The organism is Prevotella marseillensis, from assembly GCF_900625065.1.
GTDB lineage: Bacteria > Bacteroidota > Bacteroidia > Bacteroidales > Bacteroidaceae > Prevotella > Prevotella rara.
This window is the reverse complement of record NZ_UYXY01000002.1, coordinates 57,672-173,014: the sequence shown is the minus strand read 5'-3', so window position 1 is coordinate 173,014 and position 115,343 is coordinate 57,672. Positions and strand designations below refer to the sequence as shown.

Genomic DNA, 115,343 nt, shown 5'->3' with positions numbered 1-115,343 from the left:
GCAAAAATAAGAAAAATAGCCTTAACGGCAAAGGATTATCCCAAATGTTTCAGTATTTTCAGCCCTTGTCATGGGTAAGTGTTTCCCTCAGGTTTTCCAATATGTGCCCTTTCGCATTGCAAAAGGCCACATATTGCACGCTAAAAGGCCACCTTTCAGAAGCTGAAAGATGGCCTTTTGCAACACATTGAGCGTCAATGGGTTATGCAATGGTCGGGCTGTATGCCGCCGGACCTTGTGCGATTGCTGCCAGTATGGCGTTATGTGTTATTGCGCCGTGCCGGCTTCAGACTTGCCGTCGCCTTCGGTCTGCGTGTGCTGCGGCACGCCTATCTCCTTCACCTTCTTCTCAAACTCGTCTCTGCCGCATATCGCCCCGTTCTTTATTCGTGCGCGGTAGTTGTAGATTGTGTTCACCGAATAGTGAAGAAACTCGGCAATCTTTGAGCTGTCGTCGATGCCGAGACGTATCAGCGCGAATATCCTTATGTCGGTGTTCAGCCGCGACCTGTCGTCGAGATGTATGCGCTCCTCGGGACGCAGCAGCTTGTTGAAGTCGTCGACGAAGGTGGGGAAGAGGTGTATGAACGTGGTGTCGAATATGTTGAAGAGCTCCTGCTGCTGGCGGTCTCTGAAGTCGTGCGACTTCATCTTGCTCATCAGTTCCGTGTGCTGCTTGTTCTTCAGCATCGTCAGCACCTCCTTTCTCATCCTCTCCATGTTGTCTATGTATATAGAGCACTGCCTGAGGAACAGGCCGATGTATTTCTCCTTCACCCTGTTCGACTCGTTCAGGCTGCCTATGGCCTTGTGCAGCTGGCGGTCGGTCTCGGTCAGCTGGCGGTTGCTCTCGTCCAGGTTCTCGTTCACCTGCTGCATCTCCTTGTTGAGCTTCATCAGCTGCCTGTTCTTGCGGCTGAGCTCGTCGCGCGTCAGCTTCAGCTTGCCGCGCTGCTTGTTGACATAGATGAGCAGCACAAGCACCGAGACGGCAAAGAGGCTTATCACGAGCACCATGATTACGAGGCGCTCCTTCTGCTTCTGCATTATGGTCTGATAGCTGTTGTCTATGGATGTGAGCACGGGCGAAATCTGGTTGTTTCTCACCCTCGTGCCGAACTTCTCGGCGCAGTTCCAGGCAAAGTTTATGTATTTATACGACCGTGCCATGTCGCCCGTCGTGTTCAGATAGTTGGCCAGTTCCCACAGCGCGCCCTGGTCCATCACGGCGTTGCGTATGTCGCCCAGCGCCGACATAGCTAGCCAGTAGGTCCAGTTGTCTGTGTCGTTCATCTTCTTATAGTCGAGAAAACGGTAGAAGGCAACTATCGAGAACTCGTGCGACTGTCGGTCTACGCCCTTCATCCTCATGTCGTTGTAGCGCAGCGCGCCGGCCGGGTCGTTGCTGTTGTACCGCTCAATCTCCATCAGCTGCAGATACATGTCGCTGTTCTTGTCGGCCAGTGCCGCCAGCGAGTCGGCATACATTCTTTCCAGCCGGCCATAGTTTTCCTTCAGTCTGCCTATCTTTGTGTAGAATCCCAGCTCCTTGTAGAGATGGTTGCGCGCGGCGTAATATGCCAGCCTGCCTTCGCGGTTTAGCTCACCGGTGTTGATAGAGGCCAGCAGCTCGTCCGACTCCATATACATTCCGGCCGTTGAACACTGAAAGGCCCTCAGCGCAGTGCAGTGGTTGGCGCTCATCATGTCGCCCTGGCAGCGCGCCATCCGTTCTGCCCTGCCGAGCCATGCTATTGCCGAGTCGTTGACAAAAGCCTTGTATTCCTCATACACCTTCAGCGCGGCGGCATATCTCGCGGCATATCCGCGGCTCGTCTCAAACCTGCGCTTCAGCGTGTTTATGCGTCCTTCGCGCTTAGATAAATAAACAGATGCATTGGCGATGGCGTCGTCAATGCATCTGTAAACCGAGTCCGTGCGTGCGGCATCGGCTGATGCCACGGCAGGGATAAGCGATATAATCAGTAAAAGTATGTTTCTCATGATTGCCTTATTCTTAGCAGAAATGTTCCTCAGCTGCCGCTATTGGGGGATACGGAGCTAAGGCTTGACTGTTCTTGCAAAGATAAGATAATATTGCGAACACACAAAATTTACGGCCCGTGTTTTTTTATTTTGCAGTTATTGTTACACTTTGCAGCGAGCGGCTGTCGTGGCCTGCCATGATGTAAAACTCGCCCGGCTCGAACACCTTGCGGCCTTCGGCGTCGTAGAACGACAGGTCGTCTTCGGTGATGTCGAACTCAACGGTGCGGCTCTCGCCCTTCTTCAGGTGTATGCGGCTGAAGCCTTTCAGTTCCTTTACGGGGCGGCTGATAGATGCCACGGGGTCGCGCACATAGAGCTGCACCACCTCGTCGGCGTCATAGTTGCCCGTGTTGCTCACCGTCACCGCTGCCTTAAAGTTGCGTCCGCTGCCCGTAACGCTCAGTTTGCCGTAGCTGAAGCTCGTGTAGCTCAGGCCGTAGCCGAAGGGGTAGAGCGGGTCGTTCACCTCGTCGAGATAGTTGCTGGCATACTTGCGGAACTCTTTTGTGCCTTCGGGCACGGGGCGTCCCGTGTTGAGATGGTTGTAATAGATTGGTATCTGGCCCTCGTTGCGCGGGAATGTCATGGTCAGACGGCCGCTCGGAGCCACGTCACCGAACACCACGTCGCATATAGCGTCGGCTGCCTCGCTGCCTCCGAACCATACGTTCAGTATCGCGTCCACATTATTTTGCTCCCAAGTAAGCACCGTCGGACGGCCCGAGAAGTTGAGCATCACCACCGGCTTGCCCATCTTCACAAGCTCGGCGAGCAGCTCGCGCTGAACGTCGGGCAGCACAAGACTCGTGCGGCTCGAGCATTCGCCCGACATGTCGGCACTCTCGCCCATGGCACACACTATCACATCGGCCTTGCGTGCCGCCTCGAGAGCCTCTGCCTTGAGCTGTGCGTCGTCGCCTCTCGTTATGTTCTTGCCGAACTCTGCCGCGCGCTGACGTGCCGAGTCGGCCATCAGGTTGCATCCCTGCGCATACAGAAGTTCTGCTTTTCCGGCCAGCGCGCGCTCCATTCCTTCCTTCAGCGTCGGGTATTTGTCGGGAGTGTAGGCCACGCACCATGTGCCCGCCATGTTGGCGCGGGTGTCTGCCAGCGGACCTATCAGCGCTATCTTGCCCTGCTTCTTCAGCGGCAGCAACGACTTGTCGTTCTTCAGCAGCACAAATGTCTCGGTGGCAATGCGCCTTGCCTCGGCGCGGTTTTCGTCTGTGAAGATGTCGCGCTTGCGCCTTTTCGTGTCGCAGTATTTGTACGGATCGGCAAAAAGTCCCAGCTTATATTTAGCCTCGAGCACCCTGCGGCATGCCTTGTTGATGGCCTCCTCGCTCACCGTTCCGTCCTTTACCGACTGCTCCAGCGTGCCGATGAATCCCATGGAGCACATGTCCATGTCGGTGCCGGCATTGAGGGCAGCTGCCGAACAGTCTTTCAGCGAACCGCCAACGCCGTGGCTCAGCATCTCGCCTATAGAGCCGTAGTCGGTCACAACGAAGCCGTCGAACTTCCACTGGTTGCGCAGCACATCCTCAAGAAGCCACTTGTTGGCCGTTGCCGGCACATAGTCAACCAGGTTGAACGATGTCATCACGCTGCCCGTTCCTGCCTTTACGGCGGCGCGGTAAGGCTCGAGATATTGGTTATACATGCGCAGACGGCTCATGTCAACGGTGTTATAGTCGCGTCCCGCCTCAACGGCGCCATACAGGGCGAAGTGCTTCAGGCATGCCATAACGTTGGCGTTGCTGCTGTAGTCGCCCTGATATCCGCGAATCATGGCCTCGGCTATGCGTGAGCCGAGATAGGGGTCTTCGCCGTTTCCCTCAGATATGCGGCCCCAGCGGGCATCTATGCAGATGTCTACCATAGGGCTGAACACCCAGTTGATGCCGTCGGCCGTGGCCTCCTTTGCGGCTATTTGGGCAGCACGCTCTATGGCGTTGAGGTCCCAGCTGCATGAAAGCGCGAACGGAATGGGGAATATCGTCTCGTATCCGTGTATCACATCCATGCCCACAAGCAGCGGAATGCCCAGCCGGCTCTTCTCAACGGCCAGCTTCTGCAGTGCCTTTATCTTGTCGACGCCCTTCAGGTTGAACACGCCTCCAATCTCTCCGGCCTTTATCTTGCCGCTTACTTCAGAGTCCTGGGCCTGTCCCGTGGTTATGTCGCCTGCCACCTGAAGGTTAAGCTGACCAATCTTCTCGTGCAGAGTCATGCGCGACATGAGGCCGTCAACAAACTTATCCATCTCCTGGTTCTGCGCGCTCACCGCCCCGGTCAGCAGCAGTGCAGCCGCAGTTGTCAGTATTTTGCTTATTTTCATCATATGATTTATGTCTTTAGATGTCAATGACTATTTCAGAGTAAACGCCACTTTGCTCACAATATTGTCTGAAGCATTGCCCACGAGAGCCTCAAACTGTCCCGGCTCCGCGGTCCAGCTGGCAGCCTTGTCGTCGTAGAAGCTGAGGGCGTCTTTGCCTATTGTTATGGTTACTTCCTTGGTTTCGCCCGGCTGGAGATAAACTTTCTTGAATCCTTTAAGCTCTTTGTAGGGGCGCGGAAGCGACGACTCGCAGTCGTGAATGTAGAGCTGCACCGTCTCAGAGCCTGCCACCTTGCCCGTGTTGGTGACGCTGACGGTGAACGAAAGGCTGTCGGCTGTGGTGATGCTTGCGGCACTTGCCTTTGCCTTGCCTATCTTGAAGCTCGTGTAGCTCTCGCCGTGTCCGAAGGCAAAGAGCGGCTTTGTCTTCTCCTTGTCAGCCCAGCGGTAGCCCACAAAGATGCCTTCCTTATACTCTTCGTCAATGATTTTCTTGTCGGCGCGCCATGTTCCGGGATATGTGTTGAGCTTGTGCGCACCCACATCGTTGAGCGATGCCGGCCATGTGAAGGGCAGTTTGCCCGACGGGTTGGTGCGTCCTGTCAGCACGTCGGCAAGAGCATGGCCTGCCATTGAGCCGAGGAACCAGCCCTGAACTATTGCGGGCACCGAACTCTTCCACGGCATTGCCACGGCGTTGCCCGATATGTTGACGAATATCAGACGCTTGTTGGCCTTGGCAAGAGCCTCCACCACCTTGTCCTGATCATAGGGCAGGGAGTAAGACTTGCGGTCGTGACCCTCGGCATCCTGGTAGTCGCTCTTGTTGAGTCCGCCGAAGAACACCACGTAGTCGGCCTTGCGTGCCTTGTCTACGGCCTCGGCTATAAGCTCTTCGGGCGAGCGGCTGTCAGCAAGTTGCTGTCCTGTGGTCACGCCGTTGTACTCGCCAGTGATGTCGCCTACATATCCGCGGGCATAGTCAACCTCGATGTTCATGCCTTCGAGACAAGCCTTCAGACCGTCGAGAGGCAGTTCCTCATGCTGCGCCTTGAGCGAAGAGCTGCCGCCGCCTACGGTCATCATCTTGATGGCATTCTCGCCGACGACGAGCACGCGGCGTGCCTTCAGAGTGTCTATGGGCAGCACGCGGCCCTTGTTTTGCAGCAGCACGATGCCTTCGGTGGCTATTTTGCGTGCGGCGTCGTAGTGAGCTTCAGAGCAGAGCGAGCCAAACTGGCGGTTGCGGTTCATGTTGGTGCGGAAGAAAAGGCGCAGCACACGTCTGACCTTGTCGTTGAGTTCCTTCTCCGTGTAGGTGCCGTCCTGTATCAGTTTGCGGTAAGGCGAAGCCAGATAATAGTTGTCGTAGGCGTCTGAAGTGCCGAAGGAAAGGCCGTCGGTCCATGTGCCGAACTCCATGTCGAGTCCGTTCTCAACGGCCTGACGTGTGTCGTGCGTGCCGCCCCAGTCGGATACCACCACGCCGTCGTAGCGCCACTGGCCCTTCAGTATGTCGTTGATCAGCCACTGGTTGTGGCAGTTGTGCTGATCCTTATACAAGTTGTAGGCACCCATTATGCCCCATACTCCGGCCTCGGTTACGGCAGCCTTGAAGGCAGGAAGATAAATTTCGTGGAGCGCACGGTTGTCAACTATGACGTTTACCTGATGCCGGTATTCCTCGTCGTTGTTGAGAGCGAAGTGCTTTACGCAGGCTGCCACGCCCTTTGACTGCATGCCCTGGATGTAGGGCACCACCATGCGTGAGGCAAGGTAGGGGTCTTCGCCCATGTATTCAAAGTTGCGTCCGCCCAGCGGAGTGCGGTAGATGTTGACGCCGGGGCCTAGAATCATGTCCTTGCGGCGATAGAGAGCCTCCTCGCCGAGGCTTTCGCCGTAGATGCGGCTTATGGCCGGATTCCATGTGGCGGCAAGGCACGTTAGCGCCGGAAAGGCCACGCACGAGTCGTTGGTCTGGCCTGCCTGCTCCCATTTGTCCCACAGCACGTCGGGGCGCACGCCGTGAGGACCGTCGTCGGTCCAGAAATCAGGTATGCCCAGACGCTTCACTCCGGGTGAGCTGAACTTGCTTTGAGCGTGGATTACGGCAATCTTCTCGTCGAGCGTCATGCGCTTCAGGGCGTCTTCCACTCTCTCTTCAATGGGTTTTGTGTCGTCGAGATACACCGGCGTGCCCTGTGCGTATGCACTCATTGAGCATACGCCTAGGAGCAGGGCCGGTATAGATTTAATAAAGATTTTCATGTTATGTAAGTATTTTTAGTTTCATGATGTAAGGTGTCCGAGGGCTATTTCTGGAACACGCGCACATAGTCTATCTTCATAGTCGTTGGCAGTGCGCTGTCGTCGGTGCCCTTGTATCCGCCCCAGTCGCCTCCCCACGCAAGGTTGAGGATGACGTAGAAAGGCTTGTCGAAGGGCCATGCCTCAACGCCTGAGCCGTCGTTGGCATAGTCGAGAATCATCTTGCCGTCGACATAAAACTTCAGATGGTCGGGTGTCCACTCGCAGGCATACACGTGGAACTCGTCTTCGGCGTCGGCAACGTGCAGCGTCGCATGCTCTATGGCAGTGCCCGTGTTGTTGTATTTCTGGCAGTGTATGGTCGACGACACGTCGCCCGGGTCGGCTCCCACTTCCTCCATGATGTCTATCTCGCCGCAGCGCGGCCACGGGTTTGTGGTGAAGTCGTTGCCCGCCGGCATCATCCAGAAGGCCGGCCACGTGCCCTTGCCCTTGGGAAGTTTTATGCGTGCCTCAAACCATCCGTACTTCCAGCCTGTCGACACGTTGGCATATACTCGTCCAGAGTATATCGTAGAGCCTGCCTTGAAGCAGTTGATGCTGAGCTTTCCGTCGGCAATCTCGGTTACGCGGCGGCCTGCAGCCTGTCCGTCCACATAGGTCTGCAGCTCGTTGTTTACCCATCCCGGGCCCTGCTCCTCGTGAGTCCACCATGCGGTGTTGAGCGTTGTGCCTTGGTCAAACTCGTCGTTCCACACCAGACGGTAGCCTTCGGGCACGCTGATATTGTTGTCGGGCGCCGACTCCTGCACTACGCTTATCTGCTGAGAACCTTCGGATGAGGCTACGGTAACGATGCCCGAGCGCGACTTCAGTTCATTGCTCGGCTCCACTTCTATGCTCACTGCTCCTGCCGCGGCTGTGGCCTTTATCCATGCCACGTCGGCAGATGCCGTGAAGTTGTCCTGCGAACTCACCCCGACGCTGAACGTTCCGCCGGCAGAAGGGGCATAGACCGAAGTTTCGGCCACGCCTATCGTGGCGGTCTGACTTACCTTCACCGTGTCGCGCACAGTGCCAGAGCGCACCACCACCATGCCCGAGCGTGCCTCCGTGCCCTTGTTGGCACTGACGCTGAGCGTTATGGTTCCCTTGTCAGCCGTGGTGCCGTTGAGGCTGATGCCCATCCATGTGTCGGGCGTGTAGGCTGTCCATCCCTTGCCGGTAGACGTTACGTCTATGGTGAATGTTCCTCCGGCTGCGCCTGCCGTTATCTCGTCGGGCGAGCATTTTACCGATATGTCTGTCCCTGTCTTATCGTCGTCATCGCTGTTGCTGCAGCTCGATGACGTGAGGGCAAACACGGAGAATATTGTAACAAAAATATATTTTTTCATATCCATTATGATGTTTTTCTTTCGCATTTACAGTCCTGTGCCGCATTGATTTTGCACGACTGCATAACGCCTTGATTCTCAATGTGTTGCAAAAGGTATCCTTTTGGCTTCCAAAAGACGGCCTTTCAGCCTGTAAAAGGTGGTCTTTTGGAACCTCATTTGCGGCCTTTTGCAAATAAAGCTGCCGCAGACGCTCCCCAAGCTCCCCGCAGGCGTGCCTTGCGTGGGTGCTGTGCGGCCTTTACGGCGGTGTGGGATATGTCTGCGACAAGCATCGAAAGGTAAAAAAATTAATTTAGAAATTAGTAAAAGAAAAGGTCCGGCGGGCAAGAGCCATAGGCCCTTTCCGCCGGAGTATGAAAAGGATTATTCTATTGTTTTCTGCAGAACTATCTTGCTTATCGATGCCGTCAGACCGGCCGGATTACCTCCGAAGTCGACAACGAGAGTCAGTTTGTCGGCAGCACCTGCAGCCATCACGCTTGCCGGAACCTTCAGCGTGTAGTCGGCATCAGCGTCGAGGTCAACCTTCTTCATGAACAGGAAGTTGTCGTCTGATGCGCTGTCTGTCAGCTTCACCGTAACGCCCTTTGTAGCGGCAGATGCGTGCAGCGTGCAGCAGAAGTCGTATTTTACGCCTGCCTCGGCCGGAATGTCAGTGTGAAGTTTTACCTGTGCCTGCCACTGTTCAAATGTAGCTTCGGGCAGAACCACCGTGTATGTGCCGTTGCTGGCGGTGAATGCCGGGTCGGCTATCTGGCTCCATCCCGGTGCATAGTAGAATTCTGTGGTGAATGCGCCGTTGTCGTCAACCGGTTTCCACAGGTTCGTCTCAGCGTCATAGTCATATACGGTGTCGTCGGTGTCAACCTCCGGCAGCACTGTTCCGTCGTCGTTGGCATGGTCTTTCAGCACGAGGCTCTCAATGTTGATGCTCGTGTTGGCAGCATTTCCGCCGAAGTCGAACACAAGTTTCAGCTTGCTGATGTCGAGTCCCGCCATGTCGCTCTTCCAGAAACATTTAGGTTCGCCGGCCTTCAGTTCAACCTCCTCGGCAAAGTAGAACACGTTGTCGTCGCTTGCATCAACAAGTTTCACCATGACAGCAGGATGATCGGTGCTTGAAGTCAGTATTACAGAGAAGTCGTATGTCTTGTCTGCCGATGTGGCCATGTCGGTTTCGAGGAACATCTGAGCCTGCCATCTCTCTGAAGTGGCCGAAGGCAGAGTTATGCTATAGTCATAACCGTTCTTGACATAGATAGGATCGTTTGTCTGAGCCCATCCCGGAGCATAATAGAACGACGGATCGCCGATGTTGGCCTTGCGCCACATGTTGAACTCGCTGTCCTCCTTGAATCCGCCGAAGCCGCTTATTCTTGTCTTGTCAATGTGGAATGTGCGTGTTATCTGGCCGTCGCTCATGCCGTTGCGGTTTCTTATCTGCAGCGCAACCGTGTAGTCGCCTGCCTTGCGGTAGAACTGAGAGTCAACCGTTGCGGTAGAGTATTTGGTTCCGTCTATAATCCATACAGGTGTCACGCCGGGCTGCTCGTCGAATGAGAACACGGCATAGTTGGTCTCCTGATTAACCGTTACGTGTACAAACTCCTCATACGCTGCAGCGTCGGGCAGTCCGTTGGGGTCGGCACCCTCAAAGCTTTCGGGTGAGCATGAGCCGAGAGTGAGGCCCAGCATCATCAGCGCGCTCCCAAATATTTTATATGTCTTGTTCATAGCTTTCATCTTTTTTTAATAATCGTTTTGTTTAAGGTTCGGGTCTGACGACATCTCAGTGTCAGGTATCGGCAGATATTTCTTGCTCTCAGACCATGTGTTTGTGCGGTAGCCATACTCGTCGGGAACGAGCACCTGAGGTGCCTTGCCTGTACGGACGAGGTCCCAGTAGCGTTTGCCTTCGCCCACGAACTCGAGCTGGCGCTCTCTTATTATTATGTCTTCGCTCACGCTTTCAAGTGTGGCTATGTGCGCTCTCTGTCTTACCAGGTTGACATATCTCAGCGCCTCAGCCTGGTCGCCGCCCGTCTTCAGTATCAGTTCGGCAGCGTTGAGCAGACATTCAGCATAGCGGTAAACTCTCAGGTTGTTGTTAAAGTTGAGGTCGGCGTCGGCCTTCTGTCCAGCATTGCCGTCGGGTGTGGCAATATATTTAGCCAGGAAGAGGCCCGTGTCCTGATAGCGTTTGTTATATTCGCCGTTGGCAGCGGCGTTGAAGCATGTTGCGTCGCGGCGTGTGTCGTTGCCTGCATAGCGTTCGTAGGTCTCTGTGCGCACCGGACAGAATCCCCATCCGCCTGCCACTCCGGCTGTGCCGTCAACCCATTGGTTGGGGCTTATCAGTCTTGGCAGCACCGTACCGCCCGAAGCCAGCGGGTTGCTGTATGAGCGAATGGCATTCTCCGACTTATAGTTGATTTCCCATATCGACTCCTGGCACCATTCGCCCGACTCCTTCCAAAGGGCTGCATAGTCAGGATTCAGGTCGTATAGTCCGCTGCTTATTATGTCTCTCATATATTGCAGGGCCTGTCCGTATCTGCTCTCGTCGTTCTGATACATCACCATCTCGGTGTAGAGCATGTATCCCATGGCCTGTGTCACGCGGCCAAGCTCGCTCTCGTCTGCCTTCATCGGCAGCAGGTTTTTGTCGAGTACATCCTTCAGGTCGGTTATCACGTTTTCGTAAACCTCGTCTGCCTTCAGCTGCGGAGCCGTGTATGGCATTGCCTCAAGATTGTCCGTGAAGAAAGGAATGTTGCCCCAGAACTTCCAAAGGTTATTATAATAGTAGGCTCTCAGCACGCGTGCCTCTGCCGAAGCCTTGTCGATGAAGTCCTGGCTCAGCTCGTCGCGCGAGTCGTTGATATAGCTCAGCACGTCGTTGGCGCGCTTGACGCCTGAATATTCGTCGGTCCACAAGCCTGCGGGAGTCTGGTTTGGCAGCGCCTCAAAGTTCATCATGAGGTGCCAGAACTGGTTGTCGGTCTTGCTCGAGCCGCCCACCCAGATGTCGTCGGCCATGATGTCGCTCATCAGGTTGATTGGGCAATAGTAGCCGTTGCCCCAGTCGGGCCACTGCAGAGGATTGTATGCAGCCACCAGAGCCTCCTCAACGTGCTCCTGTGTGTTGAAGTATTCACCCACTGTGTCGGTAGGAGGTGTCAGGTCAAGAAAGTCGTCGCTACATCCTGACAGGGTGAACACTGAAAGCATTCCGAATGCAAACAATATTTTAGATTTCATGATATGTCGTTTTTTCGTTTATTTAAAGATTTATTAGTCAGTATCTTTATCAGAAGCTCAGGTTAAGACCTACGGTGAATACGCGTGCCTGCGGATATACGCCATAGTCAACTCCGAGAGATGTTCCGCTTGATGCAACCTCAGGGTCGAAGCCCCAGTATTTTGTAAACGTTATCAGGTTCTCGGCTGCAACATACACGCGCAGCTTCTCGATGAATGCCTTTCGTGTGAGGCTTTGCGGCAGAGTGTAGCCCAGCTGTATGTTCTTCAGGCGGAAGTAAGAGGCGTCATGAACATAAAGGTCTGATGAAACCCAGTTTACGTTGTCGCCGAGTATGAACATAGGATACTTGTTTGATGTGCCCGGACCTGTCCAGCGGCTCAGCATCCATGAAGGAAGGTTAGATGCGGCGATGTCCACACGTCGTGTAGCGTCGAACACGTCGGCACCTGCAACGCCCTGCCACATCATGCTGAAGTCGAATCCGCGCCACTCAGCGTTGAGGCTTATACCGAATGTCCAGTCGGGCATTCCCTTTCCGATCTTGGTCTGGTCGTTGGCAGTGATGGCTCCGTCGCCGTCAATGTCGACAAATCTTACGTATCCGGGTTTGGCATCCGGCTGTATGAGTTCGCCTTTGTCGTTGACATAAGAGTTGACTTCCTCCTGTGTCTGGAATATTCCTGCGGTCTTGTAGCCGTAGAAGAACGGGAACGGCTGTCCGTTCTCACCGCGTGTTATCGTGCCTGCTGTCTGGAAACTGTCGTAGTTGGCAAAGCCGGTGTCGTTGCCGAGCTTTATCAGTTTGTTCTTAAGATAAGAGGCGTTGCCCTTCAGGCTGAAGTGAGCGTCGGCAACATTGAATTTGTATCCTGCCTCAAACTCAACTCCGCTGTTCTCCATGTCGCCCACGTTTCCGTAAGGTTTGTTCTCGCCTACGTATGAAGGTATAGAGAGAGTCATGAGCATGCCGTTGGTCTTTTTCTTGTAATAGTCTACCGTGAAGGTAAGGGCGTTGTTGAAGAAGCCGAAGTCGAGACCGATGTCTGTCTGCTCTGATTCCTCCCATTTAAGGTCAGGGTTAGGAATGATGCTTGCCTTTATACCGTTGGTTACGGCCTCGTCGCGTCCGAAGATATAGTTGTTGTTGACAGATGTGAGTGATAGATACTGGAAGTTACCGATGTTGTCGTTACCGTTCTTACCCCAGCTTACGCGCACCTTGAGGTTAGACAGCCAGTCGGGACGGTTCTGCATGAAAGGTTCGTTGGTTACGTTCCATCCGAGAGAGAACGACGGGAATGTGGCGTATCTGTTGTTGGCGCCGAAGCGTGAGCTGCCGTCGCGGCGTACAGTGGCCTGCACCATGTAGCGCTCAGCGTAGTTGTAGCTCAGTCGGGCGAACATAGATGCCATTGTGTAAGGCTCTGCATATCCGCCGTAGACGGTCTGGTCGCCGTTTTCGGCAAGTCCGTTGGCATAGTCGATGTAAGGCTTGTTGATGTCAATGAGGTAGTTGCGGCTTCCTCCGAGAGTCCAGCCTGTGTTCTTCAGCGCGCTCTGTCCGAGCACGACGTTGAATGTGTGGTCGCCTATTGTCTTGTCGTATGTCAGCACGTTTTCAATCTGCCATACCGTGCCGCGGTCGCTTTCAGACGATGCTTTAGAGAATTCGCTGAACTGGTTGGCGCGGAGATAGTAGACCGGAGTATATGACTCGTTGCCCCAGAACGACATGTCGGCGCTGTAAGAGGTGCGGAACTTCAGTCCGTCCCATATCTGCAGCTCGCCTATGAAGTTGGCAACAAACTTATGAGACCAGTTGGCAGCGCCCGGCAGAGAGAGGTTCTGCAGCGGGTTAGTCATCTCGTTGTAGTCAGGACCGGCAAGAGTATAGAGGTTGCCGTTCTTGTCGTACATGGGCACGTAGCCTGCCGTTCCGGCATATTTGTCGTTCTGTGCGTCGGCAGCCTCGCCTGTAAGGGTAGGCGTGAGGATAGGCGACATGGCCAGGGCGCTGCCCAGCGGTGAGCCCCACTGAGAGTTGGCGTCGATGCTCTTGCTCTTAACGCGGGCATAAGAGAGGTTGACCGTGATGTCGAGCTTGTTGAGCCAGTTGCGTGTCTTGCTCTCGTCGAAGAGAGTATATTTGGTGTTGCTGCGCAGGGTCAGACGGTTATAGTTAGAGCGGTCGTAGTCGCCGCCGATGATACCTTCCTGTGTGTAGTATCCGAGAGAGAGGTAGTAGTTGAGCTTTTCAGATGCACCGCTCACCGTAAGTTCGTGGTTTGACACGGGCGCATTGTCGTTGAAGAGCTCTTCCTGCCAGTCTGTTCCTTCGCCGTAAGAGTAAGGATCGCTGTAGAGAGGAGCCTGTCCTGAGTTGATGCGTCCTTCGTTCATCATTATGGCATAGTCGGTTGCGTTGAGCACGTCGCGCTTTCTCCACGGGTTCTGCCATCCGTAAGAGAAGTTGTAGTTTACGCGTGTCTTGCCTATCTTGCCGCTCTTGGTTGTAACGAGGATGACACCATTGGCAGCACGCGCACCATATATTGCGCCCGAAGCTGCGTCCTTGAGCACCTCGATGCTCTCGATGTCGCTCGGGTTGAGGTAGTCGAGTCCGCCGGTGATAGGCATTCCGTCTACTATGTAGAGCGGGTCAGAGTTGTTGATGGTGCCGATACCGCGCACACGTATCTGCGCTGCGGCTCCCGGCTGACCTGAAGACGACGTTACGGTAACGCCGGCAGCGAGTCCCTTCAGGGCGTTGTCCATGCGCACGGGTGCCGTGGCAGCCAGGTCGTCGGCCGAAACCTTGGCTATTGATGCTGTCACGACGCTCTTCTTCTGTACGCCGTAACCCACTACGACAACCTCGCTGAGCAGCTCGTTGTCCTCGTGCATCACGATTCGCATGTCGGCTTCGGCCTTTGTCTCTACAGTCTTGTAGCCGATGTACGACACGGTTATCATGCTGCCTTCAGGCACCTGCTGCAGCTTAAACACTCCGTTTAGGTCGGACACTGCATCCTTTGTTTCGCCTTTGAGGAATACAGATGCTCCGATAATCGGCTCACCGTTTGTGTCAACGATGGTTCCCGAGCAGTCTATCTTCTGCGCGGCAGCCGTCATTGAGAACAATGTGGCCAATAAGATTAGCATTAGAAATCTACACGTTTTCATAAAATTATTAGTTTTATAAAGATTATGTTTATTCACGGTTTTTTGCGGTTTGCAATAGTTTCGGCGCAAAAGTATTAAAAAAAGTTTCGCATGTAAAGCCTGCAAATACAAGAAGTGGACGAATGTGGACGCCGGATTTCGCTATAATGCATTATATCAGACGGTTACGTCTGCAACCGTTTGCAGAAAAAGTGGATTGATAATAATTGTAAAAATCACATTAATATCATAAAAATGACCTGTTTTCGGGCTTAAAAGTGTCTAAATGTAACGTCAGTGGCATTAAATTTCCGTGTTTCGGGGCATATTTTTACAAAGTGTAACCAATATTTGTTAAAACCATTTTATGCCTTCTGCGGCATATTTTTATCATAAAAAATACACCTCGTGATCATTCTCCCTGCCTGTTGACGGCATGTTTTCCGGCAGCCAGTGTTCAGTCTCCGGCAGCCGCTTCCGGGCATCGTTGTTCATAGCCGTGTATGCTGTTGCGCGGAGCCCCGTATCAGTCGGTTTTCCAATATGTGCCCTTTCGCATTGCAAAAGACCACATATTGCACGCTAAAAGGCCACCTTTCAGGAGCTAAAAGATGGCCTTTTGCAACGCACTGAATATCAGTATGTTATGCGTGCGGTTATATCTTACCTTATTAAGTATGTCCTGAGGCGCTGCAAAGTTTGTCCCGATGTGCTGTCGGCAACCGTTTTTTGATATGTTTCTGACTATTTCATGCAGAAACGGAAAATATGAACATACGGCACGAAAATGTCGTAATGACGGCACGGAGCATACTGCCTATCTTTGCAGCGGATAAATGAAACAAAAGATATGAAGAGACTATTATTCACATTTGCCATTGCCTGCGCGCTTATTCCTCTTAATGCGCAGGAGACGCTCACGCTCAGTCAGTGTCTGCGCATGGGCATAGAGAACAACCTTCAGTTGCAGACCAGGCGCAACGACATAGCCAAGGGCGGGCACGCCATAACCGAAAACCGTGCCAAACTGCTGCCGCAGATCAACGCCGTGGTGTCGATGAACGACAATTTCAATCCGCCCGTGTCGGTAACCGACGGCTCTGCATACGGCAATCCGTACAACGTGACGAAGACACTGCAGTATAACGCCTCGGCAGGACTGCAGCTCCAGATGCCGCTCTACAACCAGACGCTGCTCACGGCGCTCGACATCACGAAGATGATGGACCGCATCAACCGCCTCGGCTACGACAAGGCGCGCAACGATCTCATGGAGCAGATAGCCAAGATGTACTATCTCGCGCAGAGCACAGCCGAGCAGATAGCCATCGTCAGGGCCAACATCACGCGGCTGGAGGAGCTGAAGAACATCACCGTGGCATTCTTCGACAACGGCATGGCCATGGAGGTTGACGTCAAGAGAGTGAACATCAATCTGGAAAACCTTCAGGTGCAGCGCGACAACGCCGAGGCAATGCTCGTGCAGCAGATCAACATGCTGAAGTACGTAATCGACTATCCTGCCGACAAGGATATCGCGCTGACGCCCGTGGATGCCTCGAGTGTTGAGGCTGTCGAGCTGTCGGGACTTTGCGAGTCGCTGCCCGAACTGCAGCTGTTGCAGAAGCAGGGCGAGCTGTCGGAGAAGCAGCAGAAGATGATTCAGCAGGGATATCTGCCCTCGCTCATGCTCACGGGTAACTTCACTTACTCTGCCTTCACCGACAAGTTCAGCAACTGGTTCCACTCAGGACCGTCTAACCACTGGTACAACTCATCGGGCCTGGGCATCACGCTGCGCGTCCCGGTGTTCGACGGACTGGAGAAACGCTCCAAAATACGCAAGGCAAAGCTCGACGCCGAGAACGCACGCCTGGCATACGACGACGCCCTTAAAGGTCTGCGCACGCAATACATGAATGCCACCAACGACCTGATGAACAGTCGCCGTAACTTCACCAAGCAGCTCGACAACTACCGCCTGGCCGAAGATGTCTACGCCGTAACCACCGACCGCTACCGCGAAGGCATCGCCTCTATGACTGAGGTGCTGCAGGACGAGATGCAGATGAGCGAGGCACAGAACAACTATGTAACGGCTCACTACAGCTACCGCCTGACCGCTCTGTCGCTGCTAAGGCTTACGGGACAGCTCGACTCGCTGCTGAAATAAGCCTGATGTCAGGTCAACATCATACATAACATAAAATCAACATACATCAACAACTTTAAAATATACCACAATGGAAACCCAGAACAACAACATACAGCAGACCAGCACACACGCACAGCAGGCAAAGAAACTTAGAAGACAGCGCACAAGACAAATCGTGGCAAGCATCTTCGGCATTGCAATTCTGGTGTGCGGAATAGTGAAAACGTCAATGATTTTTCTCGACTACAATAACACCGAGACAAGCAACGACGCTCAGATAGAGCAGTATATCTCGCCCGTAAACCTCCGCGCATCGGGCTATATCAAGCAGGTCTGCTTCACGGAGCATCAGAACGTGAAGAAAGGCGACACCCTCCTGATACTCGACGACCGCGAATACCGCATACGTGTGATGGAGGCCGAGGCTGCGCTTAAGGACGCCATAGCCGGCGCTTCGGTAGTAGGGCAGTCGCTGCAGACGTCAGAGGCTTCGGCATCTGTCTACGAGTCGTCTATCGCCGAGGTGAAAATCCGCCTGGCAAAGCTCGAGAAAGACCGCGCACGCTACAAGAACCTGCTGGAGCGCAACGCCGCAACGCCGATACAGCTGGAGCAGATTGAGACCGAATATGAAGCCACGAAGAAGAAGCTCGACGGCCTTATCAGTCAGCAGAAGGCTGCCAAGTCGGGCGTAAGTGAGGTGTCTACGCGCCGCCAAAGCTCTGAAGCTGCCATCGAAAGGGCACGCGCCGCACTCGAGATGGCACGCCTTAACCTCTCTTACACGGTTGTAGTTGCTCCCTGCGACGGCAAGTTGGGACGCCGCACCGTTGAGGACGGACAGTATGTTTCGGCAGGACAGACGCTGACATACATCATGCCCGACACGCAGAAATGGGTGATAGCAAACTATAAGGAGACGCAGATTGAGAATCTGCACGTAGGTCAGGAGGTTGTGCTTACAGTGGACGCAATGGACGGACGCGAGTTTAAGGGACGCATAACGGCCATCTCAGGCGCCACAGGATCAAAGTATTCGCTCGTCCCGACGGACAATTCTGCCGGCAACTTCGTGAAGATTCGCCAGCGCGTTCCTGTCAGAATCGACTTCACTGGACTGTCGAAGGCCGACAACGAACGCCTTGCTGCCGGAATGATGGTGGTCGTAAAGGCCAAAAAGCAATGATAAAGCAGGAGATTGTTAATTAAGAATTGAGGATTAAGAATTAAGAAAACATGCTCTTTTTAATTAAGAATTGAGAATTAAGAGTTAAGAAGACATGCTCCCGGAGCATTCAACATAAAAAGTATTGAGCCATGGAACAAAATGTGATTAGCGTAAGTTATGGGGCAAAATACAAGAATTATCCGTTCTACAACTGGGTGCCCAAGCCGCTCGGAATTATCCTGCTGATACTTCTGTTCATACCTATCCTTACGGTGGGCGGCGTATATACCGCCAACAGCGGCGAGATGACGAGCGGACTGGGCATACAGTCGGAACACATACAGTTTGTCGGTTTCGTCACGTCTATAGGCATGGCGGCCTTCTCTCCCTTCTTTTATCAGCTGGTGTGCATACGCCGCGAGAAGATGATGTGCGTAGTGGGGTTCTCCCTTCTGTATCTTCTCAGCTATGTGTGTGCCGTCACCGACAGCATATTCGTGCTGGCTCTGTGCAGCCTTATCATGGGTTTTCTGCGCATGGTGCTCATGATGGTCAATCTGTTTACGCTCATACGCTACGCCTTCGGCATGGAGGCCACGCGTAACATAACGCCGGGCAACGAGCCGGACGACGAGCAGGGATGGGACCGCCTGGACTCGGAGAAGAGCAAGAGTATGCCCATTATATACCTGTTCTTCATGATCCTGGGACAGCTCGGCACGTCGCTCACGGCATGGCTGGCATACGAATATCAGTGGCAGGACGTCTACTACTACATGATGGGCATGACGCTCGTGGCAATACTTGTGGTGCTTGTAACGATGCCTTACCACGCATACAACGGCCGCCGCTTTCCGATAACGTTCCGTAAGTTTGGCAACGTGGCCGTGTTCAGCTCGATGATGACCTGCGGAATATATGTGCTGGTCTACGGCAAGACGCTCGACTGGTTTGCCGACCCTACCATCGTGCGCTCCACGATACTCACCGTTGTGTTTGCAGCAGTATTCTTCTACATGGAGTGGTCGCACCGCTCGCCCTATTTCCTTATGGAAGTGTTCCGCCTGCGGACGATAAACATGGGCATAGTGCTGTTCCTTCTGCTCATGGTATTCAACACAAGTTCGATGTTTGTCAACGTGTTTACCGGCATAGGCATGGAGATAGACAACTGGCAGAACGCTGCGCTGGGCAACTGGAGCATGCTTGGCTACTTCATAGGAGCCGTGATAGCTATAATCCTCGGCTCGCGCAACGTCAAGCTGAAATATCTCTTCGGCCTCGGATTTCTGCTCATCGGAGTGTCTGCCCTGTTCATGTATTTCGAGGTGCAGACGGCCGGACTTTATGAAAGGATGAAGTATCCTGTGATTATACGCTCAACAGGCATGATGCTTATATACTCTCTCACGGCCGTATACGCCAACCAGCGCATGCCCTACAAGTATCTTTCCACATGGATATGCATCATGCTCAGCGTGCGCATGGTTATCGGTCCGGGCATCGGTTCGGCACTATATTCGAACGTGCTTCAGCACCGTCAGCAGCATTATGTTACGATGTTTGCGCAGGATGTCGACCGCACCGACACGCAGACGGCTTCATCCTACGACCAGACCCTGCAGGGAATGCGCTGGCAGGGGCGCAGCGAGACCGAGGCAGAGAACATGGCTGCCATGTCGGCTAAGGGCAAAGTGCAGGTGCAGGCCACGCTGTCGGCTGTCAAGGAGATGTCGGGATGGACCTTCTACGGCTGTATTATCTCAATGCTCTTCGTACTCATTTATCCATATAAGAAGAGGAAATTATCTGCTTGGCGCGACTGACGGTCGGCCAAGTCAGATAATTTTATTAACTTAGCGGCCGTAAAACATCTGCCGCTATGGAAAAGACTACAGACGAAAAGGCTTCGGAACGGCTTGCCGCATTGCAGCATGACATAGCCTGCATGGCCGACGTGTGCTCGTCGGGGGGCGTGGTCAACGACCTGCCCGGGCGCATGACGGAGGGCTTCAGCAACTTCGGCATAGGCCTGATAGTATGCCACGAAGGCGAGTTTGAGTTCACCCTGTCAGGCCGCACCCATAAGGCCTGCCGTGGCGAAACCGTGTTTATACCCGAGGGGGCGTTCTTCAGCGTGGAGAGAAAGTCGGAGACGCTGCGCCTTAGCGTCATTGTCTATAAGACGGCTCCTATACGCTATCTGGTCGGTACGATGGTGCAGTCGGTGCAGCTCTACGCCCGTCTGTCGCCCGACCTGCCCTGCGTGTGGAGCACCGGATGCGAAGACGACATAGCGGGATATATCTCGCTGATAGGCAGCGGCGAGCCGCAGGCCGACGACCTCTTTGCCGTGAGCGAGCGCAAGATGCTCCTTCTGTCGCTCACTTACCGTCTGTGCATGGTGTTCAGCCGCAAGTATTTTGCCGACGGCTCTCACAACGCGCGGCGCACGGAGGTGTTCTTGAAGCTAATCCAGCTCATCGGCCGCCACTATATGGCAGAGCGCGGAGTGGCGTTCTATGCCGACAAGCTGTGCCTCTCGCCCAAATATCTGTCGGAGCTGTCTAAGGCGGTGTGCGGATACACCGTCCAGGAACTTGTCTTCAAGGCGATAACGCGCAAGGCTATGTCGCTGCTCGACAGCACGGGAAAGACCGTTGCCGAGATTGCCGACGACTTCCATTTCCCCAATCCGTCAAGCTTCGGCACGTTTTTCCGCAAGCAGACGGGCATGTCGCCGCAGAAATACCGCGAGCGGATATAACCTCTTGAATATCAATATGTTATAAATGGCGTTGTAAAAGGTCGTCTTTTGGCCTCTAAAAGACCACATATTGCACGCTAAAAGGCCACCTTTTGCAATGCGAAAGGTGGCCTTTTAGAAAACATACCCTGTGGGGGGTGTGTCTGATGTCATGTTTTTTGATTTGCGCCTGTGGTCGGGCGGCATTTTTGCCGCTGACTGTCTGGCGTCCGACAGCTATTTTATTATCTTCAGATTCTTGCCCGGTCTGTTGTAGCCGAAGCTCTCCTGCGGCATCTTGTTGTCGCTTACGGTGTAGCCGTCGGTGGCTTCGTCGAAGTAGATGCAGAAGGCTCTGCTGTTGGTTGCATACGGGGCAGGGTGGGGCATGCTTATCGTGTTGCCGCTGATAACTGAGCCTGGCTGGTTAGACAGCGTGTAGATGCCGCCTGCGTCGTACAGCTGTCGGGCGTAGTCGGTAACGGTGTTGCCGGTTATGCGGTTGTTGCGCATGCCGCTTTCGAGCGGCGTCCAGCCCCAGCCCACGCAGATGCCCGAGTAGTTTACGTGCGAAACCTCGTTGCCGCTTATCTCCGTGTCTCTCACATATCCTGCGCTCACGGCGCCGCATCCCCAGTCTTCGTTGGCGGCGTCGGTTATCTTGTTGCGCTCAATGGTCAGTCTGTTGCACATGTCGCTGCCTATTGACGGCGTGTAGGGTATGTGCGTCTCGAAGCCCTGCTCGCCAAACCAGCCCGCCATTATTGCCGTTCCGCCTATGTCGGTGAAGGTGCATCCGGTGATGTCCGACGAGCTTACGGCGTATGCCAGGTCTACGGCCGTGGCGCCGGTGTGGCTGAACGTGCATGAACTGAAGCCTATGCTGTCGGCAAACTGCGCCGTCACGGCTGCCTCGGGGCGCGCTATCCATGCCTGGTTTTCAAGCTCCGCCTTGTGGAACAGGCCCGGTTCGGCCAGCTTGTAGCCGTCTATGAAGCGGAAGCCTCCTTGCAGGGTGACGTGCCCTTCATACAGCGGTCGGCGCCATGCGGAGTGCTCGAAGGCTATGTTCTCAAACCTTATGTTGCTCACGTGGCGTTCGCGCGTGCCGCCGATGGTCAGCAGCGTCTCGAGCACGGGCACCGTGATGTCCATCGTGTTAGGGTCCTTGCCGTCCTCGGGATAATAGTATATGCGGCCCGAAGGATAGTCCTGATACCACTCGCCCGGCTCGTCGAGCAGTTCGGCGGCGTTGCAAAGGAAGAACGAAGAGCTGCCGCGCTCGCCGTCTATCACGGGTTGAGGCCACGGATGGGCAAACTCTATCTGGCTTTCGGGCTGATGAAACCACACCTTTGTCAGTCCGTTGCCCATGTCTTTCATCTCTCTTACACGCAATATGGCTATCGCCCAGCGCTGGTGCACGGTCATTTCGAGCTGCCGCGCGCGGCTCAGGTCGGTCTTGGGCGTGGGTATCGTTATGCTTTCGTCGGTGGTGTCAAAGGCCTTCATGCGCTCCATAACGCCATAGGCAAACTGCGACGCGCGCACGGCCTTGCGTCCGTCGGCCCACAACTGGCGCGTCTCCACAATGCGGTTGCCAGCCATCGGAGCATCGGCCACCCACACCTTGTCCCTTACTTGGGCAGGAAGGCGCTCGTCGTCGCAGCCCTTGCGCCAGCCTTTCACCTCAGTTCCGCCGCTGATTACGGCCCTCTCGCCGTCGGCAGAGCGTATTATCGTGGGACTATCGGCCGTTCCGCTGTCCTCCGGGCGTATGAACAGGGGCTTGTACAGGCGGTAAACGCCGCCGCTCATGATGATGTTTATGCCCCCCTCGGCGTTCCTTGAGCCGAGTCGGCGCCACTCTCTTGCCTGCTTAAGTGCCTGCTCGAGCGTCTTCAGCGGCGCCTCGCGTGTGCCTGCTGCCTTGTCGTTGCCGGCGGTTGATGACACGAATATGTCGCCTGCCGGTGCCGTGAGGTGGCAGCAGAGGGCGGCTATTACGGTAAAAAACAATTTCTTCATGATTTGATTTATTAGATAAAGGTAATTTAAGATATGTTTGTCCGTCCTGCCCGTGATGTCTGTCGGGCTGCAGGCCGGTTATCTCTGCAAATGTAAGAAAAATCGCCTTAACGGCAAAAACTTTGCTCCCTAATTGCGCATATTGGCCCTTCCGTATGTCGTGATACACGGTTATAAAAGAATGCGGCGAGGGTTTTGTGCCCCCGCCGCCTCTTAGGTAAATGATAAAGTTTAAGGTATTGTTGTTATTTCTTTTTCTTTCTTACGGCCCATCCTTCCTCGCTGAAGTCGGGTTCGTCGCCCACCAGCTTGGCGTTGTCGCGCTTGAAGAACTGCCGCCAGTCGTCGTTTATGCTGCTGTCGGCCTTCGGTGCCTTGGCCTTTTTCTTCTTCTTGGGGCTTTCTTCAGCCTCTCTTGCACGGCGCTTCGACTTCTTCTCAAATCTCTCGAAGCCTCCGTCCTTGGGTTCTCTGCGCTTTCTGCTGCGGCCTTTGCCGCCCTCGTCGGCGTCGTTGCAGCGCACGTCGCGTCCCTTGTATGTAGTTCCGTCGAGTGCGTCCATCACCTTTTCTGCGTCCTCCTCAGGCACTTCGATGTACGACATCTTGCTCAGCAGGTCGATGTTGCCCACCTCCTGGCGTCCCTTCATGTGCTTGTTGATAAACTGCATGATCTCTCCGGGATAGAATCCGTCGGCCTTTCCCAGGTTGATAAACAGGCGGCGGTAGCCCTCCTCGGCCTTGCGGGTGCGCTTGCGGGCGTCGTCCTTGCGGTCTTTCTTGCGGCTTTCGCCCTGCACCTGCACCTTTCCGATTTCGGGAGCGTCGGCATAATAGGCAAGGAACTTGCCGAACTCAACGCTCACAATCTTCTTTATGAGGTCTTCTTTGTCGATGTATTCAAAGTAGCGGTTGATGTCTTCCATGAACGGAGCTATCTCTTCCTCGTTCACGTCGGTCTTGACTATCTGGTCCATCACCTTGTAGAGCTGCTTCTTGCATATCTCCTGAGCCGACGGCATGACGCCTTCTACAAACTTCTTGCCGATGGTTTTCTCTATGGCGCGCATCTTTGAGCGCTCGCGAGAGTGGATTATTGATATCGAAGTGCCCTTCTTTCCGGCGCGTCCTGTTCGTCCGCTGCGGTGAGTGTAGCTCTCAATATCGTCGGGCAGACCGAAGTTGATGACGTGCGTAAGGTCGTCTACGTCGAGTCCGCGGGCAGCCACGTCGGTGGCCACGAGCAGCTGAGTCATGTGCTGGCGGAACTTCTGCATGGTGAGGTCGCGCTGCTGCTGCGACAGGTCTCCGTGCAGAGATTCGGCGTTGTAGCCGTCGTGTATCAGCTTGTCGGCTATCTCCTGCGTCTCGCGTTTTGTGCGGCAGAAGATTATGGCGAATATTTTCGGGAAGTAGTCTACCACGCGTTTCAGTGCCAGATACTTGTCCTTGGCGTTCACCATGTAGTATATGTGGTTTACGTGCTCGGCTCCTTCGTTGCGGCTTCCCACCACAATCTCCTTCGGGTCGTGCAGGTAGTTGCGTGCAATCTTCTCTATTTCCTTGCTCATCGTGGCCGAGAAGAGCAGCGTGTTGCGGTCTTCGGGCACGCCTTCGAGTATCTCGTCGATGCTTTCAGAGAAGCCCATGTTGAGCATTTCGTCGGCTTCGTCGAGCACAACGTTCCTCACGGCGTCGAGCTTTGCCACTCCGCGGTTCATCAGGTCGATAAGTCGGCCGGGCGTGGCCACTATTATCTGTGCCCCGTGGCGCAGCGACTTTATCTGGTTTTCGATAGAAGTGCCGCCGTATACGGGTACGATGTTGATGCCGTCGATGTATTTGGCAAAGTCCTTCAGGTCGTCGGCTATCTGCAGGCACAGCTCCCTGGTGGGACTGAGGATGAGCGCCTGTGTCTGACGCACACGCGAGTCGGTGCGCTGCAGCACCGGAATGCCGAACGCAGCCGTCTTGCCCGTGCCCGTCTGGGCCAGCGCAATTACGTCGTTTCTGTTACCAAGTAAATAGGGGATTACTTCTTCCTGTACGGGCATGGGATGTTCAAAGCCCAGCTCCTCAATAGCGCGGCGAATCTCTTCGCTTACGCCTAATTCTTCAAATGTCTTCAAATTAATTATAATTAATGCGGTGCAAAGATAGTGCAAAATAGTATGTTTTGCAAAATAAAAAGAATAAAAAGCGTATTTTTATGGTTGACTTTTTGGCTGTTCGTGGTGTTTATGTGCTTTTCTGTCGCATGTCTTGCGTCGGATGTTGTGGTGTGCTATTATGTTATAATAATTTGATTGTTGTCGTGATTTGTGTGTGTTAGAATAATTTTTTTGTAATTTTGCACATTATGAAGATAGCAGTTTTTTGTTCGGCAAATTCAAATCTCGACCCCGACTTCTTCAAAATGACCGAAGAACTGGGGCGATGGATGGCCGAAAACGGGCATACGCTGGTGTTCGGCGGATGCAACCTGGGACTTATGGAGTGTGTGGCGAAGGCCGTGCATGATGCAGGCGGCACTACGATAGGCGTGGTGCCGATGATTATAGAGAAGGGCGGAAAGGTGTCCGACCATGTTGACGTGAAGATGATGTGCGACAATCTGAGCGACCGCAAGGACCTTATGCTGGCTCAGTGTGACGTAGCCGTGGCGCTGCCGGGCGGCGTGGGCACGCTCGACGAGATATTCACCATCGCTGCGTCGGCGTCTATCGGATATCACAGCAAGCCCGTGATACTCTACAACATGAAGGGCTTCTGGAACTCTCTTCTTGCCATGCTCGACGACCTTAAGGCCAAGGGCGTGATACGCAGCGGCTTTGACAAGACGCTCATGACGGCCGATAGCATGGACGAACTGAAGGCATTGCTAACACGCTGACAGTCAGACGCTTTCCGAAAGGCCATGTTTTAGCTCCTAAAAGGTGCCCTTTTAGCGTGCAATATGTGCCCTTTTGGAGGCTAAAACGTGGTCTTTTGCAAATCGGTATGTATCGTACCGATTTCAGACGGGTATCGTCAGGCGTTCTGATATCGGTTAAGGCATAAATAAAAAGGCATTTTTCCGTAAGCGGAAAGATGCCTTTTGTTTTTCTTTCAGATATATTCCGTTATTCCGCCGGTGCGTTGTCCGCAGCCGTTGCGGCTACCTTTCTGTTCGGCTTGAACATCTTGTCGATAACCAGCGCTATGGCTCCGTCGCCCGTAACGTTGCATGCCGTGCCGAAGCTGTCCATGGCAATGTAGAGCGCAATCATCAGAGCCTGCTGCTCGGTGTTGAACCCCAGTATAGAGGCGAGCGGTCCGAGCGCCGCCATGATGCTTCCTCCCGGCACTCCCGGAGCTGCCACCATCACTATGCCCAGCATCATTATGAAGTGGATGAACACGGGCAGCGAGTGGGGTATGCCCTCAAGCATGCACAGCGTAAGCGCGCAGGCCGTAATCTTCAGCGTAGAGCCCGACATGTGGATTGTGGCGCACAGGGGCACCACGAACGATGCAATGTCGTTTCTCACGCCGTTCTTCAGCGTCTGGCGCAGCGACACCGGTATTGTTGCGGCCGACGACGACGTGCCGAGAGCGGTGAAGTAGGCAGGCAGCATGTTGATGAGCAGCCTCAGAGGGTTGCGCCTTACGATGGCTCCCGCTATGACATACTGGTAAAGAAGGACGAAGATGTGGAGCGCGAAGATTACAACTATAATCTTGGCAAACACCGTCATGATGCGCATGGCGTCGCCCTTCATCGTCATATCAAGGAATATGCCGAAGATAAAGAGCGGCAACAGCGGAACCACCGCCACGGCTATGGTCTTGGTGATTACCTCCTTCAGCTCCATGAAGGCATTTTTCAGAGTGGGCGTGTTGCTGTAGGCTATACACAGGCCCATGAGAAACGAGAACACCAGTGCGCTCATGACGTCGGCCATTGGCGGTATGGTTATCTCGAAGTAAGGAGCAGTTCCCTCCGGCTTCACAACGGAACTGAAGTCGGAAACCGACGAAATCATCGACGGGAACAGGCTTGTTCCCACGCCATACGACAGCACTCCCGTGAGCACCGTGTCGGCGTATGCTATGGCTACCGTGGCCAGCAGCAGCTTGCCCGCGCCCTTGCCGATGTCGGCAATGGCAGGAGTAACCAGGCCGATGATTATCAGCGGAATGACAAAGTTGAGAAACTGGCTGAACACAGCGTTGAAGGTGACGAACACCCTTACTACCGGCAGGCTGAGCACATTGCCCAGCGCTATGCCAAGAGCTATCGCTATGATAACTCTTGGCAGCAGGCCCAGCTTTATCTTTTTCATTATCGGTCTTGTTTAAGCCTTTCAGCCATGGCGCGGCCCAGGGCCTCACACTGTGCGTAAGAGTCTTCTTTCAGACTCTGCTTCATCTCAACCGGAGTGCCCACAGCCTCAAACTTCAGCTTGGTTTCGTTCCAGTGGTGTATGCGCTCAACGGCCTTGCCGGCCCATGCGTAGCTTCCGAACCATCCGATATAGTGGCGGTTCTTGATGTCCTTGCCTGCTATCTCGCTCAGCAGAACCTCCATTTCGTGGTAAAGACCTGCGTTGTAGGTCGGTGCGCCCACGATGAGTGCGCGGTAGCGGAATATGTCGCGCAGTATGTAAGAGTGGTGAGTCTTCGACACGTTGTACATAACGATGTTCTTGATGCCAGCCTGGCTTGCCGCGCGTGCTATCACCTCGGCCATGCGTTCAGTGTTGCCGTACATCGTTCCGTAGCATATCACGATGCCTTCCTCGGTCTCATAGCGGCTCAGACGGTCGTATATGTCTATCACTTTGCTGATATGCTCGTGCCATACGGGGCCGTGCGTAGAGCAGATATAGTCGAGCTGCACTCCCTCAAGCTTCTTCAGGGCGTTCTGTACGGGCACTCCGTACTTGCCGACGATGTTCGAATAGTAGCGAACCATCTCGAGCCAGAACGTGTCGCAGTTGATGTCAGAGTCTATTATGCCGCCGTTCAGCGCGCCGAAGCAGCCGAACGCGTCGCCCGAGAAGAGCACGTTGCTCGTCGTGTCGAGCGTAACCATCGTCTCGGGCCAGTGAACCATAGGCGTCAGGACGAAGTTGAGCTCATGCCTTCCGAGGCTCAGCTTGCTGCCGTTCTTCACCTCCACCTCGTTGGTTGTTATGCCGTAGAAGCCTTCGATCATGCCGAACGTCTTCTTGTTGGCCACGATCTTTATCTCGGGATAATATTTTCTGATAAGCTCTATGGCGCCGCTGTGGTCGGGTTCCATGTGGTTTATCACCAGATAGTCTATCTTGCGGTTGCCTATCACCTCCTTGATGTTCTTGATATATGGCATGAAGAAGTCTACCTCGACTGTGTCGACGAGGCACACTTTCTCATCGACAATGAGGTAAGAGTTGTACGAAACTCCGTTAGGCAGCGGCCACAGGCCCTCGAAGAGCTCCTTGTTGCGGTCGTTGACGCCTACATAATAGATGTTGTCTTTAATCTCAATCATGGTTCAAATAAATTTATTTGGTTTATTGTTATTCTTTTTTCATGGTATGGGCTGCCGCCTCCGGCTGTCGTGGCGGCATGTCTATCCGGCCTGTAGGGCTTCCTTGCGCATGGCCTCGCCAAACTCCTTGTCGATAGAGTTGTCTATGCTCTTGCAGCAGTTGGCCGAGAACTTCTGCGCACATTCAATCACCTTGTCCCACAGTTCCTCACTGAGTCCGCGGTCGATGACGTCACGCGTCACTCCGTATCGCATCATTCCGTACACCAGTCCGGCGTTGAAGTTGTCGCCGGCGCCTATCGTGCTCACCGTGCTGGTGGCCGTAACGGGGTAGCTCTTCCTGAATCCGCCCTCGGCATGAAGCTCTACCGGCTGCGCGCCGTTGGTGTAGATGAACTTCTTGCAGTAGAAAGAAATCTCCGAGTTGTACACTTTGTCGGATGTCTCCATCTTGTACATCACCTTGAAGTCGTCGTGGCTGCCGCGCACGATGTCGGCATATTCAAAGTTCTCGAGTATGTTCGGCGTGAGCTTCATCACCTCGTTGGCGTGCGACGACCTGAAGTTTACGTCGTAATATATTATCGCCCCGTTGCTGCGCGCATGGTTCATGAGCGCTGCCACCTGCGGCCTTATCACGGGATTGACTGCATAGTAGGAGCCGAGCATGACGATGTCGTCGCGGTTGATCTCAGGACATATATAGTCGAGACGGTCGTGCGGGTGGTCTTTATAGAAGATATATTCTGCGTCGTTGTTGTCGTTGAGAAACGCGAGCGACACGGGCGACTTGCTGCCCTTGAACATGTTGACGTTAGAGGCGTCAACTCCGTTTTCCTTAAGGAAGTCGACCGTGCGCCGTCCTATGCGGTCGTCGCCCACCTCGCTGATAAAGGCTGCGGGCACGCCGGCACGTCCGAGCGATATTATGCCGTTGTAGACTGAGCCTCCCGGCACGGCGCTCACCGGACGTTCGTTCTTGAAAATGATGTCAAGCACGGTTTCACCTATTCCTATAACTTTCCTCATCTGTTTTAGTTTTGACATTTTCGGGCTGCTGCCTGTGCGCATCCTGCCGTCCGCCTTGCCGCAGGCTGATGTGCTGCCGGCGGCTGATGCTCCTGCGGGCTTAGGCCTCCGGCTGTTGCGGTGCGGGCATGCGGCGCTGTGCGCGGCGTGCGCCCTGTTGATATAATTAGCTGCAAATATCCGAATTTTTTATTAAATAACAAACTAAAAAGTTGTATTTTTGCACAATGGATTTTGAGCTTTAATAAAAGATACAAATGCAATATAATACATCTACTTTGGCCAACGGCCTCAGGATTATCCACCTGCCGTCGGCCTCGCCCGTGGTTTATTGCGGCTACGGCATATGTGCCGGCACGCGCGACGAGCAGCCCGGAGAGGAAGGCATCGCCCACTTCTGCGAGCACACCACGTTCAAGGGCACCGCAAGGCGCACCTCAATACAGATACTGAACCGGCTGGAGAAGGTGGGAGGCGACCTCAACGCCTTCACCAACAAGGAGGACACGGTGTTCTATGCAGCACTGCTGAAGGAGCACATCGCAAGGGCTGTCGACCTGCTTACCGACATGGTGTTCCACAGCACATATCCGCAGGCAGAGATTGACAAGGAGATTGAGGTGATATGCGACGAGATTGAATGTTACAACGACTCGCCTGCCGAACTGATTTATGACGAGTTTGAGAACGCCATATTCAGCGGACATCCGCTCGGACACAACATCCTGGGCAGGGCGGAGCGCCTGCGCGAATATACAACGGACAACGCTCTGAGCTTCACGCGCCGCTTCTACCGTCCCGAAAATGCCGTGTTCTTTGCCTACGGCGACATCAGTTTCAGCCGTCTTGTCAGACTGCTCGAGAAGGCCACGGCCGACTTTCCACCGTGCAGTCCGCTCGTCGACAGCGTGCCAAAGGGCGTCCTGCCCGAATATAACCCGCAGGAGCTGCTCCGCCATAAGAACACCCATCAGGCTCACGTGATGATAGGCAACCGTGCCTACAGCGTGCACGACAACAGGCGCATGGCCCTGTATCTGCTCAACAACATACTCGGCGGACCTGGCATGAACGCCCGTCTGAACATAGCCTTGCGCGAGAAGCACGGACTGGTGTACACCGTAGACAGCTCGATGGTGAGCTATTCAGACACCGGAATGTGGTGTGCCTACTTCGGCTGCGACCCTAAGGACGTGAAGAAATGCCGTCGCCTCGTGATGCGCGAGCTCGACCGCATGGCGCAGAAACCCATGTCGGCAGCGCAGCTTGCAGCCGCCAAGAGGCAGATAAAGGGACAGATAGGCGTGGCGTGCGACAACCGCGAGAGCTTCGCCCTCGACTTCGCAAAGAGCTTCCTGCACTATGGATGGGAGAAAGACGTAACGGCGCTGATGAGCCAGATAGACCGTCTGACCGCCGAAGAGCTGCAGGCCGTGGCAGCCGAGGTGTTCTGCAAGGACAAGCTCACGGCGCTTACATTCGTCTGATCCGCACCAGTATCATCGCAGTTTGTCGTGTTTGCGTAATGCCTTGATATACAATAGTTTACAGGGAGCATTGACTCCGCTTTCCAAAAGGTCACCTTTTAGCTTGCAAAAGGTGGCCTTTTGTCGTCTGAAAGACGGCCTTTTACAATGCAAAAGCATACCTTTCAGAAATCGCCCCGCATACAGCCGTCTGCCGGTTGAGCGCAGGCGGCATAAAATCAGACGTGCAGCCCTTATGTATAGACAAATGTCCTATTTGTCGCAAAAGATGGAATAAAACTTTATTTAATCAAAAAGTTTAGTATAAAAGGTGTAATTTTTGTTAAAATAATTTGGCGTACATTGATTTTTGGAATATCTTTGCAAGATATTAAATCATACCCGTATCATAAATGAAGTTCACCAATATACTTCTGACAATCGCCGTATGCAGCTCGTTGACATCCTGCTTTAAGGACGAGCCGCTCAACGCTGAATGCGACATCGAGCAGGCATACGTACACACAGACAATCCTTCAGACATATTCTTCGCGCCCAGCGACACGCTGGTAAACGTGCTTTCAGATGCTAATAACATCGTTTTTGAAATTAAAGAGGGCGCAGATGTATCTGCAATGGCGCCGATATTTCATATAACCGAGGGCGCAAAGATTGAGCCGGCAAGCGGTTCGGTGCACGATTTCAGCGACGAAAAGGAAGTAACTTATAAGGTTACGTCTGAAGACGGTAATTGGAGCCGTGTTTACAACGTGTCATTTAGGCTTACGGAATCGCCAAACAAGTTTGATTTTGAGAACATAAGGCTTGTAGACGGCAGTGCCGGCGGTCAGTTCTATGAATGGAGCGACCTTTCAAAGTCTGGCGGCTGGATGGGCAATTGGGCAACAGGAAACCCCGGATTTAATTTAAGTGCACAGTTTATTGGCGGCTCAATACCGCCGGAAAACTATCCCTCCTCACCAATAACAGATGGATATAAGGGAAAGGGCGTTAAACTTGAGACGATGAGCACCGGCAGTTTCGGCTCAATGGTCAATATGGGTATAGCTGCAGGAAATCTCTATATAGGAGAATTTGATGCGAGTAAGGCACTCAGTGGAACTGACGGTGCATTGCAGGCAACAAGTTTCGGGCGCACATTTGATAAAGTTCCGTTAAAGCTGACAGGATGGTATAAATATAAATCAGGCGGCGAATGCGTTGACGGAAAAAGGAAACCGATACCGGGAACCTATGACAAAGGCGATATATATGCTGTAATATACAGAAATCATGACAACAATAATAAGGCCATAACGCTCCATGGCGACGATGTGTTGACAAGTCCTTATATTGTAGCAATTGCCCGCGTGCCGGAAGTTAAAGATACACAAGAGTGGACATCGTTTGATGTTGACTTTGAATATCGTTCGGAGATAGACAAGCAACTACTTGCTGACCATGGATATAACCTAAGTGTGGTATTCACATCAAGTATCGAGGGAGCGTCATTTAAGGGTGCATTAGGCAGCACGCTTATAGTTGACGAAGTTGAAGTGGTCTGCGAAGAAACAACCGAATAGTCATGAAGAAAACGTTTATCACATTAGTCCTGACCGCACTTACGGCCTCTGCGGCCTTCGGAGCAGGCATATTCGACAATCTTGTTTACAACCTGCGCTTCGGCTACAGCGTGGGAGGCACAGCCCCCATAGGCATGCCGGCGACGATAAGAAGCCTCGACAGCTACAAGCTCGAGCCCAACTTCTCGCTCGGACTGGGCATATACAAGCCCCTGTCAGACAAGTGGGGACTCACCACCGGACTGCATCTTGAGAACAAGGGAATGAACATCGACGCCACCGTCAAGAACTATCACATGGCCATCGTGAGGGGAGGACAGAGGCTCGAGGGCCAGTTTACCGGCCACAACGCTTCCGAGGTGGAGATGTGGATGCTCACACTTCCGCTGCAGGCAACCTACGCCCTTAACAGCAACCTGCACCTGAAGCTCGGTCCCTATCTGTCTTACGTCAGGTCGCACTCCTTCCGCGGATATGCCTACGACGGCTACCTGCGTGTCGGCGACCCCACCGGAGCAAAGGTGGAGCTTGGCTCTGACGAGGGCAGCCGCGGCACTTACGACTTCAGCGACGACATGCGCTCATGGCAGCTTGGCATGATGCTCGGCGCCGAATGGTACTTCCACAAGCAGTGGGGAGCCTTTGCCGACGTCTCATGGGGATTCACCGGAATATTCAGAAAGCACTTTGATACTATCGAACAGACGCTTTACCCGATTTACGGAACAATAGGTGTTTCATATAAAATAAAGTAACATAATAACAAAACAAGGAAAAAGATGAAGAAAATTTTTACTATTATTGCGCTCCTCGCACTCACTCTTACAGCAGGAGCTAAGGATTTTACCGACCAGCTTTCAATCTCTCTGGGCAGCGGCGAACCTACAATATCTGAATCAACAATATCTGTTGAGGAAGTAGAAGGCTCTGACGGACTCTACAACATCACCCTGAAGAACTTCTCTTTCGGCCCGTTGAACCTCGGCGACATCAAGGTTGAGAACGTAAAGGGCAACGATGAGGAGCCAAGCGGATATACATGGTTTGAAGAGACAAAGGCTTCTGTAAAAGTAAACATAGGAGTCCCTGTTACAGCTGAGGTTACTGTCAACGAAGGCAGCTACATGCATGGCGACAAACTCTACATGACAATGACAATATCTGCTGTCGGAATGAATATCTCTGCTGTGTTCGGAACACCCGAAAGCCAGGCTAAGAGCTATACAGACAACCTCGTTGTTACAGTTATGGGCAGCACAATGCCGGCTCAGCAGGCTACAATCGAAGTTACAAAGCAGTCAAACGGCAAATACACTCTTGCCCTGAAGAACTTCGAGCTTACAGGAGTTATGGCTGTAGGTACTGTTGAAATGACAGACGTTGACGCCGTTGAGGAAGACGGAGTTGTTAAACTCAGCACCAAGCAGACCGTAACTATCAAGGACGGTGACGATCCTGAGGTTAACTGGGCACTTGAAGGCGTACCCGTAGACGTTGACATGACAGCTGATATGACTGACGACAAGCTGAAAGCCGACATCAATATTCTGTATTCAATTCCAGGTGTTATGGACATGGATATCAATGTTAAGTTCGGTTATGAGTCAGCAGGCATCAGCGCTCCTGTAACCAACAGCGGCGTTGAAGCTGTATATGACATCAACGGAAACAAGCTGAACGGCATGAAGAAGGGTCTCAACATCCTGAAGAAGGCCGACGGAACAACCGTTAAGGTTATCAAGAAATAAGGACGCGCGACAATGATTTGCGCCGCTGAAGGCGCAGACTTACGGCGCTTAAAGATAAAAATCCCGTACAGGAAACATCTTGTACGGGATTTTTTCGTATCTTTGTATTGCGCTGAAATGGGCGCAAAGGCCGCACAAAGGCCTGCAACCGACTAAGAACTGCATAAAAAACACGCTTATGGAAAAGCTTCTTCATTATGTATGGAAGCACAAGATGTTTCCCGTAAGGCCGCTCCTGACCACCACGGGCGAGAGCGTTGAGGTGATAGACGCAGGTCTGCCAAACACCAACGCGGGGCCCGACTTCTTCAACGCGAAGGTCAGAATAGGCGGCACTATGTGGGTAGGAAACATCGAGATACACGACAAGGCATCCGACTGGTATGCGCACGGACACGACAAAGACAAGGCCTACGACAACGTTGTGCTGCATGTAGCTGCCGAAACGGGGCAGGACATCATAACGTCCGACGGCCGCAAGGTGGCGCAGATAAGGCTCGATGTGCCGCAGGAGGTTAGCCGCAACTATGACGAACTTATCACCACAGACCATTATCCGCCCTGCTACGCCATCATACCGCAGCTAAGCCGGCTCACGGTTCACAGCTGGATGAGCCGCCTGCAGGCTGAACGGCTGGAGCAGAAGACCGACGCCATAAGGCAGAGGGCCGACAGATGCGGCGGCTCATGGGAGTCGGCGCTCTTCGTAACGATGGCGCGCAACTACGGATTCGGCGTCAACGGCGACGCATTTGAGGCTTGGGCAATGAGCGTTCCGCTGCAGAGCGTGGCTCATCACCGCGACGACCTGTTCCAGATTGAGGCCATATTCATGGGACAGGCAGGTCTGCTTGAGTATGACACCATACCCGAACCTTACCGCGACGACGCAATCAAGGAGGGCTATTTCGACAGTCTGCGCAAGGAATATCAGTATATGGCGCATAAGTTTGGCCTTACTCCCATCGACGCCGGCATGTGGAAGTTTCTCAGGATGAGGCCTCAGAACTTTCCTCACATACGCATATCGCAGCTGGCACAGCTCTATCATTCGCGCCAAAGCGACCTTAGCCGCCTTGCCGAGTGTACATCCGTCGAGCAGCTTAAAGACCTGCTGCGCACCAGGGTTACGCCTTACTGGGAGACTCACTACACCTTCGGCAGCACGAGCGTTAAGAACCGCAAGAGCATTTCCGACCCGTCGCTCAATCTGCTCATCATCAACACCGCCGTGCCCATGCTCTTTGCCTACGGCCGCCACCGCCACGACGACACGCTGTGCAGTCGCGCGTTCAGTCTGCTCAGTGAGCTGCGGGCAGAAAACAACCATATAGTAAGACTGTGGGAGCAGTGCGGACTGAAGACCGAAAACGCCGGAGACAGTCAGGCGCTGATACAACTGAAGAAGGAATACTGCGACAAGAAGGACTGCCTTAGGTGCCGCATAGGATACGAATATCTGAAGACAAAGCGCTGACAGGACAACAGAAATGTGCCTTTTTATCGCAATCCGTGCCATATAAAGCGGCATATCAGAAGCCGGATTGAGGCAGATTTCACGGACATTTGTAACCTGTTGATTATCAATATGATACAAACGGCTTTCTAAAAGGCCATGTTTTAGGCTCCAAAAGGTGCCATTTCATCGTGTAAAAGGTGCCCTTTCGCAAGCCAAAAGGCCACCTTTCAGAAAACGCTCCGTCATGCCCCATATCACAAGGGCATAAACATGACTAAGAAACTGCCGTGAAGACAAAACAAATCTTTTAGCACAAAAAAACAGAAAATAATACGGAAAAAGCCTTATCTTTGCATCCATTATGGAATATATATTCACCACACGAATGATGGTTCGCGACTATGAGTGCGACATCGAAGGCATTGTGAACAACGCAAACTATCTGCACTACACCGAGCACACGCGCCACCTCTTTCTGAAAGAGTGCGGACTCAGCTTCGCCGAGATGCACCGCAAGGGCGTCGACGCCGTCGTGGCCCGCATGAACCTGCAGTATAAGACGCCGCTGAGATGCGACGACGAGTTTATATCATGCCTCAACCTCAAGAAGGAAGGCTTGCGATATGTGTTCTATCAGGACATCTACCGCGCCTCTGACAACAAGATATGCTTCAAGGGCGTGATAGACCTTGTATGCCTGGTGAACGGCAAGCTGGCCAACAGCAAGGAGTATGACGAGGCTTTCAGCCGCTGGCTTTAGGCAGCAGCGGCCACAGGCGCACGCGCCTTCAGCCCCCACATCCCTCCCATAAGCCCCATAAATCCCGTCCCTCCCATCCTCAAAAACCATCCCCGCCATGCACGAACAAGAGATATTAAACATGCTTACGCTCAGCAGAATCAGCTATTTTAATTCTGCCGAGATAACCGCATTGTGGCGCAAGGCGGGCAGCGCTACGGCAATAATGGACAACCGCCGCAACATATGCGACCTGATGCCCGACTGCAACAAGCGCACTGCCGAGGCGCTGGCCGACACGGCTGAGGCAGAGGCGAGGGCAGAGAGCGAGATTGAGTTTGCGGCGCGCAACGGCATAAGCATATTGTGCATGGGCAGCGAAGACTATCCGCAGCGGCTGAAGGAGTGCATTGACGCCCCGCTCGTGCTGTTCTATAAAGGCACGGCAAGGCTCAACCGCATGCGCGTAATCAACATCGTCGGCACACGCCACTGCACCGCCTACGGTCAGGACTGCATACACAGCTTCGTTAAAGACCTGTCTGCAATGTGCCCCGACGTGCTCATTGTAAGCGGACTGGCATACGGAGTGGACATATGCGCGCACCGAGAGGCTCTGGCAAACGGACTCGACACGGTGGCCGTGTTGGCTCACGGATTAGACTATCTCTATCCGCCACGCCACCGCGACACGGCCGACAAGATGCTCACTCAGGGCGGACTGCTCACCGAGTTCTTCTCAAACACCAATGCCGACAAGCTCAATTTCCTGCGACGCAACCGCATTGTGGCAGGCATATCCGACGCCACGGTGCTGATAGAGAGTGCCGCCCATGGCGGCGGACTTGTAACGGCGCGCATTGCCAACGGCTACAGCCGCGACGTGTTTGCCTTTCCCGGCCGCACGGGCGACATGTATTCAGAAGGCTGCAACAACCTTATACGCGACAACAAGGCGGGCCTTATATGCGGTGCCGCCGACTTTATAAACGCCATGGGATGGCAGACCGACGCCCGTCTGGAGCAGGCTCGCCGCAACGGCATAGAGCGCACGCTCTTTCCCGAGCTTACAGCCGACGAGCAGGCCGTGGCCGATGCCCTGCAGAAGGAGAACGACCAGCAGGTAAACAGTCTGACCCTGACCTCCGGCATCCCCGTCAGCCGCCTCGCCGCCACCCTGTTCACGCTCGAGATGAAAGGCATGGTGAGGTGCATGGCAGGAGGAGTTTATCATTTAATTAATAACTGAAAATAGAAAAAACGTCAGGTAGTTAAAGGAGTTAAAGTAGTTATCGCTCACGCGGTGAGCTAGTAGTTAAAGTCAAATGCCTTGTGGCTTATCCCGGCATAAGTCCCATTATGTCCCATAAGTCCCACAAACACCAGCAGGACATTCGGCTTTAACTCCTAGCCGGCACAGCCGGCGATAACTCCTTTAACTACTAGCTCACCGCGTGAGCGATAACTACTTAAGACCAAACCATCAACCCTACACGCAATGAAAATAGGAAACATACAGTTTGGCGACCGGCCTTTGCTGCTGGCGCCGATGGAAGATGTAACCGACATAGGATTCCGCCGGCTGTGCAAACGCTACGGAGCGGCCATGGTATACACCGAGTTTGTCAGCGCCGAAGCACTGGTGCGTTCGGTAAAGAGCACCATGAACAAGCTCACCATAAGCGACGACGAGAGGCCCGTGGGCATCCAGATCTATGGCCGCGACGTGCCGCAGATGGTGGAGGCGGCAAAGATTGTAGAGGAGGCCGGCCCCGACCTGATAGACATCAACTTCGGTTGTCCTGTCAAGAAGGTGGCAGGCAAGGGCGCCGGAGCAGGCATGCTGCAGAACATTCCGCTGCTGCTCGACATAACACGCGAGGTGGTCAAGGCGGTGAAAGTGCCCGTAACGGTGAAGACAAGGCTCGGATGGAACAGCGACAACCTCATAATAACCGAGCTTGCCGAGCAGCTTCAGGACTGCGGAATACAGGCTCTGACGATACACGGACGCACAAGGGCGCAGATGTATACAGGTCAGGCAGACTGGACTCTGATAGGCGAGGTGAAGCGTAATCCGCGCATACACATCCCCATAATAGGCAACGGCGACATCACTACGCCCGAAGAAGCCAGGCAGGCGTTTGAGCGTTATGGCGTAGACGCGGTGATGATAGGCCGCGCAACGTTCGGTCATCCGTGGATTTTCAAGGAGATTCGCGACTATCTTAACGGCAAGGAGCCAGACCCAGAACTCGACTTCAACCGCAAGCTGGACATCCTCGAGGAGCAGTTGCGCATCAACGTGGAGCGCATAGACGAGTATCGCGGCATACTGCACACGCGCCGTCATCTCGCCGCCACGCCAATATTCAAGGGCATTCCCGACTTCCGTCAGACGCGTATAGCCATGCTCCGCGCCTCGACCGTGGACGAACTGATGGCCATTCTCGAAGATTGCAGGAAAAGACTGGGTAATTAATAAGTAAGAATTAAGGATTAAGAAAGCATGACTTGGCAGCTGAAAACACAGCTGAAGATGGCCCTTTTAATTGAGACTTAAAGTCTAATGCATAATAATAAGAGGGCATAGAACCTGCCAGATTATGAATTATTAATTGTGAAACGAAGTTCGGCATTAGCCAATTATGAATTAATCGTGTGATAGAATTTTATGAACAGCGATTTATCAAGAACCCGACTGCTGCTCGGCGACGATGCAACTGAAAGGCTGTGCGCAACGCGTGTCATTGTGTTTGGCGTGGGCGGCGTAGGCAGCTGGTGCGTTGAGGCACTGGTGCGTTCGGGCGTAAGACATATAACCATTGTAGACCCCGACCGCGTGTGCCCGTCGAACATCAACCGGCAGCTCATGGCCACCACGTCGACCGTGGGCAAGCCGAAGGTGGAAGTGCTGCGCGACAGACTGCTCGACATCAGTCCCGAGGCTGAGGTTGACGCGCGTTTTATGGCGTTCAGTGCCGATACGGCGGCAGAATTTAATCTAAACGACTACGACTATGTTGTCGATGCGATAGACAGCATAGCCGACAAAATGCTGCTGATACGCACGGCATGCCGCTCAAAGGCCACTCTGCTGTCGTCTATGGGGGCAGCGCGCAAGCTCGACCCGTCGCGCATCAAGGTTACAGAGTTCTGGAAGGTGGAGGGCTGTCCGCTTGCCCGCAAGCTGCGTCAGGAGTTCAAGCGTCAGGGCGACAAGCCTGCACGCAAGTTCAGATGCGTCTATAGCGACGAGATTCTGCCCAACCAGGGCACGTCAGACGAGGCGCGCGCCAACGGCTCAATGCTCCACATAACCGGCATCTTCGGCTTCACCCTGGCAAGCCAAATCATCAATGACGTATTCAAAGAGAGCTGAAGGGGAAGACAGGGAGTAATAATTAAAAATTAAAAAGTAAAAATTAAGAATTAAGAAAATTAGCCCAATTATTAATTAATACATAATTTTTGGGGACAATTAACCAACCCAATTATGAATTGTGAATTATTAATTATGAATTAAAAATATAACTATGAAAGGCTATAAGACAAAAGAATTCGGCGTGCCCGTAAAGCGTTACTGTCAGACAATGGAGCTGAAGGACGACGCAGAGCTTATCCGCCGCTATCGCGAGGCCCACGACAAAGAGCACTTCTGGGACGAGATTAAGGAAGGAATAAAGGCAGTAGGCATATTGGAAATGGAGATTTACATACTCGGCAACCGCCTGTTTATGATTGTCGACGCACCGTTAGACTTCGACTGGGACAGTGCGATGGCGCGCCTTGCCACGCTGCCGCGACAGCAGGAATGGGAAGAGCATGTGGCAATGTTTCAGGACTGCGCCGCCGACGCCACGTCAGACCAGAAGTGGCAGATGATGGAGCGCATGTTCTATCTTTACGAATAACGCATCATATTGATGCCTGATGAAACAAGCCCTGACGCCATTTCAGAAGCGTCAGGGCTTGTTCTTTTATCACAAAGCCTTGCGGCCGCTCCTTGCCCTTAGCCCTGCCGCAGCCCCTTATCATGCCATAAGCGGTAAGCCTTGTTACCTTCTGTTTTCCAAAAGACGGCATATCGCATTGCAAAAGGTGCCCTTTTACACGCTGAAAGGCCACCTTTTAGAAGCTAAAAGACGGCCTTTTGCAAGTGTACTGATAGTCAGTCTGTTATTAACAAATATTCATTTCTGTCAGACAAGACGGCAGATATGCAGAATTTATGATTATATACATACATCTGCCAGACCAGGGCCTGCATGCTGCAATGTAGAATATTGCGGCTATTTGACCATGACTTTCTGTGTAGATGTGCTTCCGTCTGTATATGTCACCACGCGTATGTTAATACCTTTGACCATACCGTTGGTTTCACGTCCTGACACATCATAGTATTTAATGTCCTTGACGGCTTTTCCGTCAGCACCGATATCGCTGATGCCAGAGGCTGTGCCCCTTTCCATCTCGATGTTGTCGAGATAGATGACATCCTGATAACCTCCGGTAAATCCGTAGAATACAAAACTTATGTGAGATGCTCCGGCAAACTTGTCGAGCTTGACTTCATACTGTTTCCAGCCCTCTTCTGTGTCAGAGCCTACTACGTATTCGCCTGCAAACTCAATATCGCCGTCGTCGGCACGTACATAAACCATCACGATAGGTTTGTTGTTTGGATATGCCGTGGCGATGTTGTAAACCCAGAACTTCAGTGTAGAGTTCCAGTCGCCAAGGGCTATCTTCGGCGAAACGAAGCCTGCTCCGGTAAATGTTTCATACTGGTTGCCGTTGTACATATAGGCCACTCCGCCGTCGTTGTCCTGTGGCGTTGCTCCGTTGTAGCTCTCGCCGTCCGGATTAGTTACGCCCCATGTGATGTATGTATCCAGGCCGTTAACCACCATCCACGGCTCGGTTGACAGCTCCTTGTTGGCAAACGACTCCTTGAACGGCATCTCATAGAGCTTGCCGAGCACCACTTCTCCTACAAGAGCCTGGCCTTCGCCCTCTGTGTTTACTGCCGACACGGCGTAATAAGCCGTTTTCTGCTTGTCTGAAGGTTCGTTTTCTACCACGTATGAGTTATCTTTGACACCTTTCTCGATAAGTGTAAGAACCTTGTCTGTAGGATCATATTTGTAGACATTGAATGAAATCTCATCGGCAACAATCACTCCTCCGTTTGCACCGGTTTCAGGAATGTTCCATGAAATTATGGCATCCATGTTGTCGGCAGAGCCTTTCACCCTATAGTCTGACACCACCATCGGCACATCGCGTCCTACGAACAGCGTGTCATAGAGCACCTCGCTGCGTCCGTAAGAGTTAGAAGCCACAAGCATATATGTGTTCTGTCCGTGCAGAGCCTGAGTGTCTGTCCACTTAATCTCTGCTCCAGGCACTACGTCTTCTTTACTGAAAACAGGCGTGGGGCTCTGGCCTCGGTAAATCTCAACCTTAAGATTCTCTGTAAGTTTGTTGCCGTGATAGTCAACGGCGGGAGCCTTAAACGAGATGTCGGCCATCAGATCGCCATTGGCATAAGCCTCAGACTTGAAGTCGGTGAACTCGAACGGAGATGAAGCCGACTTGAGATAAGTGAGCGAAACATCGTCTATCTCGGCATTAGGATAGGCATACATGCCCGAAGCCTGAATGTTGAAGCCGAAGCAGAACTTGCCGCCTTCGGTCGTAATAATATTATGACTCTCCTTTATCGGCATATATCCTTCGTTTAAAGTCATGTCACCAATATATTCGCTTTGTGCTTCTTTCTCTTGCTCTGTGCCCATAAACACCTTATAGGTGATGTCGCTTCCTTGCATAGACATGATATTCGAATTATAGCCAAGCTCATACACAGAATTGGCATCAAGCTTGAACATCGGTGTATAGAGCCATGCATCAAGCTTTGTCTCGTCGTCCATGAGGTAGGCATAAAACGTCATTTTCTTATTGTTTTCGTCATATGTCCATCCGTAATAAGGATTAGCCTCAAGGTCGATTCCATCGAGAGTAGATTTATATAGCTCAGAAGCAGCGCGTGTGTCGAAGCTTTCAAGATATGGTGCTGTGTATATTCCTACAAAAGCAGAGTCGGAAACCACGCCGCCTTCGCCATATTCATTCTCTGCAACTACAGAATAGGTGTTGACGCCAACCTTACTGACAGTGGCGTCTGTCCAGCTGAGCGCAGTATTGACAGCCGGAGAGTCGAATACATGTACCGGACTTGTACTTCCGTTTCTGTAAACATTCACCTTGCTGATAGCTGAAAGCGGCTCATCATTAAGGTTCTTGTCAGGTGTTACAAAGCTTATTGTCGCAGCCATGGCATCGTCAGCATCAGGAGTAATCTTAAGTCCGCTGACAGGAGCCGGAGCCTTTGTCGCACCAATTTTTGTGACCGACACAGACTTGATCAGCATTAGCGAACCATTATTTTGTTTGTCGCTGAGATAGCGTATGCCTACATAATAGTCACCGTCTGCATCAATGTTAAATTCAGCTTTATAGTCGGAATAAGTTTCATAAAGTTCCAGTCCCTCTTCCTTTTTAAACAGCTTAAATGTGGAAATATCCTCAGGATCAGTGCCGATATACAATTCGAAGTCTTCAGGGTAGCCATTCATAAAAGTCTTCATGTTCATAGTAAAGCTATATCTTGTGCCTCCGTCCAGCTTTATGGCAGGCGTGATAAGCCAGTCGTCACCTTTAGATGTTTCAGATATTAAGTCTATACGCACGTCGCCGCTGTATCCGCTACGCCATGTGTTGCCGTCTTCGTTGGCGTCAATGACAGTGAAAAACTCTGTAAATACTGACGCATCGGCAAACGACTGCGAATAAGGTGTAGTGAAAGCATTGCCGCATATAATCTTGTTAGATTCAGAGTAGTTGCCTGATTTCCCGTTGTTAACGGCATAAACTCTGTAAGAATAGTTGCGCAAGTCCTGCGGTTCGTCTTCTGTAAAGGATGTTTCTTTGTAATTGTCGGCCACAGTTACACTGTCCGGCATACGCACGATGGTGTAAGTAAGATTGTCATAATCGACATAACCGCCATTCAAGCCACCTTCGGGGGCAGTCCAGCTTATGGTGTTCTTACCTTCGGCTTTGTCGTATGTAAACGTTAAGTTGCCTACTGTCTTAGGTATGTCATAACCGGCGTATTGGTCGACATATGCCAGTGGAGAGAAGCCCTCGTCATTGCTTAGGTTAACGGCAACGTAATGGTTGCCCTCTGTCAGCGACACCGGTATCGACACTCTGCTGCCTGCTTGTGCCTCTTCAGTCTTGATAATCTCACCGTCGAGCCACACATAAAGTACTGACTTTCCGAGCTGATTGCCGTCAAACGTAGTCGTAGGTACCTCGAACGATATAGTTCCTTCAAGTCCTCCGTCCTTATCGTAAGTCATCTTCAAGTCGTTTGCCTGTGCCGGAGCACCGTCCGGGGCCTCGTTGTCGAGAGACCATAGGGCCACAAACTGCTCGTTATTCTTGAAGTCGAGAATCTTCTTCGTCTCTGCCGTTGCCGGGTCAACAGAATATAGTGAGCTGCCGTCAGATGTCTGTGCTGCCCACAAGAACATGCCAGTGCGGCCGTCGTACATCATGTTCTGTACATATAGAATAGGCGTAATGCCGGTATATCCCACCAATGACGGCCGGGCAGTCTTGCGGTCTATCTTGTAAAGATCACCGTAGCCGTTGATGAAATACATCTCTCCATTGGGCACGGCAGCAAGCGTTACAACGTTATATCGGCCTCGGAAAGAGGCTATCTTGTCCATTTCGTCATAGTCAGGATTATATACGCACCAGTCAAGTCCGCTCAAGTCATCTTTATACTGAAATGAGTATATCCTGTTGTCCATAGGATTATATGCCATCGCAGACGACAGCAAGCCATAGCTCTTCTTGTCTGTGCCATAGGCGATGTTCTTCATCTCTGTCCAATTCTCGGTGTCAATGGTGATATATCTTGCACCATTCAGCATGCCCATTATAGACATTGCCGTGATGCCCACAAATCTATTGTGAGAATAAGCGCCTGTAAGGAAGTTATAGCCGAAGTTGGTTATATATCCCGTTGTCTGAGGCGACTCATTCATTTCAAACGAATACAATCCATACGGAACATCTGTAATTGAAGTGTTGGCCCACTCCGTGCTGTTTACTAAGGCTCCGTAGATTGTCCGCCCGTAAAAAGCATCAGTATCTGCAGCCGCATTCTTTCGGTCTGTCTTAAGTATCTTGGACATCTTTCCGGCTATTTTGGGCTCTGTCGGAACAAGCTTGAGCTCTATAGGTCCGGGCTTTCTGTTGTCGTTGACTGCTCTTTCAGAAATCTGTGCCTCCGCAAATGCTGTATGTGAAAGCATCGCGGCAATGGCTAAAAACTTAAATAATATGTTTTTATTCATATCTGATATATTGTTAAATCCTTATTTATTTTACAATCTTTACAGTTCGGCTACCCTGTCGGAGAATATAAATGCCTTCGGGAAGAGAGTTGACATCTGTGTTTGGAAGTCTTACACCGTTGATGTCATATATTGTAACAGGTTCGTTGCTGCCAGCCTCAATGCCGTTGACAGATGTAGTGGCATCAAGCTTAAACTGACAAACAGACATCTCGATAGGGCTCATGAAAGAGTATGTATTACCGTCGTAAAGCATCAGGCAGGCTGTGTATGTCTTGCCGGGAACGCCATTTTCAAATTGACCTCCGAACGAAACGCTCTTTGTTTCGCCTTCTGTCAGGAACAGATACTGTGGCTCAAGGCTGCCCATCTGCAGCGCTCCGCTCTCGTTGAAAAGGAAAAGACATAGCCATCCGCCAAATACGCCATCGCTGCACTTTACCTCTGTCGTGATGTCCATCGACATACGGTCTACACAAGTGTTGTCGGCGAATGACAGCTGTGATGCCGGTTCAACCACGGCAGCTTCTGCCGGAGCGGGCTTTACGGTGATGTCGCTGAACGAAGCTATGCGTCTGTTGTCGTCATCTACAATAGTCAGGCTGTAGACTCCTTCACTGAGATTGTATGCAGATACAAGTGAAAGGTCGATGCTTGCGCCCGGCTTGAGGTCGATTTTATACGGATTGCCGTCTGTTACACTGCGTTTGGTGTCTTTATCGACAATAGAAACCATTACTTCTCCAAGATAGTCAACGTCTCCGTTGTTTGTTATTGTGGCCTTAACTTCAGCGGGTATGCCCGAATAAACTTCAGAAGGAACAGTCATGTCGGTTGCATCCAGGTTAAAATAGTTTGGATATGAGAAGTGCTGCTTGCCGTTCTCAACGTTTACATAGATATAATTTGCATAGCCTACGTATTCGCTTCTGATGCGGTCCCAGTTGCCCTTGCCGCCCTGTACACGGCATACGGGGTATAAAGTGTATGTGCCGTCATTGAGAGTTCCGAGCGAGATGTTGTCAAACTGCGGGCCTACTATCTGATAGCCTACGGGCAAACGGACGTTCATACCTGTGTCGATAACCTTCAGAGTGTTTCCTGTTGCATCTGTCAGCATAAGTCCGTAGGTGTAGTTTGCGTCTTGCCAGCCTGCGTTGGCAATCATTCCGCATAGCCTGAAATTGAGAGTTGCGCCGTTGTCTACGGTTTCTTCAGAGGCTACAAGGCCTTCGGTAGATATCAGCTCGATGTCTGTCTCGCTGTCGGCCTGAGGACGCTGTATACCTGTAATTATATATTGATCGTAGTTGAATCCTCCTGTTGAACCGCCAATGCCCTGTGATGACGGCTCAAGGGCTGACGTGCGGAAGTAGCCGTTGCTCATGCCTCCCCATCCCCAGTTGACGTGAATCAGGCCGTTGCGGTCGTATCCGTCGAACACGAAGGCATGTCCTCCGGCAGAAGAACGGCCGAGGGCAACTATCGGGCGGCCGTTGTCTATCTCATTGATTATGATGTCGTCCCATTCGGCACAGCCGTAGTTGGTGCGTGTACGATAGGCAATGCCTTTGTCATAATTGAAGTATGTGTAGAGTGCAAACGGCACCGATTCGCTGGTTGCGCCGCTTGATATAGAGTATTCCATGTCTACTGCGATACCGCAATGCAGCATAAGCTGTGCAACAGCCTCGCGGCTTGCATCGCTGCTGCTGTCGTCGTATTTGGGAAGCATGTCGTTCCAGGCATACGAAGTGCTGCCAAAATCGGCTGTAAGTGAGCCGCCGTTGAGTATAGAAGGCATATATGTATGAGAGCCTTTGCCTTGTTCAGGCCACTTATGATAGTACATCACCTGAGCCATGGCTGTGGCCACGCATCCTGTTGCGCATCTCGAATTGAGGTCGTATACGGGACACATGTCGTTGTATGGAGAGTCCTGATTCCACTGTATGTCGCCGAGCAGGGGCTTGACTTCCTTGTCCAGGATGTTATTTTCTTCGGCTGTGGCTGTCGTCTTGCTGTTTCTTATATATGTAATTTGGTCAATGTATCCGGTAAACCAGTTTTTAATATGTGCCGGAAGCTTGTCATAGTCGAATGTTCCGGTGTCGCTGTATCCCAGAATCGCGCTGGCTCTGTCGTCGGCCGACACGATAACGAAGCCGTTTGCTGCGTCATTGTTAAACACATAAAAGCATTTTTTGCCATCTGTGTTTGCTGCTGTGTAAGCCAACTTCAATGGTTTCAGCACTGACGGGGCGATTCTGTTGGGTCCTGCCGGACTCTTTAAGAAATTCTCCGCGATTTTCTGTGCCTGAGCTTGCGTTACATCCTTGGCCGCGGATGTCAGCGCAAACAATGCACTTAAAAGAAGAAGAGTAATTGTTTTCATAATGTTACTGTTAATTGGTTTCACGCTCACAAATATAGATAAAATGAAATAAAAGTGGGTTAAAAAGTAACAGTCAAGTATTTCTAATTCTTAAATTAGAAAGTAAAAGTCCATGAAATGGGCGTTTTCTTACGCTAAATCAAATTTCTTTTATTGGAAAGTTGATTCAACGGATATGTGTATCAGGCATGTTGCCTGAATGTGAAGAATGCCATGAAAATGTATTTCCGGAATGTTCAGATGCTGCTTTTTGAAATCTTCTGGTAAAGTGAAGGAGTCATTCCTGTCATTTTTTTGAAAGCTGCGATAAAGTTAGAGGCTGACTTGTAGCCAACGCTTTCGGATATTCCTTGTATGCTGTAGTTGCCGTAGTGTTCGTTGTCCATCATTCGCTTCATCGCAACCTTTATGCGGTATTCGTTTACAAAGGAGCGGAAGTTCTTGCCGAAAGTTGAGTTTATGGTCTGTGATACATAGTTGGTGTTCGACTCTGTCATCCTTGCAAGTGTCTGCAGGTTGAAGTCCGGGTTACAGAATGTCTCCTCGTCTTCCATGACCAAAAGTATTTTCTGCAAAAGGTCATCGTGTCCTGTGGCCGTGGCAGCCTTGTCGTCGTGTTCCTCCGCACCGTCTGAAGTTGTTTTATGTTCTTTCCGTTCCATGCTCATGCGGTATCTGCGTTCAGCTTCAAGCAGTTCGCTGTTGCGTCTGAACAGCTCCACATTAGCTGTGTGTAACTTTTGTCTCTGTCGGTATACCACAACAACGGCAAGCACGGCGATGACTACAATCATGACTAGCATCAGCAGCATTGCCTGCTGCTGTGAATTGGTTTTTTCCAGATTGTTTATGGTGTTGGTAGTGCGTTTCTTTTCGTTGGTCTGATAATTCGTCTTAATCTTTGAAAATTCATTGAGATTAAGCAGTGAGTCGGCATATCTGAAATATTCACTCTGGTAGTGTAGGGCGCGTTCTTTATCTCCCATCTTTGTATATATGCGCATAAGCCCTTTGTAGCAGTCAACATAAAGAAAGGCATGGTTGGTTACATGAGCCAGTGAGTCGTATTTATGAAGATATACTAAAGCTTCGGTTAAATTGCCTTTGTTTTCGTAACATTGGTATATTTCCGAATATGCATATATTTTCATTTCTTCCGGCAGCTTATATTTATCCACGATGTTTAATACCTTTTTCATCCACAAAGCTTTGGTGCTGTCGTCTTTGCGGTTGCCGGCAATAAAGCCCTTGTTGAAACAGTAGAAGTATGCTATCTTTCCGCGGTTTATGCCTTTAAGCTGTCTTATCTTGTTGTTGGTGTATTCTGCATAGTTGATGTCACCTATTTCGCAACTGGCTCCGACCATGTTATTCAGAAATTTGAATTGCATCTCAGAGTTGCCTGCGTCAACGCTGAGAGAATAGCCTTTTTTGTAAATTTCGAGTGCTTGTGCATAATCAGAATACAGCGAATAAATACCTCCTACGTTGTAGTATGCGTCCGTAAGGCGTATGGTGTCATGACTCTTCATCTGCTCTTGCGCCTGTATGTATTTCAGAAAGGCAGACAGAGAGCTGTTATATTCATTCTTGTTGAATTCGGCCTTTGCTTTATTATACAGTGCGCCTGTATTGTCTTTGCTGTATGCCTGTGTGGCTGGTGTGGCAAAATAAAGACATAATAACAGGATGGAGGTATTTAAGATGTTTTTTATGGGCAGCATCGGAGTAAGTAAATATTGATGTGCAAATATCATAAATTTTTTATTATCTGACAAAATAAAGATATGATATTTACTAAAACTGTTCAATTATTTCTAATAAGTGATATTGCGGTGCTTTGATGAGCGGCAGCGTATCGTTGCTTGTTTCTTTATGTCGTCTGTATATGGAGATGACGGCTTTTGCTTCATGAATGGTGTATGTGCAAAGTAAGTAAATCATCCGCATTTTCCAAAAGACGGCATATCGCATTGCAAAAGGTGCCCTTTTACACGCTGAAAGGCCACCTTTTAGAAGCTAAAAGACGGCCTTTTGCAACGCACTGAGCCACAGCGTGTTACAAGGGCGGATGCCGTCGGCGTGCGTTCTGCCTTCATTATGGCCGCCGGCAGCCGGCGTTGCGTGCCCTGTGCGGCTGTTTCGGCCTTGTCAGTAGGCCCGTTCCGGGGGCTTATATCGGCGCAAGTGGCGGTGTGGCAGCGTGTTGCGTGCATAAAAATAAGTTATGCAGAATTAAAAAAACTCTTTTATTTTGTTTTCTCTCTGACTTATGTTATCTTTGCAGATGATTTAAATCGCGATTTAATTATGAAAATAGCTCTTATCGGCTATGGCAAGATGGGCAAGATGATTGAGCAGATAGCCCTTGGCCGTGGCCACCAAATTGTAAGTATAATCGACATCGACAACCAGCAGGACTTCGACAGCGAGGCCTTTGCCTCGGCTGATGTTGCCATCGAGTTCACCAATCCTACTGCCGCCTACGGCAACTATCTCAGGGCCTTTGCGCACAACGTCAAGGTGGTGTCGGGCTCTACGGGATGGATGAAAGACCACGGCGACGATGTCAGAAAGATGTGCGCCGAGGGCGGACAGACCCTCTTCTGGGCCTCTAATTTCAGTATAGGCGTGGCCATATTCTCGGCCGTAAACCGCTATCTGGCAAAGATAATGAACGGATTTCCGCAGTATTCGGTTACAATGGAGGAGACTCATCACGTGCATAAGCTCGACGCTCCGAGTGGCACGGCAATAACTCTTGCCGAGGAGATAATAGACAATCTCGACCGCAAGGACAGCTGGGTGAAGGGCACTCTGACGGCTCCCGACGGCCATATAGAAGGCTCTGCCGACTGCGCCGACAACGAGTTACGCATCGACTCGGTGCGCCGTGGCGAGGTGCCGGGCATACACACCATTGCATACGACAGCGAGGCCGACTGCATAACCATCACTCACGACGCCCATTCGCGCAAGGGCTTTGCCCTGGGAGCAGTGCTCGCAGCCGAATATACGGCACAGCACAGCGGACTGCTGACGATAAGTGATATGTTTAAGTTTTAAACTTTAGGAGTTAAAGTAGTTAAAGAAGTTATCGCAGGCTGTGCCTGCTAAGTAGTTAAAGTCATTAGCCTTGAAGGCTTTTTGCACGTGTGCAATGTGTATGTGATTATTTATATCAATAATAATCCTCAAGGGTAATGACTTTAACTCCTAAGCCGTACTTGTACGGCGATAACTACTTTTAACTCCTTTAACTACTAAACAATAAATATTTACACCAATGATTGACAAAGAAAAGAAAAAACTTAATATGAAGGTGCAATGGACCAAGTTTGCCGTTGTAACCCTGTTGTATCTCATTTTCCTCTACTGGCTTGAGAGCTGGCTCGGACTTATCGTCGTTCCGTTTATCTTCGACGTCTACATAACAAAGAAGATACGCTGGCAGTGGTGGAAAGACTCAGAGCGCCCCGTGCGCTTCATCATGTCGTGGGTAGATGCCTTGGTGTTCGCCCTCGTGGCCGTCTATTTCATCAACCTGTTCTTCTTCCAGAACTATGTCATACCTTCTTCGTCGCTCGAGAAGTCGCTTCTCACCGGCGACTACCTCTTCGTGAGCAAGGTAAGCTATGGTCCGCGCATACCGCAGACGCCCCTCACCATGCCGCTCACACAGCACACGCTGCCCGTGTTCGGCTGCAAGTCGTACATCGAATGGCCGCAGTGGGACTATCGCCGCGCAAAAGGCCTGGGCAAGGTTGAGCTCAACGACATCGTGGTGTTCAACTATCCGGCAGGCGACACGCTCGTGTCAAGCCCGCAGTATCAGGCTGCCGACTACTATCAGATGTGCTATTCTTACGGCAGTCAGCTGATAATGGACCATCCAGACATGTCGAAACTCACTCCGCAGCAGCAGCGCGACTGGTACAACAGAGTGTATAACATCGGACGAAACTACATCCTCGACAATCATCCTGAGTTCGGTTCGATAATCTCAAGGCCCGTTGACCGCCGCGAAAACTATGTTAAGCGCTGCGTGGGTCTGCCCGGACAGACGCTCCAGATAAAGGACCGCATAGTGTATCTCGACGGCAAACCCAACAAGGAACCCGACAATGTGCAGTATACATACAACGTGAAGCTCAACCAGCCGCTGCCCGATGACCTCATGCATGAGCTGGGAATAAGCATGGAAGACCTTACGAGTCTTAACCAGAACGGATACATGCCGCTGACTAAGAAGGCCGCAACGGCACTGGCAAAGCGCCGCGACCTCGTGGCAAGCATAGCTCTTAACACCGAGGCTACCGTGGGAGACATCTATCCGCTGAACGCCTACACGGGATGGACACGCGACAACTATGGTCCGGTATGGATTCCGCAGAAGGGCAAGACCATAACTCTCAATATGAAGAACATTGCCGTTTACGAGCGCCCTATACGTGTATATGAGGGCAATCAGCTTGAAGTCAAGAACGGAAAGATATACATAAACGGCAAGCAGACAGACAAGTATACGTTCAAGATGGACTATTACTGGATGATGGGCGACAACCGCCACAACTCGGCCGACTCGCGTTACTGGGGCTTTGTGCCTGAAGACCACATCGTGGGCAAGCCTATCTTCATCTGGTGGAGCAGCGATCCCGACCGCAGCGGATTCTCAAAGGTGCGCTGGAGCCGCCTGTTCCGTTTTGTTGATAATATAAAATAAAAGCAATATATTAAGGACTTTGAACTGAGAAAGGAAGTAGGGCGCCGGCCGTAAGGCCCGTTTGCACGGCGCAGGCAGCGTCTTGACGCGCCACGGCATCTGCCGCATCGGCAAATAACAAGGCTGTAAAGAGAGGCCGGCAAGCATCAGCCCGACGGGTCTGCGCCTTACTTCTTCACTCTTGCTTCATAACTCTTAATCCTAAGGACTATGAGAAGTGCGCTCAAGTTTGTGATGGCGTTGATAGTCACAATCTTGTTGATGTTGGCTTTCCGCGCTTTGGTGTTTACCGTTTACACGGTCAGCGGCTCAGGGCTTGAACCCTGCTTTGTCAGTGGCGACCGCGTGCTGGTAAACAGGTGGAGCTATGGCCTGCGCACGGGCGGCGGTCCTTACTTCAGATACACGCGCTGGATGCCATCGCCCGTTGAGCGCGGCGACCTCGTGGCCTTCAACTGTCCGGCCGACTCATCCGTTCCATTCACAAGTCTTCCTGTAAGCGCCTGCTATTGCACTGGCGTGCCCGGCGACACCGTCATGGCCGACGGCGTCAGACTGATGGTGCCCGGCAGAGACCACATAGTAAAGGTGAGCGAGAGCAACATGCGCCTGCTCTGCTTTCTGTATAACAGATACGAGGGGCGCAACGCAGAGATTGCAGACGGCCGCCTTATCGTGGACGGAGCAGAGACACGCTGCGCAGCCTTCGGCAACGACTACTACTGGTTCAGTTCGGGCCGTCCCTCAGAGCCATACGACTCGCGCTTCTTCGGCTTTGTTCCCGAGACACACATCATCGGCAAGGTGTCGGTGCTGCTCTATTCTGTCGACCCTTCGCTGCCGTTCTACGAGTGCCTGCGCCCCGGACGCAACATGCAGCTCATAAGAAAGCCCAGACCACTTGACGCAGAATAACTGCACTGCCGGGCTTAATCCTGCCGTCTGCGGCGCTCTTGGCCGCCATTCTTATGACGGCAGACAGCCGCGTTGAGGCGTTGAAATGGCGCATTAAGATAACAGCAAACATTTAAAGAAACAACAAATCCACCCCATATCATGTCAGAAGCATTGCTTTCATCGGCCTATTTCGGCCCCGTACAATGGTATCAGAAACTCAACCGATACGACAAAGTCAGGGTTGAGGCTTACGACAGTTTCATCAAACAGACCTACCGTAACCGCTGCGTGATAGCCACCGCCAACGGCCTGCAGGCCCTTACGGTGCCCGTGGAGCGCACCGCCGACGGCCAACGGCCCGATGAACAGGGGCAGGTGCCAAAGTGCCTTATGAAGGATGTGCGCATAAGCAACCACGGCAACTGGCGCCACATACACTGGAACGCGCTGATGAGCGCCTATGGCGAGTCGCCGTTCTTTGAGTATTATGCCGACGACATCAGGCCGTTTTTTGAGAAGGAGTGGACCTTCCTTTACGATTTCAACGCTGAGATATGCGCCAAAATGTGCGAACTCATCGACATAGAGCCTCATGTGGAGCCTACTGCGGGCTACATGTTCAGCGACGAGGCAGAAGGCATGGGCATCGACGACTACCGCGACGCCATACGCCCTAAGCACAGCATGCCCGACCCGATGTTCGCTCCAAAGAGATATTATCAGGTGTATGAGCAGCGCCACGGCTTTCAGCCTAACCTCAGCATACTCGACCTGCTGTTCAACATGGGCACCGAGAGCGTGCTCTATCTGTAGACATAACGGCTCAATGAGGCCCTGTCCGGCTGCCTGATTGAGCCGATTTTCTTGCGGTTTCATCGTGCCAACACGCCCGGAAACGCTGCCGGCTTTCGATTTTTTAACTCTTGCGCTTTCGCGTTTCTTTACAAAATAAATTTCCGTTTGAGACATTCCGCTGTCCGTTTTATAACACTCCGCACAGCCGTTTATGGCTGTTTTTTCCCATTTCACCGCCATTTACGGCCAAATCTGCCATGTTTTGCGCCCAGTTTCACTGCTTTTTGCCATGCAGTTGGCTACATCTTGCCGTGTAAAAGGTGGTCTTTTGCATGCCGAAAGGCCACCTTTTGCACGGCAGCCGCATTGCTATTGATGCGGCTTAAGACGTAAGTGACATGCAGCCAGGCGGTTACGCATTTAACACAAAAACGCCTGTTTTTTCCGTTCTGACCGCGCTTTCGTGCCCGGCATTGCCGTTCTGAGAGCCTTAACCGGATTTGCGGCTCATGTTGCTTTAACACAGTTTAACCCGCTGCCAGCCTTGGCCGGTCAGCCGTCGGCGGCATGTCGCCCGTCGTTCAGAAACATTCTCACCGGGCATCGGTGCCGAATGGCTGCGGCAGAAGGTATTAGAAGCTGTGCAGCTGCGCACGGTGCGGCGTGTAAACCCTTTGTAAACAAATACAGCAAGAACATTTTTCGTAGATTAAAATGACTAATTTTTCGGTTTTTCATATTTTTTATTACTACATATCCACGTTTTTTAAATTATTGTATTAGATTTGTAACCTGTTAATTCATTTAAACTAAGAAAACCATGTACAACAAAACATTAAAATCTTTTCTTCTTATCATGATTGCCTCAGTGGTCATGAGTTCTTGCATAGGTTCGTTCGGCCTGTTCAACAAAGTGCTCGACTGGAACAAGGATGCCACGGGCAACAAGTTCCTCAACGAACTTATCTTCATCGTCATTTCGCCCGCCTACGTGCTGTGCGGAACGGCCGACTTGCTTGTCCTTAACACCATCGAGTTCTGGTCAGGCTCAAATCCTCTGGCCGAGAATGTAGGCAAGACGGAGAGCATAATGGGCAGCGACGGCAAGCTGTATGCCGTTACCACGCTCAAGGACGGCTACGAGATAAAGGATGCCGACGGCAATGTGATGAACTTTACATATAACGAGAAGGACAACACTTGGGCTGTTGAAAAAGACGGAACCACAACCGTGCTGCTCAAGATGAAGGGCAACGACACGGCGCAGATATATCTGCCGGGCGGCAAGACCATGGACGTTACGCTCGACAAGCAGGGCCTTTATGAGGCAAGAATGGCTGTCAACGAGGGCGTTTACTTCGCTGCAAGATAACAACGGGGCGGCGCTGCCGCTGTAAATACGCATTAAGGGCGGAAAGATGCGTGCCTGCGCGGCATGCGGTCTTTCCGCCCTTAACTGTTGTTATGTCTTCATTCTATTTGCGCCCGAGCTTCTCTGCACATTCAGGGCAAAGGCCCTTTATCACGTAGTTGATGCTGTTGAGCACGAAACCGCCCGGCAGGCTCACCACGGGCACGTGTATGCGCTTCAGGCAGAACGTGCGCTGACAGTTCTCGCAGTAGAAGTGTGTGTGTTCGTCTTCCACTCCGCAGTCGCAGTCGTCGCTGCATACGTTGTATTTAAGGCTGCCGCTTCCGTCGTCCACCACATGTATGAGGCGGTTCATCAGAAACACCGACAGAGTGCGCGATATGGTGCTCTTGTCTACTGTCGGCAGCAGTTTCTCGAGCTGCGGCAGCGACACCGTCTCGTCGCCCCTGAACATCGCCCGCAGAATCAGCAGGCGTGTGGCCGTCGGCTTTATGCCGCGGTGCTTCAGTTTGTCTATATAGTATTGTTCAGATGCCATTTCGGTGCAAAAATAACTCTATTTGTCCGAAAAGCAAAATTTAGTGGCCATTATTTCTGTTTGTGCCGCTGCGCTCTCCGGCCGCTCTGCCGAAGAATATCCTTGTGGCGTTGAGCACGGCCAGCAGTGCCACGCCCACATCGGCAAACACAGCCCCCCAGAGGTTTGCCATGCCCGCAAGTCCGAGCAGCATCACTGCCACCTTTATGCCGATGGCCATCACTATGTTCTGCCTTACCACGCTTACGGTGCGCTTGCCGGCCCTTATGGCCTCAGCCACCTTCGACGGATGGTCGGTCTGGATGACCACGTCTGCCGTCTCGACGGCCATGTCTGAGCCCATCGCACCCATGGCAATGCCCACGTTGCTCAGTGCAAGCACAGGCGCGTCGTTGATGCCGTCGCCCACGAAAGCCACGTTGCGGCCCTCGCGCTGCAGCTGTTCTATATGCCTTACCTTGCCCTCCGGCATCAGGTCGCCGTATCCCTTGTCCACCTTAGTCTCGGCTGCCACCTTGTCTACGAGTGCCTGCTTGTCGCCCGAAAGTATGTCCATGCGGCTTATTCCGCACTTTCTGAGCCTTCTGACGGCCTCTGCCGCGTCGTCCTTAAGCGTGTCGGCAAGTAGTATGTAGCCCTCATATCGGCCGTTCTTGGCGCATGCCACGATGGTCTCGGGCACGCTCTTCAGCTCCTCCGGATAGCTTATGTTCTCGCGGTCGAGCAGCCTTAGCGTTCCGGCAAGCCATCTGTCGCCGCCTGCCGTGGCCGTCATGCCGTAGCCGGGCAGGTCTTTCACGTCGCTCACCTCTGCCGTCCTGTCGCCTGCATATGCAGTTATAGCCTTGGTAATGGGGTGGTTGCTGCTGCGCTCCATAGCCGCAACGGTGGCCAGCAGCTTGCCGGTGTCGTTGCCGCAGACCTTAGTTACGGAGAATACTCCGCGCGTCAGCGTGCCCGTCTTGTCGAACACCACGGTGTCGATATGCGTCACGGCGTCGAGCCAGTTGCCGCCCTTGAAAAGTATGCCGTGCCTTGATGCCGCGCCGATGCCTGCGAAATAGCTCAGCGGTATGCTTATGACGAGGGCGCAGGGGCACGATATAACGAGGAATATCAGTGCGCGGTAGAACCATGTGCTGAAGTCGTAGACGAAGCCGGTGCCTGCTGCCGACCAGATGTAAGGCACGATGACGGTGAGTGCTGCCAGCGCTATTACGGCAGGGGTGTATATCCTTGCAAACTTGCGTATGAAGAGTTCGGCAGGCGCCTTGCGCTCCGATGCCTCCTCGACCATCTTCAGTATGCGTGCCACGGCGCTCTCGCTCTCGGGCCGTGTAACCTTTATCCGCGCCACGCTCTCCGTGGCTATCATGCCGGCAAGCACCTCGTGCCCGTTCTCAATGGTGCGGGGTATGCTCTCGCCGGTAAGCGCAGCCGTATTGAAGGCAGCGTCGCCGCTTGTCAGTATGCCGTCGAGCGGCACGCGTTCGCCCGGCTTAACCTCGATGATTTCGCCCGGAATGACGTTTTCGGGCTTGTCGGCCACCTTATGATTGCCCCTTACTATGACAGCCATCTTGGGGTGAAACTCCATCAGGCTGCGTATGTTGTCGCGCGCCTTGTCGACGGCCATGTCCTGAAGTGTCTCGCCCACGCAGTAGAACAGCATCACGGCCACTGCCTCGGGATATTCGCCTATGATGAAGGCGCCTATCGACGCTATTGTCATGAGCATGAACTCGCTGAACACTTCCTTCTTCATTGCGCACTCCCATGCCTCGCGCATCACGCCGAGTCCTACGGGCAGGAACGCCAGGATGAACCATGCCAGGCGCACAATGCCGTTGTTGAAGATTACGGCTCCTCCTTCGGTGAAGCATATTCCGGCCATGAGCATGAAGAAGGAGATTATCGGTTTCTGAAATTTCTTGGTTACCATGTCCTTTGTCTTTAGTTTGTCTTTTTACTGATGCAAAGGTAGCCGATATGCGATGCAACCCGGTTGCAAAGTTGGGGTAACAACGAAAAGAGGCCCGACAGCGAGTGTCGGGCCTCCGTGTGAGCATGATATTGTGATTATTTTGATCTCCAATGTCCGTGCAGGTTGCAGTATTCGCGTGCGTACACGTTCTTGCAGTCGGTGTAGAACACAGCCTCCGGCTTCTCGCCCGGCTTGAGGTGCTTGCGCTGAACCTTGTCGCACTCAACCAGTTCGATCCACTCGATGTAGTGGTTTTCGAGCATAGGGTGCTCAACTTCGCCCACTTTAACTCTGTAGCCGCCCTCGATAGGCTCTACAACGGGCACGTGCTTCTCTGTAGCAGCGTCAACGGTGTTCTCTGTAAGCAGCTCCATGGGCTGTCCGCAGCACGACAGTGTGCCTCCTGCCTCGTGCATAACTTCTACTATGTTGCCGCATACGGCACAGCGGTAAACTTCTTTCAACTTTGTCATGATAATACTCTTTTTTAGTTGTTTAAAACTCTTGTTCGTAAGATACGGATAGTTTCTGTATCTGATACAAAGTAACTAAAAATATCTGAGAATCCGTTTCTTTTTTCGCCATATTTTTGTTTTACCGGCGTTTTTTATGGTTAAAACACTTATTAATTCTTATTTTAACTATACCCGTGCCGCATTCTGCATGCTGTCATGTCTGTTTTCGTATGCTCGAAAACAACCTGTATTCTGCCGCCTTTCATGCAGTCGGGATATGGCCTGCGTGCCGCCGTTTTCCGAAAGGTGGCCTTTTGCCTTCTGAAAGACCACATATTGCACGCTAAAAGGCCACCTTTTAGAAGCTAAAAGATGGCCTTTTGTAAGTCGTTGAATATCAGGCTTGTCGGCGGCTTGCCCGTCGTGGCTGTTCCGGTTGCAGCCGGAGCGTCTTCTGCCTTATGTCTCTGCCATATACAGCTTGAGCTCTTCGGGCGTCATCCTGCGGTAGATGCAGTAGAGTTCAGTGGGCCCTTCGCCGTTGTTTCCCTGCAGTCTTCTGATTATTCTCATTTCGTGGTCGTTGAGAGTGATTATCCTGAAGCCCCTGTCGGCATCGGCGGCCAGCTGGAAACTGTTGGCCCTGTACGTGTATCTGATGCTCTCGCTGGCCGTTGCCTCAGCCTCGCCCTGCTGCGTCATCCATGTTATGGTGTCGGCGGCGATGAAGCAGCTGTATGCCATGTCTTGCCCGTTGTCGCTGTATATGTTGGCCACGTCGTATCTTCCGGCCATCTCCATCCTGTGCGCCTCGGTGCATTTCCATCCTCTTCCCACGGCGTAGCGGCTGAAATATTCGCTCGTTATCCTCATCTGTTCAGGCAGAGTGGGGTACTTGTCGTTGAGCGAGTCGAGGTCGTAGGGATGGTCCTTTATGCATTCTGCAAGTTCGGTGCTGCTCATTGCCCTGTATGTCGAGTAGACATAAATCTTCTTTCCGTTGCCGTCGATGGCCTGGTATTTTATCAGTTTCATCTCGTTCTCGTTGAGCGAGATTATCTTGAACATCTCTTTTCCGTCGGCCATGAGGCTGTTGGAGCCTTCGTCGTAGGTGTAGCTCCTCTTGCGGTATCCGCTTATAGGGTAGGCGTCGATGTACGAGTAGGTGGTTACGCTGTCGCCGCTGAACGAGTAATCCGAAGGACTTGCGCCCACCAGACCGCTCCAGTATTCTTCTTTCTCGAACGTTCCGTTGCTCTTTATCTCGTGCGACTCAACGTGCGTCCATCCCTTTCCGTCGAGAGTAGCGGTTACATATTCCGCCGTCATCTGCTGCGGTATGGGTATGTTGAAGTCTTCATCGTCGCTGCATGCGGTCAGGGCCGACATTGCGAATGCCAGCAAAAGCATCGTAAAGATATTCAGGTTTTTCATAAGCATTGTGTTGAAAGTAACATCTGCAAATATAATGTTTTTCTGTTTAGATTGTAGCTTATCTGACATAAAAAAGCGAAAAAATGTTTCGTTTTAACAAAATATCTGCCGTCTTGCCCCTCATGCCGCATCCCGCAGGCGCTTCAGGAGCGCTGCCGCCGGGGCATGCTGTTGCCGCATATATGACGCAAAAGAGCCGGCGGACAGCCTGTGCACGGTCTGTTGTCGTGCTGCTGTCCGCCGGCTCCGTTATGTCTTGCGCCCCCGCTCATGCCTGCCGGCTCGCCGGGCCGCTGTGTCTGTCGGTTGTCAGAAGCTCCTGAGCCATGCCTTCAGCTCAAGCTGCATCTCGTTGTGATACTTGAAGCTGTCGCGGTTGCCCCATCCGTGGCCGCCCGAGGGGTATACATGGAGCGTGGCCGGAACGTCGTGGCGGTAGAGCTCAATGTAGTAGTTCACTCCGTTGGCCGGCAACACCACGCGGTCGTCGTCGCTCAGGGCTATGAATGCGCGCGGCGTCATGCGCGACACGTGCAGGTCGTTGCTGTAGCTGTTCTCGTCCTTTTTCCTTGCGTTGCTGCCCAGCAGGTTGTCGTGCGAGCCCTTGTGGGTAATGTCGGGCATCATGGTTATCACCGGATAGAACAGTATCTGGAAGTCGGGGCGCGCGTCCTTGGCTGCATGCGTGGCAACGGTAGATGCCAGATGGCCGCCTGCCGACGAGCCCATTATGCCCACGTCGTCGGGATTTATGTTCCAGTTGGCGGCGTTGCGGCGCACCAGTCTGATAGCCTCCTCGGCGTCAGATATGGGCACATCCTTCTCGCCGTGCGGCATTCTGTATTTCAGCACGATGGCAGCTATGCCCATGTTGTTGAAGAACGGCGCCCAGTCGTAGCCCTCATGGTTCATGGCCAGATGCTGGTAGCCGCCTCCGGGACATATCACCACGGCGCGTCCCGTGGCCGATTTCTTTTCAGGAAGAAACACCTTGACCTTTGCCGTGTCGCCCGCGTCGCTGCTCTTCACGGCCGGACCGTTGGGCCAAAGGTTTATTTCATAACTCTGTTGTGCGCTCATGTTGAGGCTCAATGCCAGCATCGCTGCCGCAAATAATAGTTTTTTCAGTGTCATTGTTGTAAGGAATGATTGTTAATGCCTTGTTTTTTGTTAATTTATTCAAGGCGTTTTTGCAAATATACTGATTTTTTTTGTAATATTGCAGTCTGTTTGATTATTATAACAAAATATAAAACAGACAGATTATGCGTAAACTATTTTTAATGATTTCAGCCCTGTTCCTGATGCACGCAGGCATGCAGGCAAAGGTCAGGCTGCCTCATGTCCTGGGCGACAACATGGTGATCCAGCAGGATGCCGACGTGCGCCTGTGGGGCAGTGCCAAGCCTAATTCTACGGTGAAGGTCAGCGTGTCGTGGAGCGGCGATGCCTATTCGGCAAAGGCCGACCGCAAGGGCGAATGGCAGCTGACGGTGAAGACGCCCAAGGCTGACAACAAGCCGCTCACCGTAAGGTTTGACGACGGCGACGGCGAGGTGGCCCTCAGCAACCTGCTTGCAGGCGAAGTGTGGGTATGTGCCGGACAGAGCAACATGGAGATGCCCATAAAGGGATTTGAAAACTGCCCCGTGGAGGGATATAACGACGTGGTGGCCGATGCGGTCAACTCATCGCTGGTGCGCTTCGTGAAGATACCGAGCGTGATGAGCATGACGCCGCTCAGCGACGCCAACTGCGAGTGGAAGGTGTGCAGCCCCACAACGGTGGGCGACGCAAGTGCCACGGGCTACTTCTTCGCACGTAAGGTGAGCCGCATGCTCAACGTGCCCGTGGGTCTTATCATGGCCAACAAGGGGGGCTCGAAGGTGGAGAGCTGGCTGACAAAGGAGAACCTGAAGAAGTATACCGACGAGCCTGTTGACTCGCAGGCCATAGTGAAGAAGTATCCTGCCGACTATCACCGCGCACTGATGTGGGGCAACGGCACGTTCAGTCCGATACTGAAGTACACCGTGAAAGGCATTCTCTTCTATCAGGGATGCTCTAACGTCGGCGACCCGGGCAACCAGTATTCAGACCGCCTTGCGCTGCTGGTAAGGCAGTGGCGCGACGCCTTCGGCTGCGGCGAGATTCCGTTCTACTTCGTTCAGATAGCACCTTACGACTACGGAAACGTTGACGCCGACTGGGGCGCAAAGCTGCGCGAGCAGCAGGTGAGGGCGCGCGACATAATACCCAACAGCGGCCTTGTGTGCACCAACGACTGCGTGTATCCGTGGGAGGCGCGCCAGATTCATCCCGCACAGAAGCAGAAGGTGGGCGAGCGCCTGGCTTTTCTCGCACTGAACAAGACCTACGGACAGGAGACGATATTGTGCGAGAGCCCTGAGTTTAAGGAGCTTAAGATAGAGGGCGACACATGCTGCATAAGGCTGAAGAACGACTACGGAGGCGTAAGCCGTCTTGACGACATGCAGGGATTTGAGGTGGCCGGCGCCGACAAGGTGTTCCATCCTGCCAAGGCAAGCTACGACAACGCCAGGGGCATAGTAGTAACCTGTCCTGAGGTTAAGGCTCCCGTGGCCGTGCGCTACTGCTTCAAGAACTTCCAGCTGGGCAACGTGGCCAACATGGGCGGGCTGCCCCTGCTGCCTTTCCGCACTGACAATTGGTAAAAAGACTATATCAAGCTTCACGGCCCTGCGCGGCCGTGGAGCTTTTTTAATGTAAAACGCAGAGATATGAATCTATTGGAAAAGTTTGAGTATTGCCCCGTTTGCGGCAGCTCCCATTTCGAGAAAGACACGCAGAAGAGCAAGAAGTGCAGCAACTGCGGCTTTGAGTATTTCATGAATCCGGCGGCCGCCGTGGTGGCATTCATCACCAACGACAAGGGCGAGCTGCTGGTAGAGAAGCGCAACAACGAGCCTGCCAAGGGCACGCTCGACCTGCCCGGCGGATTTGCCGACGTGCTTGAGACGGCCGAGGAGAGCATCATGCGCGAGGTGAAGGAGGAAACCGGGCTCACCGTTACCGAGGCACGCTATCTGTTCAGCCTGCCGAACGTATACCGCTATTCGGGGCTCGACATACAGACGCTCGACATGTTCTTTGCCTGCAAGGTGGAAGACGCGTCGCAGCTCAAGGCCATGGACGATGCCGCCGAGTGTATGTGGATAGCCCCCGAGGACATCCATACAGAGCTGTTCGGCCTGCGCTCTGTGCGCCAGGGCCTTTATGAGTATCTCAACATCGACGGAAACAGACGCTGACGGCAGCGCTGACGTCGGGATACGGCAGCCGCCCTTTGCAACACATTGAGTTTCAGTGTGTTGCAAAAGGCGGCTTTTTAGCTTCCAAAAGACCGTCTTTTACAAGGCGAAAGGTCACCTTTTGCAGTGCGTTTTGCCGTCTTTTGCAAAACGTGCTGCCGGGGCCCGGCCTTCGTGCGCATATATGTAAACATATTTCATGCCTGAGATGCCCGCAGCAGCTATGCCGGGCGGTTTTAAATATTGATACGTGTAAAATACTTAAAAGTTATGCAAAAAACTAAAAAAACAGAAAAATAGCCTATTATATAAGGTGTATGAAAAAGTTTTGCTTACATTTGCGCCCTAATTGAAAATATAAACCGTGATGCAGAAAAATCTTGTAATTGTCGAGAGTCCGGCAAAGGCCAAAACGATAGAAAAGTTTTTGGGCAAGGACTACAAAGTTATGTCAAGCTACGGACATATACGCGATTTGAAGAAAAAGCAACTCAGCATAGATATAGACACTCTTCAGCCCGACTATGAAATACCTGAGGAGAAGAAGAAACTCGTCACCGAGCTGAAGAACAACGCGCAGAACTCTGAGAAGGTGTGGCTCGCATCCGATGAGGACCGCGAGGGAGAAGCCATATCATGGCACCTCTGCGAGGTGCTCGGACTTGACGAGGAGAAGACCAACCGCATCGTGTTCCACGAGATAACAAAGCCCGCCATACTCGAGGCCATAAAGCATCCGCGCCACCTTGACATGAACCTTGTCAACGCGCAGCAGGCGCGCCGCGTGCTCGACCGCCTTGTGGGCTTCAAGCTTTCGCCCGTGCTCTGGCGCAAGGTCAAGCCGGCCCTGTCGGCAGGACGCGTGCAGAGCGTTGCCGTAAGGCTCATCGTTGAGCGCGAGCGCGAGATACAGGCGTTCAAGAGCGAGCCTTATTTCCGCGTGAGCGCCATATTCGGCGTTGAGGCACCCGACGGCTCTATGTCGGAGCTGAAGGCCGAACTCGACAAGCGCTTCAGCACGCACGACGAGGTGATGGCATTCTTAGAGAAGTGCAAGACAGCCGGATTCACCGTCAGCGCGATAACCAAGAAACCGCTGAAGCGCACACCGGCGCCCCCGTTCACCACGTCAACCCTGCAGCAGGAGGCAGCCCGCAAGCTGGGCTTCACCGTGTCGCAGACCATGATGGTGGCGCAGCATCTGTATGAGAACGGACGCATAACCTACATGCGTACCGACTCTGTCAACCTGTCGTCGCTCTGCATCAACTCGAGCAAGGAGGAGATAATAAAGCTCTGGGGCGAGGACTACAGCAAGCCGCGCCAGTATCACACCCACTCTAAAGGCGCGCAGGAGGCACACGAGGCCATACGCCCCACATACATGGAGAACACCGAGATAGACGGCACGCAGCAGGAGAAGCGCCTCTACGAACTGATATGGAAGCGCACGGCAGCATGCCAGATGGCCGACGCGCAGATAGAGAAGACCACCGTGACGATAAGCATCGACGGAACGGAAGAGCAGTTTGTGGCAAACGGCGAGGTAGTCAAGTTCGACGGATTCCTGAAGGTTTACCGCGAGTCGTTCGACGATGACGACAACCAGGAGGAGACATCACACATACTGCCCCCGATGACCGAGGGACAGACGCTGCAGCGCCGCGAGGTTACGGCCACACAGCGCTTCAGTCAGGGACCGCTCAGATACACCGAGGCAAGCCTCGTGCACAAGCTCGAGGAGCTGGGCATAGGCCGCCCGTCAACATACGCCCCGACCATAAGCACCATACAGCAGAGAGAGTATGTGCAGAAGGGCGACAAGAAAGGAGAGGAGAGACAGTATATCGTAGACGTGCTCCACGGCAACGTGGTGAGCGAGAAGACCAAGACGGAGACCGTGGGCAACGAGAAAGGCAAGCTGCTGCCCACAGACATCGGCATGGTGGTGAACGACTTCCTGCTGAAATACTTCCCGACAATCATGGACTACAACTTCACTGCCAAGGTGGAACAGCAGTTCGACACCATTGCCGAGGGCAAGTCGCAGTGGACATCCATGATAAAGAACTTCTACAAAGACTTCGAGCCTACCGTAGAGCAGACCATGAACACGCGCGAGGAGCACAAGGCCGGAGAGCGCGAGCTGGGCATCGACCCCGCAAGCGGCAAGCCCGTGTTCGTTAAGATTGGCCGCTTCGGTCCCGTCGTTCAGATAGGCAAGGCCGAGGACGAGGAGAAGCCGCGCTTCGCACAGATGCCGTCGGACAAGAGCATCGAGACCATAACTCTTGAAGAGGCGCTCGAGCTGTTCAAGCTGCCGCGCACGCTAGGCGAGTTCGAAGGCTCGCCCGTCATAATAGGCGCAGGCCGCTTCGGCCCCTACGTCATGCACGCCAAGAAGTATGTTTCGCTGCCCAAGAACGAGAATCCGCTGACCGTTACGCTCGCCACGGCCATACAGCTCATAGAGAGCAAGCGCCAGCAGGAGACACAGCGCCACATCAAGGCCTTTGAAGAAGAGCCAAAGCTCGAGGTGATGAACGGCCGCTACGGCCCTTATCTGGCCTACGACGGCAAGAACTACCGCCTGCCGAAGAACCTTCATGACAAGGCCGCAGAGCTGTCGCTCGAGGAATGTATGGAAATCATAAACACATCAAAGAAGAAATAACGCCGATGACAAGAATCCTTATCATTGGATATATGGGTGCCGGCAAGACCACCCTGGGCAAGGTGCTGGCCAAAGACCTCGGCCTGCAGTTCTACGACCTCGACTGGTATATCGAGGGCCGCATGCACAAGACGGTGGCGCAGATATTTGCCGAGCGCGGCGAGGAAGGCTTCAGGACGATAGAGCGCAACATGCTCCATGAGGTGGCCGAGTTTGAGGACGTCGTGATAAGCTGCGGCGGAGGCACACCCTGTTTCTACGACAACATGCAGTATATGAACGCGCAGGGCGACACAGTCTATCTGAAAGCCTCTCCCGAAGTGCTCAGCGCACACCTCAAGATGGGCAAGACGGAGCGCCCGCTCCTTAAGGGCAAGACTCCCGAAGAGCTGCGCGACTTCATCACCTGCCAGCTTGCCGCCCGCGAACAGTACTATACACAGGCCCGACACGTGTTCAACGTCGAGGTGCTTGACAGTTATGATAAAATACAAACATCCGTAACTAATCTGCGGACATTGCTTAATATTTAAATTTTACAGCCCTGATGAAAAAATGGACCATTGAAGACTCTAACGAGCTCTATAACATGAGCGGTTGGGGAACATCCTATTTTGGTATTAACGAAAAAGGCGACGTGTATGTCACTCCGTGCAAGGACGACACACAGATTGACCTTCACGACGTCATGGACGAACTCTCGCTGCGCGACATCACACCGCCAGTGCTGCTGCGTTTTCCCGACATTCTCGACAACAGAATCGAGAAGACATGGAGCTGCTTTAAAAAAGCTTCAGACGAATACGGGTTTACAGGAGAAAACTTCATTATATATCCCATCAAGGTTAACCAGATGCAGCCGGTCGTTGAGGAGATTATCAGCCATGGACGGAAGTTCAACCTCGGACTCGAGGCAGGCAGCAAGCCCGAGCTCCACGCCGTCATAGCCGTGCAGTGTCAGAGCGACTCGCTCATAATCTGCAACGGATACAAGGACCAGAGCTACATAGAGCTGGCTCTGCTGGCACAGAAGATGGGCAAGCGCATATTCATCGTGGTCGAGAAGCTCAACGAACTTGAGATTATAGCCAAGGCCGCCAAGAAACTCAACGTAAGGCCTAACCTCGGCATACGCATCAAGCTTGCCTCGTCAGGAAGCGGCAAGTGGGAGGAGAGCGGCGGCGACGCAAGCAAGTTCGGACTGACAAGCTCTGAGCTGCTCAAGGCCCTCGAGATTCTCGAAAAGAAGGAGATGAAAGACTGTCTGCGCCTTATCCACTTCCACATCGGCAGCCAGATAACAAAGATACGCCGCATACAGACAGCCCTTAGAGAGGCTTCGCAGTTCTACATACAGCTGCACAAGATGGGCTACAACGTTGACTTCGTTGACTGCGGCGGCGGACTTGGCGTCGACTACGACGGCACACGCTCGCCCAACAGCGAGAGCAGCGTCAACTACTCTATACAGGAATATGTCAACGACTGTATCTACACATTCGTTGAGGCTGCCAACCGCAACGGCATTCAGCATCCTAACATCATAACAGAGAGCGGCCGCTCGCTGTCGGCTCACCACTCAGTGCTCGTCATCGACGTGCTCGAGACGGCTTCATTGCCGGAGATGGACGACGAGTTTGAGCCGGGCGAGGCATCTCATCCGCTCGTAAAGGACCTATATGATATATGGGACAACCTTAACCCGCGCACCATGCTCGAAGACTGGCACGACGCCGAGCAGATACGCGACGAGGCGCTCGACCTGTTCAGTCACGGCATAGTAGACCTTCAGACACGCGCCGAGATAGAGCGTATGTACTGGAGTGTGTGCCGCGAAATCAACTCTCTGGCAAAGAGCCTGAAGCATACGCCCGAGGAACTGAAGAACCTCGATAAGATACTTGCCGACAAGTACTTCTGCAACTTCTCGCTCTTCCAGTCGCTGCCCGACGCCTGGGCAGTAGACCAGCTGTTCCCGATTGTGCCGCTGCAGAGGCTCAATGAGCGTCCAACACGCAGCGCAACGCTGCAGGATATCACTTGCGACAGCGACGGAAAGATAACCAACTTCGTCACCAACCGCAACATCTCGCATATCCTTCCGGTACACACCCTGCGCAAGAACGAGCCTTATTATCTTGGCGTGTTCCTCGTTGGAGCTTATCAGGAGATACTCGGCGACATGCACAACCTGTTCGGCGACACCAACGCCGCTCACATAACGGTGAAGGACGGACGCTATCACATCGACCAGATATTCGACGGCGAGACCGTTGAGGAAGTGCTCAACTACGTTCAGTACAACCCGAAGAAACTGGTAAGGCAGCTTGAAGTATGGGTTACAAAGAGCGTCAAGCAAGGCAAGATTTCGCTCGAGGAGGGCAAGGAGTTCTTGTCTAACTATCGCTCAGGACTCTACGGATACACTTACCTCGAATAAAATAACAGAGCAGAGAGCCGATGCCATGGTGTCGGCTCTTGTTTTTATTACAGGCGCAGACGCTCACATGCCGTGCAGTAGGATGCGCCATTGCTGTAAGATAATATGATGAAAGAGAAGATAACAGTAGTGAAGGTAGGCGGAGCCGTTGTTGAAGACGAGGCTCGCCTTAGCCGTCTGCTCAGCGACTTCAGCGCCATTGAGGGCCGCAAGGTGCTCGTTCACGGCGGCGGTCGCCGCGCCACGGCCGTTGCCTCACGCCTCGGCATAGAGAGCAAGATGGTGAACGGTCGCCGCATAACCGACCGCGACATGCTCGAAGTGGTTACGATGGTCTACGGCGGACTGGTCAACAAGAACCTCGTTGCGCGCCTTCAGGCCAACGGCGTTGACGCCATCGGACTTACAGGTGCCGACATCGACATGATACGCTCTCACAAACGCCCCGTTAAGGACGTCGACTATGGCTTTGTAGGCGATGTTGACCATGTGGACGGACATAAGCTCCGCACGCTCATAGAGGCAGGAATAACGCCCGTGATGGCGCCCCTGACGCACGACGGCAACGGCAACATACTAAACACCAATGCCGACACCATAGCCGCAGAGACGGCAAAGGCGCTGGCAGAACATTACGACGTAACGCTCATCTTCAGCTTCGAGAAGAAGGGAGTGCTCAGCAATCCTGACGACGAAGACAGCGTGATACCGCTCATAACCCGTGCCGACTTTGAGCGTTACGTGGCCGACGGCACCGTGGCAGGAGGCATGCTGCCCAAGCTCGAGAATGCCTTTGAAGCCATAAGTGCCGGAGTTTCGCGCGTCAACATCACCCTTGCCACCGCCATCGACGGCCGTCACGGCACGATGATAACGGAGTAGGGCATGCAGTCAGCACTGCTGATAAAGAAGATTTTGAGAGAAATAGAGCAACATTTAGCATAAAGTCATGCTATGATTTGCGAGACATTGAATTATGTCCGAATGCGCCCGGCAACAGCACCGGCAGCAGGGCATTGCGCACCACAAGGCAGTCAGCAGGCACATACCGCCCGGCAGAGGCTGCAGTCTCTTAATAGCAAATAAACGTTAAAATAGAAAAAAGACCGCATCAGTTTGTAACTTTCGGTCTGTTGAATCGTCATTTAAATAGAGAGCAGATGAAAAATATCAGTTTCCGTAACGATGTTTTGCCGTTGAAGAACGTGCTCTACCGCCTCGCCTTGCGCATAACGCTCAACAAAGAGGAGGCTGAAGACATCGTACAGGACACGCTGATGAAGGTCTGGAACAGGCGCGACAGCTTGCAGAACGTTGACTCGATAGAGGCTTTCAGCCTTACGATATGCCGCAACTTGTCGCTCGACAGAATGAAAAGGGCCGGAAACGACAGCCAGCCGATAGGCGATGAGGAGATAGGCTCGGCCGATACGGCCTCTGATCCTTATGAAAGGATGATACAGAAAGACCGCGTCGAACTGGTGAAACGCATCGTTGACAGCCTGCCCGAGAAGCAAAGAAGCTGCATGCAGCTGCGCGACTTCGAGGGGAAAAGCTACAAAGAGATTGCCACTGTTCTCGGTCTGAGCGAGGAGCAAGTGAAGGTTAACATCTTCAGAGCCCGCCAGGCGGTTAAACAAAAATATAAAGAATATGAAGGATATGGACTATAAATACATAGAACAGCTATTGGAACGCTACTGGAAGTGCGAGACAAGCCTCGAGGAGGAGCACATCCTGCGCACGTTCTTCAGACAGAAAGACGTGCCGGAGAGCCTTCGCCAGTACAGAGACTTGTTCTGCTATGAGCACGAGGAGAAGGAGACCGACGTGCTCGGAAGCGACTTCGACGCCAAGATGCTGGCTATGGTCGACGAGCCGGAACCCGTGAAGGCCGTTACGATAAGCCTCAGACAGCGCTTCATGCCGCTGCTCAAGGCAGCCGCATCGGTGGCTATAGTCCTTGCACTGGGCAACGTGGCTCAGGTGATGTTCAACGAAGGCGGACAGCCCGAACCGGCTGTGGCAGGCTTCCAGAAGACTCACAACGGTCCTTCGGTGGCTATGAGCGACTCGGCAAAGACCGACTCGATGAAGCAGGCTTCGGCCGCAACCACCATCTTAAAGTAAGACATATTTCGATGCTTTCTCAATAAATCATGTTTAGTAAAACAAAAAAACGAAACTGTGAAGTTTTAATTCTCTCAAATTTTTCATAACATACTAACGTAAAGAAAAGGAGCCGTTATCTGACAAGAGATAACGGCTCCAGTTGTTTTTACCAAAATCTGTCATTACATCGTATATCGTTCAATGCTGCAATCAGACAGATGTCTTCATCCGTCTGACAGTCATCTGTTGTCGCCCTGCCGTCTGTCTTTATCTTGACGCCGTCTGTTATAAATGCTGAAAAGCATGCGGCAATCATGCAGAATGATAATGAGCGGTTTGCGAGAAATAAACGTTTCGTTGCTGACATTGCGGCCGGCCTTTGCTGTTTGGCCTCTTTCCGGCCGCGCGTCGTTGTATTGATGCCCTTTTAGCAAGGCTATATCTTATTCCCCTTATAATACGTACTGAAGTTGTCTTTGGCGTATCCGTTGTCGAGAACGACGAAACTTGACGCCGTAGCCCCGTCAATTTTCTTCCCTTTGTAGAACACTCTGAAGCTGTCTTTGGCATATCCGCGGCCAAGCAGGGTGAAGCTCGATGCCGTGGCATCGTCTATTTTCTGTCCCTTGTAGAACACTCTGAAGCTGTCTTTTGTATATCCTTCGCCGAGCAGAGTGAAGCTCGACGCCGTTGCTCCGTCCATCTTCTGCCCCTTGTAGAACACCTTGAAGCTGTCTTTGGCATATCCGCAGCCAAGCAGAGTGAAGCTCGACGCCGTTGCGCCGTCTATCTTTTGTCCCTTGTAGAACACCCTGAAGTTGTCTTTGGCGTAGCCTTCGCCGATGACGCTGAAGCTTGATGCCGTGGCACCTTCAACCACCTGACCGCGGTAATACACCTTGAAGTTGCTTACAAGATAGTCGTTGTTGCTGTTATGATGCCTTCTTTTTGCGTGTGAGCCGTTGTCGCATGCGTTGCAGTGATGTGTACCGCAGCAGTCGGATTGCGGGCACTGAGCGAACGAAACAGAGCCTGCGGCCAATGTAAGGATGAGTGTCAGGGTTGCTGTAAGTATCTTCATAATGTTAAGCTTTAAATGATTTCCCGTTTTATTTATATAGACGTATTTAGCGATGAAGGTTTATCTCGTTAATGTATTTTATTCTTTCTGGCAGCCTTTGCAGCTTATTTAACCCAAACCGCCGTTAGAAATACATGCTTTCTTTTTGCCTGATAATAGCTGCTTTTATAGAAAATATCAGACCGTATGCCATGCGGCTGATCATAAGAACAATAGCTTGCTTGCTGCCTGAATGTGAAAATCTCTAACGCCCGGTTTGTGCTTGCTGCCTGCCTATGCGTCCGTCATACATGACCGGGGCGCAGTTGTTAGGCCTTTATGCGGCGGTTTATGCCGCTGTGCAGCGCGTTTCGGTCATGCCTCCGAGCCTTTGTCAGCCTATGCAGATGATAATAAAAATGGCGGCAATGTGAAAGTTGCCGCCATTAATTATAGTCTTAATGAGATAATCTCAATTAGTCGTTGTTGTGGTCAAGACTGTCGTTGAAGTCTTTGGGCTCTCTCGGTGCCAAAGGATCGTGGAAGTCGTTGTTGTTGCTGCGGTGCTCAAAACGGCGCTGTTCGCGGTTGTTCTGGCGCTCTCCGCGCTCCGGTCTCTGACGGCGCTCGGGTCTCGGACGGCGCTCGCGCTCAACATATCCTTCGGGTTTCGGTATCAGCACGCGGTGAGAAAGCTTATACTTGCCTGTCTTCTGGTCGATGTCCATCAGCTTGACGGTGATCTTGTCGCCCTCTTTCAGTCCGGCTTCCTCAACAGTCTCGAGGCGCTTCCAGTCTATTTCAGAGATGTGCAGCAGTCCGTCCTTGCCCGGCATGATTTCAACGAAGCATCCGTAAGGCATTACAGAGCGTATTGTTCCGTCGTAAACCTCGCCTACTTCGGGTATTGCCACGATGGCCTTTATCTTAGAGATGGCTGCAGTGATGCTCTCCTTGTTAGGCGCACTTACCTGCACTTTGCCCTTTCCGTCGATTTCGTCGATGGTGATAACGGCTCCAGACTCTTCCTGAATCTGCTGTATGATCTTTCCGCCCGGGCCTATTACGGCTCCGATGAACTCCTTCGGAATGTCGAATGCCTCGATGCGCGGTACCTGCGGCTTCAGTTCGGCGCGCGGTTCAGCTATAGTGTCGGTCAGCTTGCCGAGGATGTATTCGCGTCCGCGCTTAGCCTGCATAAGAGCCTTTTCGAGGATCTCGAAGCTCAGTCCGTCGCACTTGATATCCATCTGTGTTGCTGTCAGACCGTCTTTCGTACCGGTTGTCTTGAAGTCCATGTCGCCCAGGTGGTCCTCATCGCCGAGGATGTCGCTCAGCACGGCATACTTGTCTTCGCCCGGGTTCTTGATAAGACCCATTGCGATACCGCTCACGGGCTTCTTCATCGGAACGCCGGCGTCCATCAGTGCCAGTGTGCCTGCGCATACTGTAGCCATTGAAGAAGAGCCGTTGCTCTCAAGAATCTGTGACACGAGGCGCACTGTGTAGGGGAATTCTTCAGGAATCTGGCCCTTGAGCGCACGCCATGCCAGGTGGCCGTGGCCTATCTCGCGGCGTCCTACGCCTCTCTGAGCCTTAGCCTCGCCCGTACAGAACGGCGGGAAGTTATAGTGGAGAAGGAAGCGCTGGTAGCTCTTGTTGAGCACGTCGTCAACCATCTTCTCGTCGAGTTTTGTTCCGAGAGTACATGTAGTGAGGCTCTGAGTCTCGCCACGTGTGAAGATAGAGCTTCCGTGAGGCATGGGCAGCGGGCTCACCTCGCACCATATCGGGCGTATCTCCTCGGTTGTACGGCCGTCGAGACGCTTGCCCTCGTCGAGGATGCAGCGGCGCATTGCGTCGCGCTCAACGTCGTGGTAGTAGCGGTCGATGAGAGCGTTCTTCTCCTCGAGCTCGTCTTCTGTCAGCTCGGTGTGTGCTGCGGCATAAGCCTCTGCAAAGTCGGTCTTGATCTTGTCGAAGGCCTCTTCGCGTGCCTTCTTGTCGTGGTCGCCGGCTTCAGCTATGGCGTAGCACTTGTCGTAGGTCTCTTTTCTGAGCTGTTCGCGCAGCTCCTCGTCGTTCACCTCGTGGCAGTATTCGCGCTTCACGTCGGTGCCGAGTTCCTTCATGAGCTCCTCCTGCAGCACGCACATCGGGCGTATAGCCTCCTGAGCGGCCTTGAGGGCTCCGAGCAGGTCTTGCTCTGAAACCTCGTTCATCTCGCCTTCAACCATCATGATGTTCTCCTTAGAGGCACCAACCATGATGTCCATGTCGGCGTTTTTCATCTGCTCGAATGTCGGATCAATAACGTATTCGCCGTTGATGCGTGCTACGCGCACTTCAGAGATAGGACATTCAAACGGAATATCTGAGCATGCCAGGGCACATGAGGCTGCGAAGCCTGCCAGTGCGTCGGGCTGGTCGACACCGTCGGCAGAGAAAAGAATTACATTAACGTAAACCTCTGCATGGAAGTCTGACGGGAAGAGGGGGCGCAACGCACGGTCTACCAAACGGCATGTAAGGATTTCGTTATCGGTTGCTTTGCCTTCGCGCTTGGTGAATCCGCCCGGGAAGCGTCCGGCTGCGGCATACTGTTCTCTGTACTCAACCTGCAAAGGCATAAAATCTGTTCCGGGAACTGCATCTTTTGCGGCACAAACAGTGGCCAGAAGGACGGTGTTGCCCATACGGAGCATACAAGAGCCGTCGGCCTGCTTTGCCACTTTCCCGGTTTCAATGCTGATGGTTCTGCCATCAGGCAGTGAAACTGTTTTCGTAATTACGTTCATCTAATAAAAAAACTTCTTGTTTTATAACATCTTCAAAAAAATCTCAACAAAGGTAGGTAAAAGTGCATAAATAAACGAATAAAAACCGAATTATTTTCTTTTTTTATGATTATGTGTGATGTTTTGACTTATGCCTGCTTGCAGGGCGTTTTCCAAAAGGTGGCCTTTTAGCCTCCGAAAGGGCACCTTTTGCACGCTGAAAGGCCACCTTTTGCAGCCTGAAAGATGCCCTTTTGCAACGCGTTGAGTGTCAGTGTGTTATGCCGCCTGTGCCTTGCCGTCTTACAGGCGGTCTGCCATTGCCTCGCGGCGGCTTGCCGGCAGGCATGGGACCCGGGGTGGGGGATAAACTAAAAAAATGGAGGTTAAAGTCCTGATAATCAAATTTTTTTATTAGTTTTGCAACCGTTGCGGCCGCTGCTGCCTGCTTGCGGCAGGATGACCGGCGGCGAGCCCGTTTATTTAACCCCAAAAACATCGAGATATGAAACAATATTCAGCCTTGCAGTTTATTCGCCGAGTTATGCTTATGATGCTTGTGGCATTGGCCCTGACGGGCTTGTCGTCGTGCCACGACGACGAAGACGCGCCGGAGGTTAAGCCCGAGCAGCGCACGCTGTTCATGTATTTCCCGTGGTCGACCAACCTGACCGACTACTTCTACGACAACATCCTTGCCATGGAAGAGGCCATCGCCAAGACCGGACTCGACAACGAGCGCGTGATAGTGTTCATATCAACAAACTCATCAGAGGCCGAGATGTTCGAGATAACCTGCAACGGCGGAAAATGCACCCGCACCGAGCTGAAGACCTACGACAACCCCTCGCTCACCACGGCTGCCGGCATATCGGGCATACTAAACGACATGAAGACCTTTGCCCCGGCCGACGTCTACGCCATGACCATAGGCTGCCACGGCATGGGATGGCTGCCCGTTGAGAGCAAATACAAGGCCAAGGGGCAGGCGCCCGCCTTCGTGCCGCATTACAGCGCCGACAAGGGCTACGCCATGACGCGCTATTTCGGCGGCGTTACGAGCGACGACCAGACAGACATATCAACGCTGGCCGACGCCATATCCGACGCCGGACTGAAGATGGAGTTCATACTCTTTGACGACTGCTACATGTCGTCGGTCGAGGTGGCTTACGACCTGCGCCACGTAACCGGCCACATCATAGCCTGCCCTACGGAGATAATGGCCTACGGAATGCCCTATGCCGAGATAGGCGCAAGCCTGCTCGGAGAGCCCGACTATAAGGCTATAGCCGACGGATTCTATGAATTCTATTCCAACTACGACTATCCCTACGGCACGCTCGGCATAACCGACTGCAGCCAACTCGACGCCCTGGCAGAGATCATGAAGCTGATAAACAACCGCTACGAGTTCGACAGTCTGCAGCTCTACAGCCTGCAGCGCATGGACGGATACACGCCCGTGCTGTTCTTCGACTTCGGCGACTACGTTGAGCATCTTTGTCCCGACGAGGCCCTGCTCGCCGAGTTCAAGGCACGCCTGGCCCGCGCCGTGCCCTATGCCGTGCACACCGAGCAGTATTATTCGGCATACAGGGGAGCCGTCGACATAAACACCTATTCGGGCATCACCACCTCGGAGCCGAGCACTCACTCGCTTGCCGCCGACGTGGTTGACACCAACTGGTATAAGGCCACCCACTGACACCGCCCGTGCCTGCCGCCGACGGCAGCCATGAGCCGCGCCGAAGCAGCTGCGCAAGGCCTTCGAGGGGCTACATTCCACGAAAAAAGCGTTTTCGTTTTGTAGTCCGCCCGATTTATATTAACTTTGCCGTTCAAAAGGAAATAAAGTATTATTTACACTATATGGAAGATAAACATTTCAAGCGCACCACCGTAACCGCCGCCCTGCCTTACGCCAACGGCGGAGTGCACATCGGCCACCTGGCCGGAGTTTATGTGCCGGCAGACATCTATGTGCGTTATCTCAGACTTAAGAAACAAGACGTTAGATTCATCTGCGGAAGCGACGAGCACGGAGTGCCCATCACCATCCGTGCAAAAAAAGAAGGCATAACGCCGCAGCAGGTTGTAGACCGCTATCACGCAATGATCAAGAAGAGCTTTGCCGACTTCGGCATCTCGTTCGACATCTACAGCCGCACAACCTCTGACACACACTCAAAGGTTGCGTCAGACTTCTTCAAGAAACTCTACGAAGAAGGCAAGCTCATCGAGAAAACCTCAATGCAGTATTACGACGAGGAGGCACATCAGTTCCTCGCCGACCGCTACATAACGGGCGAATGCCCTCACTGCCACAACCCGAAGGCCTATGGTGACCAGTGTGAGAAGTGCGGATCAGACCTCGACCCTACAGAACTCATCAATCCCAAGAGCGCCATCAGCGGCTCGCAGCCCGTGCTGAAGGAGACCAAAAACTGGTATCTGCCGCTCAATGAGTATCAGGACTGGCTCAAGCAATGGATACTCGAGGGACACAAGGAGTGGCGTCCCAACGTCTACGGACAGTGCAAGTCATGGCTCGACCTCGACCTGCAGCCGCGCGCCATGACCCGCGACCTCGACTGGGGTATACCCGTTCCCGTTGACGGAGCTGAGGGCAAGGTGCTCTATGTATGGTTCGACGCCCCGATAGGCTACATCTCAAACACCCAGGAACTCATGCCCGAGGACTGGGAGAAGTGGTGGAAAGACCCTGAGACACGCCTCGTTCACTTCATCGGAAAGGACAACATCGTGTTCCACTGCATCGTGTTCCCCACAATGCTTAAGGCTCACGGAGGCTACATCCTGCCCGACAACGTGCCTGCAAACGAGTTCCTCAACCTCGAGAACGACAAGATATCTACATCACGCAACTGGGCCGTATGGCTCCACGAATACCTCGAGGAGCTGCCCGGCAAGCAGGACGTGCTGCGCTATGTGCTCACCGCCAACGCGCCCGAGACAAAGGACAACAACTTCACATGGAAAGACTTCCAGGAGCGCAACAACAGCGAACTGGTGGGCATCTACGGCAACTTCGTAAACCGTGCGCTGCAGCTCACCAAGAAATACTGGAACGGCGTAGTGCCTGCTTGCGGCGAACTGCAGGACATCGACAAGCAGACCATCGAGGAGTTTAAGGATGTCAAGGCCAACGTTGAGCATCTGCTCGACAACTTCAAGTTCCGCGATGCCCTCAAGGAGGCAATGAACCTTGCACGCATCGGCAACAAGTACATAGCCGACTGCGAGCCTTGGAAGGTTGCAAAGACCGACATGAAGCGCGTGGAGACTATCCTCAACATATCTCTCCAGCTCGTTGCCAACCTGGCAATAGCCTTCGAGCCGTTCCTGCCTTTCAGCAGCGCAAAGCTCCGCAAGATGATAAACATCGACCAGTTCGACTGGAATCAGCTCGGCTCTACCGACCTGCTCGAGGCCGGACATCAGCTTGCTGAGCCCGAACTGCTCTTCGAAAAGATTGAGGACGACGTCATAGAGTTCCAGCTCAAGAAGCTCGAGGAGACCAAGAAGGCCAACGAGGCTGCCAACTACAAGGCCAAGGAGATTAAGCCCAACATACCTTTCGAGGACTTTGAGAAGCTCGACATCCGCGTAGGTTTCATCAAGGCATGCGAGAAAGTGAAGAAAGCCGACAAGCTGCTCAAGTTCACTATCGACGACGGAAGCGGTCAGGACCGCACCATCGTCAGCGGCATTGCCAAGTTCTACAAGCCCGAAGACCTCGTGGGCAAGCGTGTCTGCTTCATCGCCAACCTTGCTCCGCGCAAGCTGAAGGGCATCGAGAGCCAGGGCATGATACTCTCTGCCGAGGACTTCGACGGCTCTCTGAGCGTCATTACAACCTCTGCCGACGTTAAGCCGGGCAGCCAGGTGTGCTGATGCATTGGGCATAACGCCGTGCGGGCGGCCCTAGGGCACGCTGCGGCAGGGCTGACATTGTCTTACGGAAGACAACGTTATAGCATATAAAATATAACAGGATAATATAAAGACGCATGCTCCATGATGCTGGTGCATGCGTCTTTTATTTTTATGAATGCCGCCGCCGGAGGCCGCCAGTCATGCCTCTCAGGCGTCAATACATGCCCTGACATAACTTATTATGCCGCCGTTGTGCCGTTATTTCGTGCCGTGTTATTATCTTTGCGGCATGAAATATGTTTTCATGTTGATAGGTTCTGTGTCGCTGGTGCTGGGAGTTGCAGGCATATTTCTGCCCCTGCTGCCCACCACGCCCTTTCTTCTGCTTGCGGCGGCGATGTTCTTTCGCAGTTCGCCGCGTGCCTACAGGTGGCTTCTCGGGCACAGATATCTCGGTCCGTACATACGCAGCTTCCGCGAGGACCGCAGCATACCGCTGCGCGCCAAGATAGTGGCTTTGTCGCTGCTGTGGCTCACGTCGCTTCATTGTGTGGTGCTGATATTCGACTCCTGGTGGCTGCGTGCCGCCATGCTTGCCGTTGCCCTGGGCGTGAGCTGCTATATCTTGTCGTTCAAGACGCGGCGTAATGCTGACTGAGGGAATTCCTTCAGTTGGCTTACTTGTTGCCTTCAGTCTTATTATGTAGGTGCAGTGCCCTTGTCCCTGTTGTTTCTTTATCGGCGTAAATATATAAAATGCGACCGGCGTCGGTTCTATCCGTGATAGATTCTGACGGCCGGTCGCACTGCGATGTGTTGCGTTATAAATAACTTAAACTATTTATTGGTCTGGTTTATTCGTATCCGTTCTCCATTCCGTTCATGTTCTCAGAGCCTTCGTTGGCGCTGTTGTTGACCTTCTTCTTAGGTGCCTTTGCCTTCATGTTACCGAAGTTCCATGTCAGCGAGAGGTTCACGGTGCGTCCGCTTCTCCAGTTTTTCTGATAGCGTGTGAAGGTGTCTGAGCTTGTGTAGTTCTCAAACTTGCGCGAGTTGAGCAGGTCGCGGCAGTTGATGGCGAGCGTCAGCTTCTTGTCGAGGAATGTCTTGCGCAGACCCAGGTCCATGCTGAAGTTGGCCTTGCGGTATCCCTGTGTGATCACCTGGCGTGCGCGGTAGCGTCCTGACAGCTGCAGAGATATGTCCCAGGGCAGCATCAGCGAAGCCTGCATGCGTGCGTTCCATGTAAAGTTGTTGTTGCTCTCGCCTGTAACGGTCTGGCCGTCCACGTCGTATGTAAAGCCGTCGAGCTTGTAGTAGTAGGCGTTTGCCGTGGTGGTAAGGTCGAGTATGCGGCATATTCTGTTCTTCAAAACCAGTTCGAGACCGGTGCTCAGGCTGTTAGACACGTTCATGTAAGTCTGATACATCATGTTGTCCGTGCTGCTCTGATATTTTATCTGCTGTATGACGTCGCTTGTGGGGCGATAGTATGCGCTGACGAGCATTGAGTGAGCGTCCCATGTCTTCAGGTAGTTGAGCGAGAACGAGTTGCTGAACTCCGGGGTAAGTTCGGGGTTACCGAACGATATCATCGATGCGTCGCGTGTGTTCTTGAAGCTGTTGAGCTGGCCTCCCCACGGACGGCGCAGACGGCGTGTATAGTTGAGCTGCAGCTGCTGTGTCTCGTCGAGCTGATAAGAGAGGAACACGCTCGGGAACAGTTCGAAGTAGTCTTTCTTGAACGGATTGTCGCGTTTCGATGGGTCGTGCTCCTGCTCGTAGGTGTAGCTTTCGGTGTTCACGCGCCAGTATTCGCCGCGCAGACCGGCCATTACGCCGAACTTGCCGAACTTCATCGTTGCCGTTGCATAGAGCGCGTGCAGGTCCATGTTGTAGATAAAGCGGTTATAGTAAGCCTGGTCTTCCACCTGGTTTACGCCGTCCCATGACGTGTCGTCGATAAAAGACTCCTGCGGAGAGTTCTCTCGGCTGAAGTTGCCTTGGTATCCTGCCTGAAGCATAATCTTGTCGGTTATGGGGTTCTCGTAGTCGAGTTTCACCTCCCACGACCTGTTGTTCATCAGCATCGGGCGGTTCTGGTAGTCGTATTCTGTGGGCAGCGGCTCGTCGATATACGTGGTGCTGTCCTGATAGATGTTGCTCTGGTCCATCTTCCATTTGTTGAAGTCGACGGTGAAGTCGAGATAATGCTTGTCGGTGAAGTTGTGGCGGTAGTTGAATTTGCCGTAGTACATGTTCATGTCAGAGCTTCCCGACGAGCGGCGCAGCATGATGTAGCTGTCCTGCGGTGAGCCTATCGTACCATAGTGATACGGCGTTGTGCCTCCGTTCTTGTGTCCGCCGACCATTGTCATTCCGCTCAGTGTGAACTCGTCCTTGTCGGTTGCGCGGAAGGTTAGTCCGGCGCGTGCGAACATATTGTTGCCCATGCGGTCGTTGTCGGCCGTGTACGACTGATATTCGTTGGTGTTAAGATACTCCTGATAGCTCATCGAGCCGCCGTCGTTGCTGCGGTGGCGGTAGCCCAGGCTGGCGTATCCCTCAAAGCGTCCGATGTTGAAGTTGATGTTGCCGTTCACGTTGGCGCTTCCGCGCGTGCTTCCTCCGGCCTGCACAGAGCCGTAGTATCCGGCTTGGCGGTTCTTCTTCAGTATGATGTTAATGATGCCGGCGCTTCCCTCGGCGCTGAATTTTGCCGACGGATTGTCTATCACCTCTATTCTCTCGATGCTCTCAGAAGGCAGCTGCTGAAGGATTTCGGCGCGGTTGTCGCTTGTCAGTCCGCTTGCCTTTCCGTTGATCCACACCTCCACGCTGGTGTTGCCGCGCAGCGATATGTTGCCGTCAGTGTCAACCTCTACCGACGGGATGTTCTCCAGCACGTCAGTGGCGTCGCCTCCGGCATTGGTGATGTCCTGCGAAACGTCGAACGACTTGCGGTCAACCTCGAGCCTCATTGTAGGCCTCTGTGCCGTCACCGTAACCTCTTCGAGCGTCTGGCTGTCGTCGTTCATGTAGATCTTCTTAAAGTTCATGTGCCTTCTGTTTTCGGCCACGCTGAACGCTTTTTCAACCGTGGTGTAGCCTATGTAGGTAAGCTTCACGGTGTAGTTGCCATAGGGCAGCTTGTCGATGTAGAACAGGCCTTTCTCGTCTGAGATGGCGCCTTTTACGAATTTTGATGTTGCACGGTTATACACAGCAATGTTGACGAAGGGCATAGCCTCTCCCGTCTGTGTATCCTCAACCTTTCCCCTTACGCTGCCTTGCGCATGGCATATGGCGGCGTATAATACTAACAGACTAAAAATAATAAGTTTCTTCATAACACCTATTGTGATGTTTCTAAGCGTGAAAAGTTTAATTGTTAATATGATTTTTCACATTTTATTTGGTTTTACGTCATAAACTGACTAACTTTGCAGTCGGATTGGTCTCATAGTTCAATGGATAGAACAAGTCTCTCCTAAAGATTAGATCCGAGTTCGATTCTCGGTGAGACCACTTTCAAAGCGGCATCCATGCGGTTGCCGCTTTTTTGTTTTGCGCCCCTGCCGTATATGTGCATGCCGTAGCTGCTCTGGCCAGCGTGCCGTCAGGCAGCCGGGGCGTAGGCATGAGCGGCAGGCGAGGGCCTTGCGGCAGGTGCGTTGTGCCTCCGCTTTATATATACGCAACAGCCGCTTAATTGTGTCATAACATTATGATATTTTAACGTTGAGGCCGGTTTCAGCCTTTTGTTTTAACACATCGCGGAGCGCGTTTCGGCGTTTCACGGGGCCGTGTCTTGCCGCTCTAATGTCCGTTTTGTCATGTCCGTCATGCCGTTTATGGTCAGAAATTCCCCAAGTTCATCATTCCTTCATTGATTTTCGTCCCGTTTTTCAGTCAGAAAGCCATGCTCTTATGCTGCAAAAGGCATACTTTTACGCCCTGAAAGCTATCCTTTCGCCTTGCAAAAGGTGGCCTTTCGCATTGCTGTTTCGTGCCATTTGTCATGCCGTTTGCGTAATGTGCTGATTAATAAGGCGTTATAAAACATGCCGTTTTTCGTGTTTTTCATGCCAAAATACGTTCCGCTTTCAAAAATACGGCTGTTTCAGCAATGCCAATTAACTTATTTAACATCTTTTCGTTCCGTCGTCCTGAATACCCATAAATTATTATCCGCCCCGGCAAGTGTGGGCCTCTGCAGGGCCATAAAAATACCGATTTTTTGCTATTGCAGGCATTTTTATTTACAATTAACTTTGCAGCGGTTTTATTTATTAACGAAAATACTTGTCAAAGTGAAAGCAAAAGGCTTTAGATTAACGCTTATTTTAATTAATGTTCTTATATCGCTTACACTGCATGCGCAGACAGGCGGCAGCGGAACAATATCGGGAAAGATAGTAACAGACAGCAAGCAGGCAGTGGAATACGCCACGGTCAGGCTGAAGGGCACATCATACGGCGGCCATACAGACATGCAGGGCATATATCATATAACCGCCCCGGCAGGGCGCTACAGCCTTGTGGTGTCGGCCGTAGGATACAAGACCGTAGAGCAGACCGTCGCCATCGAGGCAGGCGTAAGGCAGAAGCTGAACGTCATGATGAAGGAAGACGCCATACAGCTCGACGAGGTTTCGGTGGTGTCGGCAGGCGTAAGCAGAGTGAAAAACTCAGCCTACAACGCCGTGGCTGTAGACACCAAGGACATGCTCAACACCACCAAGACGCTGAGCGAGGCCCTCGCCAAGACACCCGGACTTAAGCTCAGGGAGTCGGGCGGAGTAGGTTCCGACATGAACCTCATGCTCGACGGCTTCAGCGGCAAGCACGTAAAGATATTCATCGACGGCGTGCCGCAGGAAGGCGTGGGCAGCTCGTTCGGGCTGAACAACATACCCGTGAGCTTTGCCGACCGCATAGAGGTCTACAAGGGGGTGGTGCCCGTGGGCTTCGGCACTGATGCCATCGGAGGTGTTGTCAACATCGTCACCAACCGCAAGCGCCGCAGCTGGTTTCTTGACGCATCTTATTCGTATGGCTCATTCAATACACATAAGTCGTACATAAACTTCGGACAGACGTTCAAGAACGGCTTCACATATGAGATAAACGCCTTTCAGAACTACTCCGACAACAGCTACCGCGTTGATGCTCCGGTGCTCGACTTTGGCTCGCAGAGCATCGATACAAAGAAGCTCTACAGCGTAAAACGTTTCAACGACACCTATCACAACGAGGCAGTGGTGGCAAAGTTCGGACTGACAGACAAGAGCTGGGCCGACAGGCTGATGTTCGGCTTCACCTATTCGCACATGTACAAGGAGATACAGACAGGCGTAAGACAGAAGACAGTGTACGGACAGAAACACCGCCACGGCTATTCGCTCATGCCGTCGATCGAGTATTCAAAGCGCGACCTCTTTGTCAAGGGGCTCAGCCTCGTGGCCACAGCCAACTATAACCGCAACTCAACCACCAACGTCGACACGGCAAGCTACCGCTACAACTGGCTCGGCGAGCGGCAGCGCACAAGCTCTCCGGGAGAGCAGTCGTATCTCTACTCGAGGGCAGACAACGACAACTGGAATGCCACTCTCAACATAACATACCGCATAGCGAGGATGCACACGCTGACATTCAACAACGTGTTCAATGCCTTTAGCCGCGACAACACGTCGCTTCTGTACGGACGAGAGGACAAAGACCCCATATCCAAGGACATGAGAAAGAACATAGCCGGACTCTCATACAGGCTCCTGCCTTCGGAAAAGTGGAACATCTCGCTCTTTGGCAAGTACTACCGCCAGTATGTGTCGGGGCCGGTGGCTGTCGACGAGAACGCAAGCAGCTATGTAAAAACCAGCCGTACGATAGACTCCTGGGGCTATGGCGCGGCCGGAACCTGCTTCATCGTTGACGGACTGCAGGCCAAACTGTCGTATGAAAAGGCTTGCCGCCTGCCCACGATAGAGGAGATGTTCGGCGACGAAGACCTCGAGACGGGCAGCGTGCTCATTCGTCCTGAGCGCAGCGACAACGTCAATCTCAGTCTCAGCTGGAGCAAGTCGTTCGGCAGTCACTCGCTTTACGTGGAGGGCGGACTGGTCTACCGCGACACGCGCGACTACATCCAGCGCAGCATTGCCGAGCTCAGCGGCAACCGCGAGGGTGCCTACTATGAGAACTACGGCAAGGTGAAGACAACCGGATTCAACCTTTCGGCACGCTACACCATGGGCCGCTGGCTCAGCATTGGCGGCAACTTCACCCGCATGGACGTGCGCGACAACGAGAAGATAATGGTTGGAAGCACCTCGGTTGCCAATCCCGTGTATAAGTCGCGCATGCCAAACGTGCCATGGCAGTTTGCCGATGCCGACGTAAACTTCTACTGGCACGACCTTCTGAAAGAAGGAAACATGCTCACAGTGACCTACGACAACCAGTATCTGCACAGCTTCTGTTACTATTCCGAAGGCGTGCAGGCCGTCAATCTGAGCGACTATATGGTGCCTACGCAGTTCTCCCACAACCTCACTCTTACCTACAGCATGTGCCGCGGACGCTACAACGTGTCGCTTGAGTGCCGCAACTTCACCAATGAGAAGCTCTACGACAACTTCAGTCTGCAAAAGGCGGGGCGCGCATTCTACGGCAAGGTGAGGATATATTTAGGCAGATGAGATGCCGGTTACACGAAGGATAAACGATAAAGTTAAACTAAATAATAAATTTAAGACAAATGAATAAGAACCGTTTCCTTGCCGGAATGCTGGCCATTGCTGCGTCCGGAGTTTTCTTTGCGTCATGTTCTGACGATGCCGCTGACGATGGCGGAGGTGCAGCTTCAGGCATTACTAACCCTTATGTGATAGCAACCACAGTCACAGGCTCTAACACCACGGCCAACATCCTTACCTCGGCAGCGTCGCTTGAGGGCGAGATAACGCCTTCGGGACTTGCCAACGACGGCGCCACCTACTGGGTGTTCCACGGCCGCAAGTATCTTTATGCCCTCAACTATCATCAGGGCGAGAGCGGCACAACCTACTCTTATGTGCGCAACAGCGCTACAGGTGCGCTTGAGCAGCGTGCCAAGGAGTATTACGTTACGCGCTTCACCACCTACGGACTGTATGACAATTGCATCATGACGACATCGAGCGGCGACGGCAACGCGGCATGGGCCGACCCCGTTACGGGCTATCTGCCGCAGGCGTTCAAGGTGTCTTATCTCGATGTTGACAGCGAGACATTCGAGTCGAACACCGTTGCTACTGACGGCAACGATACTTCCGTGGCCGATGAAGACTATATCTGCGAGAACTTTCTGGGCAACGGCGAGTATGTAACTCTTGCCGGACTGGAGCAGGTGGGCAGCAAGATATACAGCGCAGCCGTGCCGATGGGACTGTCGCAGTATGGCTGTCAGCAGTTTACAGACGATGCCCGCACTCAGTATAAGTGGGTGCGCCCGGGCTATGAGGACCTTATCAAGACCGAGAGCGGCGGCACAAACAGCAGCGCTTACGACAAAGATGAACTGCAATGGACCCAGTGGCCCGACGAATGTTGGGTGGCTGTGTTTGCCGACAGGACGCTGAAGGAGAAGAAACTGATAAAGACCGACAAGATAAGTTATGCCTGCGGACGCAACAAGTCGCAGTATTATCAGATGGTATGGGCAACGGACGACGGCCGGTATGTCTACGTCATATCGCCCAGTTATGCCAAGACGATGGCCGATGCACGCCAGCAGACCACGCTGCCGGCAGGAGTGGTGCGCATAGACACGTCGACCGAGGACTTTGACGACTATTACTGCAACCTTGAGCAGCTGTCGCCCAACGGACTTCTGCGCAGTTGGTATATCGGCGGCGACAGCTTTCTGTTCCTTATGTATGATGCCCCGATAACCTCATCGGACAAGACTGCCAACCGCCTTGCCGTGTTCAATGCGTCGGCAAAGACTCTGACCGATGTCACGGGCCTGCCCTCTGACGTGTCAGGCTTCGGCTCTACGCCTTACATGGCCGACGGATATGCCTATGTGTCGGTGAACACCGGGTCGGGCTATCCTGCCATATGGAAGATTGATCCTGCTACAGGTGCGGCCACAAAGGGGCTCACCGTCAGCGGTGCAACCACAGTGACGGCCGTAGGACGCATTGACTGATCAGTGCTGATGATATGTCGCCGTCATGCAGGCGGAGGTCTGCCGGAGTGCATCTTAGCATGTTCCGGCAGATAATAATTTGACAGAAATGACGTTGAATAATAGTATATGAAAAAGATTTTCTTAAAGTTTCACTTGTGGCTTTCGGTGCCTTTCGGCATCATAGTCACGCTGATATGCTTCTCGGGTGCCATGCTTGTGTTTGAGCCCGAGGCCGTTAAGCTGCTCAGGCACGACGTGCTGTATGTAGACAGACCTCAGCACACGGCGCTGCCGATAGAAAGTCTCGTGAGGAGCGTTGAGCAGACGCTGCCCGAAGACGTAAGGGTTACGGGCGTAACGATGTTTGCCGACCCTGAGATGGCATGCAAGGTAAATCTCTCAAAGCCGCGCCGCGCTGCCGTGTATGTAGACCAGTATACGGGTGAGGTGAAGGGGCTGTATGAGCGTCCGGCGTTTTTCGCTACGATGCTGAAGCTTCACCGCTGGCTGTTAGACAGTCGTGACGACAGCGGCGGAGTGTTCTGGGGCCGCACCGTTGTGGGCATATCCACCATTGTTTTTGTGCTGGTGCTGCTGTCGGGCGTGGTGATATGGTGGCCTAAGACGCGCCGCATGCTGCGCAACAGTCTGAAGATAACCGCATCGAAGGGCCGCCATCTGCTGTGGCGAGGTCTGCACGTGGCAGGCGGAATGTATGTCCTGCTGCTGTTGCTCGTCATGGCTCTTACCGGACTTACATGGTCGTTCCAGTGGTACAGCAAGGGCTTCTATGCCCTCTTCGGCGTCAGCGAGGTGCCCAAGAGCGGTGCCGTGGCGTATGCCGAGCAGGCGAAGAAGGAAAAAAGCAAGGCGAAAGGAGACAGGAATAGGGCTGAAGGCGCGCGTGAAAAGGGCCGGAATGATGCTGCCGCGTGTGCCATGTGGCAGACTGCCTATGACGCCTTGCGCGCCCGCAACCCCGAATATGAGCAGATAACCGTGTCGGACGGTACGGCCGAGGTGGCTTTCGGCGGACTTGGCAACCAGCGTGCTGCCGACAAATATACGTTCGACAAGTCGACGGGCAGCATAACGTCGGCGTCGCCCTACGCCGATTCGGCAAGGTCGTCAAAGCTGCGCGGCTGGATAATGTCTGTCCACATAGGCACGTGGGGCGGTATGCTCACGCGCTTGCTGTGGTTCGTCGCCGCCCTGTTTGGCGCCACGCTGCCCCTTACGGGCTATTATCTGTGGATACGCCGTCTGCGCCGCCGTGCGCGATGATGATGTCTCGGATGGCGCAAACTGGGCGTATGTATTGAGTTAATGTAGGCGGCCGGTCGGTTGGTCTGTGCCGCGTCCTGATGTCATGGCATAGGCACAATTGTCCGGCGGACAGATATATATAAGATGAAAGGTGGTCTTTTGCATTCCAAAAGGCCACCTTTTGCCGTCCAAAAGGCCGTCTTTTGCAGGCTGAAAGATGACCTTTTATATTGTAAGCAATATGCTTTGTTTTGCTTAACGGTTTTCTTTTGTAGATATGTCGGCGGCAGATGCTGTAAGCATTAAGGCAAGTTTTGCTTACAGATTTTTGGCGTTAGCCGATTAGTCGGCCTCGTTTCCTGTCGTGCTTCATATTTTGATAATGTAAATATTGTCCCGTAAATAAAAATAAAAGACTGTTCCACGCCCTTTTATTTTGTATTTCACTCAACTTGCATTAACTTTGAATAAGTTAAGCTTCGTCTCGTAAATAAAAATAAAAGACTGTTTCACGTTCTTTTATTTTGTATTTCACTCAACTTGCATTAACTTTGAATAAGTTAAGCTTCGTCTCGGAAATAAAAATAAAAGACTGTTTCACGTTCTTTTATTTTGTATTTCACTCAACTTGCATTAACTTTGCAAGCATGTTGAAAAATATACTTTTAGTGGCCTTGGGCGGAGCCTGCGGCAGCGTGGCCCGCTATCTGCTGTCGAAGCTTGTGCAGGACAATGCACTCTCGAATTTCCCCTTCGGCACCATGACGGTCAACATTCTGGGATGCCTGCTGATAGGCATGGTCTACGGACTTGCGGAAAACAACATCAGTATAAGCCCTGCGCTGAAGCTTCTCCTCACGGTAGGCTTCTGCGGAGGATTCACCACGTTCAGCACGTTCATGAACGAGTCGCTCTCGCTCCTGCGTGCCGACAGCGCGGCCATGATGGCCCTTTATGTCGGCGGCAGCGTGGCGCTGGGACTGCTGGCCGTGTTTGCCGGATTGCAAATAATAAAACTAATATAAAATGAAGAAGACGTTTTCATCATTATGCTTGTGCACGCTGGCCCTAATGGCGGCCATGCTGACCTCCTGCAACAACAAGAAGTTTCATATAAACGGAACTGTCACCGAGGCCAAAGACTCTGTGCTGTATCTTGAGAACATGAGTCTCGACGGACCGGTGGTGGTCGATTCGGTTAAGCTCGACGACAAAGGTGCCTTCAGCTTCAGCGGAAAGGCTCCCGATGCTCCCGAGTTCTACAGGCTCAGAATAGCCGGACAGATAATCAACCTCAGCGTTGACTCAACCGAGACGGTTGACGTAAAGGCGTCGTATCCCTCTATGGCAACGGGATATACCGTTGACGGCTCGGCCGAATGTGCCACCATCAGAGAGCTCGCCCTGAAGCAGATAGATCTGCAGAACCGCGTGATAGCCGTGCAGAACAACCCCAACCTGGGCTACGACCTTACGCGCGACAGCATCGGAAAGCTCGTGGCTGCATATAAGGAAGACATAAAGCGCAACTATATCTATAAGGCACCGATGCGCGCATCGTCGTATTTCGCCCTGTTCCAGACGCTCGGCAACATGCTGATATTCAACCCGCGCGAGAATGCCGACGACGTTAAGGTGTTTGCAGCGGTGGCAACAAGCTGGGACACTTATCATCCCGACGCCCTGAGAGGCAAGAACCTGCACAACATAGCCATTGAAGGCATGAAGAACGTGCGCATCATGCGCAACAAGATGGCAGCCCAGAACATCGATGCCAGCAAGGTGAACGTGTCTAACATCATAGACATCTCGCTGCTCGACAATCAGGGCAACCGCCGCAGCCTGACCGACCTGAAGGGCAAGGTGGTGATGCTCGACTTCCACGTCTTCGGCTCAAACGGCTCTACGAAGCGTATAATGGAGATGCGCGAGCTGTATAACAAATATCACGACCGCGGCTTCGAGATATATCAGGTGGCGTTCGATCCGGACGAACACTTCTGGAAAACGCAGACTGCCGCACTGCCATGGATAAGCGTAAGAGACCCGCAGGGACTGCAGTCGCAGAACCTTGCCGCTTATAACGTGAGCAGCATACCAACCTTCTTCCTCATAGACCGCAACAACGAGGTGAAGAAGCGCGACTCGCAGATAACTGACATAGACGCCGAGATAAACGCCCTGCTTAACTGATATCAGAGGTAAGGCCAAGGCAAAAGAGTAAAGGCGGGTTCTATAAATTCGGAATAGACAGCATGACAGCAGCAAAGACAGTCATCGGAAGCCGGATTTATAGAACCCGCCTTAAATTATAACAGAGCGTTGAGGCTTTGCCCCCGCCTTGTGCATGATGACATTCAACATTTATAAATACGTGATAATAGAGATGAAGAACTTTAGAAAAATTAGCTTGCTTACCTTCCTGCTGCTCGCATTTGCAGCCGTAAGGCTGTGCGCCGGGCGTCATTACACGGTGATAGTGTCGCTCGACGGATGCCGCTGGGACTATCCGATGATGTACGACACGCCGTTTCTCGACTCGCTCGGAAGCCGCGGCGTGAGCGCCGTTATGCGCCCGTCGTTCCCCTCGAAGACATTCCCCAACCACTATACGCTTGCCACAGGACTCGTGCCCGACCATCACGGAATAATAGCCAACAGGTTTTATGACGTGGCTTCGGGCCGCACCTACAGCATAAGCGATAAGGCAACGAGCAAGGACGGCTCGTTCTATGGAGGCGAACCGATATGGCTCACGGCAAAGCGTCAGGGCGTAAAGGTGGGCGTGGTCTACTGGCCCGGCTCTGATGTGGCCATCAAAGGCATGTATCCCGACTACTACAAGGACTATGCAAAGAAGCCTCTGCTGACATTTCCCGAACGACTTGACGAGGCTGAACGCCTGCTGACGCTGCCCGACAGCGTGCGTCCGCAGCTCGTGATGATATACTTTAACGAGCCCGACCACAGCGGACACTCGTACGGACCGGCATCAAAGCAGACGCGTAAGGCCGTCGAGGAGCTCGACTCGCTGATGTGCAGCCTGTACAAAAGGCTGCGTGCGCTGCCCTGCGGACAGGACATCAACTTCATTGTTACGTCCGACCACGGCATGGCATCCACATCGCCAGAGCGCATAATACGCCTCTCAGAATATCTGAAGCCCGAATGGTGTGAGCGCGTCATGGCAGACCTGCCCACGCTGATATTCCCGAAGAAGGGCCACGAAGACGACATAATGAATGCCCTGAGGGGCGTGGCGCACATACGGACGTGGAAGAAAGATGAAGTGCCCGAGTGCTTCCATTACGGCACCAACCGCAACATTGCGCCGATAGTGGTAATGCCTGACGTGGGCTGGGTGGTGTCGGAAGACGGCAGGGTGATACCCGGCAACCACGGATTCGACCCCTACAACTCCGAACTTAACGTGCCCTTCCGTGCCGAGGGGCCCGACTTCAAGCACGGATATGTGAAGACCACCATGTTCGACAACACCTGCATATATCCTCTTCTGTCGCGTCTGCTGGGCATAGAGCCGGCTCCTTGCGACGGAAATATTGACGACGTGGCAGACCTGCTCGCGCCGGTTGGACAATAAAACCATATACATATATTCTTTGCGGAGGCAGTGCGGCGGCACGCCTCCGCTTTTTTTGTTCCGTCAGGTGCCGTGAATGTCAACCGTGAAGGACAGAATAAGCACGCTGAACAGGCGTTGAACGGCATAGAGACATCAAGTAACACAAAGGTAAACACATTGAAACGCTATTGTCAGACGATAGCAACGCCGGAGTAATCAGTGTTTTGTTACTTTGCGGCATAACAAGATAAAACATATAAAAGATGCTCGGAATTTTCAACGACTGCTTTCCGCCGATAATGGACGGGGTGTCTGTAACGGTGCAGAACTATGCGCGGTGGCTCAACCGCAAGTGCAACAACGTGTGCGTGGTGACGCCTTCGGTGCCCGGTACGGTGTATGATGAGGAGTTTCCCGTTTACAATTACTTCTCTCTGCCCATACCCATGCGCAAGCCTTACCGCATGGGCTTCCCGCGTGTCGACCTGCCTTTCCGCTCTCGTATAGGCAAAGTCGGCTTCTCGCTGGTGCATGCCCACAGTCCGTTTTCGTCGGGCAGGCTGGCGCTGAAGATTGCGCGCGAGCAGAACATCCCCATCGTTGCCACGTTCCACTCTAAATACCGGGCCGACTTTGAGCGCGCCATACCCAACAAGACGATTGTCGATTATATGGTGAAAAACGTCGTCGACTTCTATAGTCAGGCCGACGAGGTGTGGATTCCGCAGGCATCTGTCGAGGAGACTCTGCGTGAGTATGGCTACAAGGGCAGGGTGGAAGTGGTGGACAACGGCAACGACTTTGCCGCCGACACACGCACAGACCTGCTCAGGAGCGAAGGCCGCGCGATGCTCGGGGCAGGACGCTGCGAGCCGGTGCTGCTCTTCGTGGGGCAGCATATCTATGAGAAGAATCCGCAGCTCATCATCCGCTCGCTCGCCAACATGCGCGACCGCTCATGGCACATGTATTTCATTGGTACGGGATATGCCGCCGGCGAACTGCGGCAGATGGTGCAGTCAAAGGGACTTGACGACAGAGTGACGTTCCTCGGACAGATAACCGACCGCGAGAAGCTTAAGCGCTGTTATGCCGCTGCCGACGTGTTCCTCTTCCCGTCGCTCTACGACAACGCCCCGCTCGTGGTGCGCGAGGCTGCAGCCATGCACACGCCGTCGCTCATGGCGCAAGGCTCGACGGCTGCAAGCGTTATAAGAGACAACGTAAACGGCTTTTTGTGCAGCGCCGACGAACAGGGCTTTACGGAGCGCCTGGTGCAGATTCTTGCCGACGAGCGCCTGCGCCGTGCTGCCGGCGACAACGCACGCGCCACGCTGGCACGCTCATGGCAGGACATAGCCGACGAGGTCTACGACCGCTACATGCATCTCGTGCGCCGTCGCGGAGGCATGCTCTCGGCATGATTTCAAGGATGATTTTACAGCCGTCTGCGTCGTGACGACGCCCGTGGCGGCATACATGATACAGCAAAAACCTTTATTTCTATACTATTTATGACACACATTCTAAGGCGTTGCCGGGCGGACAATGGTGCCGTCGGCAACGCCTTGTCAGTCAGACAGTTACAGACGGCTTTCCAAAAGACCGTCTTTTAGCCTCTGAAAGGTGCTCTTTCGGGCTCTGAAAGGCCACCTTTTGCAGCGCGAAACATGGCCTTTTGCAAAGCCATTTGCGGCATGATGAAAAATATTTACATATATCCCAGCTTTTCGTCCGTTTGGGCCATGTGCCCATCAGTTGTCGTTCTGTGCCCCATGTGATGCGCCGTGGCGGCGCCGATGAAACCTCCATGTGGCAAAAAAGCCGCGCAGACGGACGAAAGAGCGTGAAAAAATGTATTAAAAGGCATAACTTTTTGCAAAGCCGGATAAAAATCTTATTTTTGCAGACTATATGGTACTGAATTATATTTGGATAGCATTTTTCGTGGTTGCCTTCGTCATAGCCCTGTTCAGGCTTGTGGTGATGGGCGACACCGAGGTGTTTCCCGAAATAATGAACTCCACGTTTGCCTCGTCCAAGACGGCCTTCGAGATATCCCTCGGCCTTACGGGCGTGCTGTCGCTGTGGCTCGGCATAATGAAGATAGGCGAGCGCGGCGGCGTGGTCAATGCGCTGGCAAGGGTGCTTAGTCCGGTGTTCACGCGCCTCTTTCCCGACATACCGAAGGGGCATCCCGTTACGGGCAGCATATTCATGAACATAGCCGCCAACATGCTCGGCCTCGACAATGCTGCCACTCCGCTCGGCCTCAAGGCCATGGAACAGATGCAGACGCTCAACACAAGGAAGGACACGGCAACGAATCCGATGATAATGTTCCTCGTGCTCAACACGTCGGGACTAACCATCATCCCCGTTTCCATAATGGTCTACCGTGCCCAGATGGGCGCGGCACAGCCCACGGACATATTCATCCCCATACTCCTTGCCACGTTCTTCTCTACGCTGACGGGCATCATCGTCACCAGTCTATACCAGCGCATCAACCTGCTTAACCGCGTGATGCTGCTCACCCTGGGCGGCCTTTGCGTTGCGGTGGCAGCCGTGATGTGGGGCTTCGGCAGGCTCGACAAGGAGCAGATGAACATCGTTAGCACGTCGGTGGCCAACATTCTGCTGTTCACCATCATCATAACATTCATCCTCGCAGGAGTCAGAAAGAAGGTGAACGTCTACGATGCGTTCATCGAAGGTGCCAAGGACGGCTTCTCGACGGCAGTGAGGATAATACCTTATTTGGTGGCAATACTCGTTGGAATCGGCGTTTTTCGCGCCTCGGGAGCCATGGATATGCTCATAGGCGGCATAAAATGGGTGGTTGAGGCCTGCGGTGGCAACACCGACTTTGTGGGCGCATTGCCCACGGCACTGATGAAACCGCTGTCGGGCAGCGGTGCGCGCGGCATGATGGTGGACGCCATGACAACCTACGGCGCCGACTCGTTCGTGGGCCGTCTGAGCTGCATCTTCCAGGGATCAACCGACACCACGTTCTATATCCTTGCCGTATATTTCGGCAGCGTGGGCGTAAGATACACCCGCCACGCCGTGGCCTGCGGTCTTCTGGCCGACCTTGCCGGCGTGATAGCGGCCATAGCCATATGCTATATGTTCTTCGGATGATGCCGCAGGGCAGTAAGAAGAGCATTAATATGATGTCAGAAAATATAACTTATTAGATATTATGAGTAATCTTAAAGGTCTTGCAAAAGACACGGCCATCTACGGACTGAGCAGCATCGTGGGCCGTTTTCTCAACTATCTGCTCGTGCCTCTCTATACCGCCAAACTCTCGGCGGCAAGCGGCGGCTACGGGGTTATAACCAATGTGTATGCCTATACGGCGCTGCTGCTCGTCATCCTTACCTACGGTATGGAGACAACCTTCTTCCGCTTTGCCAACAAGGAGGGCGAAAATCCGCAGAAAGTCTACTCAACCACGCTCATGGCAGTAGGCTTCACGTCGCTCCTGTTCGTGGCGTTGGTGCTGGCGTTCATAGGTCCCATTTCATCGGCTATGGGCTATGCAGAGCATCCCTCATATGTATGGGTTATGGCAATAGCCGTTGCGCTCGACGCGTTTCAGTGCATCCCGTTCGCATATCTGCGCTACAAGAAGCGCCCGATAAAGTTTGCCGCGCTCAAGCTCTTTAACATCGTGCTTACCATTGCGCTCAACCTTGTGTTCTTCCTGCTGCTGCCCGCGCTCTACGAAAATGGCGGAAACGGCGGTTTCATCGGCAATATCTACAGTCCGGAGGTGGGCGTAGGCTATGTGTTCTACATCAACCTGTTCTGCTCAGCCTCGCTTATGTTCCTGCTTGTAAAGGAACTTACGGGCTTCAAATACACCTTCGACCGCGCCCTCATGCGCCGCATGCTGTCTTACAGCTGGCCCATCCTGGTGCTCGGCATTGCCGGAATACTTAATCAGACGGCCGACAAGATACTCTTTCCTTATATCTACAAGAACGCCGATGCCCACTCACAGCTCGGCATCTACGGCGCCGCCAGCAAGATAGCGATGATCATGGCCATGATAACTCAGGCGTTCCGCTATGCCTACGAGCCGTTCGTGTTCGGCAAGGCGAAGGACAAGGACAACCGCGAAACCTACGCCAAGGCAATGAAGTATTTTGTTGTCTTCACCCTTCTGGCATTCCTCGTAGTGATAGGATATATGGACATTCTGCGCCATCTCATCGGCCGCGACTACTGGAGCGGACTCAAGGTGGTGCCCATCGTGATGGCGGCAGAGATAATGATGGGTGTATATTTCAACCTGTCGTTCTGGTATAAACTAATCGACAAGACCATCTGGGGCGCCTGGTTCTCCGGGGCAGGCTGCCTGGTGCTCATCCTTGTCAACGTGATATTCGTGCCCCGCTTCGGCTACATTGCCTGTGCGTGGGGCGGATTTGCAGGCTACGGCACGGCCATGCTGCTCTCTTACTTCGTAGGACAGAAGCATTATCCGATAGCCTATCCCGTCAAAGACATCATGCTCTATGTGGGCGTGGCCCTCGTTATGTTCGTTGCCATGCGCTTTGCCAACGCCGATCTGCCCGTATGGGCTGCCCTCGGTGTCAACACACTGCTCATAGTGATGTTCATGGCGATGATCGTTAAGCGCGACTTCCCGCTCTCCGGGCTTCCCGTCGTCGGCAAATACTTCCGCAAGTAGCGTGCCGCACGGTGCCCCTTGCGCCGTCTGTGGCGATGCGGGACGTCAGTGACCGTAACAGATATAATAATATAATCGACAATTATCCTTAATCCTTTTAAAACATACACAATGAAAAAAGCAAAAGCTCTATTACTTTCAGCGCTCATGGCGGCTGCCCCCATGGCTCATGCTGACGAAGGAATGTGGACGCTCTACAACCTGCCACAGGCTGTTTACGACCAGATGAAATCTTACGGTTTCAGTCTTCCTTACAACGACATTTATGGCAGCAAGGACGCCATCAAGAACTCTGTAGTGCTCTTTGGCGGCTTCTGCTCGGGCGTGGTTGTATCGCCCGACGGCCTTGTATTCACCAACCATCACTGCGGTTTTGAGGCAATACGCAGCCACTCTACCGTGGAGCACGACTACATGCTCAACGGCTTCTATGCCAAGAGCTATGAAGAAGAGCTTCCTAACGAAAACCTCTTCGTTAGTTTCATGGTTAAGCAAGAGGACGTAAGCCAGCGCCTCAAGGCTCTCGGCATCGACAAACTGTCTGACGAGGAGGCCACACAGCTCATCGACTCTGTTGCTGCCGCTATGACAGAAGAGGCACGTCAGGCCGACAAAGGTCTTCACGTGGAGATTGACCCATACTATGAAGGCAACCAGTATTTTGCCACTACATACCGCATGTTTACCGACGTGCGCCTCGTTTTCACCGTACCTAAGTCTATGGGTAAGTTCGGTGGCGAGACAGACAACTGGATGTGGCCGCGCCAGACATGCGACTTCAGCGTGTTCCGTATATATGCCGACCCGAAGACTAACGGCCCGGCAGAATATTCTAAAGACAATGTGCCTTATAAAGCACCGCACTGGGCACAGGTTTCGCTCGACGGATACAAGGACGGCGACTTCGCAATGACTGTTGGTTATCCCGGCAGCACCGAGCGTTATCTCTCTTCTTACGGCATCAAGGAGATGCGCGACGCAGGCAACGCAACACGTGTGCAGGTGCGCGGCGTAAAGCAGGAGATAATGAAGCGCCACATGCAGGCCGACGAGGCTGTGCGCATCAAGTATGACTCTAAGTACGCACAGAGCGCCAACTACTGGAAAAACTCTATGGGTATGAACAAATGTATCGATTCTATCGGTATCATCGGCCAGAAACAGGCTTACGAGAAGCTTATCCGCCAGTATCAGGAGAAGACAGGATACCTGCAGGGCAAGCTCGACTTCGACAAGATGGCAAAGCTATACGGCGAGCGTTTCGACCGCATGCGTGCCTTCTATTACTGGTATGAAACATTCAACGGAACATGCGAGCTGACATCACGTGCGCTCAAATACTGCAACGGCATGGAGGCCAAGGGCTCAGAGAAAGACTCGCTGAAGATGTACAACGAGTTTGAGGACAACAGCGACGCATGGGACGAGGCACTGGATAAAGAGGTGTTCTCTGTGCTGCTCCAAAACTACCGCGAGCACGTAGACAAGCAGTATCTGCCGTCGTTCTACACAACAATCGACAAGAAGTTCAAGGGCAACTGCAAGGCTTATGTTGACTATCTCTACAAGAAGTCTATTCTCATGAAGAAGGGCGCAAAGATCTACTTCAACAAGAAGGGTACAGAGAAAGACCCGGGCATACAGCTCGGACTGTCGCTCCAGAAGTATCTGGCTGACCAGAAGGAGGCTCTCGGAACACTCAGCGACTCGATAGCTCTGCAGGAGAAATATCTCTGCGCCGCACGTCTGCGCATGGAAGAGGATATGCCTCACTACAGCGACGCCAACATGACAATGCGCCTCAGCTACGGACGCGTTGGCGGATTCACCATGAACGGCTCGCCTTCAGGCTACTATACAACAGCCGAGAGCATCGTCAAGAAGATGAAGACCGGCGACAACTTCTCTGACTATTATGCAGAGCCTATCATGTCTGAACTCCTTTCAGCCAAGGACTTCGGCAAGTATCAGGACAAGACAACGGGCAAGATGCAGCTCTGCTTCCTGACAAACAACGACATAACCGGCGGTAACAGTGGCTCGCCTATGTTCAACGGCAAGGGCGAACTCATCGGTCTGGCCTTCGACGGCAACTGGGACAGCCTGTCAAGCGACATCTACTTCGAGAAGAACCTGGCACGCTGCATCGGTGTTGACATCCGCTATGTCATCTTCATGATGGACAAGTGGGGCCACGCTGACCGTCTGCTCAAGGAAATGAACGTAGAGTAATGCTCTCTGCGTAAATATAAAATACCGTTGTGATAACGGATTTGTCTTTCATATGATTTAGCTATGGCGCGCCGCAAAAGCGGCGCGCTTTTTTTATGTCTTATGCCTGCGAGGCCTGGTCAGGGCCTTTTCGTGGTCTATGGGAGATACAAGCCTTATTGTTACTATTGCGCATTGTGGCGGAGATAATAGGCCTTCAGACAGAAAAATCGCCGTTTCATCGCATCCGTGATGCGTCTGTCGTGCGCCTGTTATGACCATAAATGCCGCGCAGACGAAAATAATTTGCGCCTATAATGTTTTTTAGATGTTTTGAGAGAAGAGTTTGGCCGTAACTGATTAAATTTGCAGAAACAATATTTTAGCTTATGAAAAAACTTATTTTTGCGCTCTTCGTGAGCCTCGTTCCGCTGCTGTTGCCGGCGCAGACCGACTCAACATTCAACGTTACCCTGCACAACGACGAATATAAAATATACATAACGATGAATCTATACGACAAGAACGTTGACGTGCCGGGGCAGGCCGTGTTGGGCAAAGTGGACGGATTCATCGCCTCTAAGCAGAGCACGGGCAAGTGGATTATCGTTTCGTCGCAGATTAAAAGCAAGAATGAGGCCGAGATAGAAGTGATCAACGACTACGGCAGCGAGGACTTCACGGCCGTGATAAAGCGCAACTCTGACGGCACCTACTCGTACACCAAGAAGGGCGGAAGTACGCTGAAGTTTGCCGTAAGAGGCAAATGGCAGAAGATTCCAGGCAGTGTCGAGTTCGTGAAATAGCCGATTTCATCGTATTTTTCACCTTGATACATAACCATGTATTGTGCTTTACAGGAGCGCAATACATGGTTTTTTGTTTTCCTGCACCTGTTATAGTAAAGCCGCGGGCTCACCCGGTGTGTGGCTTTGTCATTGCATGCACAAAATAAATAAAGCTATGTGTGGTCTGATGTCAGATTTGTTCTAAACTGAAAAATGTTTACACTCTGCGTGTATAGAGTTTTCTGTAAAATAGAAATCCGATGTATAACAAACGTTAAAGAATGGCCTATATGTGTTCTGTTCTTTTAACTTTCGTTTATGCTTGATGCCCGATTTTGTGCCAAAATCATGATTTTTACATCATAAAACCATTGCTTTTGCATTGTGAAAGGCATGCTTTCGGATGGTAAACGGGCCGTTTTCGAGTGGTAAACGTGCCTGTTATGTTTTTTAACAAATGTGTTTCTCTTTATGAAAACACATAACATGCTGTATGTCAATAGTTTAACTTGAAAGCTGCATTTTGTGCATTTTTTAGTCCAAACCTCGATGTTGCGGAGAACACGGGCATTCTGAGAGCGTCAAAATCAAAAAGTTTTCTGTTTGTCAGGACACAACAAGAGTGTTGGCGACCATGATAAACCCAGACCGGTCATTAGGCCGTATATAGCTTTATATTTGTGCTTTTTGTCCGCTTTTCTTTACATTGTCAGCCATGTCTGCTAAATATTTAAAGAAAATCAGCTCAATATAAAGCAAGAAAACGGGCTGAACAATAACTCCCGGTCTGTGCTAAATATACAGTAGGGATAAGGCCTTGATTATTTATTTTATGCTGTAAGAAAACTTAAGTATTATGACTATGTAAATGATTTTAAAATCATAAAAGGCCTTATCCCTATAATGTTGCCGTGTGGAAAATCAGTACAGACTATCTTGCCATGTATTTCTTTCCGTTGCGTATCACGATGCCGCGCCATGACTTGCCTACGCGCTGTCCGGCAAGGTTGTATGTAGCTCCGTCGCCTTCGGCAGCCTTTTCGCCGATGGCAGCCTTGATGCCTGTTGTTCCGTCGAGGTTGATTTCGGCAGCGTTCTCAATTGTGCATGCGTTGATGTTGTCAGGATTATAGTTAGAGATATATGCTATCACGTGCATGTTGTCCTGGTTCCATTTCTCGTTAAGGTCGAAAGTATAGCTGTATGCGGCCTTTGTTCCGTCCCAGGCTATAGGCTCGCCCCAAATAGAGCTGTATGCACGTACAACGTGATTGTGCTCATAGTTATATTCGTCTGCCGTTCCGCTCTGATATCCTATAATGCCGTCCTCCATCAGGTATACGTTGATATAGCGCAGGTCGTTGTCTTCGTTAGACAGACGCTCCATGTCAACGTCAACGGTAACGGTGTTTCCGGTCTTGCTGACGTTCAGCGACAGGTCATAGAAGGCAGGAACAGAGAGGCGGTTGAGGATAAGCTCTTCGAGCGACTCTTGTGATTCGGGCAGGAATGCCGGCACGCCGTCGGTCTGCTCGGTTCTGTCTATCATTGCAGCCGGAGCATAGGTGCCTCCCGAGCCGTAGAACACGAGATATTCTTCGTCAGCCTCTGACGTGAAAGTGTCCTTGCCGTAGCCTGCATGATGACATGCAACGATGAGGCGGCCGGCAAAGTCTTCCTTGCCGAGAATGTTGTGTACGAAGCCTGCCACGCGGGGGCAGTTGCCGCAGAGCTGTCCGGTAAACTCCTCAAGGAACACGCGGCGGCTGTAGACATTGCTCACCACGCTTACCGGCAGTCTCAGTGTGTCGTTGCCGTTCACGGCGTCGGTGTTGCCGTCGAGATTGTCCGCATATACAAGTATGGTGCGGTGGTCGCCCAGGTCGTGTTTCAGTTCAGGAGTGAACCTTATGGTCTGCTGATGGCTTGCGCCCGAGTTAAGAGGCTCGTTCACGGGGAATGTGTACACCTCGTCTTCGCCTTCAATCTTGCAGTTTATATTGTATGAATTTATGTTCGACGTGCCGTAGTTGTGCATCATGGCAACCACAGAAACATTGTTGCCCGATGTGATAAATTCAGGTGCAGAACCGAAGTATGGTGCCATCTCGTAAGCCGGCACGTTGCCTCCGCCTATCACGGCTTCAACGCTTAGGCTTCCTTCAGTGCTGTGGTCGGTCCATGTGCCGTCGTTGTTTACGTAGAGCGATTTAGGTATGTCGGTTATAGCCGATATGCCGTAGCTCATGTTGCGCTGGCTGAACGTGTAGCCTACATAAATGTCGCCAGCGCCCTTCTTTATTTCATACGGAGTGTCGAGTTTAATCTCGTTCCAGCCGTTGGCCACGGTCTGCGTTGTTTCGCGGTTGATGGTCTGCGACACGATGTTCTCGCCGTCGAGCGATGAGCGCACCCATACGGTAATCTCGTCGATGTTAATCTTGCTCTTTATTCCCACGCGTATGGTTTCGATGCTGTTGCCGGCATATCCGTCCAGTACGTTGCCTGGAATAAGTATTGCTGCAGATATGTCTGCGTTTCCGCTTACGGCAAAGTCGCGTGTGTTGCTGATGTTGCCGTCACAGTAGCCGTAACTTACGGTTGGGCTTTGTGCCCAACCATAAGAAGCGATAATAATATGTGCTAAAATAAATAAGAAAAAGCGTTTCATAATTACTTAACAGTTATCTTTTCTACTTTGTTGCCTTTTTTGATTATATACAGACCTTTCTTCATAGAGTGTTCTGTTGAGAGTTTCTTGCCGTCTACAGAGTATATCTCTTTGATGCTGTCTTCGTCGGCTGTAGTGACGCTTACGCCTGTTCCTTCAGAGTCTTTCACGCTGATGTCGTCGAGCGCGAGCGATGTATATTCAGGAATGTCTGTCGCATGGAAACGTATCACAACGTAAGATGCGTCTTTTACATCGTTAAGCGACACTGTCTCCACGGTAAATTCTTCTGAGGCTGTGGTGCTGATGGTCTTCAGTGTCACAATCTCGCCAGTGTTTGTCTCGGCCTCTATGGTCAGTGACATGCTGTTGTCTGTGTAGTAGTTGAATTTCAGTTCAGGACTGTTGCTGCCTTCGAGAGAAATCTTGCCTGTGTTCACCATTACCTCTGTAGCCTCCCATATGTCGGTCATCATGCAGTAGCCGTCGTTGTCAGAAGATATTTCGTCAATGATGTACGATTCATAGTCGGCGTTGCTGTTGCTCAGTGTCCACCACATGTTGTAGGCTGCAAATCCTTCTGCAAAGTTCTCCTGGAACGGCAGTGTGTATTCCTCGCCAAGGATTATTATGTTGGATGCACTGTTTTGTCCCTTTCCGCCTGCGCTTACAGGTGTCACGCCATACTGAACCGCATGCTGACTGCCGCTCTGGTCAACGCTGAATTTGTAGGTGTTGTCCTTAACTCCTGTGGCAATCTCGTTGCCGTCAGAATCAATTATGTCGTAAGTTATAGCCTCAGGGTCGATATATCCGCCGTTAACTCCGTTTTCAGGAATGTCCCATGTCAGTGTCATTTCGTTGAGGTCGACTCTTGCCTTGACGTTTGCAGGAGCCTCGGCAATGTCGGTGCCTACGTAGAGTGTGTCGTAAGCCTCTGTGCCTTCGCCCTTGTCGTTGCGCGGAACAATCTTGTATGTGTGGAATCCGGCTGTCATGCCGTCTTCGTCCACGTAGCTTATGTTCTCGCCCGGCTGTGCCGTAAGTGTCTTCACCAGTTTGTCGTCTCTGTAGACATCAATGCCTTCAATGGCAGCAAGAGTCTTGCCCTCGATGGTTGTCTGCGGAGCCTTGAATGTGATGTCTGACTTTAGTGCGCCTTTCTCGCCGGCTTTGATGCTAAGGCCGGTAACTTCTGCCGGTGCGGCAAGCATGTGGTTCTCTACGATTCCGAAGTCGGTAAGTCCGAGATAGAATGCATCCTCAGGTCCTCCTGCATAGAATGCAATGTGGTAGTCGCCGTCGCCCTCAGGCGTTATTATGCCCTGAATAAGAGTTATCCACGTATCTGTGTCAACGCTTACAGAGTCCATATCAATCTTCTTATACTTTGTGTAGTCGTCGCCTGTGCCGGCATATATGTCGAGGTTGCCCTCAAGATACGGCTTGCACTTTCTGTTCAGACGCTCAATGTTGACAGACAGCTTGTAGTTGCGGTCGCCTTTGAGTGCAATGGCAGGAGACACGAGCCAGTCGTCGCCGTCTTTTGTATAGATAAAGCGCATCTGATTGTTGTTTTCTTCCTCAATTCTGGTCCATGTCCAGTCGTCATTGTTATTGTCGTAAGTCTTGAAGTATTCAAAGTGAGATGAGTCGCTGAAGTCTTCGTGATAGGGCACTGCGAAACTGTTGCCGAACAATACGAGGTCTGAAGTCTTTGACTCGCCTGTAAGTCCTTTATACGAAGGAGTTACGGTATAGGTGTATCCTGTGAAGTCAGCTTCAGGTATTGTTTCCGTGAATGTGTTGCCCTTATGGTTCTCTGCCACGGTTATGTTGCCCGGATTGCGTACAATAGTATATTCTATTTCGTCAGGATTCACATATCCTTCGTTTAGGCCTTCAGTCGGGGCAGTCCATGTAACGGTAGACACAAAGTTGTCAATCTTTACGTTAAGGTCGGTTATGGCCTTCGGTGAGTCAGGTCCTATCCATTTGCGTATGCGTGTCATCGGGCTTTCGCCTTCATCATTGCTCAGCACGATGTCAAATTTGTTTAGTCCTGCCACGGCAGTAATGTCCTCTTTGACTGTAGCTCCGGGAGCGGCAGTGCCCTTGGCAGCCTCTGCGTCGTTCACTTTAACAGTATAGTTCACATTGCCCGAAAGAGCCTCTCCGCCGTAAGTCTTGTCAGGAATGCTGAAACTGATGTTGCCAGTCAGCGCGTCGCCTTCAAAATTCAAAGCCGTGTTCTGGGCTTCAGCCGGCACTTTGTCTGACTTAGGTTTCTCAGGTATATACAATCCGGCAAACTCTTCTCCGTCAGCAAATTCTCCCAGTACGGTTGCTGTACCTGTTTCAAGGTTAAGTTCGCACAGATAAGAATATTCGTCGGCGTCTACAGCAGCCCAATACATCTTGCCTGTGTTAGGATCGAATGTAGCAGCCTGCAGATAGTTAGACGGTGTAATGTCTGTCGGGCCTATCAGTGTCGTTTCGCCGGTCTCTTTGTCTATCTGATAGAGGTCTCCGTTTAAGTCGACGCCGTAGAGCTCGCCTTGGCTGTTGCACGCTATGCATACCAGACGTTTCATTCCGCTCAGGCTCTCGTTGTTTATCATGGTCAGTTCCTTTGTCTTAGGATCCATCATCGAAAACTCGTAGTCGCTTGCGTCAGCATTGCTGAAGCATCCGTATATCATGCCTGTGGTAGGGTCGTAGGTCATGTCTGACGCCATGTAGGTGGCATCTTTTACAAATGTATCCGACAGCTGTTTCCATGTGTCAGTATCGTATGTCAACAGTCTTGTGTTGTAAAAATTGTCACCATAATAGTCATACTCAACCCTTGTGAAGCAAAGAGTGTTTTCGTAGTATGCTCCGCCTCCTGTGGCTTCAAAGTCATTGTCTAAGTACACGGGGTTCACTGTGCAGTCGCCGCTGGTGTCAAAGGAGTAAAGACCGTATTCCTCTTTTCCGTTCCACACCCAGTCCCACTTAAAAGTCAGTATTCCGTATAGTGTTACAGGTTCTTCAGCCTCTGCGGCTAATTTGATGTAGGGCTTAACTTTTTTCGATGAAATGGGCCTTTTCCCGTTTTTTGCGGTTTCGCCCATGCGGTGCCATACTCCATACGGATGAGCCTTGCGGTAAGCCATTTCGCGTTCAAAGGCATCACTTCCGTGCGAATTTGTCTGCGCCATGGCGCTGTTGCCCGTTATCAATAAGAGCAAAGCGGCACCAAATAGCCTGAACAGTTGGGTTAGATTCTGTTTCATCAGTATAAATTTTAAGTTAATAAATAAGAATGTGAACAGCTCGTTCTGTGCTTTCAAAGTTACAGTAAAACCGAAAAGTTGTATTATTTTGCGCTTAAAAGGAATTTCGCTTTTATAAAAACATAATAATTTGCCTGATTTTTGTTACATTTGCCAGTGAAACATCAATAATACTGTCAGAAAAACAATATGCAAAAGCTTGTTATATTCATTTTATTATTTATATGCTCGTCTGCCGTTAATGCAGTTTCAGACGAAAAATTTATAAAAGATAATATAAGGCGTGGCGACAGCTGCATAGCCGCGGCCAAATATAATGAGAGTCTTGACTTCTATATCAGGGCTCTTGAACGTGCGCAGGAAGGCAATAATCATTTTCTGACAGAAGAGTGTCTTGGTAGGATAGGCGTGCTTTATTGCCGCTTCAAAGATTATGAACAAGCCGTTATATTCTTTGGCCGTGGATATAAAAGTGCTGTCGGGCGCCATGACAACAATGAGGCTTACAGATTTGCATGTTATTTGATGAATACTTATTGTCAGACAGGCGACCTGAATGCGGCAAGAGAATATTATGACATTCTAAAGAATATGTCAACTTCTAACCGTCGAGAGAAAGAATACTACGATCTTTATAGTGCAGGCACACTTGCTTATGCTGAAAATAATTACCAGGAAGCGGTTCATTATTATTCTGAAGCGCAGAAGTGTGCTGAGAAGTATGGCATGGGCGACGAATACAGCATGTCGCTATATGCTGTCATAGCCGAGTCGTATGTGGGGATGAACAGACCTGACACAGCCATTGTCATTGCCACGCTACTTATGGAGGAAGCCATGAAGAGTGGAAACACAAATCAGCTTAGCCATACTTATGAGGTGCTGTCAAAAGCTTATGGCGCAAAGGGCGACTCGATACTTATGGCGCATTACAGGAGCCTTTCTGTTACGTTGGAAGATTCAATTTACAATCTCAGAAACTTCAACAAAACACGCAGCAGGTACAGCTCTATTGAGCGGAGAATTACCGACAGGCATATATCGTTTCTGAACGACCGCATAACACGCCAGGTTCTGATAATTGTAGCCTTTGTAGTGCTTACCCTTATTCTCGTAGTGGCTATAATAAAGGTGATACGCAGCAACATAAACCTGCGGACGGCTCATCGTGCACTGATGGATAAGAATGCAGACCTTATCAGAGAGCAGCAGAACAGCAGACATCTGCGCGAACAATATATAAAGTCGATGGGTATGGCTGACGCAAAAAAACAGACTGACGGGATGGCTGCCGCGCCTGGCATGATGGATGAAGACAATGAGGCGGAAGGACAGCATGCAGGGACATCGGCCGAACCCAAGATGAACGATGCGCAGACGGCATTGATGATACAGCGTATAATGACGATTCTTGATGATGTCGATGTCATATCTCGCCAGGACTTCACGTTGCAGATGCTTGCCGGCATGATAGGGTCGAACACTTCGTATGTCTCGTGGGCTATAAACAGCACCTACGGAAAGAACTTTAAGTCGCTGCTCAACGAGGCGCGCATACGTGAGGTTACGCGCCGCATCTGCGACACCGAAAACTATGGCCATCTTACAATTCAGGCCATAGCGCAGTCTGTGGGCTATAATTCGCAGACTAATTTTATCAAGACTTTCAAGCGAATTATCGGCATGACGCCCTCAATGTATCAGAAACTGAGTAAGAAGATGGGTGGAATGCCGGATGAGGATAGGATGGAGTGAAGGGCTGTCTTGTGCTTGCTGCGTTGGTTCTTGTGTGTCGGATATTGCGTATACAGTAGTTTCTTAGTCTGTCTATTCATATTTGCCGATCATCTTTCTTCGTCCATATTTTTCGTATATCCGTCTATGTTTTTGGTCTATAAAACCCTGCGGTTTAGTATATGCATGGTCGGCAGCCTGCCGTGATTCTTTTCGCGGCTCACACATTTTTGCTAACTTTGCACCCGAATAAGATAATAGAGGATAACAATGAAACAAAACATGAAAGTATTTATTCCTGCCACGCTCGGCATGCTTACGGCCTTCGGTCCGTTCGTTACAGACTTCTATCTTCCGGTGCTGCCGGAGATGACAGGCTATTTCCACACCACGCCCGCGCTGGCCTCCATGAGCCTCACGGCCGGCATGATAGGTCTTGCCGCCGGTCAGCTGTTCATAGGGCCGCTCACCGACAAGTATGGGCGCAAGCGCATATTGGTAGGCTCTATGCTGCTCTTTGTGGTGGCGTCGCTGCTGTGCATATTCTCGGGAGATATATTTATGTTTAACGCCATGCGCGTGCTGCAGGGATTGGCCGGCGCGGGAGGCATAGTGATAGCCAAGAGCATGTCGGCCGACATGTACACAGGCCGCGAGCTTGCCAGCTTCATGGCTCTGCTAGGTGCCATCAACGGCATTGCACCAGTGTGCGCCCCGGTGGTCGGCGGACTTATGGCCGGCGTTACGTCGTGGACAGGCGTTTTTGCCGTAATTCTTGCCGTGGGACTTGTGCTCATGGTTTGCAGTATGTTCTTGCCCGAGACGCTGCAGCCTGCCAACCGCATACGGAAGAGCGTGATAAAGGTGTACGGCAATCTGTTCCGCGTGTTCCGCAACTCTCGCTTCACTCTTTCCGTCATGGCCGAGATGGCGTGCTTCTTTATGTTCTTTGCCTACATAGCCTCTTCGCCGTTCATCATGCAGCAGGTGTATCATCTTTCGCCGCTCGGCTATAGCCTCTGCTTCGGCCTGAACGCGCTCATGATAGGCGTTGGCGCTGCCATGGCCACGCGTTTCCGCAGTCAGGGCACATGCCTGCGCTTCGGCGGTCTGGGCATGCTTGCCGGCACGCTGCTGCTTGCGTTCCTGCTCAACACGGCCATGCCCCTCTGGATAGTCATGCTGGCATATATCTACACGCTGATATGCTTCGGACTGATGCAGCCGCCTTTGACGGCCATAGCCCTCGACAGCGAGCGCGACAATGCCGGTGCTGCCAGTGCCATCTTCGGTGCCTCCGGCTTTGTTGCCGGTGCCCTTTCGAGTCCGCTTGTAGGCATTGGCGACATAACCCTCACTTCGGGCCTCGTCATGGCATGCGGAGCCGTTGTCTGCCTCCTGTTTATCCTGCCGCTGAGCAGCAAGCTGCGCGCCGTTGCGGCATGATTAAGGTTGTTTAATAGTCCACATTCAATTATAGTGGTATATATAGAGGTTGGTTCATGATGATATGAGCTGTATCAGACTCTGTTAAGAGAATGATACAGCTCATATTTTATTTTTAGTTATTATCGTTCAGTCGATGTCTATAGTTTCGAGGTCGTCAGGTACAAAGATGTTGCCCTTGAAGCTCTGCGCCGCCTCGCGGGCATATTCGGTCCTGCGTGTGGCCAGCGTCTTGTCTTCGGTGTGGTATAGCAGCAGATTCTTCACGCCCAGCTCGGCTGCCACGGCTCCGGCGTCCCTGGCCGTGCTGTGAAACTTCTCGTAGGGCTTGAACACGTCGCGGTCCTTATACAGACAGAAGGCCTCGCACATGAGCCAGTCGGCACCGCGCGCAATAGGGTAGTTGGCTCTGTTGCACGGCTCGTCGCCCATGCACACCAGCGTGGCTCCTCCCGGCATTATGGCACGGAAGCCAAACTGCTTTTCCTTGTCCGACAGCACGTCGAAGCACTGCATGCTGATGTCGCCGGCCTGAAATTCGTCGCCGCTCAGCTTCTCGCACAGCATGATGCGGCTGCCGAACAGCGCGTTATAGTTCTTGTGCAGCGTCATGAGGCATATCTGCTTTAGCGTGCTTATCACCTTGTCGTTGCCGTATACGTTCAGGTTGCCCTTATATTCGCCGCCGAGAATCCTGTGCATAATCATTCTCACCACCCACACGGCGCCCAGTATGTGGTCGGTGTGAGCGTGCGTTATGAACATGTGGTGTATGTCCGTAAGGTTTATGCCCGCCTTTTCTATCTGCGACATTATGCCGTTGCCGCCTCCTGCGTCCACGAGCAGCGATGTGTCGGCTGTCTTCAGGAAGAAGCATGTGTTATAGCATTTTGTAACTCCTGCGCTGCCTGTGCCCAGCATTATTATCTTGTTGTGGCTGTTGTTCATGTGGTGTATTGTCTGCAAGGTGTAGCCGTTGCGGCTGAAAGTGATGAATTATACAAAAACAAAAAAGGAGTTACCGAAGCAACTCCTTTTTGCGCTTCAAGATGGGCTTGAACCAACGACCCCCTGATTAACAGTCAGGTGCTCTAACCAACTGAGCTATTGAAGCATGTGATGCATTTCCTTTCAAATGCGATGCAAAGGTAAGAAGATTTTTTGAAACCTCCAAACTTTTTTGGCAAAAAATTCAATTTTAGACTAAAATAAAATAATTTTTCCCCGAAAAGTGGTGTTTTCACCATATATATATGTAACTTTGCATAAGTCAATACGGCTGCTGAGACCATGCCTTAGGCTCATGCTTTTGGGGCTGTGTCCGGCCGGCTGCCGGTGAGTCTGCGTGTGCTGCTTCTGCCGCTTAGGGCACGTGCGCATGCTTTTGCTGCCGGTGAAGGCGGCTGTGGGCATTGCCGGCAACAGGGCAGGGGCCTCTCGCGTTGACGCTTTGCGGCCGTATGAGGCATGAATTTGCTTTGCAACAAGAAAAAGAAACAATAAGAACATAAGATGAGAATAAGACTATTTCAGCTTGCGGTGCTGCTCATGCTGCCTTTCATGGCGGCGTCGGCCCAGGAAAGCAAGAGCCACAACTTCGACGTGGCCAAGAACATGCAGGTGTTCAACGAGATTTACAGCTATCTCGACCTGATGTATGTAGACACGCTCAACGCCGACGAGGTGGTGGGCACGGCCATCAACTCGATGCTGCGCTCGCTCGACCCCTACACCGTCTACTATCCCGAGAACAAGGTGAACGACCTTAAGACGATGATAACCGGCCGCTATGTGGGCATAGGAGCCGTGATACGCTACAACCAGAAGCTGAAGCGCGTGGTCATCGACGAGCCTTATGCAGGCAACCCGGCTGCCGAGGTGGGCCTGAAGAAGGGCGACATCATCCTGAGTATCGACGACTCCGTTATGACCGACAAGGACGTGAGCTACGTAAGTTCGCATCTGCGCGGCGACGCCGGCACGACGTTCGTGCTGAAGGTGAAGCGCCCCAGCACGGGCAAGAACATGGAGTTCAGAATAACGCGCCGCTCTGTCAACATGCCTTCAATTCCTTACTATGGCCTGCGCCCCGACAGCATAGGCTATCTCAATCTGAGCAGCTTCACCGAAGACTGCTCAAAGGATGTGCGCAAGGCGTTCATCGAGATGAAGAAGCAGGGCATGAAGGGCCTCGTGCTCGACCTGCGCGGCAACGGCGGCGGCTCTCTTTCAGAGGCTGTCAACATTGTCAACATGTTTGTGCCGAAGGACATCACGCTGGTGAAGACCCGCGGCAAGCTGAAGCGTGCCAACTATGACTATAAGACCACCGTTGAGCCTATCGACACGGTGATGCCCGTTGTGGTGCTAGTCAACGGCGAGTCGGCCAGCGCCAGCGAGATTACCAGCGGAAGTCTGCAGGACCTCGACCGCGCCGTAATCATGGGCACGCGCACCTACGGCAAGGGTCTCGTGCAGTTGCCTGTTGACATATCATACAACGGACAGCTGAAGCTGACCACAAGCAAATATTATATTCCGAGCGGACGCTGCATACAGGCAATAAACTATAAGCACGCGCGCGGCGGATATACCGAGCACATACCCGACAGTCTGACCAAGGTGTTCTATACGGCAGGCGGACGCGAGGTGCGCGACGGCGGAGGCATTAAGCCCGACATAGAGGTGCGTCCCGACTCGCTGCCCAACATTGCCTACTATCTCACCGTGAGCGGACTCGACTCTACCGAGGTGCTGCTCGACTATGAGGTCGACTATATCGCTTCTCACCCAACGATAGCCAAGCCTTCAGAGTTTGAGCTTTCTGACGCCGACTATGAGGACTTCAAGCAGAGAGTGATAAAGAGCGGATTCACCTACGACCCTGAGAGCGAGAAACTGCTAAAGTCGCTAAAGAAGGTTGTTGAGTTTGAGGGCTATTATGACGACGCCAAGGCCGAATTTGAAAATCTGGAGAAGAAGCTGAAGCACAACATAGCTAAAGACCTCGACTATCACAAGGACGTGCTAAAGCAGATAATATCCAACGACATCATTGCTGCCTACTATTATCAGGTTGGAAGCATGGAGAACAGTCTGCGCTACGACAAGCAGATGAAGGAGGCATGCCGCCTGCTCAACAGTCCTGACGAGTATAAGGCTGTATTAGTAAAAGGTGCAGTGAAGAAGAAATAAAAGTTGAGAGAATATATTTTTTCGGGAGAGGTAAAGGCCGCATGGCTTTTGCCTCTCCCTTTTTTATGGAGTCTCATTAGGAGTTAAAGTAGTTAGAGGAGTTAAAGTAGTTAGAGGAGTTAAAGTAGTTAAAGTCAAATGCTTTTTTAGGAGTTAAGTAGTTAAGGAGAAATTTCCTTTAGCGCAGCGAAAAAAGTCAAATGCTTTTCTTTTTAGGCAGTTAAATTCAAATACCTTTTTTTCTCACTATAGTTCTTTTGTTGCAACGATGTTAAGAAACAGCAGGGCTAATGTTCTGCCGGATGTGCCATCCGGCAGCATTGAATATAAGGATCTGTGATCCGCAACATATACCTTTTGGTATTCAAAATATAATAACACCCCAGACTGACAGTTCTGGTGTTTTATTCCATAAGATAAAAGTCTTAAAGTAGTTAAAGTCAAATGCTTTTTCGGAGTTAAGGAGTTAGGTAGTTAAGGAGAAATTTCCTTTAGCGCAGCGAAAAAAGTCAAATGCTTTTCTTTTTAGGCCGTTAAATTTAAATATCTTGTGTTTTTCTCGCTATTGTTCTCTTGTTGCAGCGATGTTAAGAAACAGCAGGGCTAATGTTCTGCCGGATGTGCCATCCGGCAGCATTGAATATAAGGATCTGTGATCCGCAACATATACCTTTTTGTAGTCAAAATGAAATAACACCCCTGACAGACAGTTCAGATGTTTTATTCCACAAAACAAAAAGCCGTAATAGGTTAAGTTGTTGAATGCGAAAAATAACAGGGCCGTTTGCGTATAAAAAGTGGCCGGTTTTTGACTCGTAAACGGCCCATTAACGACTCGTAAACAGGCCACTAACAGTCTGAAACTATTACGGCTTAATTTGCTTAAAGAAAATATTTTTAAATAGCGCTGTATAACATAACCGTAACATAATTAAAAGAAAAAGTTACGGATTTTTGGGTGCTTTCACCATGCAGATGGATTTTCGCTTTGTAAGCACGTGATTTTCCGTATATAGATGAATTCTTTTTTGAGATACGAAAGTGTTAAATGCAGTCTTAAATTTGAAACATACATCATATTTCCTTACTTTTGTTTCCTGCTTAAGAATGGAAACAGAAGAGAATAATATACTTATTTAAAAAGAATTAATATGAAAACACCACAAAAATTAAAAGAAGTTCTAGAACAGTTCACGCCAGTATACACTATAGATGGACTTACAAGGCAGTTTGAAGACATTGCCCAAGTCGTTTTTAATGGGCATTTTGTTGTCAATGGTGAATATGAAATTTACCCGATAGATATTGAATTTTATTTCCATGATGAAGAAAATGGCATTATTGTTGAACCGCAGATGTATCATAAAGGAGATCTTCCGTATTTTCCTGTAGGATCTATTTATCCTCATAGTTCGGGTGTTGACATGACGTTTGAGCGTGAAGGAAAATACCGTGCTTCATTTTTGATGAGAGGATATACGTATAAATCTGTTTCCGGCGAGAAAGAGGAATATACAAATAAAACCAATAATAAGAAAAGTCCATTCAGATCCCAGTATTTGTGGGAAGATTTGTTGGGCAATGCGTCAGTCTTCGGCAGGGGGTTGAATATTGTATGGGTAGACAACGCTGAGTTTAAAAAAGTAAATATTGCATCTTCTGCGAGGGTTAATGTTAACAAAATAAGTGGTGAGAATGGAGACCGTATGTGGCATTTTACTAACCTTGATATGATAAAATAATGCAAGTGGCTTTACAACAGCAGGATTATGTGCTATTTTCTGAGGAATTAAAAAAATATTATCCACAAATATATAATGAGTTGTCGGAAATATTGTCACATCATAATGTCAGGCATGGAGTGTTAAAAGGGACAGCCGACTATTGGTGCAGGGATTATATGCCGATACAGGTAGATTATGATAGATTTGTTCAGTTTCGTTATCATCCGGATTATTTGAAGGGATATCGTGATTATGAGACGCCGACAGAAGTTTCTCTTGAATTGGCTAAGAAACTTACTTCCGCTTCAATAGAAACATCCCCAATTATTGCAGATGGTGGCAATTTTACTTTTGCAAGTATCAAGAGGGGACGAGGGTATACTCCTGTTGTTGTGATGACTGAAAAGGTGTTTTTTGAAAACTCCGAAGTGGCAGGGGAAAATCTTGTTTATCAGTTGGAAAAGTTGTTTCCAAAGCATAAGTTATTGTTTCTTCCGTGGGATAGAGGTGATGCATGCGGACATACAGACGGAATTCTACATGCCGTAGGACCAAATAAATTGCTGGTGAACCTTAAAGTTTATCCGGATAAGATAGCTGCAAGGATGCGTGAGATTCTGGAGTCATGTTTTAAGGTTATAGAACTGGAATTAAGTGATTATCATGAATATAGTTGGGCGTATATTAACATGATTCATACTAAAGACGTTATAATTGTTCCCGGTCTGGGGCGGGCTACTGATGCAGAAGCCCTTAATCATATAAAGAAATTATTTCCTCAGTATGACGGTAGGATTTATCAAGTGCAGGTTTCTTCCATTGTCAAAAAATATGGAGGGGCATTGAATTGTCTTTCTTGGTCTTTTTATAAATATTTATGATGAATAGTTCTGCCGGCTATTGTTGCAGTTCATGCTTTTATTCTTTTTGACAAAAGCGTCAAGATACAGAAAAGGCGGAAACCTTCAGCCGGATATTGTTTACAAGCCGGCTCGGGTTTCCACCTTTTTCTGCGCTTATGAATGTTGTTTTTACTTTGTCTTTATTGCTTTCAGGCAGGCGCGCCACGCCTTATTTAGCCTGTTTGCCGTATGATGTGGCGGTGCTGCTGAATTTGCAGCTCAGCTTTTCGCCCATCAGACTGTTCAGATAAACCTCAAGGGCGGTGTAGCCGTCGGGGTTTGTCAGGTTGCGGTCGTCGGCATTGTCAGGGTTCAGACCGTGTTTCTTCTCCCATTTGTCCGGCATTCCGTCGCCGTCGGTGTCAGCCGGTGCTGCCTCCTGCTTGTGGCTTAGTCCGAAGCCTTCGGCATCGTTCACAGAGTCGATAATGCCGCGCTTGCCTGTCTTCGAGCCGCTGAACTTCGGGTTGCCGCTCTTCACGTCGTTTATCACGCGCTTTTCCGTGGCGTCGCGGTTTATCGTTCCCGCCTTCTTCAGCACCGTCTTATATGCCTCGCCGGCCGTCTGTATGTCGGTCAGCATGTAGCGCGACGGGCGGTATTTGCCTATGGCGCCTTCAGTCTCGTCGAGCTTATAGTAAGGCATTTCGGGCACGATGCGCTCATTCACCCTTATCTGGTCTGTTGTATATTTCTCGGCGCTCATGGCCTGCCAGTTGTCGGCTGTGGCAGCGTCGTTGCCCTCCATGACGTTTCCGCTTACATACCAGCGTGCCGGGCCCCACGACGTGGCACCCTTGCGGGCGTGGCTTGCCATGACAAACACCGAGTTGGCAGGCGACTCAGGGCCGGGTTTGTAGTAGTTGTTCATGAAGTTGCACTCATGAGCCGAGTTGCGGCCGTTATATTCTGTTATGTCGGCCGAGTTCTCGCCGCCGTAGCACGAGTTCCAGCGTCCCCAGTTGAAGTTCACGTTGTTCACATATTCCATAAACACCACATAGTCTTCGCCCCTGGCGCCGTTGAAGCGCGGACTGCGCGAGTCGTTGCCTGCCAGCAGGTTGTGGTGGTAAGTGGCAGGCGAGCCGCCCCACTGCGAGCCGTATCCGCGCTTGCCCTTCTTGTGGCCGGCGTCGTTGAGGCCCTCGTGCACTATGCAGTACTGAACGGTGAGATAGTGGCTGTCGGCCGTGTTCATGTTTTCCTCCATCGACCATCCGAACACGCAGTGGTCGAATATAAAGTTGGTGCAGTTCTCCGTTCCGCAGGCCTGGTCCTGCTTGCCGTCGCCGGCGCGGAAGCGTATGTTGCGCACGATGAAGTTTTCCGAACTGCCGAAGTTCACCTTGTCGCCCACGATGCTTATTCCGTCGCCCGGAGCCGTCTGTCCTGCCAGCGTCCAGTTGGCACGCTTCACGCGCAGGTTGCTGTTGAGGCGTATCTCGCCGTTCACCGCAAACACGATGGTGAGCGGCTCGCCCGGATACTGGCTGAAGGCCCATCGCAGCGTGCCTTCGTCCTCGGTGTCGGCCAGCGACGTAACCGTAACCACCTGTCCGCCGCGTCCGCCAGTGGCATATTTGCCGAAGCCTTCGGCCGTGGGGAAGGCCACGGGCGTTACACGCATGGCAACAGCCTCTGACGTTGCACCCTGGCGCGAAACGGTCTTAACGCTGTATTCGTCTGCATTGCCGTCTGATATGGTGTATTCAGGCTCGGCCACAAAAGCCTCGAAGCGCCCGTTGCGGTATATCAGGTAGCCGGCAGCCAGTCGGTCGCTGTTCCACTCGAACGTGTTGCCGCTGCGCGTGAATACCGACGGGGCAGGGGCACCCTGAAGTATGACGTTGAAGTCGAAGGGCACGTCAGACGCCTTCTTGAACAGGAAGTCTGCGTTTATGTATGCCTCCACCTCGTCCTTGGTGGCCTGGCGGCCGAAGCTTACGCGCCGGCTTGTGTCAGCAGGCTGCCCGTTTTCGTCGGTGCTGTTATATTCAAGATATGATGCCGTGTTGCCTCGTCCGCCCCAGTCGAGCCATCCTGCCTTGTTTATGTGGCTGCCCAGCGTGCAGTTTATGAACATCGTGCCGCAGTTCTCCTTCCACGGGCGTCCCAGATAGTAGGCGCCGTCGGCCACGCCCTGCTCGGCGGTTAGTCGGCAGCGGTTGAAGAACAGACCCGCATACAGGCGGCTTTGGCTCAGTTTTGGATACATGGCACGTGTGAGCGGCAGCTCAGATGTGG

Annotated in this window: 75 protein-coding genes and 2 tRNA genes (1 of these 77 only partly in view); 48 read left to right on the top strand and 29 right to left on the bottom strand. The window is 52.1% G+C overall.

Annotation, left to right across the window (positions count from 1 at the left end; translation table 11 throughout):
- Positions 1-267 precede the first annotated feature (267 nt).
- The 7 genes from EJL04_RS14005 to EJL04_RS13975 form a co-directional block, all read right to left on the bottom strand.
- The gene (locus EJL04_RS14005; protein ID WP_125105442.1) at positions 268-2,004 is read right to left on the bottom strand and encodes a DUF6377 domain-containing protein; all 1,737 of its coding nucleotides are present in this window, start codon (positions 2,002-2,004) and stop codon (positions 268-270) included.
- A 127-nt stretch (positions 2,005-2,131) separates the two neighbouring features.
- Positions 2,132-4,390, bottom strand: coding sequence for a beta-glucosidase BglX (bglX, locus tag EJL04_RS14000; protein WP_125105459.1), 2,259 nt, complete (start codon positions 4,388-4,390; stop codon positions 2,132-2,134).
- Positions 4,391-4,420: 30 nt separating this feature from the next.
- Complete coding sequence (locus EJL04_RS13995) at positions 4,421-6,661, bottom strand: glycoside hydrolase family 3 C-terminal domain-containing protein (protein ID WP_125105441.1); 2,241 nt, start codon at positions 6,659-6,661, stop codon at positions 4,421-4,423.
- Between the two features lie 44 nt (positions 6,662-6,705).
- Complete coding sequence (locus EJL04_RS13990) at positions 6,706-8,058, bottom strand: family 16 glycosylhydrolase (protein WP_125105440.1); 1,353 nt, start codon at positions 8,056-8,058, stop codon at positions 6,706-6,708.
- Positions 8,059-8,424: 366 nt separating this feature from the next.
- Positions 8,425-9,795: a hypothetical protein gene (locus tag EJL04_RS13985; protein ID WP_241210021.1), complete on the bottom strand. Its 1,371-nt coding sequence runs from the start codon at positions 9,793-9,795 to the stop codon at positions 8,425-8,427.
- 15 nt (positions 9,796-9,810) lie between these two features.
- The gene (locus EJL04_RS13980; protein ID WP_125105439.1) at positions 9,811-11,322 is read right to left on the bottom strand and encodes a RagB/SusD family nutrient uptake outer membrane protein; all 1,512 of its coding nucleotides are present in this window, start codon (positions 11,320-11,322) and stop codon (positions 9,811-9,813) included.
- A gap of 49 nt (positions 11,323-11,371) precedes the next feature.
- The gene (locus tag EJL04_RS13975) at positions 11,372-14,509 is read right to left on the bottom strand and encodes a SusC/RagA family TonB-linked outer membrane protein (RefSeq protein WP_125105438.1); all 3,138 of its coding nucleotides are present in this window, start codon (positions 14,507-14,509) and stop codon (positions 11,372-11,374) included.
- Positions 14,510-15,338: 829 nt separating this feature from the next.
- Here EJL04_RS13975 and EJL04_RS13970 point away from each other — a divergent pair.
- The 4 genes from EJL04_RS13970 to EJL04_RS13955 all read left to right on the top strand — a co-directional run bounded on the left by EJL04_RS13970 (position 15,339) and on the right by EJL04_RS13955 (position 20,578).
- Complete coding sequence (locus EJL04_RS13970) at positions 15,339-16,661, top strand: TolC family protein (protein WP_125105437.1); 1,323 nt, start codon at positions 15,339-15,341, stop codon at positions 16,659-16,661.
- Positions 16,662-16,731: 70 nt separating this feature from the next.
- Complete coding sequence (locus EJL04_RS13965; RefSeq protein WP_125105436.1) at positions 16,732-17,829, top strand: HlyD family secretion protein; 1,098 nt, start codon at positions 16,732-16,734, stop codon at positions 17,827-17,829.
- 131 nt (positions 17,830-17,960) lie between these two features.
- Entirely contained in the window at positions 17,961-19,637 is a 1,677-nt protein-coding gene (locus EJL04_RS13960; RefSeq protein WP_021856045.1) for an MFS transporter, read from the top strand.
- 56 nt (positions 19,638-19,693) lie between these two features.
- Positions 19,694-20,578: a helix-turn-helix domain-containing protein gene (locus EJL04_RS13955; RefSeq protein ID WP_241210020.1), complete on the top strand. Its 885-nt coding sequence runs from the start codon at positions 19,694-19,696 to the stop codon at positions 20,576-20,578.
- A gap of 216 nt (positions 20,579-20,794) precedes the next feature.
- On the opposite strand, the gene EJL04_RS13950 is transcribed toward EJL04_RS13955, so the two are convergent.
- Positions 20,795-22,585 carry a right-handed parallel beta-helix repeat-containing protein gene (locus tag EJL04_RS13950; protein ID WP_125105435.1) on the bottom strand — a complete coding sequence of 597 codons (1,791 nt, stop codon included), beginning with the start codon at positions 22,583-22,585 and terminating at the stop codon, positions 20,795-20,797.
- 245 nt (positions 22,586-22,830) lie between these two features.
- Positions 22,831-24,714 (bottom strand): DEAD/DEAH box helicase, encoded by a 1,884-nt coding sequence (locus EJL04_RS13945; protein ID WP_021856041.1) that lies wholly within the window; start codon positions 24,712-24,714, stop codon positions 22,831-22,833.
- A gap of 230 nt (positions 24,715-24,944) precedes the next feature.
- On the opposite strand from EJL04_RS13945, the gene EJL04_RS13940 reads away from it, so the two are divergent.
- Positions 24,945-25,478: an LOG family protein gene (locus tag EJL04_RS13940; RefSeq protein ID WP_125105434.1), complete on the top strand. Its 534-nt coding sequence runs from the start codon at positions 24,945-24,947 to the stop codon at positions 25,476-25,478.
- A gap of 229 nt (positions 25,479-25,707) precedes the next feature.
- Here the strand turns inward: EJL04_RS13940 and EJL04_RS13935 are convergent, their stop codons facing one another.
- The 3 genes from EJL04_RS13935 to EJL04_RS13925 all read right to left on the bottom strand — a co-directional run bounded on the left by EJL04_RS13935 (position 25,708) and on the right by EJL04_RS13925 (position 29,132).
- Positions 25,708-26,910, bottom strand: a complete 1,203-nt coding sequence (locus EJL04_RS13935) for a dicarboxylate/amino acid:cation symporter (RefSeq protein ID WP_021856037.1) — start codon at positions 26,908-26,910, stop codon at positions 25,708-25,710.
- Positions 26,910-28,103: an FprA family A-type flavoprotein gene (locus EJL04_RS13930; protein ID WP_053397809.1), complete on the bottom strand. Its 1,194-nt coding sequence runs from the start codon at positions 28,101-28,103 to the stop codon at positions 26,910-26,912. Before EJL04_RS13930 ends, EJL04_RS13935 begins: the two co-directional genes overlap by 1 nt.
- An 81-nt stretch (positions 28,104-28,184) precedes the next feature.
- Positions 28,185-29,132 (bottom strand): carbohydrate kinase family protein, encoded by a 948-nt coding sequence (locus EJL04_RS13925; RefSeq protein WP_125105433.1) that lies wholly within the window; start codon positions 29,130-29,132, stop codon positions 28,185-28,187.
- Positions 29,133-29,389: 257 nt separating this feature from the next.
- Between EJL04_RS13925 and EJL04_RS13920 the strand changes: the two genes are divergently transcribed.
- The 10 genes from EJL04_RS13920 (at position 29,390) to EJL04_RS13875 (ending at position 40,041) form a co-directional block, all read left to right on the top strand.
- Complete coding sequence (locus EJL04_RS13920; RefSeq protein WP_021856034.1) at positions 29,390-30,619, top strand: M16 family metallopeptidase; 1,230 nt, start codon at positions 29,390-29,392, stop codon at positions 30,617-30,619.
- A 392-nt stretch (positions 30,620-31,011) separates the two neighbouring features.
- Positions 31,012-32,181 carry a PCMD domain-containing protein gene (locus EJL04_RS13915; protein ID WP_053397806.1) on the top strand — a complete coding sequence of 390 codons (1,170 nt, stop codon included), beginning with the start codon at positions 31,012-31,014 and terminating at the stop codon, positions 32,179-32,181.
- Between the two features lie 2 nt (positions 32,182-32,183).
- Complete coding sequence (locus tag EJL04_RS13910) at positions 32,184-32,936, top strand: porin family protein (protein WP_125105432.1); 753 nt, start codon at positions 32,184-32,186, stop codon at positions 32,934-32,936.
- Between the two features lie 24 nt (positions 32,937-32,960).
- Positions 32,961-33,929 carry a calycin-like domain-containing protein gene (locus EJL04_RS13905; RefSeq protein ID WP_125105431.1) on the top strand — a complete coding sequence of 323 codons (969 nt, stop codon included), beginning with the start codon at positions 32,961-32,963 and terminating at the stop codon, positions 33,927-33,929.
- Positions 33,930-34,107: 178 nt separating this feature from the next.
- On the top strand, positions 34,108-35,406 hold the full coding sequence (locus EJL04_RS13900; RefSeq protein WP_125105430.1) for a DUF2851 family protein: 1,299 nt from the start codon (positions 34,108-34,110) through the stop codon (positions 35,404-35,406).
- 340 nt (positions 35,407-35,746) lie between these two features.
- Entirely contained in the window at positions 35,747-36,148 is a 402-nt protein-coding gene (locus EJL04_RS13895) for an acyl-CoA thioesterase (RefSeq protein ID WP_053397802.1), read from the top strand.
- Between the two features lie 97 nt (positions 36,149-36,245).
- On the top strand, positions 36,246-37,376 hold the full coding sequence (dprA, locus tag EJL04_RS13890; RefSeq protein WP_125105429.1) for a DNA-processing protein DprA: 1,131 nt from the start codon (positions 36,246-36,248) through the stop codon (positions 37,374-37,376).
- 249 nt (positions 37,377-37,625) lie between these two features.
- Positions 37,626-38,609, top strand: coding sequence for a tRNA dihydrouridine synthase DusB (dusB, locus tag EJL04_RS13885; protein ID WP_021856027.1), 984 nt, complete (start codon positions 37,626-37,628; stop codon positions 38,607-38,609).
- Between the two features lie 192 nt (positions 38,610-38,801).
- Positions 38,802-39,509 carry a tRNA threonylcarbamoyladenosine dehydratase gene (locus EJL04_RS13880; RefSeq protein WP_125105428.1) on the top strand — a complete coding sequence of 236 codons (708 nt, stop codon included), beginning with the start codon at positions 38,802-38,804 and terminating at the stop codon, positions 39,507-39,509.
- Positions 39,510-39,657: 148 nt separating this feature from the next.
- Positions 39,658-40,041, top strand: a complete 384-nt coding sequence (locus tag EJL04_RS13875; protein ID WP_241210023.1) for an L-rhamnose mutarotase — start codon at positions 39,658-39,660, stop codon at positions 40,039-40,041.
- Between the two features lie 4 nt (positions 40,042-40,045).
- On the opposite strand, the gene EJL04_RS16440 is transcribed toward EJL04_RS13875, so the two are convergent.
- The 4 genes from EJL04_RS16440 to EJL04_RS13860 form a co-directional block, all read right to left on the bottom strand.
- Complete coding sequence (locus tag EJL04_RS16440) at positions 40,046-40,213, bottom strand: hypothetical protein (RefSeq protein ID WP_164511787.1); 168 nt, start codon at positions 40,211-40,213, stop codon at positions 40,046-40,048.
- Between the two features lie 206 nt (positions 40,214-40,419).
- Positions 40,420-44,565: a choice-of-anchor J domain-containing protein gene (locus tag EJL04_RS13870; RefSeq protein WP_125105426.1), complete on the bottom strand. Its 4,146-nt coding sequence runs from the start codon at positions 44,563-44,565 to the stop codon at positions 40,420-40,422.
- 25 nt (positions 44,566-44,590) lie between these two features.
- Positions 44,591-46,960 carry a C10 family peptidase gene (locus EJL04_RS13865; protein WP_125105425.1) on the bottom strand — a complete coding sequence of 790 codons (2,370 nt, stop codon included), beginning with the start codon at positions 46,958-46,960 and terminating at the stop codon, positions 44,591-44,593.
- A 236-nt stretch (positions 46,961-47,196) separates the two neighbouring features.
- Positions 47,197-48,717 carry a helix-turn-helix domain-containing protein gene (locus EJL04_RS13860; RefSeq protein ID WP_125105424.1) on the bottom strand — a complete coding sequence of 507 codons (1,521 nt, stop codon included), beginning with the start codon at positions 48,715-48,717 and terminating at the stop codon, positions 47,197-47,199.
- Between the two features lie 553 nt (positions 48,718-49,270).
- Here EJL04_RS13860 and dapB point away from each other — a divergent pair.
- The 5 genes from dapB (at position 49,271) to EJL04_RS13835 (ending at position 54,747) form a co-directional block, all read left to right on the top strand.
- Positions 49,271-50,026, top strand: coding sequence for a 4-hydroxy-tetrahydrodipicolinate reductase (gene dapB, locus EJL04_RS13855; RefSeq protein WP_021856024.1), 756 nt, complete (start codon positions 49,271-49,273; stop codon positions 50,024-50,026).
- A gap of 220 nt (positions 50,027-50,246) precedes the next feature.
- Positions 50,247-51,683 carry a signal peptidase I gene (gene lepB, locus EJL04_RS13850; protein ID WP_125105423.1) on the top strand — a complete coding sequence of 479 codons (1,437 nt, stop codon included), beginning with the start codon at positions 50,247-50,249 and terminating at the stop codon, positions 51,681-51,683.
- A 210-nt stretch (positions 51,684-51,893) separates the two neighbouring features.
- Complete coding sequence (gene lepB, locus EJL04_RS13845) at positions 51,894-52,598, top strand: signal peptidase I (RefSeq protein ID WP_125105422.1); 705 nt, start codon at positions 51,894-51,896, stop codon at positions 52,596-52,598.
- A gap of 141 nt (positions 52,599-52,739) precedes the next feature.
- Positions 52,740-53,393, top strand: coding sequence for a WbqC family protein (locus EJL04_RS13840; RefSeq protein WP_125105421.1), 654 nt, complete (start codon positions 52,740-52,742; stop codon positions 53,391-53,393).
- A gap of 802 nt (positions 53,394-54,195) precedes the next feature.
- Positions 54,196-54,747, top strand: a complete 552-nt coding sequence (locus tag EJL04_RS13835) for a DUF3332 domain-containing protein (protein WP_021856020.1) — start codon at positions 54,196-54,198, stop codon at positions 54,745-54,747.
- A gap of 103 nt (positions 54,748-54,850) precedes the next feature.
- On the opposite strand, the gene EJL04_RS13830 is transcribed toward EJL04_RS13835, so the two are convergent.
- The 5 genes from EJL04_RS13830 to EJL04_RS13810 form a co-directional block, all read right to left on the bottom strand.
- Positions 54,851-55,285: a Fur family transcriptional regulator gene (locus EJL04_RS13830; RefSeq protein WP_021856019.1), complete on the bottom strand. Its 435-nt coding sequence runs from the start codon at positions 55,283-55,285 to the stop codon at positions 54,851-54,853.
- 40 nt (positions 55,286-55,325) lie between these two features.
- Positions 55,326-57,227, bottom strand: a complete 1,902-nt coding sequence (locus EJL04_RS13825; RefSeq protein WP_125105420.1) for a heavy metal translocating P-type ATPase — start codon at positions 57,225-57,227, stop codon at positions 55,326-55,328.
- A gap of 137 nt (positions 57,228-57,364) precedes the next feature.
- A complete protein-coding gene (locus EJL04_RS13820) occupies positions 57,365-57,742 on the bottom strand; it encodes a desulfoferrodoxin (protein WP_021856017.1) in 378 nt (125 codons plus the stop codon).
- A 441-nt stretch (positions 57,743-58,183) separates the two neighbouring features.
- Complete coding sequence (locus tag EJL04_RS13815) at positions 58,184-59,158, bottom strand: hypothetical protein (protein WP_125105419.1); 975 nt, start codon at positions 59,156-59,158, stop codon at positions 58,184-58,186.
- Between the two features lie 309 nt (positions 59,159-59,467).
- Entirely contained in the window at positions 59,468-60,292 is an 825-nt protein-coding gene (locus EJL04_RS13810; protein WP_053397789.1) for an alpha/beta hydrolase, read from the bottom strand.
- A gap of 131 nt (positions 60,293-60,423) precedes the next feature.
- Here EJL04_RS13810 and EJL04_RS13805 point away from each other — a divergent pair, with 131 nt between their 5' ends.
- The 8 genes from EJL04_RS13805 to EJL04_RS13770 all read left to right on the top strand — a co-directional run bounded on the left by EJL04_RS13805 (position 60,424) and on the right by EJL04_RS13770 (position 69,695).
- Positions 60,424-61,854, top strand: a complete 1,431-nt coding sequence (locus EJL04_RS13805) for a sialate O-acetylesterase (RefSeq protein ID WP_125105418.1) — start codon at positions 60,424-60,426, stop codon at positions 61,852-61,854.
- A gap of 66 nt (positions 61,855-61,920) precedes the next feature.
- Positions 61,921-62,451 (top strand): NUDIX hydrolase, encoded by a 531-nt coding sequence (locus tag EJL04_RS13800; protein ID WP_021856013.1) that lies wholly within the window; start codon positions 61,921-61,923, stop codon positions 62,449-62,451.
- A gap of 367 nt (positions 62,452-62,818) precedes the next feature.
- Positions 62,819-65,125, top strand: a complete 2,307-nt coding sequence (gene topA, locus EJL04_RS13795) for a type I DNA topoisomerase (RefSeq protein WP_053397787.1) — start codon at positions 62,819-62,821, stop codon at positions 65,123-65,125.
- Between the two features lie 5 nt (positions 65,126-65,130).
- A complete protein-coding gene (locus EJL04_RS13790; RefSeq protein ID WP_021856010.1) occupies positions 65,131-65,658 on the top strand; it encodes a shikimate kinase in 528 nt (175 codons plus the stop codon).
- Between the two features lie 14 nt (positions 65,659-65,672).
- A complete protein-coding gene (gene speA, locus EJL04_RS13785; protein ID WP_021856009.1) occupies positions 65,673-67,565 on the top strand; it encodes a biosynthetic arginine decarboxylase in 1,893 nt (630 codons plus the stop codon).
- Positions 67,566-67,673: 108 nt separating this feature from the next.
- A complete protein-coding gene (gene argB / locus EJL04_RS13780; protein ID WP_125105456.1) occupies positions 67,674-68,447 on the top strand; it encodes an acetylglutamate kinase in 774 nt (257 codons plus the stop codon).
- 278 nt (positions 68,448-68,725) lie between these two features.
- On the top strand, positions 68,726-69,238 hold the full coding sequence (locus EJL04_RS13775) for an RNA polymerase sigma factor (RefSeq protein ID WP_021856007.1): 513 nt from the start codon (positions 68,726-68,728) through the stop codon (positions 69,236-69,238).
- Positions 69,228-69,695: a hypothetical protein gene (locus EJL04_RS13770; protein ID WP_053397786.1), complete on the top strand. Its 468-nt coding sequence runs from the start codon at positions 69,228-69,230 to the stop codon at positions 69,693-69,695. Before EJL04_RS13775 ends, EJL04_RS13770 begins: the two co-directional genes overlap by 11 nt.
- Positions 69,696-70,113: 418 nt before the next feature.
- Here EJL04_RS13770 and EJL04_RS13765 read toward each other — a convergent pair whose 3' ends face one another.
- Complete coding sequence (locus EJL04_RS13765) at positions 70,114-70,758, bottom strand: DKNYY domain-containing protein (protein WP_125105417.1); 645 nt, start codon at positions 70,756-70,758, stop codon at positions 70,114-70,116.
- Between the two features lie 455 nt (positions 70,759-71,213).
- The gene (gene pnp / locus EJL04_RS13760; RefSeq protein ID WP_021856004.1) at positions 71,214-73,535 is read right to left on the bottom strand and encodes a polyribonucleotide nucleotidyltransferase; all 2,322 of its coding nucleotides are present in this window, start codon (positions 73,533-73,535) and stop codon (positions 71,214-71,216) included.
- A gap of 484 nt (positions 73,536-74,019) precedes the next feature.
- On the opposite strand from pnp, the gene EJL04_RS13755 reads away from it, so the two are divergent.
- The 3 genes from EJL04_RS13755 (at position 74,020) to EJL04_RS13745 (ending at position 78,072) form a co-directional block, all read left to right on the top strand.
- Entirely contained in the window at positions 74,020-75,222 is a 1,203-nt protein-coding gene (locus EJL04_RS13755) for a clostripain-related cysteine peptidase (protein WP_164511786.1), read from the top strand.
- A 143-nt stretch (positions 75,223-75,365) separates the two neighbouring features.
- Positions 75,366-77,432 carry a methionine--tRNA ligase gene (metG, locus tag EJL04_RS13750; protein ID WP_418878433.1) on the top strand — a complete coding sequence of 689 codons (2,067 nt, stop codon included), beginning with the start codon at positions 75,366-75,368 and terminating at the stop codon, positions 77,430-77,432.
- A gap of 271 nt (positions 77,433-77,703) precedes the next feature.
- Complete coding sequence (locus tag EJL04_RS13745; RefSeq protein WP_053397848.1) at positions 77,704-78,072, top strand: YbaN family protein; 369 nt, start codon at positions 77,704-77,706, stop codon at positions 78,070-78,072.
- A 196-nt stretch (positions 78,073-78,268) separates the two neighbouring features.
- On the opposite strand, the gene EJL04_RS13740 is transcribed toward EJL04_RS13745, so the two are convergent.
- Positions 78,269-80,764, bottom strand: coding sequence for a TonB-dependent receptor (locus EJL04_RS13740; RefSeq protein WP_125105416.1), 2,496 nt, complete (start codon positions 80,762-80,764; stop codon positions 78,269-78,271).
- Positions 80,765-80,870: 106 nt separating this feature from the next.
- Here EJL04_RS13740 and EJL04_RS13735 point away from each other — a divergent pair.
- From EJL04_RS13735 to EJL04_RS13680, 12 genes are all read left to right on the top strand, one after another.
- Positions 80,871-80,942 (top strand) — tRNA-Arg (locus tag EJL04_RS13735).
- Between the two features lie 785 nt (positions 80,943-81,727).
- Entirely contained in the window at positions 81,728-84,118 is a 2,391-nt protein-coding gene (locus EJL04_RS13730) for a TonB-dependent receptor (protein WP_420899308.1), read from the top strand.
- A 59-nt stretch (positions 84,119-84,177) separates the two neighbouring features.
- Positions 84,178-85,611 carry a DUF4374 domain-containing protein gene (locus EJL04_RS13725; protein ID WP_125105414.1) on the top strand — a complete coding sequence of 478 codons (1,434 nt, stop codon included), beginning with the start codon at positions 84,178-84,180 and terminating at the stop codon, positions 85,609-85,611.
- A 108-nt stretch (positions 85,612-85,719) separates the two neighbouring features.
- The gene (locus tag EJL04_RS13720) at positions 85,720-86,877 is read left to right on the top strand and encodes a PepSY-associated TM helix domain-containing protein (protein ID WP_125105413.1); all 1,158 of its coding nucleotides are present in this window, start codon (positions 85,720-85,722) and stop codon (positions 86,875-86,877) included.
- 629 nt (positions 86,878-87,506) lie between these two features.
- Positions 87,507-87,884: a fluoride efflux transporter CrcB gene (gene crcB / locus EJL04_RS13715; protein ID WP_021855995.1), complete on the top strand. Its 378-nt coding sequence runs from the start codon at positions 87,507-87,509 to the stop codon at positions 87,882-87,884.
- A gap of 1 nt (position 87,885) precedes the next feature.
- Positions 87,886-89,052, top strand: a complete 1,167-nt coding sequence (locus tag EJL04_RS13710; protein WP_021855994.1) for a TlpA disulfide reductase family protein — start codon at positions 87,886-87,888, stop codon at positions 89,050-89,052.
- A 193-nt stretch (positions 89,053-89,245) separates the two neighbouring features.
- Complete coding sequence (locus EJL04_RS13705; protein WP_125105412.1) at positions 89,246-90,460, top strand: alkaline phosphatase family protein; 1,215 nt, start codon at positions 89,246-89,248, stop codon at positions 90,458-90,460.
- A gap of 245 nt (positions 90,461-90,705) precedes the next feature.
- Positions 90,706-91,866 carry a glycosyltransferase gene (locus EJL04_RS13700; RefSeq protein WP_125105411.1) on the top strand — a complete coding sequence of 387 codons (1,161 nt, stop codon included), beginning with the start codon at positions 90,706-90,708 and terminating at the stop codon, positions 91,864-91,866.
- A gap of 490 nt (positions 91,867-92,356) precedes the next feature.
- Positions 92,357-93,589, top strand: coding sequence for a nucleoside recognition domain-containing protein (locus EJL04_RS13695; protein ID WP_021855991.1), 1,233 nt, complete (start codon positions 92,357-92,359; stop codon positions 93,587-93,589).
- A gap of 61 nt (positions 93,590-93,650) precedes the next feature.
- On the top strand, positions 93,651-95,150 hold the full coding sequence (locus tag EJL04_RS13690) for an oligosaccharide flippase family protein (RefSeq protein ID WP_053397776.1): 1,500 nt from the start codon (positions 93,651-93,653) through the stop codon (positions 95,148-95,150).
- 111 nt (positions 95,151-95,261) lie between these two features.
- Positions 95,262-97,382 (top strand): S46 family peptidase, encoded by a 2,121-nt coding sequence (locus EJL04_RS13685; RefSeq protein ID WP_125105410.1) that lies wholly within the window; start codon positions 95,262-95,264, stop codon positions 97,380-97,382.
- Positions 97,383-97,750: 368 nt separating this feature from the next.
- Complete coding sequence (locus EJL04_RS13680; RefSeq protein ID WP_053397775.1) at positions 97,751-98,167, top strand: hypothetical protein; 417 nt, start codon at positions 97,751-97,753, stop codon at positions 98,165-98,167.
- A 913-nt stretch (positions 98,168-99,080) separates the two neighbouring features.
- On the opposite strand, the gene EJL04_RS13675 is transcribed toward EJL04_RS13680, so the two are convergent.
- Together EJL04_RS13675 and EJL04_RS13670 are read right to left on the bottom strand one after the other, a co-directional pair.
- On the bottom strand, positions 99,081-100,820 hold the full coding sequence (locus EJL04_RS13675) for an Omp28-related outer membrane protein (RefSeq protein ID WP_125105409.1): 1,740 nt from the start codon (positions 100,818-100,820) through the stop codon (positions 99,081-99,083).
- Positions 100,821-100,822: 2 nt separating this feature from the next.
- Positions 100,823-104,098: a hypothetical protein gene (locus tag EJL04_RS13670; protein ID WP_125105408.1), complete on the bottom strand. Its 3,276-nt coding sequence runs from the start codon at positions 104,096-104,098 to the stop codon at positions 100,823-100,825.
- Positions 104,099-104,287: 189 nt separating this feature from the next.
- On the opposite strand from EJL04_RS13670, the gene EJL04_RS13665 reads away from it, so the two are divergent.
- Both EJL04_RS13665 and EJL04_RS13660 read left to right on the top strand, forming a co-directional pair.
- Positions 104,288-105,853 carry a tetratricopeptide repeat protein gene (locus EJL04_RS13665; protein WP_125105407.1) on the top strand — a complete coding sequence of 522 codons (1,566 nt, stop codon included), beginning with the start codon at positions 104,288-104,290 and terminating at the stop codon, positions 105,851-105,853.
- Positions 105,854-106,114: 261 nt separating this feature from the next.
- A complete protein-coding gene (locus EJL04_RS13660; protein WP_021855987.1) occupies positions 106,115-107,278 on the top strand; it encodes a multidrug effflux MFS transporter in 1,164 nt (387 codons plus the stop codon).
- A 129-nt stretch (positions 107,279-107,407) separates the two neighbouring features.
- Here the strand turns inward: EJL04_RS13660 and EJL04_RS13655 are convergent, their stop codons facing one another.
- Together EJL04_RS13655 and EJL04_RS13650 are read right to left on the bottom strand one after the other, a co-directional pair.
- Complete coding sequence (locus EJL04_RS13655) at positions 107,408-108,226, bottom strand: MBL fold metallo-hydrolase (RefSeq protein WP_125105405.1); 819 nt, start codon at positions 108,224-108,226, stop codon at positions 107,408-107,410.
- A gap of 92 nt (positions 108,227-108,318) precedes the next feature.
- A tRNA-Asn gene (locus EJL04_RS13650) sits at positions 108,319-108,392 on the bottom strand.
- A 398-nt stretch (positions 108,393-108,790) separates the two neighbouring features.
- On the opposite strand from EJL04_RS13650, the gene EJL04_RS13645 reads away from it, so the two are divergent.
- The 3 genes from EJL04_RS13645 to EJL04_RS13635 all read left to right on the top strand — a co-directional run bounded on the left by EJL04_RS13645 (position 108,791) and on the right by EJL04_RS13635 (position 113,078).
- Positions 108,791-110,473 carry a S41 family peptidase gene (locus tag EJL04_RS13645; protein WP_125105404.1) on the top strand — a complete coding sequence of 561 codons (1,683 nt, stop codon included), beginning with the start codon at positions 108,791-108,793 and terminating at the stop codon, positions 110,471-110,473.
- Between the two features lie 1,151 nt (positions 110,474-111,624).
- Entirely contained in the window at positions 111,625-112,215 is a 591-nt protein-coding gene (locus tag EJL04_RS13640; protein WP_021855974.1) for a hypothetical protein, read from the top strand.
- Between the two features lie 5 nt (positions 112,216-112,220).
- Complete coding sequence (locus tag EJL04_RS13635) at positions 112,221-113,078, top strand: agmatine deiminase family protein (RefSeq protein ID WP_241210018.1); 858 nt, start codon at positions 112,221-112,223, stop codon at positions 113,076-113,078.
- A 190-nt stretch (positions 113,079-113,268) separates the two neighbouring features.
- On the opposite strand, the gene EJL04_RS13630 is transcribed toward EJL04_RS13635, so the two are convergent.
- Positions 113,269-115,343 carry the 3' portion of a pectinesterase family protein gene (locus tag EJL04_RS13630; protein ID WP_125105402.1) on the bottom strand. The gene runs 1,606 nt beyond the window's last position, so 2,075 of the gene's 3,681 nt are visible here — the last part of the coding sequence; its start codon lies beyond the right edge, outside the window — the gene reads right to left on this strand; the stop codon is at positions 113,269-113,271.

Coding starts and splice junctions, on each gene's coding strand:
- EJL04_RS14005 (WP_125105442.1), bottom strand. CDS start 2,004: ATGAGAAACATACTTTTACTGATTATATCGCTTATCCCTGCCGTGGCA.
- bglX (WP_125105459.1), bottom strand. CDS start 4,390: ATGAAAATAAGCAAAATACTGACAACTGCGGCTGCACTGCTGCTGACC.
- EJL04_RS13995 (WP_125105441.1), bottom strand. CDS start 6,661: ATGAAAATCTTTATTAAATCTATACCGGCCCTGCTCCTAGGCGTATGC.
- EJL04_RS13990 (WP_125105440.1), bottom strand. CDS start 8,058: ATGAAAAAATATATTTTTGTTACAATATTCTCCGTGTTTGCCCTCACG.
- EJL04_RS13985 (WP_241210021.1), bottom strand. CDS start 9,795: ATGAACAAGACATATAAAATATTTGGGAGCGCGCTGATGATGCTGGGC.
- EJL04_RS13980 (WP_125105439.1), bottom strand. CDS start 11,322: ATGAAATCTAAAATATTGTTTGCATTCGGAATGCTTTCAGTGTTCACC.
- EJL04_RS13975 (WP_125105438.1), bottom strand. CDS start 14,509: ATGAAAACGTGTAGATTTCTAATGCTAATCTTATTGGCCACATTGTTC.
- EJL04_RS13970 (WP_125105437.1), top strand. CDS start 15,339: ATGAAGAGACTATTATTCACATTTGCCATTGCCTGCGCGCTTATTCCT.
- EJL04_RS13965 (WP_125105436.1), top strand. CDS start 16,732: ATGGAAACCCAGAACAACAACATACAGCAGACCAGCACACACGCACAG.
- EJL04_RS13960 (WP_021856045.1), top strand. CDS start 17,961: ATGGAACAAAATGTGATTAGCGTAAGTTATGGGGCAAAATACAAGAAT.
- EJL04_RS13955 (WP_241210020.1), top strand. CDS start 19,694: ATGGAAAAGACTACAGACGAAAAGGCTTCGGAACGGCTTGCCGCATTG.
- EJL04_RS13950 (WP_125105435.1), bottom strand. CDS start 22,585: ATGAAGAAATTGTTTTTTACCGTAATAGCCGCCCTCTGCTGCCACCTC.
- EJL04_RS13940 (WP_125105434.1), top strand. CDS start 24,945: ATGAAGATAGCAGTTTTTTGTTCGGCAAATTCAAATCTCGACCCCGAC.
- EJL04_RS13935 (WP_021856037.1), bottom strand. CDS start 26,910: ATGAAAAAGATAAAGCTGGGCCTGCTGCCAAGAGTTATCATAGCGATA.
- EJL04_RS13930 (WP_053397809.1), bottom strand. CDS start 28,103: ATGATTGAGATTAAAGACAACATCTATTATGTAGGCGTCAACGACCGC.
- EJL04_RS13925 (WP_125105433.1), bottom strand. CDS start 29,132: ATGAGGAAAGTTATAGGAATAGGTGAAACCGTGCTTGACATCATTTTC.
- EJL04_RS13920 (WP_021856034.1), top strand. CDS start 29,390: ATGCAATATAATACATCTACTTTGGCCAACGGCCTCAGGATTATCCAC.
- EJL04_RS13915 (WP_053397806.1), top strand. CDS start 31,012: ATGAAGTTCACCAATATACTTCTGACAATCGCCGTATGCAGCTCGTTG.
- EJL04_RS13910 (WP_125105432.1), top strand. CDS start 32,184: ATGAAGAAAACGTTTATCACATTAGTCCTGACCGCACTTACGGCCTCT.
- EJL04_RS13905 (WP_125105431.1), top strand. CDS start 32,961: ATGAAGAAAATTTTTACTATTATTGCGCTCCTCGCACTCACTCTTACA.
- EJL04_RS13900 (WP_125105430.1), top strand. CDS start 34,108: ATGGAAAAGCTTCTTCATTATGTATGGAAGCACAAGATGTTTCCCGTA.
- dprA (WP_125105429.1), top strand. CDS start 36,246: ATGCACGAACAAGAGATATTAAACATGCTTACGCTCAGCAGAATCAGC.
- dusB (WP_021856027.1), top strand. CDS start 37,626: ATGAAAATAGGAAACATACAGTTTGGCGACCGGCCTTTGCTGCTGGCG.
- EJL04_RS13880 (WP_125105428.1), top strand. CDS start 38,802: ATGAACAGCGATTTATCAAGAACCCGACTGCTGCTCGGCGACGATGCA.
- EJL04_RS16440 (WP_164511787.1), bottom strand. CDS start 40,213: ATGCCGTCTTTTGGAAAACAGAAGGTAACAAGGCTTACCGCTTATGGC.
- EJL04_RS13870 (WP_125105426.1), bottom strand. CDS start 44,565: ATGAATAAAAACATATTATTTAAGTTTTTAGCCATTGCCGCGATGCTT.
- EJL04_RS13865 (WP_125105425.1), bottom strand. CDS start 46,960: ATGAAAACAATTACTCTTCTTCTTTTAAGTGCATTGTTTGCGCTGACA.
- EJL04_RS13860 (WP_125105424.1), bottom strand. CDS start 48,717: ATGATATTTGCACATCAATATTTACTTACTCCGATGCTGCCCATAAAA.
- dapB (WP_021856024.1), top strand. CDS start 49,271: ATGAAAATAGCTCTTATCGGCTATGGCAAGATGGGCAAGATGATTGAG.
- lepB (WP_125105423.1), top strand. CDS start 50,247: ATGATTGACAAAGAAAAGAAAAAACTTAATATGAAGGTGCAATGGACC.
- lepB (WP_125105422.1), top strand. CDS start 51,894: ATGAGAAGTGCGCTCAAGTTTGTGATGGCGTTGATAGTCACAATCTTG.
- EJL04_RS13840 (WP_125105421.1), top strand. CDS start 52,740: ATGTCAGAAGCATTGCTTTCATCGGCCTATTTCGGCCCCGTACAATGG.
- EJL04_RS13835 (WP_021856020.1), top strand. CDS start 54,196: ATGTACAACAAAACATTAAAATCTTTTCTTCTTATCATGATTGCCTCA.
- EJL04_RS13830 (WP_021856019.1), bottom strand. CDS start 55,285: ATGGCATCTGAACAATACTATATAGACAAACTGAAGCACCGCGGCATA.
- EJL04_RS13825 (WP_125105420.1), bottom strand. CDS start 57,227: ATGGTAACCAAGAAATTTCAGAAACCGATAATCTCCTTCTTCATGCTC.
- EJL04_RS13820 (WP_021856017.1), bottom strand. CDS start 57,742: ATGACAAAGTTGAAAGAAGTTTACCGCTGTGCCGTATGCGGCAACATA.
- EJL04_RS13815 (WP_125105419.1), bottom strand. CDS start 59,158: ATGAAAAACCTGAATATCTTTACGATGCTTTTGCTGGCATTCGCAATG.
- EJL04_RS13810 (WP_053397789.1), bottom strand. CDS start 60,292: ATGACACTGAAAAAACTATTATTTGCGGCAGCGATGCTGGCATTGAGC.
- EJL04_RS13805 (WP_125105418.1), top strand. CDS start 60,424: ATGCGTAAACTATTTTTAATGATTTCAGCCCTGTTCCTGATGCACGCA.
- EJL04_RS13800 (WP_021856013.1), top strand. CDS start 61,921: ATGAATCTATTGGAAAAGTTTGAGTATTGCCCCGTTTGCGGCAGCTCC.
- topA (WP_053397787.1), top strand. CDS start 62,819: ATGCAGAAAAATCTTGTAATTGTCGAGAGTCCGGCAAAGGCCAAAACG.
- EJL04_RS13790 (WP_021856010.1), top strand. CDS start 65,131: ATGACAAGAATCCTTATCATTGGATATATGGGTGCCGGCAAGACCACC.
- speA (WP_021856009.1), top strand. CDS start 65,673: ATGAAAAAATGGACCATTGAAGACTCTAACGAGCTCTATAACATGAGC.
- argB (WP_125105456.1), top strand. CDS start 67,674: ATGAAAGAGAAGATAACAGTAGTGAAGGTAGGCGGAGCCGTTGTTGAA.
- EJL04_RS13775 (WP_021856007.1), top strand. CDS start 68,726: ATGAAAAATATCAGTTTCCGTAACGATGTTTTGCCGTTGAAGAACGTG.
- EJL04_RS13770 (WP_053397786.1), top strand. CDS start 69,228: ATGGACTATAAATACATAGAACAGCTATTGGAACGCTACTGGAAGTGC.
- EJL04_RS13765 (WP_125105417.1), bottom strand. CDS start 70,758: ATGAAGATACTTACAGCAACCCTGACACTCATCCTTACATTGGCCGCA.
- pnp (WP_021856004.1), bottom strand. CDS start 73,535: ATGAACGTAATTACGAAAACAGTTTCACTGCCTGATGGCAGAACCATC.
- EJL04_RS13755 (WP_164511786.1), top strand. CDS start 74,020: ATGAAACAATATTCAGCCTTGCAGTTTATTCGCCGAGTTATGCTTATG.
- EJL04_RS13745 (WP_053397848.1), top strand. CDS start 77,704: ATGAAATATGTTTTCATGTTGATAGGTTCTGTGTCGCTGGTGCTGGGA.
- EJL04_RS13740 (WP_125105416.1), bottom strand. CDS start 80,764: ATGAAGAAACTTATTATTTTTAGTCTGTTAGTATTATACGCCGCCATA.
- EJL04_RS13725 (WP_125105414.1), top strand. CDS start 84,178: ATGAATAAGAACCGTTTCCTTGCCGGAATGCTGGCCATTGCTGCGTCC.
- EJL04_RS13720 (WP_125105413.1), top strand. CDS start 85,720: ATGAAAAAGATTTTCTTAAAGTTTCACTTGTGGCTTTCGGTGCCTTTC.
- crcB (WP_021855995.1), top strand. CDS start 87,507: ATGTTGAAAAATATACTTTTAGTGGCCTTGGGCGGAGCCTGCGGCAGC.
- EJL04_RS13710 (WP_021855994.1), top strand. CDS start 87,886: ATGAAGAAGACGTTTTCATCATTATGCTTGTGCACGCTGGCCCTAATG.
- EJL04_RS13705 (WP_125105412.1), top strand. CDS start 89,246: ATGAAGAACTTTAGAAAAATTAGCTTGCTTACCTTCCTGCTGCTCGCA.
- EJL04_RS13700 (WP_125105411.1), top strand. CDS start 90,706: ATGCTCGGAATTTTCAACGACTGCTTTCCGCCGATAATGGACGGGGTG.
- EJL04_RS13695 (WP_021855991.1), top strand. CDS start 92,357: ATGGTACTGAATTATATTTGGATAGCATTTTTCGTGGTTGCCTTCGTC.
- EJL04_RS13690 (WP_053397776.1), top strand. CDS start 93,651: ATGAGTAATCTTAAAGGTCTTGCAAAAGACACGGCCATCTACGGACTG.
- EJL04_RS13685 (WP_125105410.1), top strand. CDS start 95,262: ATGAAAAAAGCAAAAGCTCTATTACTTTCAGCGCTCATGGCGGCTGCC.
- EJL04_RS13680 (WP_053397775.1), top strand. CDS start 97,751: ATGAAAAAACTTATTTTTGCGCTCTTCGTGAGCCTCGTTCCGCTGCTG.
- EJL04_RS13675 (WP_125105409.1), bottom strand. CDS start 100,820: ATGAAACGCTTTTTCTTATTTATTTTAGCACATATTATTATCGCTTCT.
- EJL04_RS13670 (WP_125105408.1), bottom strand. CDS start 104,098: ATGAAACAGAATCTAACCCAACTGTTCAGGCTATTTGGTGCCGCTTTG.
- EJL04_RS13665 (WP_125105407.1), top strand. CDS start 104,288: ATGCAAAAGCTTGTTATATTCATTTTATTATTTATATGCTCGTCTGCC.
- EJL04_RS13660 (WP_021855987.1), top strand. CDS start 106,115: ATGAAAGTATTTATTCCTGCCACGCTCGGCATGCTTACGGCCTTCGGT.
- EJL04_RS13655 (WP_125105405.1), bottom strand. CDS start 108,226: ATGAACAACAGCCACAACAAGATAATAATGCTGGGCACAGGCAGCGCA.
- EJL04_RS13645 (WP_125105404.1), top strand. CDS start 108,791: ATGAGAATAAGACTATTTCAGCTTGCGGTGCTGCTCATGCTGCCTTTC.
- EJL04_RS13640 (WP_021855974.1), top strand. CDS start 111,625: ATGAAAACACCACAAAAATTAAAAGAAGTTCTAGAACAGTTCACGCCA.